Below are 112,848 nucleotides of genomic sequence, written 5' to 3' on the forward strand. Positions count from 1 at the left end.
CATAGATTAATATAACTGTTCAATGATACTCTTCTTCGGAACTAAACCAGGAAAAAAAGAAACCAAAGTACTCAACCATGTTTCCTGCTCGCATTGCGGCCAAACTGGAACATTGACCGCAGTTGCCCAACCAAACTATGCACATTTGTTCTGGATTCCGCTGTTCACTATTAACAACATCCGTTATGCGGAATGCTCCCACTGTAAAAAAGTATACTACAAAGAGGAGTTCACCCCTGAAATGGAACGGGCGCTATCGCAATAAAAAAGCGGCCAGGATAACCTGACCGCTTTTCTTCAAGGTTCAATTATGGTTAAATATCGAACCGAAGGCCCAGTGAAATATTGTTTTGCTTTACATCCGCATCTTTAAAGATTGGATTAAGATCATATTTTAAATAAAGTAGTACTCCATCAAAACCCATATAGCCGCTTACCCCATAGATCAAATCGCTGCTGTTGTAATCGCGCTTTAGTTTATCCTTGACATTCTCCCCATCACGGTTGTACTTTAATTTTTGACGGGTACCCAGACTAAATCCGCCGTACCCACCAAAACCAAGTCTAAATTGATCTCTAATGGAATAACGCATGGTACGCTCCGTTTTTCTCAATTTTGACGGGCCTACTTCAAAATGAACAGGAAACACTAGATTGTCCATTCTAAACTTGGATTTATCCAAATCGTATTCGAATTCCTGTAATACGGTTTGCCCCTCTTCCTGTACAAATATTCTGTTTCCATCAGGTTTTAATCCATTGAACTGAAATGAGAAACCGTAGTTGAAACGCAGCCAATTCGAATTCTTGAACACTCTGGTCCTCCACTGCCATCCCATTTCAAAAAAACGACTTCCACCGATTTTATAGGGGGAGTCGGAAAGCGACTGTCCTTCTATAATGGCGTTGTTCAGCCCTATGGCCATCACAAAGTCGGAGTAGGTTCTCCTGTCATACTTAATCTCCTTTTTCCATCTATTGGAATTAAAAGTAATGGCGGGTTTCCCATCAATGAGCAAACCTATCCGCATACGATCGCCGTAAATAGTATCTATTTCTCTCAATGTTAGCACGTCTCCTTTATTTCGCTCCAGCAAAGCAATTTGGTTCTCAACAATGGCAACACGGTTCTCTATGTTCAAGGCGCGCTGTTTGGCCACTTCTTCTTTTAATATCCTGGCCTCATTTTCCGAAATATCACCATCCTCCAAACGCTGGTTAATATCCCTGACCTCAAACTTTAGGGCATTCTTTTCCTGTTCAATGATTCGCTGTTTTTCAATTTTCAACGCTTCTATTTTCTTTTGATAATCTTCTTGTCCCCACACAGAATGTGCAACAAGGAACAAAAGCAAAATGGTCGAATAAAATGTAATTGTTTTCATGATTGTGTTTGGATTATAAACCTCCCTCCTCCCTGCCCGGTTGGACAGGAAGTTGTAGAAGGTTCCACTTGATTGATGAATAATTTTATTGGTTTCGGTCCGCCACTGCCGTCCGTACTTTTAAGTATCCAGATTTTAGAGCATCAAAAATTTGGTCTCGGAACGATTCATCCAGTTCGTCCTCCACTTCTGCCAAGAGTGACATGGCATCAACGGAACTACCGTCAGTGAATAACTTATCCGTTAAAATCTGTCTTTGTGCTGCTCGTAAAAGGGAATCCACTTCGGCATCGGTAACCTCTTGGCTTGTATTTTCCATTAGCTGCACCTGCGCCACTACTTCTTCCACTTTTTGCGCAATCAGCTTATCAGAATTAATCTTGATTTCGTCTTGCAAAGGCTTCTTGGTGCGTTGTTCGGCAACCAGTGTATTGGCATCCGGCTGTTTAAACGTTTTGGTTTCCTTTGGCCCTATGGCCTCAACTTCGGTAACGGCAACTTTGGCTTCCATCTCCGGGGTTAGTTTCTTTTCTACTTTTTCTAAAGATTTTATATCGGCTTCTTCCCGTTTTTCTGATTCTACAACTTGTGGCGCTTCCATCTCCGTATCACTATTTGTAAAAAAGAAGACCGATACCAGCACAATGCCCACAACGCTTGCAGCTATGGCATAAGGGAACCACTTCTTCTTATGCTGTGGTTTATGTTCCAGTTGCGAAGCAATTTGATCCCAAGAACCTTTTGATGGAACAATGGTTCGCTCTTCCAGTTTTTCCCTGATATGTTTTTCGAGTTTATCCATACCTCTATATTTTATTCGCCGAATGTGACTTGGGCGACATTCCCTTTAAACTTAAATTTTCCTGAAGCATCTTTCTGGCCTTGAACAGTTGCGATTTTGAGGTTCCCTCGGATATTTCCAATAGCTCTGCAATCTCTTTATGGCCATACCCTTCAATAGCATAAAGTAAAAATACCGCCTTATAGCCCTCCGGAAGTTCATCAATCAAATGTTGCACGTACTCGACATCCAAAATTCCATCGTTGGTGGTTGAGACTATTGTATTTGAATCCACCACGGCGTCGTCATATACCACGAACTGTCTTTTCCGCAAATAGGAGATACTTTCCCGGACCATTATTGTTCTGATCCAACCTTCAAAACTCCCTTTATGTTGGTATGAACTTAAATGGTTAAACACCTTGACAAAACCATGAATCATTACATCTTCTGCAAATTGAAGGTCCTTGATGTACTGCCTACAAACCCCCAACATCTTGGGCGAAAATTTATCGTACAACAACCTTTGGGCTTGCTGGTCCCCTTTGATTGATTTTTTGATCAATTGTTTTTCGTTGCTATGTAGCGTAATGATCTTCAAAAGTTTAGTTTACATTGGTGTCTCTATTTACATAGACGGGATATGGACACGAATAGTTGCCTGAAAATAAAAAATTTCAGTATTTATTTGATAATCAATAATTTAAAAATTTATTTTTTACGATCCACTACGTAGTTAACCATAAGTGTGAGGGCACTTTTGTACTCAGAATCGGGATAATTATCCAAAATGGCCAGAGCTTCGTCCTTAAACTCCAACATTTTGACCACGGCATAATCCAGTCCGCCTTTTTCCTTGACGTACTCGATGACCTCCTTTACCCGTTTTTTGTTCTTGTTGTGCTTTTTGATGGAGTTGATCAACCATTTCTTCTTTTCCTTGTCGCTATTGTTCAAAGCGTATATTAACGGAAGGGTCATCTTCTGTTCCTTAATATCGATTCCCGTAGGTTTTCCGATTTTCTCCGCACCGTAATCAAACAGATCATCCTTAATTTGAAAGGCCATTCCGCAAAGCTCTCCGAACTTTCTGAAGATTTCGACCTCATCGGAATCAGGTCGTACCGAACAAGCGCCCATGCTGCAACACGCGGCAATTAAGGTCGCAGTTTTCTGTCGGATGATATCGTAGTAAACGTCTTCCGTAATATCCAATAAACGGGCCTTTTCAATCTGGAGCAATTCCCCTTCGCTCATATCGCGTACCGCATTGGAAATAATATGAAGCAAATCATAATCCTTGTTCTCCAAGGATACCAAAAGACCTTTAGAGAATAGAAAATCGCCGACCAAAACGGCAATTTTATTCTTCCATAAGGCATTAATGGAGAAAAACCCTCTTCGCTTATTGCTATCGTCCACGACATCGTCGTGTACCAGACTAGCCGTGTGAATTAGTTCGATAATCGATGCTCCTGTGTAGGTCCGCTCATTGACTTCGCCGTTCAATAATTTGGCGGTCAAAAAAACGAACATTGGGCGCATTTGCTTACCCTTTCTGTTGACTATATAATAGGTTATCCTATTGAAGAGCGCCACTTTGGAGGACATGGATTTGAGGAATTTTTCCTCAAAAAGCTGCATCTCATCCTCTATGGGTTCTCTTATCTGCGAAACGATTTTCAACGTAACGGTGTGGTGTTTGGTTTTGAATCTATAAAAGTAGGGAAAATGACAGAGTTGTAGGAATGAATTCTAAGTTTTAAGATACATACCTAAAACCATCGATGACCTGCATGGTGGGATGATCAAGGGTTAAGGGTTAAGGGTTAAGGGTTAAGGGTTAAGGGTTAAGAAAAAAATAATTTGAAATAACTTCTGTCGTCTATCTCCTAAAACCTAGCTTTTGTTGGCCAACTGTCCACAGGCGGCATCAATGTCCTTGCCACGGGACCTTCTTACAGTAACCGTTATCCCGTTGCGCTCCAAGGTATTTTGATACATCTCCACCGCACTGCCATGTGCCTGTTGGAACTCGCCATCATCAATGGGATTGTACTCGATGATATTGACTTTTGATGGTGCAAACTTGCAGAATTTCACCAATGCATCGGCAGCTTCCTGGGTATCGTTGATGCCTTTCCAAACTACGTATTCGTAGGTAATCCTGTTCTTGGTTTTGCTGTACCAATACTCCAAAGCCTCTCTAAGATCCTTTAACGGAAATGTGGAATTAAATGGCATAATAGAGGTGCGCACTTCATCAATAGCGGAATGTAGGGACACGGCCAATCCAAATTTTACATCCTCATCGGCCATTTTTTTGATGATTTTAGGCACTCCTGAAGTGGACACTACGATCCTTTTGGGAGACATCCCCAATCCTTCAGGGGAAGTAATCTTATCTATCGCCTTCAGCACGTTATTGTAGTTCATCAACGGTTCGCCCATACCCATAAAAACGATATTGCTCAAGGGTCTGTCAAAATACAGGCGGCTTTCATTATCTATGGCCACTACTTGGTCGTAGATCTCATCCGGGTTCAAATTCCGCATCCGTTTTAAACGGGCGGTAGCGCAAAATCGGCAATCCAGACTACACCCAACTTGGCTGGAAACACATGCAGTGGTCCGAGTTTCGGTTGGAATCAAAACGGACTCCACTACCAAACCATCATGTAAGCGAACGGCATTTTTGATGGTACCATCGGAACTACGTTGCATTTGATCTACACGAATATGGTTGATAACAAAGTTATCTTCCAACATCTGCCGGGTCTCCTTGGAAATATTGGTCATTGCATCAAAATCGTGGGCAGATTTCTGCCATAGCCATTCATACACTTGATTTCCTCGAAATGCCTTGTCTCCCTGCTCCACAAAAAAGTTGCGAAGCTGCTCCTTTGTCAAAGCCCGTATGTCCCTTTTCTTGGTTTCCATCTCTTAAAGATAAGCAAGAAAAAATCCCGCTGGCAATTGGCAAACGGGATTTCTCTTCTATGAAATTTTGTTTTTAAAGAATCAACATGGCATCACCGTAGGAATAGAATCGGTATCCTTCCAAAATGGCCTGCTTGTATGCTTTCTTGATCAAATCATGACCGGCAAATGCCGAAACCATCATCAACAAAGTAGATTTTGGCAAGTGGAAATTTGTGATCATACAGTTTGCGATGCTGAAATCGTATGGAGGGAAGATAAACTTGTTGGTCCAACCTTCAAACGTGTTCAATGTATGCTCGGAAGAAACCGCGCTTTCCAAACCTCTCATCACAGTGGTTCCCACGGCACAAACTTTTCTCTTATTGGCCTTGGCATTGTTCACTACTTCAGTTGCCTTTTCATCGATTACCAACTCTTCGCTGTCCATTTTATGTTTGGACAAATCTTCTACTTCAACTGGATTGAATGTTCCCAAACCAACGTGAAGTGTAACCTCAGCAAAGTTGATTCCTTTTATTTCCAGACGCTTCAACAAGTGCTTGGAAAAGTGAAGACCGGCCGTTGGAGCGGCTACGGCACCTTCGTGCTTTGCATAAATGGTCTGGTAACGTTCCTCATCGTCCGGAGTTACCTCGCGCTTAATATATTTTGGTAGTGGAGTCTCGCCCAGTTCCCTTAGTTTTCTTCTAAAATCGGTATAGGAACCATCGTAAAGGAAACGCAATGTTCTTCCTCTGGATGTGGTGTTGTCGATTACTTCTGCCACCAAACTTTCGTCATCACCAAAATAAAGTTTGTTCCCGATTCTTATTTTTCTGGCTGGATCCACCAAAACATCCCAAAGACGTTGTTCTTGATTAAGTTCCCTTAACAAGAAAACCTCGATTCTGGCGCCTGTTTTTTCCTTGTTACCAAAAAGTCTGGCAGGAAAAACCTTTGTATTGTTCAAGACCATTACGTCATCTTCATCAAAATAGTCGACTAGGTCTTTGAACATTTTATGTTCAATTTTTCCGGAATCCCGGTGAATCACCATAAGTTTGGATTCATCCCTGTGCTCTGCGGGATATTCTGCCAATAATTCCTTGGGCAATTCAAAATTGAAGTTTGATAATTTCATCTGGGCTTTTTTTCGATTTTTTTAAAGAGGGGCAAATATACGACCTACCGATAGCGGATGTCAAGTAATTTGATGATTAATTGTGGATTACATTTCCTTTACACCAAATCCTAGTGTAACCAGATCGTTCCAAAAATCGGGGTACGACTTGGAGACCACTTCGGCATCATTCACCACAAAATCCGCTTTGAGCGCCAACGGTCCAAACGCCATTGCCATTCTGTGATCGTTATAGGTATCAACTTCGACTCCATTATTTAGCTGTGATTGGGCAGTAAGGGTTAGGCTTTCTGAATCAATGGCAACAGTGGCACCAAATTTTCCAAGTTCAGTTTGTAAGGCCGCCAAACGATCAGTTTCTTTGATGGGCAGTGTGTGTAAGCCCGTGAGATGACATCCAATTCCTAAACCTAAACAAGTTGCCGATATGGTCTGGGCAATGTCAGGGGCATTGGAAAGATCATACTCCAAATGAGCCGATTTTACTTCGGAAGTTTTTTTGAGGAGAATGGTATTATTGGAAAATTCGGTCTGCACTCCAAAATCTTTATAGATGTTGGCCAACACACTATCACCTTGCAAAGAATTTTCTTTGTACGAAGACAATTGTAGCTCGGTGCCGATTTCGCTCATTGCGGCAATGCTGTAAAAATAACTTGCCGAGCTCCAATCCGATTCGACCACCACAGTGGTATCCCCAACGTTTGTTCTTGGTGACACCTTGATGTTATTTCCTTCGAACGAGGTTTCCACACCTATTTGTCCAAGAAGTGCCAAGGTCATTTTTATGTAGGGCACTGAAGTAATCTTGCCGACTAGTTCCAATTCTATTCCATTCTGGAGACTTGGCGCCACCAACAATAGCGAAGAAATATATTGGCTGCTGATATTGGCCGGTAGGGACACCGAGCTTTTTTCCAGTTTTTTTCCCGTAATCTTTAAAGGGGGATAACCCTCTTCTTTTACATATTCAATATCCGCACCAAGTGATCTTAAAGCATCCACCAAGACTTTGATTGGGCGTTCCTGCATGCGTTGAGACCCTGTGAGCACCACTTGCTTTCCCTCTTGGGTGGCAAAATAGCCTGTTAAAAATCGCATCGCCGTCCCGGCGTGGTGTATATCCACTTCACCCTTGGATTTTACCAAGCCCTTTTGCATAACTTCTCCATCATCTGAATTGGAAAGATTCTCAATTTTGATGTTTGGAAACAAGGCCTGCAACAAAAGTGACCGGTTAGTTTCACTTTTTGAGCCCGTAATCGCTATTGATTTTTGAATTTTTCTGTTATCGGGAGAAGAAAGTTGGAGTCTCAATTCTTTATAGTTTGAATGAATTGTCAAAACTAGAAAAAACGGGCCTAAACTCCTTTTACGAAGGCAACTTTATTTGAGCTTTTTGTTATTTTGATGACGGTCGTGGTCGCGTTTGGTCTTTAAGTCCAATTTTTTATCGAACGCCTCTTGAAGATCGATACCTGTTTGATTGGCCAGGCAAAGTACCACAAAAACAACATCGGCAAGCTCCTCTCCCAAATCCTTGGCCTTATCGGATTCCTTTTCGCTCTGCTCACCATATCGTCTCGCAATGATTCGAGCCACTTCCCCCACCTCTTCCGTAAGCTGTGCCATGTTGGTCAGTTCGTTAAAGTATCGAACGCCATGATTGTTTATCCATTCGTCTACGGCTTTTTGTGCGTCTGCTATGTTCATTATTCTTTGTTTTTTGTATCCATTGTAATGGTAACCGGACCATCGTTGAGCAATTCTACTTTCATGTCCGCACCGAAAACTCCAGTGCCCACCTTTTTGCATAGTTTTTGCTCCAAAACCTGCACAAAATCTTCATACATGGGAATCGCTATATCCGGTTTTGCCGCTTTGATGTATGAGGGACGATTTCCTTTTTTGGTCTGCGCATGAAGGGTAAATTGACTTACCACTATAATATCGCCTTGAACATCCACCACCGAGCGGTTCATTACCTCATTTTCATCATTGAAAATACGGAGGTTGAGAATTTTATTGGTCAACCAATCAATATCCTCCTTGGTGTCGGCATCTTCAATACCCAACAATATTAAAAGCCCATGACCTATGGACGAAATCAATTCTCCATCAACGGTTACGCTGGCTTTTGAAACTCTTTGCAATACTGTCCTCATTTATCTTTCCCTGTATGGATTATCTTCATCGCCTGTTACCATTTGCACGTAGCTCCTATAACGGCTGGCTGCAACCTCATCATTCTCCAAGGCTTCCTTTACGGCACATTTTGGCTCATCCAAGTGCAGGCAATTATTGAATTTACATTCGGATTTCAATTCAAAGAATTCCGGGAAATAATCACCGATTTCATACTTGTCCATATCCACAATACCGAATCCCTTTATCCCGGGTGTATCAATAATCCGTGCATCGAACGATAGGTCGTACATCTCAGCAAATGTAGTAGTATGCTGTCCCTGCATATGCTGTTCGGAAATTTCGGCGGTCTTTAGTTCAAGGCCGGTTTCCAGCGCATTCACCAAGGTAGACTTGCCCACCCCGGAATGTCCTGCGAACATGCTCGTGGCACCCAACATCAATTCTTTGACCTTATCCACGTTCTTGCCCTGCTTGGCCTCAATAGCTATGCATTTGTACCCGATTTTTGTATATAAATCCATCAACCATTGTACCTCAAATTTTTCTTCCTCCAAATAAGAATCCATTTTATTAAAAAGGAGTACAACGGGGATATCATAAGCCTCGGACGTAACCAAAAATCGGTCGATAAAGCTGGTGAACGTTGGCGGATTGTTCAAAGTGACCAATAGAAACACTTGATCAAGGTTCGATGCTATAATGTGGGTCTGTTTGGATAGTTTTACCGATCTACGGACGATATAATTCTTACGCTCCCCGATTTCAGAAATTACACCGATGGTCTCATCTCCAATATTTTCCAGATGGAATTCGACCATGTCTCCCACGGCAACAGGATTGGTACTTTTTATGCCCTGTGTCCGGAACTTTCCTTTGATACGGCATTCGTAAAACTCTCCATCCGAAGATTTTACGGTATACCAGCTTCCAGTTGATTTATAAACAGTTCCGTTCACTATTTGTTTATATTTTGATTACAAAGAAACAATATTACTGCTTATTCGTCGTATATCTTTGTTAACAGTTTTAACAATCATTAACTTAATCTATTATGAAAAAAATCGTTTTGGCTGCAGTAGTACTTTTTGCAGCTACGTTTACCATGAGTGCGCAACAGTACCATGTAATTACCAGTGTGGAGTCCATTGTACCCAATGGATTGGGAAGATCAAGAATCATTAATGCACTGGAAGAGAAAGATTACAAAGAATTTACGAGTGTCCAGACCGAGGACGATAACACACGGAACAAATCTGACAGGAGCGAGATTCGAGTGAAGAATTTTGAGGAAACCAAACTTTTGAACTTTTACAACATTGGCGGTATTCGTTTCCAGAACATTGCGGCCAACGACGCCATGATCACTTCCATGATCAACGACATGGTTTCCAACGGATGGGAACTGGCCTTTGTGGTGAGTGGTGTGGAAAGCGAAGGTGGAAAAGGTGACGGACAGGGTATTTTTATTACCCGATACATCTTCAAAAAATAAATATGGGCGATTGATTGCCAAAAAGAAAAAAGCCCTCCAAATTTGGAGGGCTTTTTGTTGGCAACAAGTTTCATTAATCCTTAATATAGACTCTTCCGCCTACAAAAGTTTTTTTATGGACCGTTTCTGGATTTCCATACACATAAACGTCACCCCCGGCCTTTACATTGATATCTACCATTTCCGAAGCAAATACATCGGCTTCGCCACCGGCTGAAATTTTAACATCGGTAGTAGTGGTCCTAAGCTCACGACCTTCAAAAATTCCGCCCGTGTTCAATACAACACTCTGGTTTTTGGCCAATCCGGACGCTTTTACAATTCCTCCTGTAACGGCACGCACTTCTGCGTAATCAACATCCATACCTATGCGGATCATAGCGCCCTCTTGGGCCCTCAACTCAATCTTACTTTTTTGCACCATCTCGTTACAAGTAATTTGTGCGCCTTCGTTTCCGTCTATTACATCGAGATTGGTATAATAGACTTCGATCATAGTATCCTCTCCCTGAAACTTTTTGTCCAATTGCATCCTCAGTTTCAAGACCCCGTTTTTGTTCACCCATTGGATATCGTCAACATTCCAACCTTTGATCATTATCTTATTCTCGTCGGATTGGATCAAATTGACCTCAATCAAATCAAAAACTTTGATTTTGTTGAATTCCCCGACCTCGGTATCAATAATCCGTTGGGAAAACATGACTAATGGCAACAATAGAAGGCTCAGTGTGTATATTTTTTTCATGATAGAGTGTTTTTACTTTTGAGAGATGACCCTTTTTCTTGATTGTTACAGTTTAAAACAAAAAAAACCGCCCTTGGTGTCAAATTAATTTTAACCAAGGGCGGCTTTAGAAATACCAGCTTAAAAAATCTTGTTATGCGTTGATTATCTTTTCTTGGTGGTTGATGGATTCTTGGTGAATCGCTTTGAACATTTTTAAGATAAACTCTTCGCTCAAACCTCTTTGCTCCCCTTCAAGAATCATGTTTCCTAAAATGGCGTTCCACCGATTGCTTTGCAATACGGCAACGTTCTTTTGTTTTTTCAATTCACCGATACCATCAGAAACCTTCATTCGTTTTCCTAGCAAATCAATCAATTGATTGTCCAACACATCAATTTGTGCCCTAAGGTTGGTCAACTTGCTGTTGTATTCGGCTTCCTCATCAGTTTCCTTTCTAATTCGAAGATCTTTCATAATCTGAACCAGTGTTTTGGGGGTTACTTGCTGTGCAGCATCACTCCAAGCATTGTCCGGATCGTAGTGTGTTTCGATCATCAAACCATCAAAGTTCAGATCCAATGCGGTTTGGGATACATCAAAGATCATATCACGCTTACCGGTAATGTGGCTAGGATCGTTTATGATTGGCAAATCAGGAAACTTGGTTTGCAACTCAATAGCCAATTGCCATTCTGGAATGTTTCTGTACTTGGTTTTTTCATAGGTAGAGAATCCTCTGTGGATCACTCCCAATTTCTCAATATTGGCAGAATACAAACGCTCAACAGCACCCAACCACAAGGAAAGGTCTGGGTTTACCGGGTTTTTCACCAACACGATCTTATCTGTACCTTCCAAAGCATCAGCAATTTCTTGAATAATGAACGGACTTACGGTGGAACGCGCTCCTATCCACAATAAATCTACATCATACTCCAACGCCAAATCTACGTGTGCCCTATTGGCCACCTCCGTAGCGGTTTTTAAACCGGTTTCTTCCTTAACTTTTTGCAACCACTTCAATCCAATGGCTCCAACTCCCTCAAAGTTTCCAGGACGAGTTCTTGGTTTCCAGATTCCGGCACGATAGTAATTCACATCGGTATCTTTAAGTTCATGTGCGATCTTCAGCACTTGATCTTCGGTTTCGGCACTACATGGACCTGCAATTACCAAGGGATGATCTAAATTCATGTCATCCAACCATTTCCTCATTTCCTTTTTGTTTTCCATAATACTCTCTATTTTTTTGTAAGTGGTATTCCTTTTAGTATTTGTTTTATTTTATTGGTATTACTCATTTCTTGGTGGACATTTTCAAAATCGTTGTCCACGATCAGTTGTTTGAACCTTGTAAGGTTCTCGATGTATTCTTCCAGCGTTTCCACAACATTGTCCTTGTTCTGCTCAAAAATCGGTGTCCACATATCCGGGGAACTTTTTGCAAGTCGAACTGTACTCTCAAAACCACTTCCCGCCATGTCAAAAATATCACGCTCATTTTTTTCTTTCTCAATTACCGTCTTTCCCAACATAAAAGAGCTAATGTGTGATAAATGAGATACGTAGGCAATGTGTTTGTCATGTGCCTCTGGGTTCATATAGCGGATTCGCATACCGATCTCCTGAAAAATGGCCAGTGCTGGTTCCTGAAGTTTAAATGCTGTTTTTTCGACTTCGCAAATAATCATGGTTTTTCCACTGTACAATCCTTCCAAAGCTGCGGTCGGACCAGAAAACTCGGTTCCTGCAATGGGGTGACAGGCCATAAAATTTCTTCGTTTAGGATGGTCGGCAACTTGCTCACAAATCAATCGTTTGGTGGAGCCTGCATCCATCACCACGGTTTCATCTCCGGCAGCATCCAAAATTTTAGATAGTTCGGCCACTAAGACGTTCACAGGGATGCTTACGTAGACCAAATCTGCAGTCTCCAAATCTTGGTAGTCGCCCTTTTTATCTATAATCTGAAGTTGAAGTGCCTCTTCCAAATGAGCATCACTTTTGTCCACTCCAATAATTTCCGTTTCAGGATGCACCCTTTTTACATCCTTGGCAAAAGAACCGCCAATCAACCCAACTCCTATGATGACTACTTTCATAATTAAAATCTTTCTATGGCTTCTTTGATTTTTTCTTCGCTCACGCAAAGTGAAAAACGAATATAGCCTTCGCCATTACTACCAAAAATAGTTCCCGGAGCAATAAAAATATCTTTATCGTGCAACACTTCATCTATGAATTCTTCCGAAGCCTTGGCTGCTTCCGGCAACTTGCACCATACAAACATGCCTACGGCATTTTTATCATACGTACAACCTAATTTATCGGCCAATTGGAACATCAATTCACGTCGCTTGGTATACACCTTGTCCAACTCTTCGAACCATTCAGGGCCACTCTTCAATGCGGCAACTGCACCTTTCTGTATTCCGTAGAACATTCCAGAATCCATATTACTCTTTACTTTCAACACTGCATTGATGTGCTCTGCACTCCCCAGTACCATCCCAACACGCCAACCTGCCATGTTGAAAGTCTTGCTTAAACTGTTCAGTTCCAAAGTGCAATCTTTTGCTCCTTCAATGGACAAAATACTAGTTGGGTTATCCGACAGTACAAAACTATATGGGTTATCGTTCACCAAAAGAATCTCATTTTGCTTGGCAAAATCCACCAATATCTTGAGCTGTTCCAAAGACGCAGGCGCTCCGGTAGGCATATGCGGGTAGCTTACCCACATTAGTTTGACCTTGGACAAATCCTTTTGGGATAATTCCTGTAGATCCGGAAACCAATTATTTTCAGCTTTCAAATCGTAGGTAACGGGTTTTCCGCCCACCAAGTTGGTCACCGATGCATATGTTGGGTATCCGGGGTTGGGCAGGAGAACCTCATCGCCTTCATTCAAAAATGCCATGCTGATGTGCATGATTCCTTCTTTGGAACCCATTAATGGCAAAATCTCCGTGGATGCGTCTACGCTTACCTCAAATTTCCGCTGATAGAAATCCGAAATCGCCTCCCGCAACTGCGGCAACCCTTGATAGCTTTGATACTGATGGGCCCCTGCCTCGATAATGGAATCCCTAAGGGTTTCCAATACCTGTGGTGATGGAGCCAAATCTGGGCTGCCAATCCCCATATTGATAATTGGTTTTCCTTGGGCCATCAATTCCCTCACTTCTCTCAGTTTTTTGGAGAAGTAATACTCCTGTACGGTATTTAATCTATCTGCTGTTATCATTACAACAATGCATTTTTATATTCTCCCAAAACCGTGAAATCCTCTGCCATGATCTGCATTAAAGATTTAGTTTTGGCAAAGTGCTTGTATTTATCAAAAGTCACGTCGACGAAAAAAGCATACTTCCAAGGGGTCTCGATTACAGGTAGGGATTGAATCTTGGTCAGGTTCATATTGCAATCGCTCATCACATTCAACACCGTTGCCAAACTACCTCTTTTATGATCGGTTATAAATCGCAAGGATGCCTTATTGATTTCTTCCTCAGGCAACACTTTATTCTGCTTTTTTAGAATTATGAACCTAGTTGAATTATTGACGATGGTTTGAATATTATCTGCAATAATCTCCAAATCGTATAGTTCAGCTGCCATTTTTGGAGCAATTGCGGCAATGTGTCCCAGTTCTTCCTCTTTGATTCGTTTCGCTGTCTCTGCCGTGTCCACACTTTCCACCAATTTGATTTGTGGATGCGCTTTGAAAAACTCCTTACACTGCAACAAGGCCATGGGATGTGAATGTACCTCTTGGATATCATCAAAAGTTTTCCCTTTCATAACCATAAGGTTATGGTGAATGTTCAAGTAGTGCTCCCCAATCACATGGATATTGTTGTGGTATACTAGATTGTAGTTTGGAATAATGGAACCGGCTATGGAATTCTCAATGGCCATAATACCTTTGTCCGCAGCACCTATGATCAAACTATCGATTACGGCATCAAAAGAGTTGCACTCGAGCAATTCAATGTTTTCTCCGAAAAAATCCGTGGCCACCTGATGGTGGTTCGACCCTTTTATTCCTTGTATGGCAACTTTTAATTCCATTGCAAAAAAAAAGTCCCGATGTATCGGGACTTTATAAATTGGTTATACTTTAAACGTATCTATAATAGTCCCGTACCTCTCTCAAAAAAGAAGTAAAAATAAAAACGGTTCCAGAAATACGTGTTTGTCATCTCGTTGTTAATTGTCGGCTAATTTAGGTATTCAATCGGAAACAGACAGAGATTCCTAAATTTTTTTTGATTATTTTCAAAAAAGAGATTTTCACTGCACATTATTTTACAGAATGGACTCTTTTTTGAGAATTCTTACCATAAGAGCATTTACATATAAATTCCATTTGCAAAATCCTTGCTTTTGAAAACCAATGATTAAAACAAGTAAAAGTGTATTTTTGGGATACCTTAAATTCAACTTTAATGTCCATCACCGTACAGAACATTACAAAGACCTTTGGCGCACAAAAAGCATTGAACAATGTTTCATTTACCATCAACAAGGGTGAGGTAGTGGGTTTTTTGGGACCCAATGGCGCGGGAAAGTCCACCATGATGCGGATTTTGACGACTTACTACAAAGCGGACAATGGTGAGGCTACTGTAAATGGGTTCGATGTTTTACAGGCCGAAAAAGATGTTCAGAAAAGTATCGGTTATCTACCAGAGCACAATCCGCTGTACTTGGAGATGTACGTTAAGGAATACTTGGCCTTCAACGCCGATGTTTATAAAGTTGACAAAGCCAAAATAAATGAGGTTATAGAACAAACCGGATTGTCTCCCGAAGCCCACAAAAAAATTGGACAGTTATCCAAAGGATACCGTCAGCGGGTTGGACTTGCGGCAGCATTGTTGCACGACCCGGAAGTTTTGATTCTGGATGAGCCCACCACTGGGCTCGACCCCAATCAATTGATTGAAATCAGAAAACTGATACGCGAAATCGGAAAAGAGAAAACCATTTTGCTTTCCACACATATCATGAAGGAAGTCGAGGCAGTTTGTGACCGAGTAATCATCATCAACAAAGGAGAATTGGTGGCCGACAAAAAACTGGAGGAACTCCGTGAAGCTGAGGAACAAATCATCGAAGTGGAATTTGATTATCGTGTGGAAGAACAACTTCTACAACAAATGCCCAATGTTTCCAACGTTAAAAATATAGGTGGATTCGTTTATGAAATCACCTTCAACACTTCAAAAGACATGCGGCCAGCCGTGTTCGATTTTGCTCACGACAATAAACTAAAAACACTTCAACTCAGTAGAAAAAACAAAAATTTGGAAAGTCTTTTCACTGAGCTGACCGCCTAATTTCCTCTCAACAACCTTGCTAAATGGGATGGAAAACCGTTCCAAATATGGTATTTTTGCGGTTCAGAAGAAAACGGACCTATGAAGAAGAATACCGCCAGATTGGAACTTTCCAAGGAAGAAATGAAAAGCTATGGTTATCAAATTATTGATGCCATTGTGGACCATCACGCCACTCAACATGAAAAACTCCCCGTAGCGCTAGGCTCACGGGAGGAAATGGACTCTTTGTTCTTGGAAGAAGCTCCCGAACAAGGAATGGATCCTTCTAAAGTACTCGATTTTGTTCTAGACAAGGTAATGACCAATAGTGCCAATATGGCGCACCCAAGGTCATTTTCATTTGTTCCGGGCCCTAGTAATTATGTGAGTGTAATGGCAGACGCCTTGGCAACGGGTTACAACATCTTTTCTGGTGGATGGGCAGCTAGCCCGGCCGCTGCCGAACTAGAAATAGTCACCATTCAGTGGTTGTTAAAAATTTTCGGCTTCCCCAAGAAGAAAGGTGGGGGCATTTTTACCAGTGGTGGTTCCATGGCCAATTTAACCGCCGTGGTCACTGCTAGAAGAATAAAATGTGGCGATGATTTTTCCAAAGCCGTTATTTATCTGTCGGACCAAGCACATTCTTCAAATATAAAGGCGATTCGTGTCCTCGGCTTTAAAAAAGAACAAATCAGAATTATTCCAACAGATAGCGAGCTCAAGTTTTCCGTAAATAAATTGAAGAACTGTATCGCTAAAGACCGATTGGAAGGTCTTTATCCTTTCTGTTTGATTGCTACGGCGGGAACAACCAATACCGGTACTGTTGACCCATTGGTGGAATTAGGAAAAATATGTAAGAAAGAAGATATTTGGTTCCATATTGATGGTGCCTACGGTGGTGCGGCCATTTTGTCCCAAAAGGGCAAACAGGCGATGAAAGGCATTGAAAAAGCAGATTCGTTGACGGTAGATCCACACAAATGGTTCTTCCAACCCTACGAAATGGGCTGTCTTTTAGTACGAAACCACAAAAACCTAAGTCATACTTTTACCGAAAAACCTGAATATTTGAGAGATATTGAGGGCAACACTTCCGAAATTAATTTTTATGACCACGGTATCCAATTAACGCGTAGGTTCCGTGCCTTGAAGTTTTACATGTCCCTAAAAACCTTTGGCTTAAAGGAGTTTCGTGATGCGATTACTTACAATATTGATTTGGCCGAAGAAGTGGAAAATAAGCTTCGAGGCAGCAAAAGTTGGGAGGTTGTGTTCCCTGCTACCTTGGCTGTTATCAACTTTAGGTACAATCCCATCAATAAAAATTATTCGGAAAAGGAATTGGACAAAATCAACCAATACATTTCTGGAAAAGTGGTGGATTCGCGCAAGGCTTTGCTTGTTACCACCATTTTGAATGGACAGATTGTGCTTCGCATGTGCCTAATCAACCCTAGAACCACAATGGAAGATGTTACCGAGACTTTTGATTTGTGCAAAAAGTATGCTTTGGAGATTGAGGAACAGTTAGCATTGACAAAAATGTAACTACTGGGTTCCGAATTATTGGTACAAGACATATCTTGGAGGTTTTATACCATTCAACCTCAAATAAACAAGCATTTGACCTCTGTGATGGGTTATATGATCCGCCAGTAACAACAAAACTTGTCCTTTTGTTCTGTCCAGACCAAAATAATCCAATCTTTCGTCAAGCCTTTCTTCCCCAAAATTTAGGATAAACTCTATGGTTGTATCAAATGTTTTATCAATTGTGGCAATCATTTCATTTTTGGATTTTTTATCAACTTTTAATTCGGTGTCGGTATTCCAATCCCTTGGTTCGCGATTGCCCAATAGGGACTGACAATGCCAATCCATTGCCCAACCAATATGCATCAAGTTTTCTTCAAAGCTCATTGATTCAGATGTTGCTCTAAAATCATACTTTTCTTCAGGCATATTTTCTGCAACGAGGATTAAATACCGTCTTGAATTTTCCAATCTCTCCAAATATTCAGCTAAAAAGCTGTTTTGTTGAGCAAACAATGTTGGTATCAGCAGAAATTGGAATATTAATATGGATATGTACTTCATAACATCGGCAATTAATAACAACCCTTACTAAATTCCTCCCAAACGATATTGGGTGCCTTAGGATATTTAAGCACCATTGCCTTTTGTAAATCCTTCTCGATTTTCGGATAAGAAATCCCATATATTTCTTCAAACTTTTGAAATCCTCCCGTCCAAAGTTGTTTGAATTGCTCCAAACTATAATTCTCCAATAAATATTGAACGATATAACCTGATTGATGGTACGCAATCATTTCCGATTGGTCATAAAAGCTTGAAGTTAAATCCTCAATTGGGATTAATCTATGCTCGGCAAGAAGATATCTATAAACATCCGAAACACTATATCCATTACAATTGTTGGCCGCATACGTTGCGATTCCCTCATTAATCCATGAGCTACTATTTTTAGGATATCCCAAATCCAACAATAACATCAAATGCATCAATTCATGTTTTATTGGAGAGCTTACTTCACCCTCTTTAGATACTATATTGACAGTGCTCCAATACGGATAGGCGGTTCCCGAAGACCTTGTCCCTGTGTATTTAAACATTTCATCTCTCGAAGACATAAAACGAACATAAATAGTATCATTAAAAATATCCTTTTTGAGAATTCTCTTATTGTGCTCTATGGCATCGAAAGTCTGTGCTATTAAATCATTTTTAATATTGAACGCATATCCGTTTTCAGGAAATTCAAAGTTTACGTTTTTAATCAGTTTGGAAATTTTAGTTTCTTTAACCCAACCCTCATTAATATTGGCTTCAGATTGTAGTTCCCTTTCAAAACATCCTAGCAATGTTAAATGAATAGTAGTGACAAAAAATATCTTGGTTAGCCGCTTCAAAGTCGTATAATTTTGAAACAAATGAAGCATGAAAATAACCCTGAAAAAAGTTTTTGCGGTACGATTTAGGTACTAGCACCCGTGCTGTTTTTCAATAATTCCTGCCTGTTGGCCACATTTAATTTACTGTAGATATTGGTAATATGGCTCTTTACCGTACTGAGGCTGATAAAAAGTTCTGTAGCAATTTCCTTATTGCTCTTGCCCTGAATAATCAAATTACGGACTAAGGTTTCCTGCTTGCTCAATTCGGGTAAAATTGGGTTACTTTGCCCATTTTTTTGTCTTAGGAATAGGTAGGCCAAAATTACAATCAGTACTAATAGACCTGCATTCAGCCATGTGCTCCACTTTAATTTTTTCATTACGGCTTCTTGGTTGATGTAAGTCAGCTTTTCCTCCAAAAAAAGATATTCAGATGGGGCAATTTCGCTAGCCTTCAACTTTTTCAAAAGCCCTGAATAATAGGATGGATTTTCGGCTATATCCCGATTCAAAAGATTCTTTTCATCCAAAACTTTGATGGCCACGAGCTTTACCTCCAAAATTCTGAGCGAATCTCGAGCGTAGCCTGTCAACTGGTATTCCTTTTCACTCCTGGTTAAATCTGAAGCTTGCAGAATCGCTTCAAACTTTTTGAATTTTTTCCATTCCAAAGAGGTCAATCCTTTTGATACACTATCCTTTTCTGACCGAATCGAGTCTAAAGAGAAAATTTCGTTTGCCAATGAATTTTGGTCAACTATTAAAAAAAGAAAAATAACGAGAAACAGAGCCTTTTTCAAAATGTTGGTGTTTGGAATAAATTTCCGCAAAAATCATGAGGTTCACAAGCGTAAAACAGCATCAATCGCCTCATCTAAAATCGGTTGCACCTTTGGATCCGTACAATTTATAAGGACAGCAAACACTTTATCTTGCTCTGGATAAACAAAAAGATTCGTGTATGCCCCAACATTGCTTCCGATGTGACCCACAAATTTCCTACCTACAGAATCTTGGCTGACCTGAAACCCTAAGCCATAATACGTGGGTTTATCTTCTATGATTTGAGAAGTCAGTAATTGGCTGTAAGTTTCCTTTTTAAGAAGTTTTTGCATCAAAATGGCCTGTCCCAGTTTCGCTACATCCTCGCAAGTGGACAAGTAGCCCCCACCTGCCAATTTGTAGGCGTTGTTTACCTGAACAGCATCCGTAAAACACAGTGACCTCTTCGTGTAGAATTGTGCTTTAAAGGTATCTGAGCTAGCGATATTCTCAAGTTCATCTGGAGAAAAGGTGCTTTGCATTCCCAAAGCGTTCAAAATGTGTTCCTTAACATAGTCATGAAAGGGAACACAACTAGCTTCTTGCATAGCCAGGGACAGCAATACAAAATCAAAACTGTTGTAGAGATAGCTCGTTCCTGGTTCGTAGAATAACGGATCGTTTTTAAACACATCAATACCCTCTTTTATGGAGTAATCTTGATTCAAAGCATATTCCTTGCCTCGATACCCACGAATACCCGCGGTGTGGCCCGCCAGTTGCCGTAAGGTGAAATCATATTTCTTTTTTGGGAAATATGGCAGATAAGTGTAGATGGATTCATCCAAATCCAAGATGCCGTCTTCCATCATTTTACCCAAAGCCAAGCCAGTAATGCATTTGGAAATACTCGCGATGCGAAAAACCGTACGTTGGGCATCCACCGTTTCTCTATTTTCAAAATTGGAGAAACCATACCCTTTTTGAAGCACCACGTTCCCTTTATCCAAAATGGCAACCGCTAACCCAGGAACCTTTTTTTCCGCAACTAGATTATGGAAAAGTGCATCCGCTTTCTCCAATCCCATCAATCCATCGAATGACCTGACCTTTGGAAATGGTGAAAATAGGTTCTTAATATGTGTGAGAAAATTTCCCAAAAACTTGATTTAAGCCTCAAAATTAAAGAGAAATAGTGAAGCTAGACAAGAATAGTGCAACTCTATAAGATTAATCCTGAAAAATCAATCTACCATTGAATAGTTCCTCCACATCAATCTCAGGAGGTGTGTTTACGCTGATGACATCTCCAGTTCCCCGTATTACTCCGTTCAAAGATTGTTGCGGATTCACAAAAACATCATTGGAGCCACGGTGGTTTACCGTTACATTTTCCGACATCAATCCTTCCGCCTCTATTCTAGAATCACCAGCTGCAACATTTACATTAAAATTTTCAGAGTTGCCCCGTAGCTTAAAATAAGCTATTCCATTTACCACAATTCTGACCGTGGTTGAATTAAGGTTTAAATCAAAAGAACCGTCCGTTGTTTCGGTCTCTGGATTTATGAAGCTCTCCGCAATCAAACTTAAAGTTGGGTATTCCAATATTCCATCACTGGAAATCAACAATCCCGTGCCGCTTCGGATTTCAGTAATGTTAGGCGAAGTAATGTAAATGGTTGTTAATCCATAATCCCTAACATAATTGCAACTGTTTTCATTTCGAAGCACTAGGCGGTTATCCTCTACTACAGCGGAAACATCGTTAAAGAGGTACTCTCCTGTTTCTACCTCTACCTGTTGTTCTTCCCCTTGTTTTATAACCACATTTAGATTTTCGAACACGGTTATGGTGCTAAACTCCGGCACATCAATTGGTCGACGTACCATGTCACCTGCATTTTGAAAACAATCTGGAACATTGTCGCCATTGCAGGAAACCAATACTAGGAATATAGATGACAAAAGGAACCTCTGGACTGCGCCCGAGGTGACAACTACTTTCTTATAAAATTTTCTCAATACTAACATCTCAAATCTCAATACTATAATCGTATCCCTATTCCAAATTCGACCGCCTCTGCTTTAGCTCCGTGAGACTTTAACGTGAGTGCTCCAAAGACTTTATCCCCAAAATAGCGTTTCATTCCTATTCGGTTGTACATTCTTCCTTCAAAATCAAAAGGGTAATAGACATAATACCCCAATTGGGCGACCACACTCATTTTGTTGACGAAAAGTTCGTGCCCCAGAAATACTCCCACTCGTTTGTAGTCGGTATCAGGAGCAACATCCAGCTCCGGAAAAGCTATGGATTGGTATCGAATCAGTTCTTTTAAAAAATTGGAAAAGAATATATCCGTCCCCAACTGAATGGCACTGCGCTTGCCCAATCTTTTATCGGCATATGCAGAAACAATGGCAAAGCCATATCGCCCCATATTGATGACATCGCTTTCATTGGCACCCCCGCGAAAGACCAAATTATACCGTAACGGTTCGTTAATTTTTCCTGTTGATTCCGGTCTTAGATATTCATATTCAGTTTCGTTATCCAATGTGTAGTTTAAACCCAGATTAAAGGCGAAAGTGTTGGTGGATGTATTGGGCGCCTTAAAATTGGCATTGGAATAATGAATGAACGAAAGGCCCGCGTGCAGCCCCAATCCTGCCACCAAATTCTCTTTATGATAATTGAGCATCAACAAAGTACTGCTTAAAATATGACTACCATAGGCATTGTTCCTAAAATTTTCTTCCTTATCATAAGGGTTATTACTGTAGGCCAATCCTTGGGCCACCCGTAATTGCACATTTCGCTTTAAAAAATAGAAGTTATAATGACCATACAGACCAAAATGCTCCCCCAAGGTGGGATTATTAGTGTTTTGGTAGACAAAAGTGTAGCCTGTATCCGGGTATCCGAAATCCGCCTCCCATTCTTTATGGCCATACGTTTTACGGCTCACTCCCAAAATAATACCGGCTGGATGATTGGTAATCAAGTGGGAAATATCCGGATTGTGCAACAGAATGGAACCATAAAACTGGGTTGCATCGAACACATATTTCTTGGGGGCCTCATCGGTTTGCGCAAGTCCGCAAAATGAAATCGACAATAATAATAGGCTAAGCAGGTACCTCATGGGGCACTAAAGTAGGAAATTAAAAAAGTTCCTTGGCAATTGCCTTCACATTATCCGATTTACCCATGGAATAATAATGTAGTACGGGCACCCCTGCCTCCCTTAATTCCTTGGACTGCTGGATGGCCCACTCCACTCCTACTTGTCGCACTTCCTTATTGTCTTTACAAGCCTCGACAGCATTGATCAAATCTTCAGGAAGGTCTATACTAAAAACATGGGGAAGTAATTGAAGGTGCCTTTTTACTGCGATGGGTTTGATTCCCGGTATTATCGGCACGTTTATTCCCATCTCGCGGGCCGCTTTTACAAATGCAAAGAATTTTTGATTGTCAAAAAACATCTGGGTCACCACATAGTCCGCACCCAAATCCACTTTTTGCTTTAAACGTTTCAAATCGGTTTGCAAGGATGGTGCTTCCATATGCTTTTCGGGATACCCCGCCACACCGATACAAAAACTGCTCAAATCGCTCGACTCGATGGTGTCATGTAGATAATTCCCATCATTAATATCCTTAATCTGTTTTACCAATTCGGTAGCATATTGATGTCCACCTTTGGTGGGGGCAAAATATTTTTCCTCTTTACGTGCATCCCCGCGGAGTGCCATCACATTTTCAATCTCTAAATATTGGCAATCCACCAAAAGGTATTCGGTCTCCTCTTTGGTAAATCCACCACAAAGTACGTGTGGTACTGTATCCACATCGTATTTATGCTTCAATGATGCACATATACCCAAGGTCCCCGGGCGGGTACGAGTCAGTTTTTTATCCAATAATCCATCCTTTTCTTTATAAATGTACTCCTCTCGCGAGGTAGTCACATCAATAAATGGAGGCTTAAACTCCATCAAAGGGTCAATGTTGTTGTACAGTTCTTGAATGCTCTTTCCTTTTACGGGCGGCACAATCTCAAAACTGAAAAGCGTTTCTCCGTTTGCTTTTTTTATGTGGTCGGTAATTTTCATCGGTCTTAATCAACAATATTCGGAGCCAGCCACTTTTGGGCTTCCTCTAGTTTCATATTTTTTCGTTCTGCAAAATCCTGAACTTGGTCTTGTTCTATTTTACCCAGTCCAAAATATTTTGCCTCTGGGTGCGCAAAATAGTAGCCGCTTACACTTGCAGCGGGCCACATGGCCAAACTATCGGTCAGTTTTACGCCAATTTTCTCCTCTACCTCCAACATCTCCCAAATGGTAATCTTTTCCAAATGGTCGGGACAAGCCGGGTAGCCGGGCGCTGGGCGGATGCCTTGATATTTTTCTTTGATTAATTCATCGTTGTCCAAGTGCTCGTCAACGGCATAGCCCCAATATTTGGTTCGTACTTCCTTATGTAAATATTCAGCGAAAGCTTCCGCAAATCGGTCCGCCAAAGCCTTGATCATGATAGAATTGTAATCATCGTGGTTCTTCTCGAACTCAGCTGCCAATTCCTGTGTACCAAATCCCGTGCTTACACAAAAGAAGCCCATATAATCCTGAATCCCGGATTCCTTTGGGGCTATAAAATCCGCCAATGCGATATTGGGCACACCTTCTCGCTTTTTCAATTGCTGGCGAAGAGTCCTAAAAATAAAGGTTTCCCCATCCTTGTCCACCTCAATATCATCCTCATTAATTTGGTTTGCCGGCAACAGTCCAAAGATGGCTTTGCCCTTCAACAATTTTTCATCCAAAACTTTTTTCAAAAGTGTTTTGGCATCCTTGAAAAGTTCTTTAGCCTGTTCACCTACCACATCATCCGTCAAAATATTTGGGTATTTACCATGTAGGTCCCAGCTTCGAAAAAAGGGTGACCAATCAATGTAATCCTCCAATTTGGTCAGGTCAAAATCATCCCAGACCTCAATACCCAACTGGTTGGGTTTTTTGATGTCCGATGGATTCCAATCGATTTGAAATTTGTTTTTACGAGCCTGTTCCAAGGTCAAATATTCCTTCTGCTTTCCTCGCTTTAAAAACTTCTCCCTAAAACTCTCATAATCCAGTTTGATGGATTTTTTATACTGAACGGAAGACTCATCTTGAAGCAAATTGCCCACAACCGTTACCGCTCTGGATGCATCGTTCACGTGTACCACGGATTGACTGTACTGCGGGTCGATTTTTACAGCGGTATGTGCTTTACTGGTTGTGGCACCACCAATCAAAAGCGGCACTTCAAAGTTTTGACGCTCCATTTCCTTCGCCAGAAAGACCATTTCGTCCAACGATGGGGTAATCAGTCCGCTCAGGCCAATAATATCTACTTGCTCTTCCTTGGCCTTGTTGATGATTTTTTCTGGTGGTACCATCACCCCCATATCCACAATGGCATAATTGTTACAGGCTAGTACCACACTCACAATGTTTTTTCCAATATCGTGCACGTCGCCTTTTACCGTGGCCATCAATATTTTTCCTGCCGCTTTTGCATCCTTGTCCTTGGAAGCTTCAATGTAGGGAGTTAGGTAAGCTACAGCCTTTTTCATGACCCTGGCCGATTTTACCACTTGTGGCAAGAACATTTTTCCGCTTCCGAAAAGGTCTCCGACCACATTCATCCCGGTCATCAAGTTGCCTTCGATAACATGTAAAGGTTTCTCGGCTTGTTGACGGGCTTCCTCTACATCTTCGATAATATATTGATCTATTCCTTTGACCAAGGCACGTGTAATCCTATCCTGAAGGGGCTCTTCCCTCCATGAAAGGTCTACTTTGGATTCCTTTTTGGTACCAACAACCGTTTCCGCAAAGTCCAACAACCGTTCAGTAGCATCATCCCGTCGGTCCAACAGCACATCTTCCACATATTCCAAGAGGTCCTTGGGAATATCGTCGTACACTTCCAACATGGTCGGATTTACAATACCTATGTTCATGCCTGCTTTAATGGCATGAAACAAAAATGCGGAGTTAATGGCCTCGCGGACCGGGTTGTTCCCCCTAAACGAAAAGGAAACATTGCTCACACCTCCACTAACGCTACAGTAGGGAAGATTTTCTTTTACCCATCGAGTGGCTTCTATAAAATCGACCGCATTGCGCCTATGTTCCTCCATTCCCGTGGCAACTGGAAAAATATTCAGGTCGAAAATGATATCTTCTGGAGGAAAATTCACTTTATTGACCAGCACATCGTAAGACCGCTTGGCTATCTCGATTCGGCGTTCCAAGTTATCGGCCTGACCCACTTCGTCAAAGGCCATGACAATTACTGCAGCTCCATAGCGCTTAATCAATTTGGCATGACGGATAAATTCTTCTTCCCCTTCCTTTAGGCTGATGGAGTTTACCACACATTTGCCTTGCACCACCTGCAATCCGGCTTCGATAATTTCCCATTTGGAACTATCTATCATGATAGGCACTCGAGCAATATCGGGCTCTGAAACAATCAGGTTCAAAAATTTGACCATAGCCTCCTTGCCATCAATCAAACCGTCGTCCATGTTCACATCGATGATTTGAGCTCCACCTTCCACTTGGTCGCGTGCCACATCAAGTGCCTCATCAAATTTTTCTTCTTTGATGAGCCTTAAAAACCGTTTGGAGCCTGCCACATTGGTTCGCTCCCCCACATTTATGAAATTGCTTTCAGGGGTTATTACCAAAGGTTCTAGGCCTGAAAGTTTTAGTACTCTTGTTCCCACTACTATTGGTTAATCCTTGATTCGTATATACTTTTCTACTATATGCCTATTTATACCTGCATCGGGCACATCCTCTACCCCAAATTGGATAAGTGTGTCCCCTTTGATTTCTATTTCAAAGGTAAATTCATGGCCCCGTAATTCTTTCGCTCCAATATAATCCAACCGCTCGGTGTACACATTTCCTTTTAGGGAGTATGTTCCACCTCCTCCGTAAAACCCTTCGGCGGTATCTTTATTTTGATTGAAAAAGGCAAAATGGTCCTCGTTCAATATCTTTATAAACTCAGTATCGGACAGGTCTTTCACTTCTACAGTATCCGCTGTCCTTGTTTCCCCATAAACCAAAAGCCAACTGCCCATCATTTTATTTTTGGCCTCAACGATTACGGTTTCATTTTTTTCGGCTTTTCCTTTACCTCCACAAGACACGAAAGCCATAAGGGCCAACATCAAAATTGATTTGTTAAATAGATGATCCATATGTTTGTTCAGTTTTTCTGGGGCTATATTCTTTTACTAAATCTGCAATGGCCTTGATATGTTCCGGAGTGGTCCCACAGCATCCGCCTACAATGTTCACCAATCCTTTCTCTACATATTCCTTGATCTGGGCAGCCATTTGCGCTGGTGTTTCGTCATATTCACCAAAGGCATTGGGCAATCCGGCATTGGGGTGCGCGGAAATGGCAAACTCAGACTTTGCTGAAACAACTTCCAAATGTGGCACCAATTGTTTGGCTCCCAAGGCACAATTAAAGCCGACCGATAAAATCGGGATATGGGAGATGGATATCAAAAACGCTTCGGCTGTTTGTCCAGACAAAGTTCTTCCCGAAGCATCAGTAATGGTTCCGCTAACCATCACGGGCACCTCAATATTACGCTCATCCTTTACCTCTTCAATAGCGAAAAGTGCTGCTTTGGCATTTAACGTATCAAAAATGGTCTCTACTAACAAAATATCGACACCTCCATCTAAAAGTGCCTCTATTTGCTGCTTGTATGCAATACGCAATTCATTAAAAGATATGGCACGGAATCCCGGGTCGTTCACATCTGGGGACATGCTTGCCGTTTTATTGGTAGGGCCAATACTCCCAGCTACAAAACGTGGCTTGTTCGGATTTTTATGAGTGAACTCTCCAGCTACTTGCTTTGCCAGTTTGGCCGATTCGTAATTCAGTTCATAAACGAGTTCTTCCATACCGTAATCAGCCATAGCAATGGTTGTTCCGGAAAAGGTATTGGTTTCTAAAATGTCTGCGCCTGCTTCCAGAAACTTCCGGTGTACCTCTTTTACGGCCTCTGGTTGAGTCAAAGACAGCAAATCATTGTTTCCTTGTAAATCGCTTGGCCAATCCTTGAAGCGTTCGCCCCTAAAATCTTCCTCATTGAATTTATAGCGCTGCAACATGGTACCCATGGCTCCATCCAACACTAAAATCCGTTTCTTCAATATATCTTCAATTTTTTCCATAGTATAATTTCCCTTCAAAATAAAGGTATAGTTAAATCAAGAAAAATGCGTAGGTACTGTGTTGAATACTTTACGTTATCCTTCCCCTTACAGATTAAGCTTTCTAAATGGCCTTGGGTTTTTTCCAAGGCAAGGGTAGAATGTAGCACCTTCTCGAAGTCGAGGGTTGCTAAGGCTTCAAAGGGTCCAATCCCTCCACCTTTCTTGATAACACTTTCAATTTATAAATGAACTGAACTGCAAAGAAACGGCACTCCTTAGTGAAAAGCAAAAAAAGCCCCTGAATTTTTAGAAATGCAACAATAAAAAAACGGGTTGATCGCCCAACCCGTTTTCACTCGTTTTTTGTTATAGGTGTTATACCATCATTCCTCCGGAAACTTCAATTCGTTGCGCATTTACCCATTTGGCATCATCCGTACAAAGAAATGCCACTACCCCTCCTATGTCACTTGGGATACCAACTCGGCCCAAAGCTGTAAAGTTGGCAATTGCAGTTCTTTTATCCTCATCATTTTTGTTGGTGCCGCCACCAAAATCGGTTTCAATGGCGCCTGGTGCCACCACATTGGACCTAATTTGACGGGCGCCCAATTCTTTGGCTTGATATCGCGTCAATGTTTCAATGGCAGCTTTCATGGAGCCATAAACAGAATAGCCCGGGAAGGAAAAGCGTGCCAAACCACTAGAAATATTTACAACACCCCCACCATTAGAAATTAAAGGCAGTAGTTTCTGAGTAAGAAAAAATGCTCCCTTAAAATGAATGTTCACCAACGTGTCGAAGTCCTGCTCCGTGGTTTCAGTAATTGGTGTATTAATCCCAATACCTGCATTATTGACCAAATAATCCAATTTTGCTGAATCAAAATGAGATTTAAGCACATTTTTGACCTCATCCACAAAAGCATCGAAACTTTGGCTTTCTGCCACATCCAATTGTAATGCATAGGCTTTTTGACCCAGCTTTTCTACTTCGCTTACGGTTTTGTCGGCTTCTTCCCTATTACTGCGGTAAGTCAATAGGACGTTCAATCCTTTTTTGGCCAAGTTAATGGCCATGTTTTCTCCAAGTCCACGGCTTCCACCGGTAACCAATGCTATTTTTGCTTTGCTCATGTTAATTGATTTTTGAATTCGAAACAAAATTAGCACCGCAAGTTATCTACAGGGTTGCATGCATCAATCTGTTTTTTGCAAAAATCAAATTTTGACGGCGGACCTGAACTTCAATGGGGATTGATCCGCACGCTTTTTAAAGAAATTGGAAAAATGAGCCACCTCTTCAAACCCAAGGCTGTATGAAATTTCAGATATATTCCAGTCCGTACCATTAAGAAGTAGCTTCGCCTCTTCAACTATTCTTGAATGAATGATCTCGGTAGTTGTGTTTCCCGTAGTTTCTTTGAGAACTTTGTTGAGGTGGTTGGGATGCACCGCAAGTTGTTCAGCGAAATCATTTGCTGTTTTTAACATTAACCGCTGAGCTGGTGTATTTATCGGGAATTGACGCTCCAACAGTTCCACGAACATATCCGTGATTCTAACAGCGGCATTTTTTCCGCCTTCGTTCGGTTGAACTGGATGCAATTTTTGCCCCATATGCAACAGTTCGATTACGTAAGCCCGAATTAAATCAAACTTAAAGGGATAATTTGAAGAAATTTCCTTTTCCATTTTAACAAACAGTTGTTCAACCTCAGGGTATTCATCATTCGAAAGGCTTAGAACAGGATACCCCCCAGGGTGAAAAATCGGTAAGGTTTCCAATATGACACCGCTTTTATCCTTGGATAAAAAGCTTTCAGTAAACACACAAAAAAAACCGGACTGGTCATCTTCTTGAGGCAAATAATTATATGGAATCTTGGGCGAAGCGAACAATAGAGCCTTGTTATCTATATGTATGACCTTATCTGCATATTCGACCCGGTTCTTTCCATTGATCAAGCTGATTTTGAAATAGGCTCTCCTATCATATCGCATCTCACCCTTGCTTAGACGATTACGGTATTCGGCAATATTAAAAACATTAAAATGTCCAATATCCTTTCCTATGTTCTCTGGAATGGGCAGGCCAAGTTTTCCGTAGAAATCGTTAAGGGTGAAAGCTACGTCCATACGTTTGTAAAATTCAAATATACCCAAAAACAAAAACACCTCTCAAAATTGCTCTTGAAAGATGTCTTCTCTTCTAAAAACTATTATTGTTAATCGATGCTCTGCACCACTTCTTTTTTAGCTTCTTTTTTGGAACCATCAAATCCTTGTACACCTCCAACGGTGGTATACTTCATCACAAAACGTTTGTCCGGATTAATGATTTGATATGCATATTGGCACATTACCGCCGCCTCGTGGAATCCTGAAAGAATCAATTTCAACTTTCCTGGATAGGTATTTACATCACCAATGGCAAACACTCCCGGAAGGTTGGTCTGGTAATCCATCGCGTTGTTCACTTTGATGGCATTTTTCTCGATTTCCAAGCCCCAATCGCCAATGGGTCCTAATTTTGGAGACAATCCGAATAATGGAATAAAGAAATCGGTCTCCACATAAGTTGATTCTTTTTCCTCATCGTTATACTTGATCACGACTGCATGCAAATCTTCCTGACCATGGATTTCGGTAACCTCAGCCTTAGTGAACAATCTAATTTTGCCCAGTTTGGCCAGTTCCCTTGCTTTTTCCACAGAGTCCAAAGCACCCCTAAACTCGTTTCTACGGTGTACCAAGGATACTTCGGAAGCTACATCGGCCAAGAAAATAGCCCAGTCCAATGCAGAATCACCTCCACCGGAGATCACGACCTTCTTATCACGGAACTGCTCAGGATCTTTCACCATATATTCCACACCTTTGCTTTCGAACAGCTCGATGTTTGGAATAACGGGCTTTCTAGGCTCAAAAGAACCAAGACCACCTGCAATCACTACCACTGGGGCATGGTGCTGGGTTCCTTTGTTGGTAGTAACAATATAGGAACCATCTTCTTGCTTGTCCAAAGTTTCCGCACGTTCGCCCAAGGTAAAACCAGGTTCAAACGGTTTGATTTGCTCCATTAGATTATCCACCAACGTTCCAGCCAAAATTTCTGGATAGGCCGGAATATCGTAAATGGGCTTCTTTGGATAAATCTCCGAACATTGCCCTCCCGGTTGCGCCAAGGCATCTATTAAATGACATTTTAATTTGAGCAATCCCGCTTCAAAAACGGTGAACAAACCTGTTGGCCCTGCTCCGATTATAATGATATCTGTTTTGATCATAATTCTACATTTATTTGGTCCCAACTTGCGGGACCTGACTGATTTTAAACTTTTTCTTGCAATTTTTCTCCCTGAAACTGATATTCCTTTTGAATATCCAACACCCGTTGACGATGATTTACTACCTCGCCAATTACAATGATTGCTGGATTTGACAGCTGCTGCTCCTTTGCCTTGTGCTCAATGGAAGCAACAGTGCCAATTCCAATCTTCTCGTTTTCAGTGGTACCGTTTTGAATGATGGCCACTGGGGTATTTTCTTTTTCTTCTCTTTTAAACAGTTCCATTATCTCACCCAATTTGGACATTCCCATGAGAATGATGACAGTTGCATTGGATTTAGCAGCCAGAGCCACATCATTGGATAATTTGTGCTCTTTGGTGGTCCCTGTTATCACCCAAAAGCTTTCGGCTGCCCCCCTTTTGGTCACGGGAATATGTTGCGATGCAGGTACTGATACCGAGGATGAAATCCCTGGCACCACTGCAACTTCAAGACCAAATTTTGCCGCATGTTCCATTTCTTCGGCCCCTCTGCCAAATACAAATGGGTCTCCGCCTTTTAACCGTACTACATGTAATCCTTGACCAGCACGTTCAACAATCAAATCGTTGATTTGCTCCTGTTGGTAGGAATAACACCCCTTCCTTTTTCCCACAAATACTTTCTCAGCTTCCGGGGCATAATCCAATAGCTCTGGCGACACTAAGGCATCATACAAAACAACATCGGCACTTTGCAAGGCCTTTATACCTTTAAGCGTGATTAAATCTACATCGCCCGGGCCAGCGCCCACAACAGTCAATTTTCCTCTATGCATGTTCCAACTCCATTTTTCTGAACGTTTCCAACTTGCTCAAAACAATTTTGGCATCTTCCAGATAGCTTTTTGCAAAAGCTTCTGATGGTTCGTTCTTGTTCAACTGAAGGGCCACTTTTTCGAACCCGCCCTCAAAGGCCACTTTATCGGTTGCCACATACAGTTCATCAAAATCCTTGATGATGCTTGCATGGGTATTCGTCTTAACTTTTTCCGCTGTCAACAATGCTTTGGCAGAGTTCACAATGGATTGGTAGGAATAGTAGATACTTGCTGCCCATTTACCTTCTGTGAGAGCTTCCTCAGCATTTTCGATTTTCTCTTCGCTTTCAAGGAAGAGGGTTGCAACTAAATCCACGATAACACCGGCACATTCGCCGACGCCAATCTCTTTTTTATACTTTTCTTCGTTCCCCCAATCGATAAAATCTTCTTGGGTAAGGTTGTCCACATCGGTCAAAGGCTTCAAGAAATCGTAGAAATAAATCTGTCCTTTTTCCTCGTAGTAATCCGTAAATGATGCTCCATTTCCGTTGGCTTCAAAATCATCTAAGATTAAACGTAACGCTTGTGGTCCTCGTTTACTTGGAATCTTGGCCACTTTATCCGCAAATCTTGCTTTACCATCTCCAAAGTTTCCTCCTCCCAACAAAACCTGAAGCGCTGGAGCCACCAATTTATCCTTGGTTCTGACGGACATTCCTTGGAATCCGATATGGGCCATGTTATGCTGACCGCAGGCGTTCATACAACCGCTGATCTTGATGACCACATCAGGGTTTTTGATGTATTGTGGATATTCCGCTTTAATGACTCGTTCCAACTCATCGGCAATTCCGGTACTACTGGCAATTCCTAGGTTACAGGTATCTGTTCCAGGACATGCGGTGATATCCAATGCCTTGTTGTATCCAGCTTCCGCAAAGCCAAGTTTTTTCAACTCTTGATAAAAGAAAGGAACCAACTCTTCTTTTACATAGGGAACCAAGATATTTTGTCTCAACGACAAACGGATTTCGCCTGCTGCGTAATCCTGAACCAATTTGGCCAATAAACGAGCCTTATCGGTATAAAAATCACCCAACAGCACTTTGATTCCAATCGCAACGTATCCTTCTTGCTTTTGAGGGACCAAGTTGGTCGATTTCCATTCCTCGAAAGCATTTTGGTCTTCGATGGAAACTTCGAGAGCTTCGACCTCGGCAACCTTTACCTTCGGATAGTCATCTATATGAATAGGATAGGTTTTGTTTGGAATAGCTGTTTGTTCTTCTTCCAATAATTCTTTGAAACCATCCAATCCCAAATCTTTCAACAAAAACTTCATGCGCGCCTTTGCCCTACTCTTACGCTCTCCATATCTATCGAATACACGGATAACACCTTCCATCAATGGAATAATTTTGTCCGTAGACAAAAAGCTGTACAATTCATCGGCATGGCGTGGTTGCGAACCTAGGCCTCCGGCCAACATCACTTTAAATCCACGCTCACCATCCTTTTCTTTGGCGATAAAACCAAGATCGTGCATATAAGACAGGCCCGTATCCGCATCACTTGCAGAGAAGGAAACTTTGAATTTTCTTCCCATTTCCTGACCTATCGGGTTTCTTAAAAAGTATTCGAAAACCGCTTGAGCGTATGGAGAAACATCAAAGGGCTCGTCCACATCGATTCCTGCAGTTTCGCTAGCTGTTACGTTACGAACGGTATTTCCACAAGCTTCGCGAAGGGTAACTTGGTCTTTCTCCAATTGTGCCCAAAGTTCAGGGGTACGCTCCAAATCCACATAGTGAATCTGGATATCCTGACGTGTGGTGATATGCAAGCGCCCGCGAGAATACTCATCGGATACATCTGCTATCCGAAGCAACTGATTGGAGGTTACCTTACCGTAAGGCAATTTTATCCGAATCATTTGCACCCCCGGTTGACGCTGTCCATAAACTCCTCGTGCCAAACGTAGGCTACGGAATTTTTCCTCATCCACTTCCCCACCTTTGAACTGGCGAATTTTTTTCTCCAATTCAATGATATCCTTTTCTACAACTGGGTTTTCTATCTCTGTTCTAAAGCTTTGCATAATCTAGTTTTCCTATCTATTTTATAGAGTTAAATCAAATAAACTCCCTGTTCCAGCACCTAAGTGCACGTCTTTATTCTATAAATCCGACGCCTGCCGTTGTATTGGTACGGCTATCGATTATTATAAAGGAACCGTTTGTACGGTGGTCTTTGAACCTATCATAAAAAATAGGCTTGTTCAACCTTAGGCGTACTTTGGCAATATCGTTCATCTGAAGCGAGGTAACGTTCTCCTCGATTCCAGAATAATCAGGATGTATTTTATGTTCAATGGCATCGACCTTGGCCAAGACCTTGTTGACTCCATGCTGAAGCAAATACTTTCCTCCCGGGGTAAAATTGTCACTGTCCATCCAAGAGATGGTTGCAGTGAGTTGCTTGTCAATCGTTGGCAAATCACCCACTTTCACCAACATATCTCCCCTGCTTACGTTTACCTCATCTTCCAAGGTTATGGTAACCGAAGACCTTCTGGGAGCCGTCTTGTATTGTTTATTGTAAAAATAAATGTCCTTGATCTTGGAACGTGTCATCGATGGTAACACCACCACTTCGTCCCCAACATTTAGTTCGCCTCCGTATACCTTTCCAGCAAATCCACGGAAATCGTGAAAATCCTCCGTTTTTGGTCGAATCACATACTGAACTGGGAAACGTGGGGTACCTGTATTGTAGATATCCTTTTGGTCCAATTCCTCCAAATGCTCCAAAAGCGTTTGGCCTTTGTACCAAGGTGTGTTTTCTGATGGATTCACCACGTTATCGCCCTTAAGCGCACTTACGGGAATAAAAGTTATGTTTTGGTCCTGATAATCTCTTTTTTTCATCAATTCCTCGAAATCGGCCTTGATATTATTATAGGTTTCTTCGGAGAAATCTACCAAATCCATTTTATTGATGGCCACAATAACATCCTTCACCCGCAAAAGGTTATTGATAAAAAAGTGACGGTGTGTTTGCTCGATCACTCCTTTTCGTGCATCTATCAAAATGATGGATGCTTGGGAGGTCGAGGCTCCCGTAACCATGTTTCGAGTGTATTCCACGTGACCCGGGGTATCGGCTATGATGTAACTTTTGGATGGTGTAGAGAAGTAAATGTGGGCCACATCTATAGTGATGCCCTGCTCCCTTTCTGCCACCAAACCATCTGTCGCCAATGAAAAATCGAGATAATCGTATCCTTTCTGCTTACTTGTTCTTTCAATGGCCTCCAATTTATCGTCGGTCATAGATTTTGTATCGTAAAGCAATCTTCCGATCAAGGTACTTTTACCGTCATCTACACTTCCTGCTGTTGCTATTTTTAAAACTTCCATTTGTCTTTCTTCCTGTTAAAAGTATCCTTGCTGTTTACGTTTTTCCATTGCCGCTTCCGAACGTTTATCATCGATACGGGCGCCCCTTTCCGAGATTCTGGAATCCCTGATTTCGGATACAACTTTATCAATCGTATCGGCATGCGACTCAACAGCTGCGGTACAGCTCATATCCCCAACGGTTCTAAAGCGTACCATTCGCTCTTCTACCTGTTCATCATCTGCCCTAAAGACCACATCGTCTTCTGCGGACCATATCAACCCATCCCTAAGGAAGGTATTTCTTTTGTGCGCAAAATAGATGGATGGAATTTCAATACTTTCCTTTTGAATATAGCTCCACACGTCGAGCTCCGTCCAGTTACTGATTGGGAACACTCTTACGTTCTGACCTATTTCTATCTCTCCGTTCAACATATCGAACAGCTCTGGTCTTTGGTTTTTTTCGTCCCACTGGCCAAAATCGTCACGCACAGAAAAGATACGCTCCTTGGCTCTTGCTTTTTCTTCATCTCGTCTTGCTCCACCGATACATGCATCGAACTTAAATTCTTCAATGGCATCTAGAAGGGTGGTCGTCTGCAACATATTTCTACTGGCGTACTTACCCGTTTCTTCCACTACTTTTCCTTCATCAATGGAATCCTGAACATTACGGACTATCAATTCAACACCAAGTTCTTCTACCAATTTGTCCCTAAACTCAATAGTTTCGGGAAAGTTGTGCCCAGTATCGATATGCATCAATGGAAATGGGATTTTGGCCGGCCAGAATGCCTTTTGCGCCAAGCGTACCAAGGTTATTGAATCTTTTCCTCCGGAAAAAAGCAGTACAGGTTTCTCAAACTGTGCCGCCACTTCGCGGATAATGTAAATGGCTTCGTGTTCCAAAGCATTTGCGGACGGTCTTTCGACCCCGTTCAAATTCTCCGGCTTTTTAATTTCTTCTGCAAGTGTGCTCAAGGCTATATCATTTTTGTTCAATCACCGTAATTGGCGACAATTCATTCTTCTTATGTGTGCAAACCGCATTCGCGGTTCTCCAAAACCTTTGTTGGATCAAAATATTTATGCTCGTTCGGCAATTTGCGTTCTTTCAAATAAGCATCCAATTGGGTATCGCTCCAATGATAGAAAGGACTTACTTTTAAGACCCCATCTTTACTCATACTCAAAACATCCAATGAGTCCCTGTGGGCAGTTTGTCCTTTGCGCAGATTAGTGAACCAAACATCTGGCTTGTGCTCTTCCATAGCGCGATGGAACGGCTCCAGCTTTACCTGCTCGGTAAACTCTTTGTGCCGGGGATCATCAATCTGTGGAATGCCCATAACAGCATCACGATGGGAACTCGTTTGTTTGGGAACATATAATTTGACGTTGAGTTCCAATCTGGAAATCAACTCTTCTGCATGTTTATAGGTTTGGGGCGTATTGTACCCCGTATCGCACCAAATCACGGGAATGTTTTTATCCACTTCGGTCACCGCGTGCAAAATTGCCACCTCATATGGCCTAAAATTGGTAGTGACCACAGGGTTGTTTCCGTGTTTAACGGCCCATGAGATAATTTCTTCGGGAGAAATGCCCTTAAACTGAAGGTTCAACTTCTGTATTTCTTCTTGTGTCAATGCCATTGCCTATAAATTTATTTTCCCCATTTAATGGAGTTCCAAATTCTTTCGTGAAAAAAATAAAGCACCATTTTGGTGACCAGCTCCACCAATCCAATCGAAAATGCCAAACTCAATGTTCCCGTAACAATCCAAGAAATCAATATCGTGTCCATAGTACCTACGATTCTCCAGCTTATGGATTTTACAATACTTCTCTTTGGACTCTCCGAAGCACTATCCTTGGTATACGTGCTTTGCTGTTTTTCGTTTTTTATTATCAACTGATCGGTAATCATTTTTAAACTTTTATTACCCTACCGAATTGGTAGGAATTTCAAAAATAAAATTATTTTCCCGAAGAAAAAGCAAAATGAATCATAAATTTACTTTTACCCTATAGTTTTAGTAGATTATCGATAATCAATAGGAAATTTTGAGAATTTTTAAGCTAGAATTTACCGTGAAGCATTGATTTAAAGCAAATCTGCCAGCGTATTGTTTCGGTAGACATCGAGTGCGCTGTCCCTTACCTGAAGCATTAGTTTATGAACGGAGCACTCTCCTTCGTCGGGACAATCCTCACATTTCTCGTAAAAATTCAAACTTACACAGGGCACCATGGCAATAGGGCCTTCCAATACCCGCATAACAGTAGTCATTTGCACCTCGTGAGGTTCCTTAATAAGATAATAGCCCCCTCCTTTTCCCTTTTTTGACCCTAACAGCCCATTACGGCGAAGTGTAAGTAATATGCTTTCCAAAAACTTTTGGGAGATATTTTCACACTTGGCGATTTCCGCAATCTGTACCGGCTGCCTACCCTCTACCTTGGCAAGGTAGGTAAGTGCCTTAAGTCCGTATTTTGTCTTCTTGGAGAGCATCACACGAAGATAGGGAAATTTAGCAACCCGCCTAACCGACAGGTTGCGGAAAGATTACCCCAAGGCCTGCTCGATATCGGCGATAATATCATCTATATGTTCGAGACCGACCGAAACCCTGACCATTCCGTCCGAGATGCCCACGGCGTTGCGTTCCTCCGTGGTCAATTTGCTATGTGTAGTGGATGCAGGATGCGTAACAATGCTCCTTGCATCTCCCAAGTTTGCCGACAAGGATAATAAATGGATGCTATCAAAAAATTCCCGACCCGCTTCCAGACCACCTTTCACCTCAAAAGCAACAACACAACCACCTGCTTTCATCTGCTTTTTGGCTATTTCGTGCTTAGGGTGTGATTTCAAAAATGGATACTTTACCCACTCTATTTTATCATGACCTTCCAGATAGGTTGCCAACTTCAAAGCGTTCTCGCAATGTCTGTCCACACGGATGGCCAACGTTTCCAAACTTCGGGAAAGCACCCATGCATTGAAAGGCGACAAGGCAGGTCCTGTTATTCGTGAAAATCGGTACACTTTGTCCATTAATTCACCGCTACCGACCGTGATTCCAGCCAGAACACGTCCTTGACCGTCCATCAATTTGGTTCCAGAATGAATGACCAGATCGGCCCCATATTTTATGGGCTGTTGCAGATAAGGTGTCGCAAAACAGTTATCTACAATAAAAATAAGGTTGTGCTTTTTGGCGATGTTCGCCAGCACCTCCAAGTCCAATACATCCACACCTGGGTTGGTCGGCGTTTCAGCATAGAGAATTTTGGAGTTGGGCTGTATCAACCCTTCAATTTGGGACAGATCATTGGCATCAAAATAACTGGTTTCAATATTCCATTTCGGAAAAAACTGAGTGAACAACGTATGGGTTGAGCCAAAGATACTTTTGGAGGATATCACGTGGTCACCAGCATCCAACAATGCTGCCAACGTTGAAAATACGGCAGCCATACCAGAAGCGTATGCAAACCCGTTCTCCGCACCTTCCATCAAGCACACCTTTTCAATGAGCTCGTTGGAATTGGGATTGGAATATCTGGAATAAATATTCCGTTGCTTTTCCTCTGCAAAGGAGGCACGCATGTCCTCTGCATCCTCAAAAACAAAGCTGGAGGTCATATAAATTGGGCTGGAATGCTCCAAATTTTGACTGCGCTCCATTTGCGTCCTTATTGCCTGTGTCTCGAATTTTTTGCCTTGCTTGCTCATATCTTTTCTGCTATTCTTAAAATGTCACCAAATACTCCTCTTGCCGTTACAGCGGCTCCTGCACCAGCTCCTTGAATTACCAAAGGATGCTCTCCGTAGGATTCTGTATAAATTTCAATGATGGAATCGGAGCCTTTTACCTGCCCCAAAGCACTTTCCTTGGGCACAGAGATCAATTTCACTTCTAAAACCCCCTTGTCCTGTTGCAAATCCCCATACAGGTCGCCAACATAGCGTAGCACATGACCTGGCTCCTGGTTCCCTTTGATTTCCTTATACATTTTGTCCATCTCCCCGATACGCTCCATGAACCTTTCAAAATCCAAAGTCTGAAGTTCTTCCGGAATCAGATTTTGTACGTTGATATCAGAAAACTCATTCTGAAGATCTAGTTCTCTTGCCAAAATCAACAATTTTCGTCCCACATCATTACCGGATAAATCCTCCCTTGGATCCGGCTCGGTAAAGCCACTTTCCATGGCCTCCTTTACAATTTCTGAAAAAGAAACATCTTTCTCTGAAAAGGTATTGAAAATATAACTCAACGATCCTGAGAACACTCCTTTGATTCGGGTAATATTTTCTCCGGAGAGATGCAATAATTTTATGGTATCGATAAGTGGAAGACCAGCGCCCACATTGGTTTCGTAGAGATATTGTTTCTGGTTCTTGTCCAAACATTTCCGAATGGATTTGTACTTCTCAAAACTCAGTGTGTTGGCAATTTTGTTCGATGAAACCAAATCAAAACCGTGCCCGATCAAAGGCTCGTACTGCTCCACAAATGTTTTGCTCGCCGTATTGTCCACAGCAATCAAGTTTTCAAGATGGTGTTTCTTGGCAAATGCGGTAATATCCTCAATTTGGTAGGGCCGTCCTTCCTTTTCCAATCGTTCTTTCCAATCCGACCCCACTCCCGAAGCATCCAAAAGCACTTTTTTGGAATTTGCCACGGCAAACACTTTTAAATCGATGCTCTTTCGGTCCTCAATACTGGTTTTTGAATCCAGAATTTGACTGATCAAGGTTCCTCCAACTGTTCCGTGACCAAACAAGGCCAGATTTATCTTCTTGGCTATTCCAAAAATCTGTCCATGAATCACATTGATGGCCTTGTTCAAATCTGATTTCTTCACCACCATGCTCACGTTCTTACCGGTAACGGTGTTGTTGAACAACAATGGTATAATCTGATTTTTGGCCAATGCGTTGAAGGGTTTATGGAAGCTGCTCAAATCCATCCCAACTATAGAAATTACCGAAACATCCTTCACCACCGATATCTGGTTGATGTCCTGTGAGGAATAATCCGTTTCAAATTCTTGGTCCAACACTTTTTTAGCTTTGTCCGCCTTGGATGCATCCACTACCAAGCCTATGCCGCGTTCGGACGATCCTTGGGAAACAATACCCACACTGATACCATTCTGGCCCAACGCCCTAAAAATCCGCATATCGACACCAACTTTACCGAGCAATCCCCTACCCTCCAAATTGATAAGGGCCATGTTGTCCAGCACCGAAAGCGATTTTATTCCGCCATTGTCGGTTTTTGGGCCGATCAATGTGCCCTTATTATCATCGTTGAAGGTATTGCAGATACGCAACGGAATATTTTTCTCGATCAACGGAATAATGGTCTTCGCATGCAAAATATTTGCCCCGAAATTTGCCAACTCGTTGGCTTCTCCATAGGATATTACATCAATCAATCGGGCATCCTTAACCAAATCCGGATTGGCGGTAAAAATACCATCCACATGGGTATAGTTCACCAACTCGCCAGCGTCCAAAAAGTTGGCCAGCAAGGCTGCGGAATAGTTACTTCCGTTTCTTCCCAAAGTTGTTGTGGAACCATCTCGATTGGAACCTATGAAACCGGTCACGATAGGTATTACACCCTTGTCCAATTCGTGAAACTGACGGATAACATTTTCTTTGGACGTACTTTGATCTACTTCCGCATTGCTAAAATTATCGTCCGTGGCGATCAACTTTCTGGAATCCAAAAGCTTTGCCCGTAGGCAAGATGCGTTTAAGGAAGCTGTCACATATTTTGCAGACAACAGTTCCCCATAGGACAACACCTCATCCTTGGTCTTTAAGCTGTAATCTCCCGTTAAGGAAACCCCGCTCAATATTTTTTCAATGGCGGACAATTCTTCTGCAATGTCTACGCCGTCGAAATTATTTTTTTGGTATTCGGCAAACTTTGCCAAATCAATTTTAAAGTCCGCACCTTTGGCCGCCTTCTCCAAAAGATTTTCGAGTTGGTCGGTTGCCTTTCCTCGAGCAGAGACCACCACGGCGAAGTGCTCTTCTTCCTCATGCCTTTTTCGGATGATATCCAAAACGCGCTCAATGCCTTCACCGTTTGCTAGAGACTTTCCTCCAAACTTCAATATTTTGATACGTTCGGTATTCTTTTGAAAAACGGTCTCCAACAATTTTTCCAATTGTTCAAACTCCATCAAAAAAGCATCGTGGCCATGTACAGATTGGACCTCGCCGTAAGTGACATTGGTATTGGCCTGTGCCAAACGTTTAAAGGTTTCCTTATTTTCTTCGGCCGTGAAGAACAGGTCGGAATTGACCCCGATGATATGGATTTTGGTATCGCTCTCCTGCAATGCCTTGAAGGCTTCCTCTCCATTTCTCGTAATGTCGATGGATTTGAGGAGTTGGTTCATCAACTTATACGCTGATAACTGAAAGCGCTCCTGTAGCTTTTTACCATGATGCATCAACCAAGATTCCACATTGAACACCTTGAGTTCCTCGTTGGTACTTCTTTTAAACCGCTCCTTGAAAGATTCTGGTGTACGGTAACACAACATGGCGTGCATACGGGCATCGTGCACGGGTTGTTTGGAATTCACCAAAAACTGCTCCTGAATCTGACAGTTGGCAATCAACCAATCCGTGGATTTCCAGTCAGATGCCACCGGAATCAAATGTTCAGTAATTTTGGGGTTAATGGCCGTCATTTCCCAGGCAATTCCACCTCCTAGGGACCCTCCAATGATGGCGAACAACTTATCAATTTCCAATTGCTCCAATCCCCAAAGAAATATTCTGGCAATATCCGCAGCTACAAAATCCTTGTAGTTTTCAATAATGAAACCATCGAATCCATTACCCGGAATATTAAAGGAAAGGATAGTGTATTTCTCGGTATCGATACATTTTCCATCGCCTATCAAATCGGACCACCATCCATCTTTCCCCGCTACGTTGGAATTTCCTGTAAGCGCATGGTTCACCAAAATAATGGGCGAAGTGCCCAAGGGTCTTCCAAAAACTTGGTACGACAACTTTATTTCTTGAACGGAGCCGCTCAATGTCTTAAAATCCGATATGGCCAAATGCCTTAAATCCATATATACAACAATAGACCCCATGGGTCGACAATTAATAAATAGTATGGTTATAAGAAAGTGGGGCAGAAACTACCTGTGATGTTATCTATTCCCAAAAGGGATAGAACGTAGCACCTTCATGACGGGAGTCAAGGGTTGCTAAGGCTTCAACGGGTCTATTCCCTCCACCTTTCTTGATAACTAACAATACGTGTTTGAACTTCGTGGGACAAATATACTGATGGAAACATCGATTTTCCTAATCTTTTGGAAAATTTTCATCAATTGACCTTGCCCCACGAAACTCGTTGCTTTATTATTTCAATACCGTAAACTCAATATTGGAATCGGTGAAGACGGTATGGGTCTGGCTCTTGAAATCCGACTCGTCCGCCTTAAAGATGTTCTCCACATAGGTTTGTGGGTTCAAATCGATAAGCGGAAACCACGTGCTCTGTACCTGAATCTGCAATTTGTGCCCTTTTTTGATGGTATGGAACACATCCTGAAGCTTAATATTCACATCGGTCTTCTGGTTGGGCGTAAACGGTTCGGGATTCGAAAAGCTGTTCCTAAAACGACCCCGCAGCACCTCACTGCGAACCATTAAATGATAATTGCTCATTTTAAGATGGTCCTGCATTTCATCATTGGTCTCCGCATCTGCCGGGTGCACATCGATAACTTTTACAATCCAGTCGGCTGCGGTACCCGTAGTGGCCACTTTTAATTTTGCCAAAATATCCCCGGCCAAGGTCATATCCTCTTCCATCACATCGGTTTCAAAAACCAGAACATCGGAACGGCGCGCAGCGAAACGCTGGTCGTCCGTCATGTATTTTCTTGGAGTGAAAACGGTCTTCACATCTTCGGAGTAAGGGACTGGCTTTTTCACATCACTGATAAATTGAATTCCTGTAATCTCTTTTTGCTCAGTGGTAAGTTGTTGGTCATCCGAAAGGAACATGGCCTGTTTTGTAGCATTCTCCGGAGGCCACGTATCGTACTTTTTCCATTCTTTTTTACCGGTATCAAAAACGTAGGCCTCCGGCAATCCAGAATTTTTATTACCCTCCCCTTTTAGAAAGTGGTTAAAGAACTTTGTCTCGATTTCTTTCTGGAAAAACAACGAAATGGAGTCACCGAAGTAGTAGTTTCCGACCACATTTCTTTCTCGGTCCCTGGCCCAACCCCCATGATCCCAAGGACCGAATACCATGGTGTTATAGTTGCCTTTGTTATATTTTTCAATGTTCTTGTAGGTTTCCAATGGTCCGTACAGGTCCTCAGCATCGAACCACCCCCCAACGATCATGGTGGCGACGCTGCTCTTTACATTTTTAAGGTGCTGGATCAAGCCGCGGCTCTGCCACATTTCATCATAATTGGGATGTTCTTTGAGTTCATTCCAAAAATAATCATCGGTCACCCCTTCTGGACGCATGGTAGGAGTATCGGCGGTATCATATTCAAAGAAATAATCCAGATTTTTGAGTGGCCCGGCATCCAGGAAAAACTGGTATTGGTCTTCAGTTGGCAAGCTTGGTAAGGTATACCACGCAGTATCTATGGGAGCATCGCCATTCGGGCGCGGAGTTCCAAAAAGCGAAGTAGCCCTAAAATAACTCAACAAATAGGCACCGTTATGGTGAAAATCATCAAAAAAGAAGTCGCCGATACAGGCTTGGGGAGAAGCTGCTTTTAAGGCTGGATGCGCATCCACCGTGGCATAGGTGGCGTAATGTCCGGGATACGAAATACCCCAGATGCCCACATTGCCGTTATTGTTCTCCACATTGTTCACCAACCATTCAATGGTATCGTACGTATCCGAACTTTCATCTACTTGGTCATCGGAGGTTTTATTGGGGATGTAGGCGCGCATATTCACGTAATGGCCTTCGCTAAGCCATCTTCCCCTAACATCTTGGTAAACGATAATGTTCCCTTCCTTCATCAAATGCTCGTTCGGACCTATTTTGGTCCTGAAATTCCCTTCTCCGTAGGGTTGGGAACTATAAGGGGTCCGCTGCATGATGATAGGGTACTTTTTGGACGTATCCCTGGGCGAATAAATGGTCGTATGCAGGGTAATTCCGTCCCGCATTTCAATGTCCACCTCTTTTTTGGTGTAGTTGTCCACCACGTAGGTATCGACCTCTTTGACCTCCGTCTTGGTCGATTTTTTACAACTGACGGTTACCGTCAACATTAAAACACTAAGCAGTAGAATTTTGAAAGAACTTTTCATTATCTCGTTTTTGATGTGTTAAAGCTACTAAAGTTGGCCGTAGTATGCCAATAAAAAAAGGAGCCTCTTGGAAGCTCCTTTATCTTTATGTTTTTGATGGATTAAAGTCCGAAAGTGGCCTTCACCTTGCCCACCATATCCAGTTTTTCCCAAGTGAAGAGTTCCACTTCTTTTTCGATTCTACCATTGTAAGGTGATTCAAAAACCTTGGTCATAGTTCTAGGTTGTTTCCCCAAATGACCATAAGCGGCCGTTTCCAGATAAATCGGGTTTCGTAGTTTTAGCCGCTCTTCGATGGCAAAAGGTCGCATGTCAAAAAGTTCTGATGCCTTTTTGGCAATCTCGCCATCAGTCATATCCACATTGGAAGATTTATAGGTGTCCACAAAAATAGAGGTAGGCTCCACCACACCAATGGCATAGCTCACTTGGACCAAAATTTCATCGGCAACACCCGCAGCGACCAAGTTCTTGGCCATATGTCGAGCAGCGTAGGCAGCACTACGATCTACCTTACTAGGATCTTTTCCACTAAAAGCACCTCCACCGTGTGCTCCTTTTCCACCATAAGTGTCCACAATTATTTTTCTGCCGGTAAGACCTGCATCACCATGCGGACCGCCTATCACAAATTTCCCAGTTGGGTTGATGTGATATTTGATGTTATCGGTAAACAATTTTTGAATGCTCTCGGGCATCAATTTTTTCACCTCTGGAATCAGAATGTTCACGATATCCTCCTTTATCTTGGCCAACATCACATCATCCTCATCAAACTCATCATGCTGTGTGGAAACCACAATGGTATCAATCCGTTGCGGAACATTATCATCGGAATACTCGATGGTAACCTGAGCTTTGGCATCTGGACGTAGGTAAGGAATTCGCTTTCCTTCTCTCCTCAAATCGGCCAAAACTTCCAAGATTTTATGGGAAATATCCAGCGCCAACGGCATATAATTATCGGTCTCTTTTGTGGCGTAACCGAACATCATACCTTGGTCCCCAGCACCTTGCTCTTCTTTTGAACCACGGTCAACACCCTGATTAATGTCCTGTGACTGTTCGTGAATCAATGAAATCACCCCGCATGAATCACCACTGAACTTGTATTCACCCTTAGTGTAGCCAATTTTATTGATGACCTCTCTGGCTATGCTCTGCAAATCCACATAAGTATGGCTCTTCACCTCTCCTGCCAATACAACCTGCCCCGTGGTCACCATGGTCTCGCATGCAACCTTGCTCTCTGGGTCAAATGCCAAAAAATTATCCAATAAAGCATCGCTGATCTGATCCGCAATCTTATCCGGATGCCCTTCACTTACAGATTCTGATGTAAACAAATACGCCATTTCTAAATTTTAATATTGATGGATTTGACGACGCACCGCGAAGAAGTTCCTGACCCTTTGGGAAGAGATGCGCGGACCTATTTGGGTCCCGCAAGAACTGCTTTAGCATTTTTTGTCCTGAACTACATTCAGGAAAAGAGGTTGCAATCAGTCAAATCTTTCCTCATTTTGAAAGGCAAAAGTACGTAATTGGTTGATATTTCAAAACTTTGTTTTAAGGCATTGTAACATCGTCCATTTGAACCAGTTTTTTTTCGATAAGCAGATATACTTTGTATATTGCGACGATTTGATTCCCTTGGTACAAACACAATAAACACTGACATCTTATGCATATTGCTGTGGCAGGCAACATCGGGGCCGGCAAAACTACGTTGACCAATTTACTTGCAAAACATTACAAGTGGGAGGCCCATTTTGAAGATGTGGTGGACAATCCCTATCTCGACGATTTTTACACCCAGATGGAACGATGGAGCTTCAACCTACAAATTTATTTTTTGAACAGTAGGTACCGTCAAATTCTAAAAATCAGGGAAAGTGGAAAAAGTGTGATCCAAGATAGGACCATTTATGAAGATGCCCACATATTCGCCCCTAACCTCCATGCCATGGGACTGATGACGAACCGGGACTACGAAAATTACAAGGGCCTTTTTGAGCTAATGGAATCCTTGGTGCAACCCCCGGATTTAATGATATATCTGCGCAGTTCCATCCCCAATTTGGTCAATCAAATCCATAAGCGCGGCCGGGATTATGAAAACTCGATATCCATTGATTACCTCAGCCGTTTGAACGAACGCTATGAGGCTTGGGTGAACACCTACCAAAAGGGCAAGCTACTGATTTTTGATGTGGACAATCTTGATTTTGTGGACAACCCCGAGGATTTGGGAGAGGTCATCAATCGTATTGACGGAGAGATTCACGGATTGTTTGAATAATAACTTTCTTATAGTATAGTTTTACTGTTTTTCCGATGCTCTTTTTTAGAGTAAATATTGATTAACTTTAACTACAATAGTTCCATGTAGCAAATCAATACCAACCACATGAAAAACCTTCAAGCCAACCGACAAATAACATTTTTATTCGCACTTTTTGTCCTTTTCGTGACCAATGCGCAAGAAATGGACAAAGCTACCCCGGAAGATGTAGGTATGTCTTCCGAGCGACTGGAAAGACTATCAAAAACCTTTCAGGATTACATTGATAAAGAAAAATTGCCGGGAGCAACTATTCTAGTAGCTAGAAAAGGCAAAATCGCCTATTTAAAGTCTTTTGGGAAGAACGATATAGAAAGTAATATTCCAATGAGCGAAGGCTCCATTTTCAGGATTGCATCCCAAACCAAGGCCATTGTAAGTGTTGGCGTAATGATGCTTCAGGAAGAGGGCAAGTTATTGATCACAGATCCTGTTGGAAAATATATGCCGGCCTTTATGAAAACCAAAGTGGCCGTAGCCAAGAAAGATGGCTCCTACGACATTGTCGATGCTCACCGACCTATCACTATTCGTGATTTGTTGACCCATACCTCAGGGGTATCCTATGGATATGGGATTGCCAGTGATTTATGGGAAGAAGCCAACATCCAAGGATGGTATTTTGCAGATCGGGATGAACCCATTCAAGCTACGGTAAACCGGATGGCAGAATTACCCTTTGAGGCACAACCCAGAAAAGAGTTTGTTTACGGTTACAACACGGATATTCTCGGTGCTTTAATTGAAGTGGTTTCCGGTGAGACACTGGATGTTTATCTTAAAAAGAACATTTTGGAGCCGCTGGGCATGAAGGATACCCATTTCTATCTTCCCTTGGATAAAAAAGAACGTTTGGCTACCGTATATTCCGCGACCGAAAATGGTTTGGAGCGCGCTCCCAGTCCTGGCGGCATGGTGGGTCAGGGTGCCTATGTGGATGGTCCCCGAAAAAGTTTTTCGGGAGGAGCAGGATTGTTGAGCACAGCTTCGGATTATACCAAATTCCTACAAATGATGCTCAACAAAGGAGAACTTAATGGCAAGCGCATCATTTCACCAAAAACGGTAGAATTGATGACCACCAACCATCTCCCATTTCCATTAGGCGAAGGCACGGGTTTTGGATTGGGCTTTTCTACGGTTGAAGATTTGGGCCTAAGAGGCGAATTGGGTTCCGAAGGTGAGTTTGCATGGGGCGGTGCATACCATTCCACCTATTGGGCAGACCTGAAGGAAGAGATGACTGTTGTGTATTTCACGCAATTGATTCCCGCCAACGATTTGGACGATCACGGAAAATTACGGGCATTGATCTACCAAGCCATCATTGATTAAGATTTTGCGTACGTTTCCCTCAACCAGATAGCCCGTTCACTCATTGTCGGTTTATTTCGGTTTGTTTTCAAGGTAGTTTAGTATTGGGATCAACCCACTACTATTAACTAAGGCTTTAAAGTCAAAAACTTGAAAATTATGGAACCGAAAAAAAATCCACAACTCGATTTAAGACGAAACAGTCTGCTCTACTTTTTTGTCGGCATGACCTTGGTATTGCTCATGGCCTATTTGGCCTTGGAGTGGAAAACCTATTACTCAGATGATTCTTGGGACGTTGGCGAGTTAAAAGTCGATGAGCAATTGATTGAAGATGCCACTATACTCAAAATTAAACTCCCAGACCCGCCCAAGCCCAAAATCCAGACCCCTCCGAAAATTGAGATTAAGGATGATGATGAGAAGGTGATTGAAACTGTTATCGAATCAAACGATGTAAACCAAGACACAGAGATTGCAGATGTTGAATCTATCGAGGTTGCAGAAGAAGAAATCAATGAAGAAATCCCAATAATATTAGTGGAAAACGCACCTGTGTTCCCTGGTTGTGAGAATGAAGCCACGGAAAAAGACAAAAGAGCTTGTTTTCAAGAAATGATGCAAAAACACATACGGAAAAATTTCCGTTATCCCGACCCCGCGAAAGAGTTGGGATTACAAGGCAGGGTAAATATTATGTTTACAATTGATAAAGATGGTTCAATAAACAATGTCCGACTTCGCGGACCTCACGAATCTCTAGAAGAGGAAGCTTCCAGAATCATTTCAAAATTACCTGAAATGAAGCCTGGAGAACAAAGAGGTATACCGGTAAAGGTTTCTTACTCTCTACCCATCACGTTTAAGTTGAATTAATAAAAAAACCACGCCGTTTGGCGTGGTTTTTCCAGCTTTCAAAAAAGCGCGAGCTAATCCTTTGCCTCGGCACTCTTATATTCTTGTATTTTTTTCTCCAATTCTTCTTTGGAATCGGCCATCAGTTCTTCTGTCTCTTCAACAACTTCTCCATTTTCGTTTGTGGTCGAAGTAACTACAGCCTTATATCCGCCATCGGCAGTATTGCTAATCTCTACGCGGATTTCCTTTTCAATCGCTCTGGTTTCTTTCATCCCCTCTTCGGTAATGGTAATCATGGTACCATCCTCTTTTGTAATGCCAACTCCATCAGCGGGAGAAAGGCTTACCAGACTCGGTGCAATTACCAAAGCGACCACGGACATCAATTTAAGCAAAATATTTAAAGAAGGACCCGATGTATCCTTAAAAGGATCACCTACGGTATCGCCTACAACGGCTGCTTTATGGGCATCACTTCCCTTTCGGCCTTCGCTTTCAATAGTTTTTTTGGCATTATCCCAAGCTCCGCCTGCATTGGACTGAAAAATAGCCATAAGCACTCCTGCAGTGGTTACACCTGCCAAAAGACCACCCAACATTTCGGCTCCACCTATGAATCCGACCGCCACGGGAACGGCTATGGCTAACAAGCCGGGCAGCACCATTTCTTTAATAGATGCTTGTGTAGAAATCTCTACGCACTTTTGATACTCCGCTTTTCCATCCGCTGCTTCAAAAATGGCCATGTCTTCTTTACTGGCTTTTGAAAGGTCCGAATCATACTTGCGCATGACGGCCAATGCAGCTTTCAATTCTGGGATATCTTTGAACTGACGACGTACTTCTTCAATCATGGACATCGCCGCTCTACCCACGGCATTCATTGAAAGCGCCGAGAATACAAACGGTAACATTCCTCCAATCAATAGTCCAGCCATAATATCAGGACGAGAAACATCTATGGATTGAACTCCTGCAGTTTTCATAAAAGCTGCAAAAAGCGCGAGTGCTGTCAATGCTGCTGATGCAATGGCAAATCCTTTGCCAATGGCTGCTGTAGTGTTTCCTACGGCATCCAATTTATCTGTTCTGTCGCGTACCTCTCCGGGAAGTTCTGCCATCTCGGCTATACCACCAGCATTATCGGAAATTGGCCCATAGGCATCGACCGCTAGCTGAATACCTGTATTGGCCAACATCCCCACCGCTGCGATAGCGATTCCATAAAGACCAGCAAAATGATGGGAAACCAAAATTGCCGCTGCAATCAATATTATAGGGATGGCCGTGGACATCATTCCCACACCAAGACCTGCAATGATATTGGTAGCGGAACCTGTATCCGATTGACGAACGATTGAATTTACAGGCTTGGTCCCGGTACCGGTATAATATTCGGTCACCTTACCTACCAATAGACCAGCAACCAAGCCGGCAATGGTAGCCCAGAAAACACCCATCGCGGTAAATTCTTTTCCACCTTCCATCCAAGATTCGGGAAGCATACCATTAATGATGAAATAAGACGCTATCAACATTAGGCCTGCAGAACCAAACTCACCGATATTTAATGCCGTTTGCGGGTTCCCGCCATCTTTTACTCTAACAAAAAAAGTTCCTATAATCGACATTATAATTCCAACCGCTGCCAGGGCCAAGGGCAAGTAAACAGCTCCCAATCCATCGAACGCAGCTTGAAATTCGGGTAATCCTGCAAACACCGCACCCAAAACCATGGTCCCAATAATGGAACCTACATAAGACTCGAAAAGGTCGGCCCCCATACCTGCCACATCACCAACATTGTCACCAACGTTATCGGCAATGGTTGCAGGGTTCAAAGGATGGTCCTCTGGTATCCCGGCTTCAACCTTACCCACCAAATCAGCTCCCACATCGGCGGCTTTGGTATAGATACCTCCGCCCACACGGGCAAAAAGTGCTATGGAAGATGCACCGAGGGAGAAACCGGAAAGTACGTTCAATACTTCACCTAATTCCCAGCCCTGTCCGCTGTAAATCATGAATAGTCCGCTCAAACCAAGAACGCCAAGACCAACAACACCAAGGCCCATCACTGCACCACCGGCAAAAGCGACCTCTAGAGCCTTTCCCAAAGATGTTCTTGCTGCATTAGTGGTTCTTACGTTGGCCTTAGTGGCAACCCTCATACCAATAAAACCTGCCAAGGCGGAACATATGGCACCGACAATAAAGGAAACGGCCACCATGCCGTTGGAACCGGTTTCACTATTTCCTTTAAAGAAGAGCAAAACGGCCACAGCGACTACAAAAATGCTAAGTATTTTATATTCAGCTTTTAAGAAAGACATTGCACCCTCTGCAATGTTCTTTGCAATTCTTGCCATCTTGGCGTCACCGACTTCTTGTTTTGAAATCCAAGCGTTCTTTACGAACACATACAGGAGGGCCAAGACACCAAATACTGGCAAAAACTTTACGATTAAATCCATAGGTTTAGATTATTTAGAAATATTTAATGCCAGCTAATGTAGTAAAATACGAAGTAATAAAAAAAATGCGCCTTTAATTATTAAAAGCGCATTTTTTTAAAGTTATTGTTATGTAATTTATATGGTGTAAGCACGTCTCTTTTTGTGCTCACTATCTTCGTAGCGCTGAACGCATTCGTGATAGATTTGTATGGCCTCGTTCACATCGCCCCAACCGCCTGTATCTACTTTCTTCTCTTCCAAATCCTTATACACTTGAAAGAAATGTTCAATCTCTTTTAGTCGATGGGGGTTCAATTCGCTGATATCATCCCTTTTGCTCCAAATAGGGTCAGAAACGGGTACACAGATTATTTTTTCATCCGGTCCTTTTTCATCGGTCATATGGAAAACCCCTACTGGCTTTACTTCCACGACCACCATAGGATATGTTGGCTCGGTGCAGAGTACCAAAACATCCAATGGGTCACCGTCCAAAGCTAAGGTTTCTGGAATGAAACCGTAGTCTCCAGGGTACATCATTGAAGAAAAAAGGGTTCTGTCAAATCGAATTTTGTTGAGGGTGAAGTCGTATTCGTACTTGTTCCTACTACCTTTTGGAATTTCTACAAGTACATCGAAAGTAATACGTGGTTTTTTAGACATGTTAGTGATATAATTTATGCTGCAAAAATAACCAGTATAACTGGAATAGACCACATAAATCGCAGGTTTCCTTTGAATTAAAAATTAAACCCAAAGGTCCCTGTAATACCAAAAGCACGTGCATCCGGATTTTCGAGGTAATTGCCCCGGAAATTAAAATCTATTCGAAGTATTTTAAAAATATTGCCCACTCCTAAGGAATATTCCCAATACACCTGATCTTCGGGAGCCATTAACGGAATGTTCGTGGGAGCACTCAAAGCAATATTTTCTTCGGACAGTTGACCCCATGCTCCTCGTACACCAACAATTTCCCGCAGATTGAGCTTTCGCAACCATGGAATGCGTGAAAATAATCTTCCGTTAAAGTTGTGTTCCAAATGGACCGTGGCATAGGTATCCGTGACAAACTCGTAGAAATCCAAGTTCGGGAACACATTGTATAGTGAAAACAAGGTTTGATTACCCGGAATAACGCTCAACAGCCCCAAGGGCACTGTTCCAAAGGTTTTTCCCAGTTCCACAGTACTCGTTAACCTACCAAAGCCGCCAATTTGCCATGGTTGCTGATAGGAAAACTGTATTTTCTCGTAATCGAAATCACTTTCCAGAAAGCCATCCACCCCTTTGGTATATTTTAATACAAGTGTGCTATAATCATCATTGATATTAGATCGTTCCACACCATAACCAATGGTCCGTTTGCCAGGGGTATAAATTAATGTCGTGGTAAGGTCAAACTGTTTTATTTCCGATGAAATGTCCGACGGAGAAGTTGGGTCCACATAATCCAGACTAAAAGCATCGGGCAATGCCGAACTGAGCGTCCTGAATGAGCCACCAACATCAATTCTAAAATTCTTCACTGGCTCCATTTCCACGTTCAATGTGGAAAGGTTGATATTGGTCAAGCGATCGTTGGAACCTACGGTTACCAAGGATGAAGAGGCAATACTCCTGCCCATTACATCGTTGGTACTCGTTAAACTGAGTCCTAATTGTTCTATGTCCCGTCTATTTCCTCCTGAAACAATCAAACGGTTCTTACGGTCCAATAAGAACTTTCCAGAAAATCCGTGCTTGAATTTTTTATCGCTGAAGCCATAGGCCATATAACCTTCCAATCGCCATAAATCATTCTGGCCAAAATAGGTCCGGGCACCTCCTCTCAGACGAATCCCTTCCGCATCATTATAGCCAAAAGTGCTGTAGATATCCCCGATGTCGATATTCCATTTATCGATTTCGACGTAACCCGACCCCAGAATACTGACAATATCGTAATAGGTTCGGAACTTGGGCACTGTTTTTAAAGTATCCAGCAGTTTGAAGATTCCTGATTCGTCCTCGTTCAAACGCTCTAGACGGGCATTTTCCCAAAAAATACTATCCTGCGAGAACACACGTGGGTCGTATGGATCGGAAACGGCCTTGTAAAAATCTTCGGAGCGTGGATTGTTAAAGTTATAATTATCAAAAACGGTGGTCCGTTTTCCGTAGACACCACGAGATTCTTCTTTTTTGGAAAAACTAAAATCGCTCAGCATATAATCCCGCTTCAAAAGAAAAACAGAATCGTTGACCACCTCAAAATCCTGTTCAATATAAATCTCCTTCACCCAGTTAATGTTGGCGCTTTTGGTGACCTGAAGGTTAATTTTTTTGATAGCGAAGGTGGTATCATTCACCCAAAAATCACCTTTAAATGTAAGCTCGTTCTTGCGTCGCGGGTAGTAAATAATATTGTAGCACCACTTGTCATCAATATAGGTACTGTCAGACAGCACATAATTGTAGACATCTATTCCTGTTTTGGACAATGGACTGGTAAAGCTCTTATCAAAAAACTTAAGGTAATTATTGTAGATATCGTAATCAGAATAGAGGTCTTCCACAAAGGCGGTTATAGCTTGGTTCCCACTAAAACCGGAGTTTTTATTACCCAATACATCCTCCTTTTCCCTATCGAGCACATTATCGCCATACACTTTGGAGAATGACTCGCTCAAGAACATAGGCAGATACGTTTTTCCTGTGATTCGAGAAGTATCCAGGTCTTCGAACATAAATTCGAGCCCTTTGAACAGCTTGCTTTTTATCAAAGCACTGTCGATGGTATTCAGGTCAAACTCAATTTTCTCATATTTGTCATATTGGTACTGCTTGAACTTGCGCACACCGTTCTCCCGTTTTTTTGCCCAAATTTTACGTAGAATATCTATGGCCGGGTTGTTCTTTTTAGACTGTTTTCCGGTATATACTACCACTTCCTGAAGTTGTTCGGCGGATTCGGCCAGCACAATTTCCATATTGTAGTTCACTTTTTGTGCCAACGAAACCTCTTTGGTCTCATATCCGATAAAGGATACTTTGATGGCATCATAGGTCTCATCGGACTCCATGTAAAACCTACCGTTATCGTTGGTAATGGTTCCCTCGGAAGAGTTTACAAAAATAATGTTGGCAAAAGCGATGGGCATCCCAGTATCGTCGGTAACTATCCCTTCTATTTTGGTCTGCGCACTGGCACAAACTGTAAAAATCAGAAAAAAAACAGAAAAGAATCTTTTCATAGGCAAGTATGTGGGACATTGGGGAAAAGCACAACGGCAAATTCCATTCAACTTAGGTCAAATTTGGTTCAAAGTATTTTCTAATCAAAAAAATGTTCCCTAAATAATATAGCCCCGTCAACAAAATTGACGGGGCTAATATACCTTAAAAAATGTTTGTATTACTTATATAACACTTTCTTAACAGCTTTAATAACGTCTTCATGGTTAGGCAACCACTCCGCCAAAAGTACTGGAGAGTATGGTGCAGGGGTATCTGCAGTATTCAGTTTTACGATAGGGGCATCCAAATAGTCGAAGGCCTTGTCCTGAACGTGATAGATGATTTCAGTGGCCACGTTACCAAAAGGCCATGCCTCTTCCAAGATTACCATTCTATTGGTTTTCTTTACCGAGGTAAGAATAGCTTCATGATCCATAGGACGTACTGTTCTCAAATCGATGATTTCGCAGCTAATGCCCTCTTTTTCCAATTCATCGGCTGCCTTGTAGGCCTCTTTAATGATTTTTCCAAAGGAAACTATGGTCACATCGGTACCTTCTCTTTTAATATCGGCAACACCCAATGGGATAGTGTACTCGCCTTCAGGCACATCGCCCTTGTCACCGTACATTTGCTCTGATTCCATAAAAATTACAGGATCATCATCACGGATGGCCGATTTCAACAATCCTTTGGCATCAGCCGGGTTCGAAGGAACCACAACCTTTAAACCGGGAGTGTTTGCAAACCAACTTTCAAAAGCTTGGGAGTGCGTAGCGGCCAACTGCCCCGCAGAAGCCGTAGGCCCTCTAAATACAATCGGACAATTGAACTGCCCGCCGGACATCTGACGAATTTTGGCAGCGTTGTTTATAATTTGATCAATCCCCACTAAGGAGAAGTTGAACGTCATAAATTCTATAATGGGCCTATTGCCGTTCATTGCAGAACCAACACCGATACCGGCAAAACCAAGTTCTGAAATTGGGGTGTCCAATACACGCTCCGGTCCAAACTCATCCAACATGCCTTTGGAAGCCTTATAAGCACCGTTGTACTCGGCTACCTCCTCGCCCATCAGATAAATGGTATCATCCCTTCGCATTTCTTCGGACATAGCCTCGGCTATTGCCTCCCTAAACTGTAATGTTTTCATTGAATCGTACTAAATATTTATAGTCTGCTTAAAAACGCAAGCAAAAATAGCAAAAACTACCCGAAACTTGCCTGACCAAAATCCAAAAAAAGAACAAAATTTATTATGCATGCATAATAAATTTCGGATTTTTATAATTATATTTGAGCAGATAAACCTAAAGTATATATGAAGATTTTAGTTTGCATTAGCAACGTACCGGATACTACTTCCAAAATCAATTTTACGGAAGGCGACACCAAGTTTGACACAAACGGGGTTCAATTTGTTATTAATCCCAATGATGAGTTCGGACTTACTCGCGCCATGTGGTTCAAAGAAAAGCAAGGCGCTACCGTTCACGTAGTAAATGTTGGCGGTGCCCAAACCGAGCCCACCATTAGAAAAGCATTGGCCATCGGTGCCGATGAAGCGATTCGAGTGGATGCCGAGCCAAAGGATGGTTTTTTTGTGGCACAGCAACTGGCCGAAGTGGTCAGGAATGGAGCATACGACCTTATTATCGCAGGTAGGGAATCTATCGACTATAATGGAGGTATGGTTCCAGGAATCCTTGCCACTTTGTTGGACATGAACTTCGTGAACACTTGTATCGGTCTTGAAATTGAAGGAGATACAGCAACAGCAGTTCGTGAAATCGATGGGGGCAAGGAAAAAATCAGCACATCGCTTCCATTGGTCATTGGCGGTCAAAAAGGATTGGTAGAGGAAAGTGACCTTCGCATCCCTAACATGAGAGGCATCATGATGGCTCGTAAAAAAACATTGAATGTGGTAGAACCCGTTGATGCTTCACAACCCACACAGGACCAAAAATTTGAAAAGCCCGCTGCCAAAGGACCAGTTAAGTTGGTCGATGCCGGCAATGTGGGCGAATTAGTAGAACTACTGCACAACGAAGCAAAAGTTATCTAAACAAGAGAAAAGATTATGTCAGTATTAGTATATACAGAATCCCTAAAGGGAAAATTCAAAAAAAATGCCTTCGAAGCGGCCTCTTATGCACATAAAGTGGCTCAAGACTTAGGTACAACTGTAACAGCGGTCTCTTTTAATGCCGAGGACGATGCCACGTTGGGAACCTATGGGGTATCCAAAGTTTTAAAGGTATCTGACGACTCATTGACAACCTTTAATGCCAAGGCGTATGCAGAAGTGTTAGCCGAGGCTGCAAAAGCAGAGGACGCTAAGGTAATTATATTGAGTTCCAGTGCGGACAGCAAGTTTTTGGCACCTATCCTTGCGGCTAAATTAACTGCCGGATACGTACCTAACGTAGTGGCTGCACCAGAAAGCACTTCACCATTTGTGGTAAAGCGCACCGCTTTCAGTAATAAAGGTTTCGCCATGACGGAAATTTCGTCAGATGTAAAAATTATAGGGGTTTCCAGTAATGCCTTTGGCGTGGTCGAAAACAATGTTTCAGCCACCGTGGAAGATTTTGCCCCATCTTTGGCCGATGATGCATTTGCCGTTAAATCGGTAGATGTAGATCGAGTGGTAGGGAAAGCTACCATCGCCGATGCCGATATTGTTGTCTCCGGTGGTCGAGGTCTAAAAGGACCAGAAAATTGGGGCATGGTAGAAGAACTGGCCGATGTTTTGGGTGCGGCGACCGCCTGCTCCAAACCAGTCTCGGATATGGGATGGCGCCCGCACAGCGAACACGTTGGCCAAACCGGTAAGCCGGTTGCGAGCAATCTTTATATCGCTATCGGGATTTCCGGGGCCATTCAGCATTTGGCAGGTATCAATGCCTCCAAGGTAAAAGTGGTCATCAACAACGACCCGGAAGCTCCTTTCTTCAAGGCGGCGGATTACGGAATAGTCGGGGATGCCTTCGAAGTAGTGCCCGAACTCATCGAAAAATTAAAAGAATTTAAAGCCCAAAACACTTAAATTTTGTTAATTTGCCCATTGCAAGGGGCTGTTCAGATAACTGGTAAAGCCACTTATTTGGACGGCCCCTTTGCTTTAGGAGGAGATATATGAGTTTAGTACGATTAAAAATAAAGGGGATATCATACAGCCAAACACAAAATGGCGCATACGCCCTTATTTTAAATGAAGAGGAGGGAGACCGAAAACTTCCCATAGTTATAGGCGCATTTGAAGCACAATCCATCGCCATTGCTTTGGAAAAAGAGATAAAACCGCCAAGGCCCTTGACCCATGATCTGTTCAAGAACTTTGCGGACAGGTTCAAGATTGTGGTCAAGCAGGTGATCATCCACAAATTGGTGGACGGTGTTTTTTATTCCAGCATTATCTGTGAGCGCGATAACGACGAGGAAATCATCGATGCCCGCACCAGCGATGCGATTGCACTTGCACTGCGGTTCAACGCCCCTATTTTCACCTACAAGACCATTTTGGACAAAGCTGGTATTTTCCTAAAATTTTCTTCCAAAGAGAAAGAAGAGGACGAGGACGACAGCATTATGGTCGATGAAATCCTTCAAGAAGGAGAAGCCGTGGAATTAGAGTCAGGTTCCGATACACACGGATATAGAGAAATGTCCCTACAAGAACTTCATAAAGAATTGGATAATGCGGTGGCCAGCGAAGACTACGAAAAGGCCGCCAAATTGAGGGATGAGATTTCCAAGCGCAAATAAACGACCAACATACATGGCGAAAAAGACCCAAAGTTTACTGATACTTTTACTCCTTTGTTCGGTCGCTTTCGGCCAAAATTCATTGCCCGCAGATTCCCTTAATGTTGCCATAGGCTCTACTATAACGGAGAACATTGCCGTACAGGAAACCGCTGAAATTATTCCCAATCAAGGTTTCACTATTACCACATTGCTCCGTGGGGCGTTGGGAATGGCCGTCCTTATATTGATATCATTTTCGTTCAGTTCCAATAGAAAAGCCATCAACTGGAAAACGGTCGGAATCGGTTTATCATTGCAGATTTTGATAGCCATTGGCGTACTCAAAGTCCCTTTTGTACAATATATTTTTGAACAGGTTGGAAGCATCTTTGTAAGCATACTGGATTTCACCCGTGCCGGAAGCCAATTCCTGTTCGAAGGGTTGGTCGTGGATATGGATACCTTTGGTTATATATTTGCCTTCCAAGTATTGCCCACCATTATATTCTTCTCCGCATTGACCTCCGTACTTTATTACTTGGGAGTGATACAGGTCGTGGTCAAATGGATGGCATGGTTGCTCTCCAAAAGTTTGGGCATATCGGGAGCAGAGAGTCTTTCCGTAGCGGGCAACATATTTTTGGGCCAGACCGAAGCCCCCTTGCTGATCAAGGCCTATTTGGAAAAAATGAACAAATCCGAAATCCTTTTGGTGATGATCGGTGGAATGGCCACCGTAGCCGGAGCTGTTTTGGCCGCCTATATTGGATTTTTAGGAGGCGATGACCCCGAACTTCGTTTGGTCTTCGCCAAGCACCTTTTGGCAGCATCTGTAATGGCCGCACCCGGGGCCATCGTAATTTCAAAAATATTGTACCCGCAGACCGAGAAGGTCAACACGGACGTAGAGGTTTCTTCCGAAAAAATAGGCGCCAACATCTTGGACGCCATTGCCAATGGAACCACCGAAGGCCTTAAACTCGCCTTGAACGTTGGGGCCATGCTTTTGGTGTTTGTGGCCTTTATCGCCATGATCAACGGAATTTTGGGCTGGGTCGGAGATCTTACCACTTTCAATAATTGGATAGCCGCCAATTCCCCGTACACCGAATTTTCCCTGGAAGCCATTCTAGGCACCATATTTGCCCCGCTTATGTGGTTGATAGGTGTTGCCAATGAGGACATTATGCTCATGGGACAGTTGCTCGGCATTAAATTGGCCGCAAGTGAATTTGTAGGCTACATTCAATTGGCCGATCTTAAGAATGTGGCAAGTGGTGTTCACTTTACTTACAACAAATCCGTAATCATGGCCACGTACATGCTCTGCGGTTTTGCCAACTTTGCCTCTATCGGTATTCAAATTGGCGGTATCGGTTCTTTGGCGCCCGGTCAACGTAAAGTACTTTCCTCTTTTGGAATGAAGGCGGTTTTGGGCGGGTCTTTGGCATCATTGCTGTCGGCCACCATTGCGGGGATGATTTTAGGGTAACCTTTTACCCTTCACCCCCTCACAGTTAATAAACTCTTCATAAGTCTTTTGCCTTTTTGTTTCCAAAAAACACTTATTGAAGTAATTTCGATGGATTGATTTTTTGTCATATCGAGCGCAGTCGAGATATCTTGCTTTCTCATCATTGTATTAATCGAAATGACACTGATAACGGAATAGACAGCATGAAACAGTACCACGACCTTCTAAAACACGTATTGGAGCACGGAAACCAAAAAGGGGACCGTACAGGAACAGGAACCTTGAGCGTTTTTGGCTATCAAATGCGGTTTGACCTCTCCGAGGGATTCCCCATGGTGACGACCAAAAAGTTGCACCTTAAATCCATTATCCATGAATTGTTGTGGTTTCTGAAAGGGGACACCAATATTCAATATCTGCAAGAGAACGGCGTGCGTATCTGGAACGAGTGGGCCGATGAAAATGGTGACCTTGGCCCAGTATACGGACATCAATGGCGCAATTGGAACAGCGAGGAAATCGACCAGATCAAGGAAGTTATCGAAACCTTGAAGAACAACCCCAATAGCCGTAGAATGCTGGTTTCCGCTTGGAACCCTAGCGTTATGCCGGACACTTCGGTATCTTTTTCGGAAAATGTGGCCAACGGTAAGGCCGCGCTCCCACCCTGCCATGCCTTTTTCCAGTTTTATGTGGCGGATGGCAAACTTTCTTGTCAATTGTACCAACGTAGTGCGGACATCTTTTTAGGGGTGCCGTTCAACATTGCTTCCTATGCCCTGTTTACTATGATGATGGCACAGGTTTGTGGCTACCAACCTGGCGATTTTATCCACACCTTTGGTGATGCCCATATTTATAACAACCATATGGAGCAGGTAGAACTGCAATTGAGCCGTGACCCACGCCCCTTGCCCACCATGCAACTGAACCCCGAAGTAAAGGATATTTTTGATTTTACCTTTGACGATTTTGAGCTTTTAAACTACGACCCGCATCCCCATATTAAAGGGGTTGTAGCGATTTAAATGAGTGCCATTAAAATATTGATTTTCCATTCAGCTACTTTAAAATATAAACTTTTACATGTAGTACGTTTTAATTCTAAAAAATCAAACCCATGAAACCCATCATCACCCTATTTGCCGCACTGTTATTTGCCAGTTGTGGCGAGCAAGCCAAAAAAGAAACCACCGAAAAAGAAGAAGAAAAGACCGTGAAAGAAACCGAAGCCATCGATTCACCAAAATTGCGCCACGTAGTATTGTTCAAATTTAAGGAGACCTCATCCGAAGAAGAAATACAACAAGTGGAAGAGGCTTTCAATGCCCTGCCATCAAAAATTTCGGAAATAAAAGGATACGAGTGGGGCATGAACAACAGCCCGGAGAACTTGAACAAAGGACTCACGCACTGCTACTTTTTGACGTTTGATAGCGAAGCTGACCGTGACACCTATCTCACCCACTCCGACCATGTGGCATTTGGTGACATCGCAGGCCCTCATATTGCCGATGTTACGGTTGTGGATTACTGGACCAAATAGCATTCATCAGATTTCCATCAATTTAAAGGATACGGACAAGCTCAATAGATAAAAAAACCGCCATCGGCTTTGGGGCAAACTGATGGCGTATAATGTTTTTTAAACTTCCAATACGGCATTTTCGGTTCCGGCATAATCGTTCCATTGGTAACGATCGGCCTCACCATCGTTGGTATAGTTGCCGTCTATCAAATATCTAAACTCGTAGCTGTTCTCCACAGGTAGTTCAAACGTTCCCTTAAAGGTTCCGTTCTTCAATTTCTTTAAGCCGCTCTTTTTGGGATTCCACTTATTGAAATCACCAACTACTGCAACGGTCTCCGCCTCATCTGCAGGAACTGTAAAAGTTACTTTGCAAACAGGCTTGCTCTTCAGGTATTGTTTTTTAATTGCCATGGTACCGAAAATTTTAATTTCAGTACAAAACAATATATAAAACCATTTATTTACAATTAGTTAGAATCGATTTATCAATTTGATAAAATCCACCTAACCGCAATCTTACTTTTAGCAAATTAAATCGACGTTTTTTACCAATTATGATTTTGATGCCCAGCGTTTTATAAGTGTCGCTATCACATCTATTTCCTCCTCGGTATTGTAAAAATGAAAGCTCAAACGGATGCCTCCCCCACGTGGTGAAGCCACCACATTTTCCTCTGTTAGCCTATTGAACAGCTTCTCGTCTCCCTTAATGTTGAATATGGTACTGTGCTGTTTTCTTTTAGTGACTGAAGGCTCTAGCAAATCAAGCTCGGTAAAAGCGGACATTGCCTTTTTTGATAGTTTTTGCAGTTGTGCCTGTACATTTTCCAAACCTATATCATCCAAAAATTTAACGGCAAACTCCAAACTCCCGAAATTCAGTGAATCCAAATGGCCAGGTTCCAGGAATTTACAGAACATAATACTGTTCCGTTTGGAAGCATCGTTGTTCACCGAACCATTACCTATACCCCTAAGCTCAAACTGGTCCATTACGGCATCCTTCACCAAGAAAAAACCGTTACCGTAGCCGGCCAACATCCATTTATAGGCACTGGCCCCCAAAATATCTATGCCGGATGCTTCAAAATCGAAAGGCTCGGTACCACAATATTGGGTGCCATCGGCAAGAATCATGAGGTCGGGAAATTCCTTTTTCAAATCTTTCAGAAAATCAAAATCAATACGGACCCCATCTACCCATTGCACCAAACTGAGGGCGAGAATATCAATATCGCCCTTCTTGACCTTGGCATAAATATTTTCTTCCATATGCTCATCGGCATCCACATGGTCAAGTTCAAACCCTCTGGTCTCGAACGGCCAGTTGACACTTGGATAGTCCTTATTTACGAGCAATACTTTTTTATCCTTTGGCAACCCCTCCAGCAACAAGTTGAACCCCAGCGTAAAATTGGGCACCAAGGCCACATTTTCGGCCTTGCAGTTAAAAAACTTCCCAACTACCTTTTTAATCTCGGGCATATGGGCAAAGCCCTTGTTCTTCATTTCACTGCCTCCTATTAAAAAGTCAAGATCGTGCCCTTGGCGCCACTCCATCAAATCTTCGCTCAACAGTCCTGCGGACGCAGTATTTGCATAAACACAATGATTAAGTACGGGAAATTTTTTTCTTAGGTTTTGCATGTCGGGATTTTTGGATACAATTCGATTATCTTTGTTGATAAAGATAGCCATTCCATGTTGTCATTTGGTAAAAAGAAGACGTCCGAAATAGATTTACAGCAGCACGAACTTTTGGAGAATGCCCATAAGCGCACCAAACAAAAGAAACGGTTGTTCTCGCACTTCGTGATTTTTTTGATCGGCAGTATTTTTTTGATTATTGCCAACAAGGTGCTCAAGTACGGGGAAGCCTACGATTGGTCCATTTGGATTGTATTGGCATGGGCTTTTTTGGTTGCCCTACACACATTCAATGTTTTTGTTACACATAAGTTTATGGGGCAAGATTGGGAACGCCAGCAACGCGAGCGATTGGTGAACCTTCAAAAAAAGCGTATCAGCGAAATCCAAAAGGAAATAGAAACAGACTTTCCGCTTTCCAACATCAATAAAAAAAAAGATCAATGAGAAAATTGATCATTATTGCGGCCGCGGCCGAAAACAATGCCCTTGGAAAGGACAACGACTTGGTGTGGCATTTACCGGACGATTTTAAACGTTTTAAGGGTTTGACCTCTGGCCACAAAATCATAATGGGCAGAAAAACCTTGGAGAGCTTCCCAAAGCCATTGCCCAACCGAACCCACATTGCCATTACCCGGGACGAGGACTATGTTCCGAAGTTCCCCTGCACCATTGTGCATTCATTGGCGGATGCAATTGCGCTGGTAGAGGACAACGAGACTGGTTTTATTATAGGGGGCGGGGAAATCTACAAACAGTCCATGGACCGTGCTACAGATATTGAACTGACAAGGGTTCACGGTACTTTTGAGGCGGATGCTTTTTTTCCAGAAATCGATGAAGAACAATGGGAACTGGTAAAAGAGGAGCACCATCCAAAGGATGATAGGCACCAATATGCTTTCACTTACCTCACCTACAAAAGAAAATAGGGTTTAAAAATCCATAAAAGATACCTGAGCAGTGGGGTCGTTGACCAAATCTTTCAAAACCCTTACATCCGCATTGGTGTAAAAAAGATGTTCAGGAGTGTCATTGACCTTGGTCAGTAAGTTGTTCTGTTCCAAGACCGTTTTGGTCTGACGGGCCACTGCTTCACCAGAATCTATGATATTGACATTGCTCGGCAATATTTCCTTCAGAACTGGAATAAGATAAGGATAGTGCGTACACCCCAGTACCAAACAATCTATATTCTCCTCTAGCATGGGGTCAAGAAACTTTGATAGCAAGCTCTTCATCTCTTCCGAATTGATTTTACCGGCCTCGATTAGCTCTACCAAACCCTTCCCTTCTTGCTCCAGGACAGTGATGCCCTCAGCAAAGAGTTTGGACGTATTGTGGAACAAACTGCTGGATAGGGTTCCCTTGGTAGCCAACACCCCAACCTTTTTTGTTTTGGTCTGGAGGGCCGCCGGTTTAATTGCCGGTTCTATTCCGATAAATGGCACATCATAATTCAAACGGAGATGATCTATAGCATTTGTTGTGGCGGTGTTACAGGCCACTACAATGATTTTACAGCCTTCTTTGAGCAAATACTCTGTATTCTTTATACTAAGTCTTAAAATCTCTTCTTTTGACTTTTCTCCATAAGGAGCATTGGCACTATCCGCCAAATAGATGGTGTTCTCGTAAGGAAGCATCTTGGCTACCTCTTTCCAAATCGAGGTTCCCCCTACCCCTGAGTCAAAAATTCCTATTGGTTTTGGCATGCTTAAAAGTAATGGCTTAAATTTTTATGGCATAAAAAAACCGCTTTAAAAAAAGCGGTTTACTATTTTTATTGAAAGCAAGGTTTAGAAACCTAGTTCCTTTTTAACATCGGCCAAAAGGTCTGGACCTTTGGATACGATCAAGCTCAATCCTGGGCTGGCATCAATTACATAATCGTAACCTTTGGCTGCCGCAACTTTTTCGATTGCTGCTTTTGCCTTTTCAGAAATAGGCGCAAACAATTCTTGTTGCTTCTTTTGCATTTCTTGCATAGCTGCTTGCTCCGCTTCTTGGATATTCTGTTGGAAACCTTGAAGTTCAACAGCTCTTTGCTCGTTTTCTTCCCTTGTTTTGGAAGTTGCTTCGTTTTCGTATTGTGTATACTTGTTTTGAAGCTCGGTCATAGAGCTTTGGATATCCGCTCTGTAAGTTTCTTGTAATTTCTTCAATTCAGCTTGTGCAGCCTTCATCTCCGGCATATCAGACAATAATTGCTGCACATTGATGTGTGCAATCTTGCTCTGAGCATTTACAAAACCAGTAGCCGCAACAAACAATACTAGGGCTACAGCGATTCTTTTTACATTTTTCATGATTCTCAACGTTACTTTTTTGACTTTAAATTTAGTGTTTCAATATAATCTATCCTATTGAATCCTTTTGTTGTTCTTGCGCTTTTTTTCGCTCTTCCAATTTGGCTTTTCGCTGGGCTTCGCGCTCCTCCAATAATTTTCTCCTTCGTTCTTCGTACGCTTTCTTGCGTTCTTCCCTTTCTTTTAACTTTTCAGCTCTGCGCTCATCGGCAGCCTTCTCTCTTTCTTCAAGGGCTTCCTCGGCTTGCTCTTGCCTTTCCCTTAGTGCATCGCTTATTTGATCTTCCTCTTCTTGGAACTGTTCCAAACGGTTTTGTTCCTCTTGTTTTTTGTTGGAAGCACTTATTTTTCTTGTGCGTCCTATCTCCCTTAAAACCAAGTCACTTATGTCGTGTCTTTTTTCGGAGTACAACATTACAACATCTGCGGATTTATCAAAAATAAAATCGTATCTTTTATTGGCTCCGATTTTTTGTACTTCGTTGAACACTTGGTCCTGGATGGGCTGTATCAACAGTTGTTTTTGAAGGACCAAATCTCCTTGCGGTCCAAAACGATTCTGTTGGTAATCCAACATTTCCTTTTCCAATAGCTGTATCTCTTCTTCCCTCTCCAAGATAAGTTCATCGGTCAAGAGCACTTTTTCCGCCATCAAATCTTTTTTCATTTGTTCGACAACGCTTTGCTTCAGTTCGATTTCCTGCTTCCACTTTTGGGCCTTGTCGTTCAACTGCTTTGTGGCATCCCTGTACTCTTCCACATTTTCGAGGATATACTCCATATCCACATAACCTATACGAACGCCCCTTTGGGAAAACCCGTAAAAGGATGTCATCAAAACGACTAATGTTAAAAGAACTTTGGTATTCATCTTTGATTCCGCATTTTACATAGAAAATATCGTGCCAAAATTACTAATTTATTCAAAATGAACTATTTGAAAAATAATAAAGAGGCGTTTTCCATAAATTAAAACTGCTGCCCGATGATGAAGTCCGTTTACCGATTACTTGCCCCATATTGAATCCTGATTTTGCCATTGCATTTAGCTTTTCATCAGAATTGATTCCAGAGAGTATAGATACCGGCCCAAAAATATGTAGCCCCACTCCGGCAGATCTTTTTAACTGAAACGGATTAAAGTCATTAAAATTGTTGTCCAATGATAAAGTGTGTCTGCCAACCACTAGGTCCGGCATTTGGTCTAACGTTATCTGCATCAAAACCATATCCAAAATCAATCCCCAAAAGACCGAACGCCGGCATAAAGATTCTTAGACCTGCACCTGCCGACCTTTTTAGTTCAAATGGGTTTAGGTCCTGGAAGTTATTGAACGCGTTACCTGCTTCCAAAAACGTTTGTACGTAAATGGACGCCGATGGTTTTAAGGTCAACGGGTATCGAAGCTCCATGGAGTATTTATTATAGATGACGCCACCTTCTTGTTGTTGTGACCGTCTAATCGGGTTATACACTGAAAAGGCCAACGAACTGTTCTCGTATCCACGGAGCTGCACCACATCCCTACCATCCAAACTAAAGTTTCCTAGACCGTCGCCCCCGACATAAAAACGCTCGAAGGGCACATCCCCAATATCATTATTATAAGAACCTAAGAAACCGAACTCGGCATTGGTTCGTAAAACAAGCTTATCCACTATGTTTGTGTACCAATCCCCCTTAAATTTTACTTTATAGAACTCCAACCACTTAAAGCGTTCCTTTTCTATCTCTCTCAATTCATTGGCCTCCAAAGTAGTCAATTCTCTTTCTATAGAAATATCCCTTAATTCTTCCCTACGGTTTCTTAACGATTTAAAATCTTTGTCACCAAAGAGCGAATAAGGCGGTGTGAATTTTGCCGTTAGCTCAAAGTTGGAACCTGTCATCGGGAAAATTCTACTGGGACCTTGGGAACTTCTGGAAATACCAAAAGTGTATGTCAATGAATTAGAGCTACCGTTACCAAAGTTAAATAGTCCCAAATCATAATCATCGAACTTATAATATTGATAACCCACGGAATGGGAAATCGTAAAGAAATCATCCGGCCATTGAACCCTTTTCGCCAAACCGGCAGATACTCCCGTAATGGAGAATCCACGATCTTTCTGCACATCCAATCTTCCATTTTGATCATATCCCGTAGCAAACTGTTGTGTTCTGGACAGCGACATGTTAAACCTTACCGGTTTTTTACCACCCAACCACGGCTCGGAGAAGTTCAAGCTATAGACACGGAAGGTCCTACTGGCCTGCAAACGCAGGGCAAAGGTTTGTCCGTCCCCCATAGGTACGGGTTTGTATGCTTCCTTGTTGAAAATGTTCTTTAAAGAGAAGTTACTAAAGGAAAGTCCCAACGTACCGATGAAACCTCCACCTCCGAAACCACCTTGAAGCTCAATCTGGCTAGAACCGGATTCCACCAAGCTATAGTTCACATCCACTGTACCGGCATTGGGATCTGGGTTTTGGATATCCGGTACAATTTGTTCCGCATCAAAAAATCCTAGCTGACCTAGTTCCCTTATTGTTCTAACGATATTGGACTTGCTGTATTTTTGACCTGGCCTTGTCCTGATTTCCCTGTAAATTACATGGTCATTGGTCTTGTCGTTACCGGAAACCGTAACGTGATCCAAGAAGGTTTCTTTTCCTTCTATGATTCGTATTTCAAAATCGATGGTATCATTTACAGCTGAAACCTCAACCGGGTTGATACTGGAGAACAGATAACCATTGTTCTGATACAGGTTTGTTAAATCCGATGCATCCGGATCGGAATCGTCAGCGATACGTTTTTTTAACATTACTCCATTATAGGTATCGCCTTTTTTGATTCCGAGCACTTGGCTCAACATTCTATCCGTATAGACAGAGTTACCTACAAAGTCGATTTCACCAAAATAATATTTGTCACCTTCCTCTACTTTGATGGTAAGCTCAATGTTCTTCTCGTCCAGCTTCACAAAGGTATCTGACAATACGCGGGCATCCCTATACCCTCTTTCTGCATAAGTATCAATCAAGTTATCGAGGTCTTCTTGGTATTCTGCCTCAATGTATTTGGATTTCTTCCAAAAACGATAAAACTTTTTCTTTTTGGTTTTCTTCAGGGATTTGCGGAGCCTTTTGTCCGACAGTTTTTCGTTACCAACAAAGTTGATGTCCTTAATTTTCACCTTATCGCCCTTGTTTACGTTAATGACCATGTTCTGAACATTGGTCCCGGTAGTATCGGCCGTTGTGGCAATACTTACTTTGGCATTCAGGAATCCTTGTTTTTTGTACTTGTTCTGAAGGTAGTTCTTGGTATTGGCAATCAAACTCTCGGTAATCTTCTTTCCTTTCTTAAGGTCTGTGTCATCGATAATATCTTCAACCTTACGCTTTTTTACACCATATACGGTAACGTTATTCAACGTAGGTCGTTCAGTAATGCTCAGCTCCAAAAATATTTTATCGTCTTCGATGTTGGTGTAGAACATTTCCACATTGCTGAACAAATCCAAGTTCCACAACTTTTTGATCACTGCACTTATTTCATCGCCGGGCACCTTAATGGGCTGCCCTACCCGTAAACCGGTGTAGCTCTTCACGGTCTGTTCGTTGTAGCTCTGTAGGCCAGTTACGGTCAACCCTCCCAAAATGTATTGCTTGCCTTCTTCAAAATCGGTCTCTTGGGCAATACCTTGGGCTGAAAATAAAAATAGTGGGATAATAAGGGTTGAAAGGATGATGTTTTTGATACCCTTAGTTAAGTTGTTCGCTCGTTTTTCCAAATCGTCGTTCTCTGTTTTGATAACTTAATATGGCCTCTACCAAATGGTGCTCTCTAAAGTCGGGCCAAAATACATCAATAAAATATAATTCGGCGTATGCTATCTGCCAAAGTAAAAAATTACTTATCCTACATTCGCCACTTGTGCGTATAAGTAGGTCTACATCAGGCAAAAAGTGCGCGTAAAGATGTGTATTTATAACTGTTTCGTCAATATTTTCAGGGGAAATTATGTTATTTTTAACTTTGACCGCAATCTCTTGTACCGCTGTTTTTATCTCCTCCCGCGAGCCATAGCTCAATGCGAGCGTAAGTGTCATACCCGAATTATTTTCGGTTTTTGACATTACTTCGGTAAGTTCCTTATAGACTTTTTTGGGCAGTGTGTCGATTTTTCCGATGGCCTTCAACCTAATATTATGCTTGTTCAAGGTCTTCAACTCTCTTTTAAGAGCGTTTACCAAAAGCTTCATCAAGGTGTCTATCTCGGTCTTGGGTCGATTCCAGTTTTCTGTGGAAAAGGCGTATAGCGTTAAAAAAGGAATCTGGAGCTTTGCGCAGCTCTCCACGGTTTGGTTTACGGATTCCACCCCGTTCTCGTGCCCGAACATGCGGAGTTTCCCTCGTTGTTTTGCCCATCTACCGTTGCCATCCATAATTATGGCCATGTGCTGCGGTAGTTTTTCTTTGTCTACGTCCTCTAGTGTATGCATTTTATTGAAAACAATCCTGGCAAGGTTTACGTCCAAAGGTATACGTTAATGTAAAACCTGTAAAAACGTACCAGTCGTCGCTCAATATATTCCCGAATCGGAATTGCTCAAAATTGGAACCTTCTGGGTTACTTGCGTCCAAATTGTCCGTAAAAGTATATCTGGCCCCAATTTCGGCTCCAAGAATCAAGAATTGATTTAAACGATACTTAGCCCCAACCGTCATTGGAATTGCAAAACTACCGTCTTTTTGGTTAATATCCTGCATTTGAAGGGCATCAATGTAATTAAAATCGTATCTGAAGTAGGTTACACCCGTGTACAAGTAAGGCGTGAAGGCGGGTCCGAGCTTATGAAGATTGTATTCAACAAAGTTGATTTCGAGACCTGCGGAGAACTCCAAAATGGAATTATCCACCACATATCCTCTTTGCTGTCTGGATTGCATATGGGATTTATTGTCGTCGGCAGTTACTTCCCCGTAGAGCACACTGGCCCTCCAAGCATAGCGTTTTCCCTTGTTCCATTTGAATATTCCGCCAAAAGCAGGACCAGAAGGTAATATATAATTAGTCCTTCCCACGTCACCTATCATATTGGCACCACCGGCAAATACTCCTATCTCATACGTCTGTGCACTCATATTCATCACACAGCATAGAAAAACAGCCAAAACTATCCGCATACTATCCAAAAAGTTACAAGAATTAAGAGTAAAGGAAGGTCTATAGACAAGTGTTTATTATTGCTTTCCCTTGTAAAACAGTTTTTCGCTCCTTTTATTGTTTTTGATGGTATCAATTCCGTCTATCTTCCCCCCAAAGCAATTTGTTGCGTAAAGTTTTCAGAAAACTTTCGGATTTGTACTCAATCATTTTGATGGTGAAGTCCGCTTTTTTGATTCGGATTTCCTTGCCATTGGAAATGTCGGCGATACGGGAGTCCAAAGAAACCAAATGCGTCTCTTCCCTTCCTGAAACCTTCAATCTGATCTGTGTGGTATCGGAAATTACGAGTGGACGCGCATTAAGGTTGTGCGGTGCAATAGGCGTAAGCACCAAAGACTTTGCCGAAGGTGCGATTACTGGGCCGCCACAGCTCAAGGAGTATCCGGTCGAGCCCGTAGGCGTGGAAACAATCAATCCATCGGACCAGTAAGAGGTCAAATACTCATCGTCCAACCAGGTTTCCACGGTAATCATGGAAGTAGTATCCTTTCGACTAACGGTTATTTCGTTCAATGCAAAATTGAGCCCGTTGAACTCCTCTAGTTCTGAATTGAGTTCTACTTCCACCAAGCTACGTTCCTCAACGGTATAGTGTCCAGCTTCGAACTCGGTTACGAGCTTTCGGACATTTTCCTTTTTAAAGGTGGACAGAAAACCCAATCGCCCTGTATTGACACCCACAATGGGGATACCATAGTCCTTTATATAGGTAACGGCGCGCAACATAGTTCCATCCCCACCAAAGCTCACGAACATATCAAAAGAGGAATCCAATCCTTTGGATTGGTTGAACGTCCCCTTAACCTGTGTTTTGGTGATGGTAGCCACGAGTTTATTGAAGTTCTCCTCTACATAAACCGCTGCTTCCAACTTCTTGAGTTCGTCCAAAAGCTCCTCTACACAAAGCTGGTCCTCCTTTTGAAAAGACAGACCGAATATGGCTACCTTCATTACTATACGTTAAGATATTTTTCCAGATAGTCGGAACGTTGTTTCAAATCTTCTATAAATTGGTCATCACTGTTTCCGAACACGATGGTATAGTTGTACCGCCTAAATGTCTGCGCCACCTCGTTCAAACTCTGCGTTCCCACCTTCAAGGTAATCTCAACAATATCGTTCTGTGAATCGGTGATAAATGCCCCTAACAAACGGGCATTGTTGCCCTCCACGATCTGGGCAATCTCACTAAACGAATAGTCCTTGATTCCAATGGACACGACCAAAATGGCACCCGGTTCCCTAAAGAAAGGAGTATCAATAAATACATCGACCACATCTTCAAGGTCATAATACCCAACTATCAAACGGTCTTCGTCCAGCACCGGAAGCACATTGGCCTCGTTTCTGGAAAACATTTCCAAAACATCCAACCAAGCTGTTTCCTTTACCACAAAAAAGTCCTCCATCTCAAATCTAAAATCATCAACCTTTTTTTCAGGCTCAAAACAGGCCAGGTCATTTTCGGACAACAATCCCAAATATGTACCGTTCTCGGTTACCCCAACATGGGAATACGTAGTCTCCTCAAAAAACTTAATAACGTCCTTCAAAGTTTCCGAAACCTCAAAAATGGGAATCGTATTGATTATTTTGTCTTGGATGTACATAACAAATCTATTAGGTGCAAAATACTAATTTAAAATGGCAAAAGGCATGCCGAATTCTTATTTTTGACATTCTAAAAACAACTACATGACAAAGTTGAGTGTCAATATAAATAAACTGGCAACATTACGAAATTCTAGAGGCGGCAATGTACCCAACCTGATAACTTCCACCAAGGATATTGAATCTTTTGGAGCGGAAGGCATCACCATACATCCACGCCCCGACGAAAGGCATATACGCTACCAAGATGCACGAGACCTTAAAAAAGTGGTGACCACGGAGTTCAACATCGAAGGGAACCCGGTCCCAAAATTTATCGACCTAGTGCTTGAGGTAAAACCCACACAGGTCACCTTGGTACCCGATGCCGAAGACGCCATTACCTCCAACGCTGGTTGGAACACGATAAAACATAAAGATTTTTTGGTCGATGTGATCAAGACCTTTAAGGAAAACGGCATTCGCACCTCCATATTTGTAGACCCTGACCCCTCAATGGTAAAGGGAGCTGCCGAGACAGGCACCAATCGCATAGAACTCTACACAGAAAGCTTTGCCCATGAATTCGCCAAGGGCAATAAAGAAGGCGGAATAGCACCTTTTGTTGAAGCGGCCAAAATGGCACACGAAGTTGGGCTTGGACTCAATGCCGGGCACGACCTCAGCTTGGACAACATCAAATTTTTCAAAGAACACATCCCACATCTATTGGAAGTATCCATAGGCCACGCATTGATTTGTGAATCCTTATATCTTGGCCTAGAAAATGTGGTGAACATGTACTTACATAGATTGAAATAATGGAGATATTACATTCTAAAATATTGGGAGAAGGACAACCTTTTATCATTCTACATGGTTTTTTGGGCATGTCCGATAACTGGAAGACATTGGGAACCCAATATTCCGAAAACGGGTATGAGGTACATCTGATAGACCAACGTAACCATGGCAAAAGTTTTCATTCCGAAGAGTTCAACTACGATGTGCTCAGCGAAGACGTTATCCGATATATGGACCATCACAATATAGATTCAGCTTACGTGATGGGACACTCCATGGGCGGCAAAACAGCTATGCAATTGGCCACTTCAAACCCGGACAGGGTAACCAAATTGATAATTGCCGACATTGCGCCGAGGTATTACCCACCCCATCATCATTTTATCTTCAACGGACTTTCCCACTTAGATTTCGACAAGATTTCGGATAGACGGGAAGCGGACGAAGAGCTTTCCAAGCACATCAAAGAAAAAGGCATCCGCCAGTTCTTGCTCAAGAACCTGTATTGGGAAGAAAAAGACAGATTGGGTTTCCGCTTTAATTTTGACGTCCTTAAAGAACGAATGGAAGAAATTGGAGAGAACATTTCCTCCAATGCCGTATATGAGGGACCAACGCTATTCTTACGCGGAGATCGGTCAGAATATATCCAACCCGATAATTTTGCCGAGATAAAAAGACACTTTCCGCAAGCCGAAATAGAAACCATTGATAAAGCTGGTCATTGGTTGCATGCCGAGAACCCGAAACAGTTCTACAACAAGAGTCTTGCGTTTCTGAATTCTTAAAATTCAACCCTTTTTATTATGCATGCATAATTTTTTCACCTATTTAATTGTCTGTATGACAAATTTGATATAGATTTGGTTAATTCTGGTTCTTACCACAACAATTAACATAAACTAACTGTAACAGATTTTTTGATATGAAAAAGTTTTATGCCTTTCTCCCATTTCTAGGCTTATTCTTGATAGCATGCGAAGATGATACAACCCCACCCGAAACAACTGGCCCAGACCCAGTAGAATATACATCAGGATCTGCGGATTTTTCCAACTACGTAGCTGTAGGGAACTCACTTACCGCAGGATTCTCTGACAATGCATTGTTTGAAGACGGACAAAAAGCGTCCTTTCCGAATATGTTGGCTGCAAACTTTGCACTTGTAGGAGGCGGAAGTTTCGAAATCCCCTTTATGGCGGATAATCTAGGAGGAATGACTCTTGGCGGAACCCAAATAGCCGGTAATAGATTGATATTATCCTTTTTGGGCGAAAGTCCAAGCCCTGTTCCCGTTGAAGGACAAGGAACTACTGATGTAGCCGTTAAATTGCCCGGCACATACAACAACATGGGCGTACCCGGCGCTAAAAGTTACGAATTGTTGGCTCCCGGATATGGTAGTGTAACCGGCGTGGCCATGGGAACTGCCAATCCTTATTTTGCGCGTTTCTCATCTTCGGAATCCGCAACCGTTATAGGTGATGCAGCCGCACAAGGAGCAACCTTTTTCACCCTTTGGGCCGGAGCAAACGATATTCTGCTCTATGCCACGGGAGGAGGGACAGGTGTTGACCGAGCCGGGAACGTAGACCCTAGCACCTACAACAGAAATGACATTACCGATCCCAATGTTTTTGCAGGATCATTGGATGCGATGCTACAGGCGATGACTGCCAACGGAGCAGATGGCGCCATTGCCAACCTACCGAATGTAACGGACATCCCATATTTCACTACGGTTCCCCACAACCCAATTCCATTGGATGCAGCTACGGCAGCTTACCTGAATAGCGCCGAAGCATACGGTGCATACAACGCCGGCTTAGCGCAGTTGCAACAACTTAGCATTATCACCGAAGAAGAATTAGAAAAGCGAACCATCTCTTTTGCCGCAGGTGAAGGAAATGCCGTAGTAATTATTGATGAAGACCTCACTGACCTGACAGGATACAACCCTGCATTGATCAACATGAGACAGGCTACGGCGGACGACCTGATGGTGCTAACTTCAAGAACTTTTATAGGCACACTTGATAACCCAGACATCCCAACATCGATAAACGGTGTTGCGGTTCCTTTGGCGGACAAATGGGTCCTTACCCCAGAAGAGCAGGCCATTGTGGAAACCGCTCTTACAGCTTACAACCAAACCATAGCAGGTTTGGCAACAGCCTATGACCTTGCATTTGTAGACGCCAATGCCTTATTGGCCGAACTTAACGCCAATGGATTCCAACAAGCTGACGGAAGCGTTGTGGACGCAACTTTTGCCACAGGAGGAGGTTTTTCTTTAGATGGGGTCCATCCAGCACCTAGAGGTTACGCCATTGTGGCCAATGCCTTTATCGACGCCATCAACACAAAATACAATTCGAATTTGCCCGGTGTAAATCCTCTGGATTATACTGGACTATATATTGACTAGACAAACATTATTTTACTTATCTTAAAGGCACCGAATTTCGGTGCCTTTTTTATTTGCAACAAACTATTTATCAAACCTATGAAACTTATCTTAAGATTATTATTAAACGCATTGGCCGTAGTGATATTGAGCTATGTGCTACCTGGCGTAGGCGTGTCTTCCATGTTCACAGCAATTATCGTGGCCGTAGTATTGAGTTTGCTCAACTTTTTAGTAAAGCCGATTCTGGTAATCCTTACTTTACCCATTACCATTTTGACCCTGGGACTTTTCTTATTGGTAATCAATGCAATCATCATTCTTTTAACGGCAAACCTGATAGACGGCTTCCAAGTCGAGAGCTTTTGGTGGGCCATCATTTTTAGTCTTTTACTCTCCTTTTTACAAGCAATTTTGCACTCCGTTTTAAAAGATGACCAGTAGAAATTCTATGGTTTGAAAGTCAACAGTTTAAAAACTTGGCAGCAAATCAAAAAAGAGTTACTTTTGCATCCCATTTTTAGAAAGCAAATTAGGTAGGAAATGAATATAACCAAAGAGCAGATTGACGATCTTAATGCAGTAGTAAAGGTTGCCATAAGCAAAGAAGACTATCAGGATAAAGTAGAAAAAATCCTTAAAGATTATAGAAAGCAGGCCAATATACCTGGTTTCAGAAAAGGACAAGTTCCCATGGGACTTATCAAAAAGCAATATGGCAAGGCTGTTTTGGTGGACGAAGTGAACAAATTGCTTCAGGACAATCTAAACAAATACCTTACCGAAGAAAAATTGGATGTTTTAGGAAATCCACTTCCCAAACAACAGGACAACTTTGATTGGGACAAGGACAATCTTGATTTTGAATTTGAATTAGGATTGGCACCGAGCTTCGATGTAAACTTGAAGACCAAAAAAGCGGTGACCCAATATAAAATCGTTGCCGATAAAAAGATGATAGAGGAGCAAGTGGAACGTATTCAAAAGCAATACGGAAAATTGATTTCCAAGACCGAGGTAGGCAAAAAAGATGAAATCACTGGTTTCTTTGCTAATGAAGAGGAAGAAATCGACCACAAGACCACTCTTGAAATGGACAAGATCAAAAGCAAAAAAGCTATTGATGCGCTTGTTGGTAAAAAAGTGGGCGACTCCGTTACCTTGAACACAAAAGGACTTTTTAAGGAAGACTACTTGTTGTCCAGCGCCTTGGGCATTGCCCGTGACAAAGCTGAGGACCTAAAAATCGATGTGACCTTTACCATTGAGGAAATCAACGAGAGAGAACCGGCCGCATTGGATCAAGAACTTTTTGATAAATTGTTCGGCGAAGGAAAGGTAACTTCCGAAAAAGAGTTGAAAGATAAAATCAAAGAAGATTCAGAAAAGCAGTTCGAGCAGCAGTCCGACCAAAAACTGTTGAACGACATCACTGAAAAATTGATCGAGGAGACCAAATTCGAACTTCCTGCAGAATTTTTGAAGAAGTGGATTCAAATCAGTGGAGAAAATCCTTTGACCGCGGATGAAGCCAAAGAAGAATTTGAAAAATCCGAGCAAGGTCTTCGTTATCAATTGATCGAGGGTAAGATTATCCAAGAAAATGAACTTCAGGTCCAGTTTGATGAATTGAAGGAATTCGCCAAAGGATTCATTAAGTCACAAATGGCACAGTACGGCCACATGGACCCAAAAGAAGAAGAGTTGGAAAGTGTTGCAGCTAGGGTAATGAGCAATCAGGACGAAGTAAAAAGATTGTCCGAACAATTGATGAGCCAAAAACTTTTGGACCTTTACAAAGAAAAGGCTAACCTTAAAGTGAAGGAAGTCTCCTATGACGACTTCATCAAGGAAGCATATAGCTAAGGCTTCGCTAAAAGAAAATTAAGTATCTTTACGGTGCCGGAAAGCTAATTTTTCGGCACCTTTTTTTTAAGATAAATCGACTAAAATCCTATGGATTACGGAAAAGAATTCAAAAAATATGCTACCCAACATCATGGTATAAACAGTATGTACTATGATAAGCTCATGAGTACCATGTACCCAATGAACATGACCCCGAACATTATTGAGGAGAGGCAATTGAATGCTGTTGCCATGGATGTCTTCTCCCGATTGATGATGGACAGGATCATTTTTATGGGAACGGGAATCAATGATCAAGTGGCCAATATTATACAAGCGCAACTACTGTTCTTGGAAAGTGCCGATGCCTCCAAAGACATCCAAATCTACATCAACTCCCCAGGCGGAAGCGTTTATGCAGGTTTGGGCATTTACGACACCATGCAATTCATAAAACCAGACGTGGCCACTATTTGTACAGGAATAGCAGCTTCAATGGCCGCGGTGCTTCTCTGCGCTGGTGAAAAGGGCAAAAGAAGCGGACTTCCACATTCAAGGGTAATGATTCATCAGCCCCTTTCGGGAGCCCAGGGCCAGGCCAGCGATATTGAAATTGCAGCGCAAGAAGTGCTCAAGATCAAAAATGAGCTATATGAGATTATTTCCAAGCATTCCGGTCAAACCTTCGACAAAGTATACGAAGACAGCGACCGCGACTACTGGATGAAGGCGCCAGAAGCCAAAGAGTATGGTATGATTGATGAAATATTGGTCAGAGAAAAATCTTAATTCAAACCAATTGACTAAAAAACAACCACTTAACGTAGAACAATTTCATTTTTTTTACGTTATTGTCGGTTGAAGATTGAATTTATATGGCAAAGGAAAATTTGGAATGTTCTTTTTGTGGTAGAAAAAAACCGGAAACGAATCTATTGATAGCCGGTTTGGATGCGCATATTTGCGATAGATGCATAGAACAGGCCCACAGCATTGTAGCCGAAGAGTCCAAACAGACCAAAAATCAAGACCTCTCCTCCGAACTGGTCCTAAAAAAACCTATGGAGATCCATGAGTTCTTGGACACTTTTGTGATTGGACAAGAAAGAACCAAAAAAGTAATGTCCGTAGCAGTATACAATCATTATAAAAGATTGTTGCAGCCCAAGGGCAAGGATGAGGAAATCGAAATCCAAAAAAGTAACATCGTAATGGTAGGTCAAACCGGTACGGGAAAAACCCTTATCGCCAAGACCATTGCCAAAATGCTGAACGTGCCTTTGGCCATTGTAGATGCCACAGTGTTAACCGAAGCTGGCTACGTAGGCGAGGATGTGGAGAGTATTTTGACCCGTTTGTTGCAAGCCGCCGATTACAACTTGGAAAAGGCGGAGCGCGGCATTGTATTTATTGATGAAATTGACAAAATCGCCCGAAAGAGCGACAACCCTTCCATTACTCGGGATGTATCCGGTGAAGGTGTTCAGCAAGGGCTCTTGAAACTTTTGGAAGGGACCACCGTAAACGTTCCACCAAAAGGTGGACGGAAACACCCTGATCAAAAATTCATTGAAGTAAATACCGAAAACATACTATTTGTAGCTGGGGGTGCTTTTGATGGTATTGAGCGCATCATCACCAAACGTTTGAACATGCAAGCGGTAGGTTATAGTGCTTCCAAGGCTGAAGAAAATTTGGACCAAGAAAATATCCTACAATACATCATCCCCAAAGATTTAAAGGAGTTCGGGCTAATTCCAGAAATAATTGGAAGACTCCCCGTGCTTACACACATGAATCCTTTGGATGCCAAGACCTTGCGTGCCATTTTAACGGAACCCAAGAACGCCATCATCAAGCAGTACGAAAAACTGTTTGCCATGGATGATATAGAATTCACCATCACAGAGCAAGCATTGGACTATATTGTTGAGAAGGCCGTAGAGTACAAACTCGGGGCAAGAGGATTGCGCTCCCTGTGCGAAGCTGTCTTTACCGACGCGATGTTCACATTGCCCAGCAGCGATGAAACGGAATTCAAGGTCACTAAGGGTTATGCAGAGAAAAAACTCTCTTACGAAACCGTGAAAAAATTAAAAGCAGTCTCTTAGACTGCTTTTTTTGTGACATTTTCCAATAGTTCCAAACTTACTTCGGAGATGATTTTCTCGTCAGAATAGAGTGTATGTCCAAAATTGGGCACAATCCTAAGGTTGGCTGCCGCACTTTTGGCCCACTTAAGACCGGGTTTCCTTTTATCGCACTCACCGAAAATTAGCTGTACGTTAGTAGTAAGTGGTGTTTGCTCTTCCGATTCAAGACCAATTGCGGAAATCGCAGTAATTGTTTTTGCCGGTAAGCCTTTCAATGATGCTTTATAAACCACTGTTGCCCCTACACCAAAGGCTAAATAATGGGCTGGTTCATTTTCTTTCCTGATCAAGTTGGAAACAGCCCTTTCAATTCCATTGTCTTCAAAAAAAGCTTTATCAATATTTTCTTCAGAAGAAATGGAGACATCCACATTGCCCAATTGCTGACAATCGTGGAAAACAATATCGTAGTATTGTTGTAAATAGCCAAAATATGATGCTATCCAAAGGCCTTTTTTTGCACCCCATTTATCTGAGATTACAACAAGTTTTTCTGCCATGATTTAATGGTTTTGTGTTTGATAAAAGATTTGATGAGGGGAATTTCATTAATAAACGTCGCAAATCCTCTTTTATTTGTTCAAAAGAAACCTTTCCACGACGAACGGGGCAAATCTACGAAAACGTTTTCGTAAACCGCAAATAAAGTTACATTTTAAAGCAATTACAGATTATTGGGCATTCATGACGAGTAATTCTTCGATGCAGCCACGCTCATTGGAGAGCCTGGGAATCTTATGCTGTCCGCCCAATTTATTCTGGGATTTGAGCCAATTATGGAACAAGTTTTCCCGCGCTACGTGCACTTTGGGCATCTTTAAAGTAATGTTGTTATAGCGTTTGGCTTCGTAATCGGAGTTAAGTGCTTTTAGCGCATTGTCCAGCATTTCTGTAAAATAGGCAATATCTGCGGGCGGCCTTCTAAACTCAATGATCCATTCGTGCGCACCTTTTTCCTTATCCGTCATAAAAATAGGTGCTGCCGTATAATCCATAATTTCCGCTTCGGTCTTTAGGCAAACCTGTTTTAAGGCCTCTTCCGCATTTTCTATGATAAGTTCCTCTCCAAAAACATTGATATGGTGCTTGGTACGACCCGTGATTTTGATTCGATACGGATTTTTGGAGGTAAACCGGATGGTATCTCCAATTTTATAGCGCCACAACCCGGCATTGGTGGTTATCACCATGGCATAGTTGACTCCCAATTGGACATCCCACAGCGGAATGGCCTGCTCGCCTTCCCCATTGACACCCATCGGAATAAATTCATAGAAGATGCCATAGTCCAACATCAACAACAGCTCATCAGAATTATTTTGATCTTGGATTCCGAAGAAACCTTCCGAGGCATTATAGGTTTCATAAAAGTTGAACTTTTTTCGGGGCAATAGTTTTTTATACTGATTCTTGTATGGTGTAAAACTTACTCCCCCATGAAAATAAACTTCCAAGTTTTCCCAAACCTCGAATAAATGCGTTTTCCCGGTTTTCTCCAAAACCTGATTGAGCAACACCAACATCCAAGAAGGAACACCTGCCAAACTGGTCACATTCTCGCGTATACTTTCCTCTATGATTGCCTCCAGTTTGGATTCCCATTCCGTCATTAACGACACCTTGTTGCTAGGTGTACTGCTGTATTCGGCCCAAAGGGGCATATTATCAATCAATATTGCAGATAAATCTCCAAAAAAAGTCCCATTATCCTCATAAAGTTCCTTGCTACCGCCCAACCTCAAACTTTTCCCTGTAAACAACTGAGAGTTTTCGTTGTTGTTCAAGTAGAGGCATAATAAATCCTTGCTCGATTTATAATGGCAATCTTCCAAAGCCTCTGTACTTACTGGGATAAACTTGCTTTTAGCATTGGTCGTTCCACTACTCTTGGCAAACCATTTTATGGATGTTGGCCAAAATAGGTTCTGTTCCCCCCTACGCGTACGCTCTATCAGTGGGGCAATATCCTCATAAGCTACAATCGGCACCCTGTTCCTGAACTCCTCATATTTGGGAAGGTCTTTGAACCCATATTGTTTACCAATCATGGTATCCTGAGAAAAATCCAAAAGTTGTCGCAATACCTCATCCTGAACATCCAAAGGATACTTTAAAAAAAGCTCTATTTGGTGGTAGCGCTTTCTTAATAACCAAGAAGCAATGGAATTGAATAAAGGTATTGGCATTTTAGGTATATTTAACCAATAAAGTTAAGGTTAGTACAACTGCTAAAATAGCTTTTCTAACACTCATTTTCAAATAAGACAAACACATTCATTTTAATATGTTATACGAAGGAGTCCTAAGAAAGATGCGAACAGAAATAGGGAGCCCAATCCAATATTTTTTGGTTTTCGAGAACGATTTTATCAATATGAACCAGGGGCTGAACAGGGAACTTCAGATTGATTTCATCAAATTTCAATGCTTGAACTGTGGCGAGGACAGACCTATCTACCGACAGGGTTTTTGTAAAGCCTGTTTTTATGAAACGCCCCGTGCCGGAGATTGGATCATGAAGCCCGAATTGAGCACGGCACATCTGGACAAAGAGGACCGAGACCTTGAATATGAGAAAAAGATGCAGTTGCAGCCCCATATTGTGTACTTGGCCAACTCGAGCAGTATTAAAGTTGGTGTTACCAGAAAATCACAAGTCCCCACACGTTGGATAGATCAAGGAGCACATGAGGCCATAGAGATCGTGGAGGTGCCCAATCGCTATTTGGCAGGTATTACGGAAGTGGCGTTAAAAGATTATGTTAGCGACAAAACCAGTTGGCGGAAAATGCTCCAGAACGATATTGAGGACATAGACTTGGTGGAGTGGCGCAACAAATTAAAAGCAAGCATTCCCGAGGAAGCCTTGGATTATTTTTTGGATGACCGAGAAGAAACCAACCTTGAGTTCCCCGTGTTAAAATATCCAGAAAAAGTAAAAAGCCTGAATCTTGACAAAACGCCAAGCTATAAAGGAACTCTCAAGGGCATAAAAGGACAGTATCTTATTTTTGAAGACAATACCGTATTCAATGTACGCGGTAGCGAAGGATATTATGTAGGCATCAATTTTAGCTGATTTTAATCCCTAAAATCCCAGTACCGAAACCATACGTTATGAGCCAAAAAATCAAACTTACCGAAGCAATCTCCATAGGAATCGGCGGTATGGTCGGTGGCGGGATTTTTGCGGTTTTGGGTTTGGCTGTGACCCTCTCCAAAGGAGGAACCCCACTGGCCTTTCTGTTTGCGGGCATCTTAGCCCTGATTACCTCATATAGTTATGTAAAACTATCCAAATCCTATCCAGATCGAGGAGGTACCGTCAAATTTATTAACCAAGGTTTTGGAGAAACCATATTTAGCGGAGGCATCAACAACTTGCTTTGGGTAAGTTACATCATTATGTTATCCCTATATGCATCCGCCTTTGGTTCCTATGCCCCCAACCTTCTATCCATCAGTGGAACAGAGTTGGATTTTCATATATATGCAACGGGCATCATTGTTTTGGCGTCAATAATAAATTATTACAGTGTTAAGGTAGTAGGGATGATAGAATCCTATGCCGTAATCATAAAGTTGGTCATCCTGATTTCTTTTATCGGCGTTGGATTGTATGGTTTGATGGGCAATCCAAATTTGGAACAATTGTCCCCGGAAAACTGGGAAGCCCCCCTGCAACTTTTAACAGGAGGCATGGTTATTTTTGTTGCTTATGAAGGTTTTGAGCTCATTGCCAATTCGGCTCCCGACATTAAAAATCCAGAAAAGAACATTCCAAGAGCATATTATATTTCCATCATTTTTGTGGTGCTTTTGTACATTATTATTGCGGTGGTCACTGTAGGCTCCCTACCCTTCGACAAAATAAAAACGGCGGAGGATTATGTTTTGGCCGAAGCAGCCAAACCTATGCTCGGCCAAACTGGTTTCACCATCATTACCATAGCTGCACTCATCTCTACGTTTTCGGCAATAAACGCCTCTATTTATGGCGGAAGCAGGGTAAGCTATGAAATAGCCGAGGATGACGAACTCCCCCATCAGTTCACCTTTAAACTTTGGAATCAGCCCGTAGGATTACTTATTACGGCCATTCTTACCATTATATTGACCAACACCTTGAAACTGGAAAGTATTTCAACTGCGGGCAGTGTAGGTTTTCTTCTGGTTTTTGCCATGGTAAATTACGTTGGGTTTAAGCTGTCCAAAACCACGGGCAGTAGAAAAACAATTCCTATCATAGGGTTTGTACTATGCATCGTTGCCATGGGCGTTCTGCTACAGCAACAATTCGGAACAAACAGAATGGGAGTAATCGTGGCCATCTCTATCATCGGAACTTGTTTTTTGATTGAATGGATCTACAAGAAGTTCGAAAAAAATAAAAAGCCATAGCATGCTCAAATTTTTCAGAAAAATCAGGAAGCAATTGATTGTCGAAAAAAAGGTCGGAAATTATCTTCTGTATGCCATCGGTGAAATTGTTTTGGTGGTTATCGGCATCTTGATTGCATTGGCCATAGACAATGCAAACGACAATCGTATAAAACGGGAAAAGGAGCAGGTTTACCTTAAAGGCTTAAAAGAAGAATTTGACATCAGTAAAATTAAGCTGGAAGAGCTCATCAAAGTCAACCGGAAAAGCTATAAAGCTGCACAAAAAATTGTTTTGCTGATGGAAGGTGAAACAGTAGCTACAGAAGAAACTTTTTCAAATCTGCTTTCCGATGCTTTCACCAATGATATTTTTTTCAACCCGAACAACTCGTTGCTGAATGAAATGATCAACTCCGGTAGTTTAAAGGATATTTCCAATGACACCTTACGAATTCGGCTCACCAATTGGATATCTACTATTGATGATATAGCCAATCAGGAAAAAATGCTAGGTGAAGAACGGAACAATACCGTAAATGTTTTTAGGGATGAAGGTTATAGCATCCACACACTGCTGGATCATACGGGCATGTCGAAAAAATTAGGCATTCCCCTTAGCAAAAACCCAGTCAGCAACTTAGGCGCATTGGAATCCGTTGCTTTTGAAAACAACATCCTGTTATTCATTATCACAAGCCAATCCACCGAAATAGACCACTACAATCCGCTAATGGCAAGTCTTGAAACCATTTTGGAAAACATCAATAAAGAATTGAAGAAATAAAAAAGGGCGATTAATAATCGCCCTTTTTTATTCTTAGTTTACGGTATCTTTCTTCTTTTTCTTGAGCAGCCCTCCTAAAATGGATTTGGCGGCATCTTTAACGTCCTCCTGTTTTTTCGCTTTTGTACTATCGGTTGCCGTAGTATCCTTTTTACCACCCAGAATGTTTCCAATAGCCTCTTTAACTCCGTCGGATTTGGTTTTGGTAGTATCGGCCCCATCCTTTTTAAATGCATCGGACAGCAAATCTTTCACCTTGTCCTTGCCTTGATTGACCAACTTCTGCTTTTGCATCTCCACCAATTTGGATGTCAATGTTTTCACACCCGAAGTAAGGTCGGTACTTACTGACGGATTGGTGAAATTGCCTCCAATATTCGCCGTGACCGGGATTGTAACTTCACCCACACTATCATCGTTCAGTTGTGAGATCAGTTTAGTGACCTCTGTACCCAAATACTTTGCGGGAACGTTCAGGGTGGCCGAATAATTCATTTGCTTGTCAAAAGAGTGACTGCCGTTCACATCTATGGCGATGTCCTTATAATTTAAGGTAAACGGCTTCACTTTTACCGTACCATTATCAAAGGTCAATGCAGTCTTTAAGCCATCCAAATTAATTTCTTTTGTATTTAAAAAGCTGAGCTTGCTGTCCAGTGCAGATACCAAAGGTGCTTTTTGGGTATCTACCGTTGGATTCAACAATTCCGCCAACAAATTACCTGAAATAGTGGCCAAATTTGGTGTAAAATCGTCTTTAAGGTTACCCGATATTTTAATATCTGAATTGAGTTTTCCTTGAATCGCCGTTGCAAGTGGTGTTAGCACCTTGAACAATTCCAATCCTGCAAACGATTCCCCAATATTGAAATTATCCATACCAAGATTGATATCGAAAGTCGATGCTTCCTGCTTGGTGGATACGGAGCCGGACAGTCCCAAAGTACCACCGAACAAATTGGAAGTCAGATTCTGTACCGTTGCGGTTTCATCCTTGATGATCAAGGTTCCTTTAACGTTTTTCAGATTAAGGTTGTCGTAAACCACCGTATTGGCAGATGCCTCAATGGTGCAATCTAAAAATGATGGTATTTTGATGCGCTCCTCCCCCGTAGTGGTAGAACTCGTTTCTTCACCTGTTCCTCCCCCCTCATTTCCTTCTACCTCATCTACCATAAAATCGTTCAGGGCAAATTGGTTGGAGTCAAGCGTAAACTTTCCTTCGATGTTTTCATCATTGAACATAAAACCAAGCAAATTGGTCAATGTTCCTTTCGCGTTAAAATCTGTACTTCCCGTTTTTCCTTGGAACGAATCCAAAGTCACCGTATTTGGATTAAATGTTACGGCCGCAGTGCTAATTGCCAGAGGATTTTTAAGTTCCTCAGAAGCATATTCAAAACCGGTCAAGGAAGCCTTACCTGTTGTTTTGGTATTCTGATATTGCTTTTTCTCCAAAGAAGCCATATCGAAGGCAGTGGTAACATCTGCATTCAAAATTCCTTTAAGGTTAAAATCGTTGGGTACGGGATAGGCCTGTGAAATATTAGCCAGATTGATTCTACCGTCCATATGGGCATTTACTTTGGTATTGCCCATTAACTCCCTAATCTGTGCATTCAAATTGAACTTATCCTCATCTATCAGAAAAGAAAGTCGATTGATATTTACGTAGGTATCCTCGGCGATTCCAGTCTCGTTATTGATCTCCGTATCGATGTACACATTGCGCACCGATTTAGGCAAATCTGGATATTTGAATGATGCATTTTCCGAGTTGATGGCTATCTTAAAGGTTGGAATATGCTCATCATCCACCACTCCTTTAAACTCACCGTTCACTTCAAAATTTCCTGTGGTCTGTACATTTTCAATATTGGCCGCGTAGGCCTCGGGAATTACCGCCAAAAAGTTTTTAAAATCCGAAGATGGTGTTTTAAATGTAATGTCCACCTCCTGATTGTCCTCGTTCACTTTCACAAAACCATCAAAGACCAATGGCAATTGGTTTACGAGCGCCTTGTTCTCCAAAAAGGTGTATTTGTTCTCGCTCAGGTCAATACCGATAAGGGCATCCAGATTGATTTTGTTCTTGTTCAGGTATTGGGTACTGTCCATTTCGAAGGTTACCAAGGCATCCGTCAATGTTTTCAGTTCCGATTTTTCCAAGGAAAGGTCTCCGGTTCCAGAGTGGTTCATTTCAGTAATGTCCAGCAACATACCACTTGCCAAATCCTGATAAATAATCTCGGAATTGGTAATGGCATACGAATCCATGTTCAATGTGAAATTGCTGTTTGATTCCTCGGGTGATGCGGTAGCGGATGGTTCGGTTTCTTTGGCTATATCGTAATTGGCATTGCCTTCCTCGTCCGCTTTGATGTGCAATTTGGCTCCGTCAATATTTAAGGTCTTGATCACGATTGGCTCATCTGCCGACTTGAACAGTTCCTTTATGGACATGGAAAGTTCGATTTCGGAAGACGCAAATAAGGTGTCGCCTTCAAAAGGGGCTTTGTTCACCAACGACAGATTGGTTAATCCAACATTGGCGTAAGGAAAGCTTTTGAGAAGGCTCAAATCGGCATCCTCAAAATCCAAGGTGGCATTGATGCTGTTGTTGACTTTTGTTTTGATGATCTCTTCAATTTTACCTTGAAGAAATAATGGGACCGCAATAATGATCGCGAGTAGGATAAGTAGGGTTATTCCAGTAATCTTTAGGACTTTTTTCTTCATACTTCGGTGTTTTACAACAAATTAAAGGAGAAGCATCAATCCAAAGAAATTTCCTCTCCTATTTTTAAGTTAAATCTTTTTCGCATTAGATATACGAAAAAATAGAGCAAAGGGGTGTCGAGGAGGGCAATCATTATTTTAAAAATAACACCACTAATCAACAATCCATAAAATTTATCCCATGGCAAGACTCCAAAAATGCACAAAAGCCCGACCACGGTAAAGGTATCTATGAATTGAGAGGAAAATGTAGAAAAATTGTTCCGGAGCCATAGCATTCTACCGTTGGTCACTCTTTTCCAAAAATGATAGATGGTGATATCGATGTACTGCGCGCCCAAGTAGGCAAGCATAGATGCCAATACGCCCAATGGCGACAATCCGAATACGGTGGTAAAGGTTGCGTCATCCACAGGAGAATTAGGGATGGCATTGGAATAATTGGCCAAAAAAATAATCCCCATCGAAAAAAACGAAGCAAAAATACCTGCGGTAACTATTTGGTTTGCCTTCCTCTGCCCATAAATCTCAGAGACTAAATCAGTAATCAAAAAAGTGATGGGATAAGGGAGTATTCCAACCGAAAGTTCAAAAAGTGGCGCTCCAAATACTGTAACATCGCCAAAGGGACTCCAAGAGAAAAACTTTTGGAATATAAGGTTGGATACCACCAATGAGGTAATGAACAGCGCCCCAAGGTACAGATATATGGAAAATGCTTGCTTTTTGTCCTTTTGCGTCATATATGGATCAACACGGCTGATTACTTAATGTTCAAACTGAAAGGCATCTTTGCCTGGATCCCTTCTTGTTTGGTGAACTGCTTGAACTCTTTTAAAATTTTGTAAGCTTCAGTGCCTATTTCCTCTTGAATGATGGATTCGCCAATTTTAGTCTTTACTGAGCCATAATTCTCCATAAATTGTTCAAAACCGGATTTGTAACGCGGGTATTTTTTAACACCATACTCTTCCAATCCCGCCATATCGGCTGCAGCTATTATAGCATCTTCCAAGTTGCCAAGCTCATCCACCAAACCAAGTGCATGTGCATCGACCCCGCTCCAGACCCTGCCCTGGGCAATTTCATTGACCCGTTCAACCGACATGTTTCGGCCTTTGGATACGCGATCCAGAAATGTATCGTAAGTTTCTTCGATGCTTTCTTGCATTACATTGCGGAAAGTATCGGTCATCGGCTCAAAAAAGGAATAGTCCACCGAGTTTTCGTTGGTTCCGACCTGTTCTGCGTTCACCCCAATATTCTCCGCCAATTCGTGCACGTTGGGAATTGTACCAAAAACTCCGATAGAACCTGTTATGGTGGTAGGTTCTGCAAAAATCATATCACCGCCCACACCAATATAGTAACCCCCTGATGCAGCTACATTTCCAAAGGAAACTACTAATGGCTTTTCTTTTTTTGCCAATTGCATTTCCCTCCAAATAATATCCGAGACCAGTGCGCTTCCGCCCGGAGAGTCCACTCGAAGTACAATAGCTTTAACATTTTTGTTATCTATCGCCTTATGCAGCGCATCCACTATCAGTTTTTCACCGATGTAATTCTTTCCCCCTTCGCCTATCAAGATTTCGCCCTGTGCATAGATTACAGCAATATCATCGGAACCTTTATTGATTTTTTTAAGCTTAGCCTTTTGCATATAGTCCATAAGGCCAACATAGTTCAATTCTTCGTCTTCGGCCACTCCGATTTTTTCCTTGAGAAGGTCTTCGTATTGATCATAATGTAATGCTCCGTCCAACAAACCTGAAGCAACCGCATATTCGGGGGTTCTTCCACCAAGAGTATCCGCAATAATATTCAGGTTTTGGGGAGTAATATTTCTGGATTCAGAAATATCATCCACAATAACACTCCAAATCGATGTGATCAATTCCTTTATCTGGGTACGGTTTTCATCGCTCATGGTATCGGAAAGAAAAGGCTCTACCGCACTTTTGTACTTTCCATGACGGATGACCTCCATTTTGATGCCGGTTTTCTCCTGAAGTCCCTTGTAAAAAAGCACTTCGGTAGCCAATCCCTTAAAGTCAAGAACACCTACGGGGTTAATGTAAACCTCATCGGCTGCGCTGGCAAGGTAATAATCGCGTTGAGCATACACATCGGAGTGTGCCATTACAAATTTTCCGCTCGATTTAAAATCGATCAGGGCCTTGCGTATTTCCCGGGCCTGGGATATTCCTGCCTGCAAAAACCCGGTGGTCAGGCTTATTCCTTCAATATTATCATCATTCTTGGCTACCGCTATGGAATGTAGAATCTCGTCCAAACCGAGTTCTTCCACCCATAGTGCAGCAAAAGGGTCGTTATCGTCCTTACCCGTATAGTCCAAAACAGGAGCTACAAAACTGAGCTCCAGCACACTGTTCTTTTTTACCACTACACCATCATCCATACTCCCAACAAGGGCCATAAATATGAAGAACATCCCAACAATGATCATAAATGCCACTAGGCTCCCTAATATCGAGGCCGACAGGTTTCTTAAAAACTTCATTCAGTCAAATTTAATACGCATCAAATATAACCAATGTAGTATTGTTTTGTTTACTTTGTTTCTTCGATTATGGTCATAAAACAAAAGGTTTATCTATCATTGGGCAGTAATTTGGGAAATCGCTATGCGAACCTCCAAAAAGCTATTTTCCGTATTCAGGAGAAAGCGGGGAAAATCTTGGATATTTCTTCGGTCTATGAAAACCCGGCCATGGGATTTGAAGGGGACGATTTCCTAAATATCGCCCTTTCCCTATTAACCCCGTTAAATCCCAAGGAACTGCTTGAAGTTCTTTTGCAAATCGAAAAAGAATTCGGAAGAGTTAGGTCAGCATTGGGACACAGCTCCAGGACTTTGGATATTGACATTATATATTATGGCACGGAAGTCATAAACTCCGACGACCTAGTAGTCCCCCATCCTCAGATGCAGCATCGGAACTTTGTTTTAAAACCCTTGAGCGATATTGCTCCGCAGTTTTATCATCCTGTGCTTTACAAGGATACGCGCAATCTTTTGCAGGAGTGCAGAGATAAGAGCAAGCTCACAAAAACCAAGTACAAACTCTTTAAAGACAGGTCGGGATTGTTTTCCCAGTTGCAGCTTATTGCCATTGAAGGGAACATCGGAGCAGGGAAAACTACACTCTCTAAAATGATTTCCAATGACTTTAATGCCAAATTGGTGCTGGAACGCTTTGCGGACAACCCCTTTCTCCCCAAATTTTATGAAGATCAAGCACGCTATGCATTTCCTTTAGAAATGTCCTTTCTGGCGGATAGATACCAACAGTTTATGGATGACACTTCGCAGTTTGATCTCTTCAAGAATTTTATGGTGAGCGATTACGACATCTTTAAATCATTGATTTTTGCCAAGGTTACCTTGCAGAATGAGGAGTACAATCTATACCGAAAGGTCTTTAATTTTATGTACAAAGAGGTAAGAAAACCCGAAATCTATCTCTATCTGTATCAAAATACCGAACGGTTGCTTGCCAATATCAAAAAACGTGGTCGAGACTATGAACAGAATATAGACCCTGTTTATCTGGAAAAAATCAACCGTGGTTATCTGGATTTCATCAAAAGTAACCCCAGTCAAAACAGCATTATATTGGATATGGGCGAACTGGATTTCGTAAACAATCCAGAGGATTATGAATTCATTCTACAAAAGCTGGAAGACAACATACTTTTGTTAAACATTTAAGAGAATTTTTGGAAAATGTTTGGATATAACGAATGGTTTTATTTTATTAGCATCCTCTAAAAGAGAAACTAACTAACTCAGACTTTATATACGGCCCTGTTTTTCAGGGCCATTTTTATTTTTGAGCATTTTGTTTACACCAAATATCCCAGACCACTACACCAGCACTTACGGATATATTCAAGGAATGCTTGGTCCCAAACTGTGGAATCTCCAAAATGGTAGAACTGGCCGAAACCACTTCCTGTGAAACTCCTTTGACCTCGTTTCCAAAAACTAGGGCAACGGTTTTTTCCGAATCCACTTGATAATCGTTTAACATCACCGCATTTTCCGCCTGTTCAACGGACACGATTTCCACTCCTTCCGTCATTAATTGCTGGACCAACTCCAAGGTATCCTTTCTATATTCCCAATCCACACTTTCGGTGGCGCCCAAAGCTGTTTTACGAATGTCCTTGTGGGGCGGGGTCGCCGTGATTCCACAGAGGTATATTTTTTGAACCAAAAAAGCATCCGCGGTCCGGAACACGGAACCGATATTGTTCAGACTACGGATATTGTCCAAAATGATGATGATAGGAGTTTTCTCAGCCTCCTTAAAGCCGGTCACATCCAACCGTTCCAGCTCGCTATTTTCCAATTTTCGGCTCATTTTTTAAACATTGGGGTAAAAATATCAACAAAAATTCCTGATGGATGATGAAAGCGATATATTCGTTTTCATCCCAATTTTGGGCAAAAATAAAAGAATTAAATCGCTTTGGCAGCCAAGAAAAAGATTAAGAAAGTAACTCCATTGATGCAACAATACAATGCCATTAAGGTAAAACACCCTGATGCATTGTTACTTTTTCGTGTAGGGGATTTTTACGAGACTTTTGGGGAGGATGCCGTAAAGGCCGCCAAGATTCTTGGGATTATCCTTACCCACAGGAACAATGGAGGAGACCGGACGGAACTGGCAGGATTCCCCCACCATTCCCTCAACACGTACTTGCCCAAATTGGTGAAAGCAGGTCAGCGCGTTGCCATTTGCGACCAGTTGGAAGACCCCAAACAGACCAAAAGCATTGTAAAACGTGGGGTCACCGAGCTGGTAACTCCCGGGGTAGCCCTAAACGATGATATTCTTTCTGCCAAGAGCAACAACTTTTTATGTGCCGTACATTTTGGACGCAACAAATTAGGGGTCTCATTTTTGGATATCTCTACTGGAGAATACTTGACCTCCGAAGGTTCTGTGGAACAAGTGGACAAGTTGCTACAGAATTTTTCTCCAAACGAGGTCTTGGTATCCAAAAGCCATAGAAAAGATTTTGTGGAATGCTTCGGCAACCAATTCCATAGTTTCTTTTTGGAGGATTGGATTTTTCAGGAAGACTATGCCCAAGAGAGCATGAACAATCATTTTGGGACAAAAACTCTGAAAGGATTCGGCATAGACCATCTCAACCACGGCATCATTGCTTCGGGGGCCGTTCTGCACTATCTGTCCGAAACACAGCACAGCCGACTTCAGCATATCAATAAAATACAGCGCATTGCCGAGGAGGAATATGTTTGGATGGACCGTTTTACCATCAGAAACCTGGAGCTATACCATTCCTCACACCAGAATGCGGTGACCCTGTTGGACATCATCGACAAGACCATTTCCCCGATGGGCGGACGGTTACTGAAGAGATGGCTGGCACTTCCCCTGAAAAATGTGGAAAAAATCCAACAAAGGCATCAGGTAGTGTCCTATCTAAAGAATGAGGACGAACAACTGAACAAGATCCAGGGATACATTAAACAGATGGGCGACTTGGAACGATTGATTTCCAAATTGGCCACGGGTAAAATCAATCCCAAAGAAGTAGTTCAACTTAAAAACTCTTTGGAGGCCGTTGTTCCTATCAAAAAGTTGGCCCAAAACAGCTCCAATGATTCCCTAAAAAATATTGGCGAGCGCTTGAACGATTGTGATGCGCTCCGCTCAAAAATAAAGGAAGTGCTCAACGAGGAAGCCCCTGTGAACATTGCCAAAGGCAATACTGTTGCAAAGGGCTATTCGGAAGAGCTGGATGAGCTTAGAGGCCTTGCATTTTCGGGAAAGGATTATTTGGACAAGATGCTGGAACGCGAAACCAAGGAAACTGGCATTACTTCATTAAAAATCGCGTCCAACAACGTGTTCGGATACTATATCGAGGTTCGCAACACACACAAGGATAAAGTTCCCGAAACTTGGATACGCAAACAGACCTTGGTCAATGCCGAGCGATACATCACGGAGGAATTAAAAGAATATGAATCCAAGATTTTGGGTGCCGAGGAACGCATTTTTCAACTGGAACAACAACTTTTTGAGCAATTGCTCGTCTGGATGCAGGAATATATTTCTCCCGTACAGCTCAATGCGCACTTAATTGCACAATTGGACTGTCTTTGTGGATTTGCGCAATTGGCGAAGGAGAACAATTACGTTGAGCCCGTAATGAATAACTCAACGGACGTCGACATTAAAGAAGGGCGTCACCCCGTTATCGAAAAACAACTTCCCATTGGTGATACATATGTAACTAATGATGTTTGCCTTAACCGTGAGGAGCAACAGATCATTATGATTACGGGACCCAACATGAGTGGTAAGTCGGCCCTTTTACGACAAACAGCATTGATTGTTCTGTTGGCGCAAATGGGAAGTTTTGTGCCCGCAACTGAGGCGAATTTGGGTGTTGTGGACAAAATCTTCACAAGGGTAGGTGCCAGTGACAACATCTCCATGGGCGAATCGACCTTTATGGTGGAGATGAACGAGACGGCCTCTATTTTGAACAACCTTTCGGAACGCAGTTTGGTACTACTTGATGAAATTGGCCGTGGCACAAGCACTTATGATGGAATTTCAATTGCTTGGGCCATTTCGGAATACTTGCACGAACACCCTGCCAAAGCCAAAACGTTGTTCGCTACACACTACCACGAACTCAACGACATGACCAATACGTTTACGCGTATTAAAAACTTCAACGTTTCCATAAAAGAACTGGAAGATAATGTGCTTTTCTTGCGGAAATTGGTTCCCGGTGGAAGTGAACATAGCTTTGGCATACACGTGGCCAAAATGGCTGGAATGCCCCAGCAGGTGATTCAAAAAGCCAACAAAATTCTGAAAAAACTGGAAAAATCCCACTCAAGTGAAGATGTGAGCGACAAATTACAGGCCACCCAAAACGAAATGCAGTTAAGTTTTTTCAATTTGGACGACCCTTTGCTAGAAGAAATCAAGGAGGAAATTTTGCACTTGGACATTGATACGCTGACACCTGTGGAAGCTTTGATGAAGTTGAACGAAATCAAAAGGCTACTCGGTAAAAAGAAGAAAGCATCCTCCTAATTGATACGGTTAAACTCTTCTTTTTCCAGATCACGGGATTTTTTGCCGGATGCTCCTCCAAAGCTTCTGGAATACGTAATGCGAAATATTCGTGTAAATGCCGATTCGTCCCTGTAGGTGGAATTGGTATCAATATCGAAAACAATAGGGGTCATACCACTGAGGTGGCTATCAATTTTCATTGACTTGAACACATCGGAGATACTGAACTGTAATGTTCCCCAATTATTTTTAAATGCTTTGGAAAGTCCAAAATTCAAAACACCAAAACCCTTGGTAAAGTTGGTTCCGTTATAGTGGTCAAAATTATACCACCCGGAAAATTCCATATCCATTTCCCAAGGCAACACAACAGTTTGATTAAAGTTTAGGCTTTGATAAAAATAGGTTTTTTCCGCAGGGTCGGGACTGTAGGAAATCCTGTAATCACGAATGGCCGAAGTGGAGGAAACATTAAGTTTTCCCCATGCCGACCATTGCCATGGAATGTTCAAATACAGTCCGATGCTCTTTTGATAGTCTGCATTTTGAGGAGAGACCACAAGAATATCGTTTTGAGGTGTTGTGGTAAGTTGATATCGGATTATCGGGTCGATTTCCTTTTGCAGCGAAATTCCTGCCGAGAACCCGTTCCTGGCATATTCCATCTGTAAGGAATTAGTGATGCCGGGACGCAATAAAGGATTCCCTGTAAAAATTGCGGTCGGATCATTGTAATATAGACTTGTCACCAAATCTGAATAGGACGGTCTGCTTATTCGTCGGTTGTAGTTCAGGTTCAGTTGGTCATTTTCGGAAAGTTGATATTGATAGGTTACGGACGGAAAGAATTGACGTATGGAAAAATCCTCCTCTGCATTGGAAAGGGTACGTTCCCAATCCTCGTACCTCACCCCAGTTCTCAATTTTGAGTTTTGTCCAATCCCCATATTGAACTGCGCATATAATGCCCATAACTTTTCATCGCTGGTGATTATGCTTTGTGACCGTGGGTCCACCTCCCAAAATCCATCTACGTTGGTTTCCACTTTACTGTTGTTGGAATTGTTGGCATAACTCCCCTTGAATCCAAAGCCCATATCCACTTTTTCATTGAACTCATGGGTATAATCCAGTTTTAGCACCCCCAGATGAATGGTGGATTCACTAAAACCACGAGTGCCATCCGTAAAGATTTCATTTTCAGGCTGAAAAATTTCACCATCCTCGTTAAAATATTGGCTTACTGTGGTGGCCGGATTATCATTTTTGAAGTCTAGGTAGCTTATATCTACCATAAAATCCGAACGTTCCGATACGTCTGTTTTCAGATATAACGAAGAGATAGCATTGGACTTATTGGAAGTTCCGCGCGTCACCAAATGGGACCTGAAAAAATCCTGTCCCTCAATATGTCTTTTATTGTTCACATCGGAAATTGAGAGGTTATTGGCCAAATTCCAAATAAATTCACCCCCAATCTCAACGTTGGTCGAAAGCTGATATCCCAGACCAAAATTGATATTGTGCGTATTGTTGTTATTGTTAAAATAGGTGGAGAATACAGCTTGGCTGGGAGCTCCCAAAATGGGTTGAAAACTTGAACCCGAACCCTCGAACCCATTTTTTCCATGGTCGTGGAACCATGAATAGCCCGCATTTAGGCGAAGCGTTTCCTTGCCATACGAATAGTTTAGGGAAGAACTTGATTTTTCCCAATAGCCATATCCCAAACTCCCGCTAAAGTTCCATTGACTACCTTGGTCCAGCCCTTTTTTAAATACGATGTTGATGATTCCCGCTCCCCCATCTGCATCATATTGGGCCGATGGCGAAGTCAAAAGTTCTACCTTTTCAATATTATCAGCCAGTGTGCTTTCCAAAAGTGACATCACATCCTCCATCGGCATGGTCACCCTTCTACCGTTCATCAATACGGTGACCCCGCTTTGTCCGTTCAACGAAAACTGATTGTCCCTATGGTCCAAAATAACCCCGGGCAATCTTTCCAATAGTTGAAGTGCATTGCTGCCCTTGGTCAAAATACTGCTTTGAACATTGATCACTCGACCCTCTGGTGTGTTCTGCACCCAATTTCTTTTGGCTTCCAAAACCACTTCATCCAGCTGACTGATGGATTCCTCTAGCACCAAAGTGCCAAGACTCACCGAAGCGGAAGGAGATTCCAAAGCAAAGGCTTCGGTTTGGTAGTCGGAATAGCCCAAATTCACAACCCTAACTATATAACGGCCCGGATTGCTATGTTCTACTAAAAATTCACCATTTTCCTCCGTTATTGTCCCCGTTACCAAGGTACCGTCGGAGGCTTTCAAAAGTAATACATTGGCAAAGGGCACAGGTCTATTTTCGGTATCGACCACCGTACCTTGAACCTGACCATTAGCTTTAATGAATCCTAGCACCAGTATTATAGCAATAATCACAAGTGGCATTGTCTTGTCGTTTTCCATTTTGAATCAAATTTGATCCAAATGAAATCCCTGCCACTTTATTTGCCCAATCCTATTGACTCCTGCCCTTAAACTATTGACAAGAAACAGGATTGGATTGACGAAGCCTTAAAATGCATTTCATCAATTATTTAGCGCCATATGTCAATTCGCTACGGATGAATTATCAAAAAAGCTAACTTGTATGTTTTAGTCTTTGCGCATGGACCTTAGCCGTTTGAAAAAAATTATACTACGGAGCAAGCTCTACCATATTCCGTTTTGGCTCTGCTATCATTTGGTTTGGCTCACGATCAATGCGGGAAGTATTTCGGAGGTAACCGACTATTTGCTCCACAGCGATACCACCCTTAAATTCTATTTCTACGTCATATTCCAGGTAATCGGGGTGTATTTCAACCTATATTATCTTATTCCCAAGTTTTTGTATGTGGGGAAATACTTTAGTTATGTCCTTTCCGTGCTGGCCACTATATTGATCTGCAATGCATTTATTACAAGCGGGTATTTTTTAACGGCCTATCTATCGGGAAGATCCTTGTTCGAACTATTTGGGGTTTATCCAAATCAGTTTTCGACCATATATTTTGTATGGGCCCTGCCCTCCACGGTTGCATGTATGACCCTGGGAATGAGCATAAAACTGGGGAAGAATTGGCTTGAGGCCGAAAAGCGAAAACTCAGTCTGGAAAAGCAAAATCTGGAAACCGAACTGAAGTATTTGAAATCGCAGATCAACCCCCACTTTTTATTCAACACGATCAACTCCATCTTTGCCCTGATACATAAAAACCCTGACCTCGCATCAGAATCTCTTGCCAATTTCTCGGACATGCTCCGCTTTCAATTGTACGAATGCAACGATGAAAAAATCGATCTTGAAAAGGAGCTTCATTTTATTGAAAACTTTATCGACCTTGAAAAGCTTCGATTGGATTCCGATAGCACCGAGATGCAGTTCGATATTTTGAACCATAGCAAGGGAGGAAAAAAAATAGCCCCATTTATTCTGATTCCTTTTATTGAAAATGCCTTCAAACATATCTCAAAAGGAAAAGGAAGACGACATTTTATCCATATGTCGCTTCAAGTGGATGATAAAATCTTGAAATTATATATTGAAAACAGCAAAGAATCCGATGAAATTTATGTTGATGCCAAAATACCAAAAGGTATCGGACTCCAAAATGTTGTCAGGAGGCTGGATTTGCTATATCCTGAATCCCATGTGCTGGACATTGAAAACCAAAAAGATAGATTTTCCATAAAATTAGAACTGGAATGGCAAAAAAGTTAAGTTGCATCATAGTGGACGATGAGCCACTTGCCAGGGAGGTGATCGAGGACTACATCAAGGTAGTTGATCAATTGGAACTCGTATGCACAGTAGAGAACGCCTTGGAACTGGACCAGATGCTGGGAGAGCATGCCGTAGATCTTATTTTTTTGGACATTCAAATGCCCTTTTTAACGGGTCTGGACTTTTTAAAAGTCCGTTCCAATTTACCGATGGTCATCATAACTACCGCCTTTCCCAATTATGCAATCGACGGATTTCATTTTGATGTGATCGACTATCTATTGAAGCCTATTACCTTCAATCGATTTTATAAGGCCATTGCAAAGGCAAGCAGGTACCATAACCTCAAGTCCGGCGACAGGGAATCAATGGAGGAAGCTGCCGATCTAGACCATTTTTTTATAAAATGTGATGGTCGCTATCAAAAAATATACACCTCCGAGATATTGTTTGTTAAAGCGATGGAGAACTACATTCTCATCCAGACCTCTTCTGAAAAGCACTTAAGCTTAATGCCATTAAAGACTATTGAAGAGAATCTGGACACCGAGGAGTTTGTACGTGTGCACAAGTCATTTATAGTACCTGTTTCAAAAATCCGCAGCCTTGAAAACCATGAAATTATATTGGAGGAAGGACATAAAATACCCGTGAGTCGAAATTATGCGAAATATGTGCAGGACAAAGTGCTCAAGGACAAAGTGCTAAAGCGAAAAGATTCGTGACGCTGGATTGAAGAGTTAACAGAATGATTTTGGCAGAGAAAAATTAACAATTGCATGCCACTTATATTTTTATTCAAAACGCTTTCCTTTTTAAAGAAATATATTAAATTTGCATCCGCGCTCGGAAAAGTGCAATGTTCTTTTAAACGCGAAAATAGCTCAGTTGGTAGAGCATCACCTTGCCAAGGTGGAGGTCGCGGGTTCGAATCCCGTTTTTCGCTCAACTTCGACTCCGCTCAGTCACCACGGGTGGAGTTTTTTTTTAGATACAAGTCCCGCTCGAGTGGTGGAATTGGTAGACACGCCGGACTTAAAATCCTGTGGGCATTTTGCCCGTGCGGGTTCAAGTCCCGCCTCGAGTACAGAAAAACCCTGTAAACCTAACGTTTATAGGGTTTTTTGTTTTTGTTTCCTTGCACCTTCCTTGCATTTCCAAAAAAACTCCTTCGATAAATCAAACTGGCCATAACTTTTGATGGTTTCCAGTTTCAATTCAAAATGAATTATTTCTTCTTTTTTAGTACTGTTAAAATCGCAGAGTTGTTACAATTCATAATATGAATGAAACATTTTTTTATAGCGACATTCCTAAATGATTTAAGTATGTAACACATTTTGCAATAACGTGTTGCTACTTGCCAGATGCTTGTTCGAGCATAAGTTTACCCCAGATTTTAAAAAATGTTCGACATGAATTTCAACAAAACTTCAAATCAAAAAAAGGTCTTTGTAACTAAAAAAGAGGCTGCAGAACTATTACGATGTGATCAAACTTCTATTGATCGCTGGGCCCGGGCCGGAAAATTTCCAAAGTATGGAATCGGTGGGAAGATTTTATTTCGGCTATCCGATATAATGGATTCACTGGTTAAAATAGATTAGGCTATGAACACTTATAACGGAAAAACATTCGTCCAAATCACTTATCATAGAATCGCCTTGTCTGGTGGCACCGCAATTTATAGATACGATAATGGTTTAACAATATTTGAGCCCTATCTAAAAACCACACGCGATACAGGGAAATCAAAAGCCAAATGGGTAAGGCATTGGTTATCCGAATCCAAGAATCCATATGACTATGACCAACCAACCACGGGAATGTTCAATAGTGGGGAACCCCGATTTATGTATGGTGATTTGAACCAAAAAAAGGATTTGGTCATTTTTGAACTATGGGAGATGGGGAACGTTTTAAAAATCTATTTCTTTCCAAAGTTCTACCCCAAGAACGCTAGGGGTTTCACCAAGAAATTTGCTATCAATCAATACAAAAGAAAAGGGGACTAAGATTATTAGCCCCCTATCTATTTTGTTCAAAATGTTATCCACATAGACAACGGAATAAAGATAATGATTGATTACGTTAAAATAAAAGTAATTGACTGCGAGGTTGACAAATTAATCAACCACCCTCTTTTGGAGTTTCATCGGTCCGTTTCTGAAAGGACAGGGGAATTGGGAACATTTACGGAAGCATCTTACCATAAGTGCAAAATTAAAGTCTATGATAGTGGAAGAGTAATTTTCTCCGGTAGCATCCATAAAATGTACAATTCAATCAAAGGCATAGAAGCCCCCAACAAGCATCCAAAAGGATTTAATGGGAACCAGTTTCATTTTCAGGATATAATTGAAATTCGAAAACACCTATGCTCTCTCTTTAATGTTCCCCAAAAATCTCTAGAATTTCACAACATCGAATTTGGATTAAACCTACATCCATTTTTTAATCCCCAGGATTTTATAACATGGTTATTGATGTTCCAAGGAAAAGAGTTTCAATTAATCCATGATAGGCATTATGCCGAATCTAAACATCAACAATATCGTATAAAAATTTATAACAAGGGTGTTCAATATGGCATGCCATTTTTTGTGATTAGGTTAGAAATCGGAGTTTTAAAAATGATTCACCAATCAAGAGAGGTTGGGGTTAGGACAATGGCAGATATTAATTTAACAACAATCAACCTTGCCTTTGAATACCTAAAGAAACAACTTGAAAAAATTCTTTACTATGACATCACTATTAACCCCAAAAACTTGAGCAAAAAACAAAAAGGCTGTATAAAGGACTATAAAAATGATAAATATTGGTTTGAACTCGAACCAAAAAAGAGGCGCAGGGAAACTAAAAAACTGAACGCCCTAATCGAATCAAAGAGTAAAAACCTCAAGTCCAAAATATTGCATTTGTTGGATAAAAATAGGGCACAATTTAACCGACTTTCTGAAACACTCACAAGGGAAGAATTTAACCATTCAAATATAGGGTTAAATAATACCTCTTTAAAAGACAGAACATGCCCAGTAACGGGCATAGATATTTCAATGCAAAAACAGGGCTCCAAATTACTTTCCAATACCGGGTTAAAATACCTTGAAAAAACCAACCTAAAAGAATTCAAAAAATTGCAGCACATACTTCTTACTGGACAATACAACAAGTTTGAAAGATCAGTTTACGATAGGATGAGCAAACAAATAAGAAACAAGTATTTTAATAATCGTTCTTCATTTTTATCTCCAGTACTTTTTGATTCTTAAATTTAATAAGAAAAATCTACCAATGAAGCATATTAAAAAGAGGTTCTTGATTCAAGGAAATGATAAAGAAGTCCAATTTGATGAACGCAAAGCAGAACTGTTGGACCTGAATGATGAAACTTCTATACTAGAAAAAATAAGGGGTAAACAAGGATCCATTGCATTAATGAAAACTGAAGACAATATGTTTATTGGTGGGTTTGTTCACAAACTTGAGGGCAAAGAATATATATTCCCGGTACCAGACCCAACCTTAATATACTTCAATAATGCCCAAGGTTATTTAAGAGTAATTACAGAAAGGAAAAAAGCACTACTAGACAAACTGAATTTAGACGCTACTAAATTGAGTGAACCGGCCTTAAACGAAGTCTATTCCTTTTTTGGAGCAACCAGCGGTTTTATAATATTCCTTTTTACATCGATAGAATCCTACATAAACCATTTGATTCCAAAGGGCTTTGAATATTCCAAAACCGGAACAAGAAAAACTGAGACCTACAACATGAAACAAATTCAGGAATTTTTAGACTTCAAAACGAAAATTAAGGATGTTCTACCTATGATTACAGGAAAAGATTTCTTTTCAAAAAGCACTCCGGCCAATCAATTGATTTGGAACTTAAAGGATTTTAGGGATGAAATTATTCATACTAAGGCCAATGAGAACCCATTGAAATATGAAAAATTAATTAAGACTTCATTAAATTTTAAATATGAAAAAACTCTGATGGCCACAGCCACATTCATGAATTTCTATAAAACAGATTTCATCCTTGAATGTGATTGCGGACAAGATTTTTAATATCATGAATGAGAACTAAAAACTAGTTCAACAAAAAATGGTAGATTAACCCAACAATAAAAGTCAAAAATTTGGGGAACCATTCGCAGAAATGCACCCCGTGGGGTAAAACTTTCCGATTTTCCTTTTGCCTGGCACTCTGTAAATACCGTATTCCCTTCCATGGTTCCTATCATGTAATCCTACAACCCCATCTGATAAACATCCAAAATAAGCATTTTTAATACGGTTTTATTGATGTTTAACATCAATGGCAGGAACATCACTTCTTCTTAAGAGAAACACTTAATAAAACTAATATTGAACCAAAATAAAAGAGGTTATTAACCAAATTACTTTTAATAACCTCCGTTAAGTATTCATCCGGCACTGGTATTTTTAGCATCAAAGAAGCAATCAATAAAAACCAACCTAATACTTTTGACACTTCTTTCATAAACAAAAAGACCCGCATTAGAGCGGGGGGAATACAATGTACAAAAAATCAAGAATCTATATTTCTGTATTCAAATCATTACGATAAGAACCATCTATTGTATATTTATATTGGATAACAAAATCTGATGCTATGAGTCCTTTATTTGGTTTAAGTTTAAGCGCACTTTCTTCCGGTATTCAAATGTTCAAAGGGAATAAGAAAAAAAAAGAAGCGCAAGCGGCCATTGATAATTTTGAATTTCAAGACCTCGACAATGTTTACGAGGATATGCCCATAAGCACCGTAGGTTCCGATATCATTCGAGAAGAAGCATCAAGGACCACGGCCGGAATGGTAGATGCGGCGAAAAGCGGGGGTGTCCGCGGCGTTCTTTCAGCACTTCCAAAAATCCAGCAGTACAGTAATGACGTGAGCAGTCAGGCCGCCATGGACCTAGACAACCAGATACGTGAGCGTAACCGATTGATAGCCGAGGATGAAAAGACCATCCGGGCCATGAACGAAGAACGGCAGGCAAACGAACTGGCCGGCCTTGGCCAAAAATTGGCAACTGGTCAGCAAAATTTCTTTAGTGGATTCAATAATTTGTCAAACACCGCAATGAGCGCTAGTTATTTCAGCAGACTAAAGGACTTGACCCCAAGACAGAAAAAGGTAAAGGCTCAAAACTTGGGCATAGTGGATACCACTCCGAAAATGACCATGCCTAATGTATTATCCTCACCACCTGAGACACTCTACAATGACTACCTACCAGTAAGTTCTATTTGATTTTTGAATCAATTCAGATTCAAGGTTATTATAAGTACCATTAAACTACCCTATTCTTGTTTTTATACACTTTTAAAATCCTTAATTGAACCCCCTAAAGTGTTGTTTTACAGTTTGTTGAAACTTAACTTCTTGATAGTTTATTGAATAGGGAAAACATTACATATATATCAAATGTATTGCACGAAGTTGTGTATTGTTAGAAGTTGAGATTGCATTCTCCCAACTGTTTAAGCGTGTGTGTCCGTGATTACTAATTTGCAGCCCATTTCATTAAGTAATTTCAAAAGGGAATTAAGTGTTATGTTATCGGCCTGGCCCCTCTCAATCTTACTATACCAAGTTCTTTGGACCTTTGCAAACCTTGAGAATTCCTCTTGACTGATGTTATTGCCCTTTCTCCATTCTTTTAAATAGGTTGCTAAATCTTGGAAGGATTTTACTTCATTAGAATTTATCATACTATAAAAATAAAAAACAAACACATATTTTTGAAAATCTGTCATTTACCTAACTCACCATTAACAGCATAATCATGAAAGAAATCGAACATCAAAATTTGATTGATACTAAAGTTCAATATTGGAAAGATCTTTGGAATGATAGTATAAGTAACTTTCTAAAAAGATCATTTGGCCTAGAACTTTTAACACCACATGTTCTTATAGATAATATCATACTTGAAATAGAAGAAGATTCTTTTCAAAACAAAAAAAACAAAAAGTTTTTCTACCGAACTATCAATCAATTTCTAAAAAATGATCAGGTAATAAATGAAAAATTCAAAACTGATTTTGCCCTTTTACGAAGAGACTTTAATAGTGAAAGAAACGGGTACATCCTAAGTATCTGTCAAAGCCTTCAAACAAACTTTAGAAATGGGAAATATTTTGATGGAGCATTGAAGAAAATATCTGAACTTCTAATATTAGACTCTCCTATTGATACAGAATTCCTACAAGAACTAAATTATTACACTCAATCCGTTATTGTCGAACTACTTTTAAAGTCATACACCCTAGAAGAAATCAAAAGTTTTTCAAAATATATCTTTAGTGATGTTGAAAAACTAGATGATGGCAGATTTTACTCCCATTTCCCACATAAAACAGACGTAAAAGAGTATACCGATCCATCTGGTGAAATAGATTGGAAATTATATGGAAATGCATTAAAAAAGGAAATTCAATCACTTGACACCGAAATGAGAATTAATTCTTTAGGAAACTATTTTTATGAAGTAAAGCAGGATGCGTATTTTATTTTTGTGATAGAAGGACTAAGGGGAAGTCAGGTTGTTAAATTTGGAGACATCACCTTTTATTCACCAGACAAAAAAAGATTCGTCAAAGAAGGAAAAGACTATCAAGTTGAACTTGAAGATCTTCAAAAGGATAGACCGGAAGAAAAATATATGCAAGCGGCTGTTAAGGTTAATTATTTAACCTATCAGTCTTCTCTTTCCATTGCAATAAATAAATTAGAGAATAACATTGATTTGATATACAGTTTTTTTGGATTAAAAACCAAAATTAAAGTTTTGGAACATAAATATTTGGTCGTTAAAGATTCAAAATATTTGGCATCCTCTTTTAAAACTCCAAAAGAGAATCAGCAATTGAAATTCCATGATTCACTAGATATTGATTTCAAAAACAATAGAAAGATATTTACGAATTTAAGAAAGCATACCGAAATAATCAGTTTAAATCAAAGAGCAGCAAAAAAAATAAGAAATGCAATGCATTGGGTTAGAAAGGGTGATACTGCAAAGAACGATGATGACAAATTAGTCTTTTATTGGGTTGCATTAGAGAATTTATTTTCAGACAGCCCCGGAATAAAAAAAGATATACTTGGAGATAGTAACGCCAGTAAATTTGATTTAATCAAAGCCGTTTTGAGCGCAAACCACTTGATTTATTATGTATATGAATATGGCTGGGACCTCTTTCATTATTATAGAACTTTTGAAGACCGCTTTTTTATAAAAAGTAAGTTTCCAGAAAGACTTTCAAGAAAGGCAAACCTAATAACTAAAGGTTCAAAGGTATACTTGAAAAAGTTTATAAAGTGTCTTCCCGAATTGAAAAAACATGAGGATAATCCATATTTAAAAAGCAAAATAGAGTCTTTAATAAGTTTTTATAATGAATCGGAAGAAACTATAAAGACATTGGAGAAACAAAAAACGTCAATAGAAGATGATATAGTAATGATATACCGGTTCAGGAACCTAATCGTTCATAGCGCAACTTTCGATCAAACAATGCTTCCGTATTATACATGGAAAATTAAACTCTACACGAAATCCTTAGTAAGACAATTAATACGTGATTTTGAAAAGGAATTAGATATTGAAGATATTATCACAAAAATTTACTTAAAGAAAGAAAAGTACTTTGAAAGATTGAAAAACGACAAAATTGTATTCCCTGAAGATTTAAAATAGACAATAAATTAGTAAAAATCCAAATCAGAAAAATCAAACGAAACAGTTTAAGTATTAATTAGATACTATAATACTTTTTCCTTATTGTTTCTAAACTGTAATTGTCTCCTATCTGAAAATTTTCGTGTATCAACTTAATAAATTTACCCGATGGATAACCCTTAAAGTAGTCATTTCTTAGGCTCTTTAAATTCCGTAAAAATTCGTCCTCATCATTTTTTGCAATTTGGACTTTGCCCGATTCATCACAATACCTTGCGACTAGGTCCACAAAATGCTTAAAACCATGCTCCCCTCCAACTAGGTGGCCAAAATTATTTGAAAGGAATTGTAAAACCTTATGGCAACTCTGAAAGGAAAGATTATATTTCCTAACAAAGTTCTGGTAACGCTTTAACTTCCATTTGTAGCGAGAGTTATCATAACATTCATTTTTAAAAATGTTGATCATTGAATGGATTAAATCTATTTTGGATTCAGATAGTTGAATATCACCCTCTTCTCTTAATATTTTAAAACACTCTTTGTCGTTATTGACCATTACCGCGATTAATTAATTGGAGTTCCTAAATCTGCCCTGGTTGACCATCCATTTTCTGTCGGCTTCAACTTCTTCCGATGTCATGTTGGCCCACCGTTTTTTAAAATAGGAACCGATAATATCATGCTTTTTCATTCTTTGTTCTTCCCGTCTAATCCTTGTTGCTAGACTGGCCGCGGCTCTGTAATGAAATTGCTCATGGTTGATTTTCCATATAAAAAGCACATGAAGCCGATATTCGTAATTCTCTATGGCCTTGTCTATAATCCGATGATAAAGGGTATCAAGTTCCTTTCTTGTCAAAGTGTTGTAATCAAACGACTTAAATTTCTTATTAGGATTTTTCTGCCCATGAACCCTAAAACTTTCATCGATCTGATCATCAATTTCCTTCCAATCCGTTGGCGACTCTTGCCATCCTTTGATTGTGGCTTGTTTGTCCATCGATGACTTCTTGTGAGCTTCGCTCAGGTATTGGGGTTCGTTTTTTTCTTGGTATTGTACAGTCTTATTCTGGATATGTTCTTGAGGTATACGAGATTTATCGTTTCGCTCCTTGTGCACCTTGATTACCCATAAAATTGACCTTATGCCATGAAGGGCTATTTTAATCAGGAACCTTTTGATTGATTTAACCATGGTTTTTAAAGGCAAGTTGATATCCTTCCAAATCCTTTAAAAGGTTATCCATGGCTTCAAAATCTGCTATATATTGTGTGCGGTCGGCCTTGTTGTCAGTAAATTCAGATCGCAAAGCATCAAATAGAATATTCCTTAGTGATTCCCTTAAGTCTTTTGGGGCGTATTGGTTCAAGGCATTGTTTAAAATTTGTTCCGCTTTAATTGGACTTTGGGTTTTAACGTTTTCCATGATATTTAGATTTAATTATTCGTTTACTGCCAATGGGGCTTGACGTTCTTTATATTTCTGCTCCAATATTTCACCAACAATCTTGGCATCCTTCAAATGTTCGTTTATCTGATAATTTTCCAGCATACGATCTGACTTATGTCCAGTAATTGTTCTGATCATTTGGTTGTTGATGATGTTCTTAGAATTAGTTACGAAAGAATACCTCCCACAATGAAAGGTTATAAGTTGCCACTTGGGGTAAATCCCCTCTACATTCAAACCATTCTTAACTAATCTCTTTTCCCCTTTCGTTGGCTCATCAATTTCAGCAATCTCACAAACTTTCTTTACATAGTCGTTTAATTTTTGGTATGAGATTGGCCGAGGAAAACCATCTGACAATAATTCCTTCACCTTGCCCACTATTGGAATTGTGACCATAATATTATCCCTATCCTTTCTCTGTTTAGTTGGCATAAACTGCAAAAATCGCATACCTTCGTATTCAACAATATTTTCCTCATTGATTTTATCCGTGTCCGATATTCTAATCCCAATCTCACAGGACAATAAAAGCCACTTACGGGCATTTAGTAAATAATCTGAAACAATATGTGCCTTCTCGATTTTTAGTAATTCCTTCGGCTCTAAATGAATCTTATGGGTTTTAACGGCCCTCTTTGTTTCAATACCATTTAATGTCTTGGACGCTTCAATACCATATTTATCCCGGGCATTCTTACACACGGTAACAACATTCCTGAGTATTTTGTTTGCCGTGCTTTTTCCAACGTTCAATTCATTTAGGAATCTATCAGCAAAAAAACCATCGATATCCTTGACCCTTAATTTATCTTGACCTTGAAATATCTGAAACTTTTTTCTTGCATACTGATATTTTTTGATAGTGTTTACCGCCTTCCCATCCTGTTTAAGTTTTTCAATGTATCTATCAAAGGCACCTAAAACACTATCATCCTTACCCGTTTCAGATGCGAGTCCAAAATAAACATCGATTGAACTCCCTAACCAATTCGAAGTAATTAATTCCCCATTCAAAATACTTTGGTTCGCCTTGTTTTGAACATAAACCTTTAATCCTTCCAACTTGCTTTTAATCCCCTTTATTTCTGCATCTGCCTTCTGCAAAGGCAGTTTAGTTTTGTTCGACCAATTATTTCTATTAATGGTCAACCCAGTTTTTTTTTCAAACTGTGTTTTTCGGTCAATAGTTAACCGGCAATAAATAGATGCATTATTTGATTTGGAGCGAAGAAAGTAACTCAATGTGGCCATTTAAATAACATTTTTGAACAATGCCAATATACTATTTTCCTTGCACTTTCCTTGCGTTTCTGCATAGAAATACATAGATATGCATATTTCTACATCTTTGAAATTACATACTTATACTCTGTTTTTCAGTTATTTATGTAACTAATCCTTAAGAATCAACTGATTGAAAATTATAAGGTTATACTCCCGCCTCGAGTACAGAAAAACCCTGTAAACCCAACGTTTATAGGGTTTTTTGTTTCTATTCAGTCAACAATTATTGCTTTTCGAACAATTCTTAGTCAGATTATCAAGTAAATTTCTTCTTTAAACTATCGATTTTAATTTTTTGAAAGAAGATTACACATATTCCAATAGGTTCAAGCTCAAGGACTTTCCTTATCTTTTTTTGGACACCTTTAAGGCTTGGAGTAAAGCTAATCCATGGCGATTGAGTGCTGTGGTCGCCTACTACGCCGTTCTATCTCTTCCTGCGCTATTGGTAATCATAATCAATGTGGTCGGGTCTATTTGGGGAGTGGATATTGTTGAAGGTCGGTTGACCAACGAATTTTCGATTGCCCTTGGTCCCAATGCGGCCCAAACGATTCAAGATATTATTCAGGACACCCAAAACAAGGATAAAAATTTAATCTCCACAATTATTGGTATCTCGACCTTACTTTTTGGTGCCACGGGAGTATTTTACCAACTGAAAATATCGCTGAACGAGATATGGCGAATCGAAGGTTCACCCGGGTTTGATTTTTGGAAATTGGTAACGGAAAGAGCCAAAAGTTTTGCTTTTATATTGGTCATCGGATTTTTGTTACTGATCAGCTTCATAGTTACGGCAGCCATAACAGCCCTAAACGATTACCTAAAAAGCTTTATCACCGAAGCGGCCATATATCTCGCCTACATGGTCGATATTATTTCATCGGTAGGCATCATTACAGTAATGTTCGCGCTCATGTTTAAATTTTTGCCCGATGCCAAGATCAAATGGAGAGTAGTTTGGTTCGGGGCCTTTATTACAGCCATTTTATTTGTGATTGGCAAGTTTCTGCTAGGTCTCTACTTTGGAGAAGCAAACCCTGGCTCCACTTATGGGGCTGCAGGCGCTATCGTTTTGGTCCTGTTATGGGTGTCCTATTCTTGTCTGATCTTATTCTTTGGAGCTCAGTTCACCTACATTTATGCAAAAAAGTACAATATTCTATTCGTTCCTTACAGCGAACTTGACAGCTAGTCCTTTTTACTTCCTTTTACCTTCAACAACAATACCCTTCCACCCCATTAATGCATCATAGGTTCCCTTTTCATTTTTAATGAACTCGAAAGACTCGGCCGACTTGGAATCTTCAAAAAATACGGTAGGACTTTCCGCCTTCAACTCTCCTACTTTTTCATCTTCCTGTAAAACAATCAAATGGTCACCCTCGACCTCAATCTCCAAAACCAACCCGTCAAAATCGGCAAAAGTATAAGCTCCTGCGTATTCTTGGAGCACTTCTTCATCAACCTGAATGGCAACTCTGTTAATTTCTTTCGGGTAATCCACAGGTTCTGATTTCATCAATTTGACCATATCATCAATAGTATCAAAAAATGGCATTTCATCATAATTGGCCAAAAGCACAAAATCGAAATGATTTTTGAGGTCGCTATACACTTGGGCGCGGATACCCTTGGAACCACCATCTTTTGCAATGATTCCATTTTTATCCTCAAAAAATGAAGCATATGGTTCCTGCTTGATGTGATCCATAAATTTTTTGAGGTCCTCGCCCGTTGAAAAAAACCGAGCATTTCGGAACTCATCTTTCTGGATATTATCAATCGGCTCTAAAACATCATCTTTAAGCACATGATTCTGCGCCATCCGTTTCACTCGATTTTCTTTCACAAAAAAGTGAGCTCCGCTAGAATCCATTCCCAACGGTTCAAAAATTTCGTCGACCACACATTGAGAAAAAGATTTTTCATATATATTGGAGATAATACCATACAATATCTCATAACCAATGTTGGAATACTGTACATCCGTTCCGGGCGGAAACAATAGCGATTGCTTTTTGGACAGTTCCAGTATATCATCAAATGTGAGTTGATATTCCTCATCCTCGAACCCAACCAATTCCCTGGGCAAACCCGAACTATGTTCCAAGAGCATTTTCAATGTAATTTCGTTGCCTCTGGGAAAATCATCAAAATAGGCATCCAAGGTTTGATCTGTGGATAATTTTTCATCCCTCTCTAATTTCACCAGTAGATAGTGGGTCATTAACTTGGCTATGGAATGAATATCAAACTGGAAATCGGTAGTTACATAGGTTGAACTACTACTATTCATATTGTATGCCTTGTCGAGCAAAAGGGTATCATTTTTAAATACCAGCAATACACCATTGAACCGGTTCAGTTCCGTTAATTTTGAAAAATAAGTATCCACAGAATCCCGAACACGCTCCAATTTAGAGGATAGCAACACTTCCACTTTCTCCGATTTTTGCTTGCAAGATGCCAACGCCAGCACTCCGAAAATGACTAAAAAATACTTCATGGTCTACTTTTTATGCAAAGAACCTACAACCCGCTATAATTTAATTGTAAAAATGGAAACCTATCGATGTCGCATTAAAAACTCAGGCAGGTTATTGAAAAACTGTTGAGGTGCGACCCCGCAGACCTTTTTGAAGTCGTTGATAAAATGAGGTTGGTCAAAATAACCATAATCGTAGCTAAGCTCAGTGAGTGAAATATCCGGGTTCTTTGTCTTGAACTTGACCAAATCCAAAATACGAACGGTAATAATGAATCGCTTAAGGCTATACATCACTTCTTTTTTAAAGATTTTCCCTAGGTATTGTCTAGAGCGTTCAAATTGCCTGCTCAACTCATTCACCGTCAACTTGCCCTGCTCAGCATAGATATATTCACAAAGATCACGAACCAAAACCATAGTGGATGTTAGTTCCGGCATAGTTTGGGCCATGAATTTATCCGCCAAAGTGAATTTTTCTTCTACTTCATGTGTTCTGAAAATTTGTTCATGGAACGAAATCAGATTCGTATTGAAATCACTTATATCGACCACACCGGATTCTTTTAATATTGAAAAGAAATAAGCGTTGGTCCATGGCTGTAATTTGATGGTGAAAAAAGTCAGCGATTCGGCTCCCTCAACCCGGTATGGCGGCACAACATCATGAATAGTGAATACTTTGCTTCGTATGGGAACGGAATCATGCTCGACACCAAAGTGAAACACACCTTTGGCCTCTTTAAAAAACACAAAATCATAACAGCAATCATCGATAACTGGAATGCGGCGATTTGCCTTTTCCTTGTTGATATGGATGTAGTAGCATTCCCTAAAAACTGAATCAAACGGTTGTTGGGGACGGTAGCTGACTACATTCATTGGGTATTGGGATTTAGAAAGTTTTTAAGATAATAATTGTGGCTCACAATTTTAAAAAACTATCCAAAATAGATATTTATTATATGCTGTTTATTAAAAAGCCCGCACTTTTGGTGCGGGCCCATTACCTTTTATATATGGTATCATCTACGTCAACAGGTTACCGTTCTCGTCCCATTCGGCGATGACCCCGCGTTGGCTCTGGTCCACGCATTTGGCCAGCCATTCCTCGTCGTAGCTAACACCGTGTTGCTCCAAAACGTCATCGGGAACCCCGTCCCATACATTGGGCTGGTTCCCCTTGTAACCGATCTCCTCTATCCCGATCTTGCTGGTGTAGAAGCCCGTCATCGTAAGGTTCCTCACCAGGGAGAAGAAGTTCACCTCAAAAGGGCGCTCGTTGCCCGGCACCTCCGGGTCGTAGTACGCGATACCGTCCAAAATGGCCTTTTGTTGTTCCTCCGTCGCCTCCTTGAACTCCACTCCGTGCTCCGTGTTGCTCTTGTGGTCCAGCCACATCAGCCCACCGCGGATGTCCGGTTGCAGGGTCTCAACGTCCTTGCTCATGAACTCGATGAAGCCCAC

Annotated in this window: 103 protein-coding genes, 2 tRNA genes and 2 riboswitches; of the genes, 38 read left to right on the forward strand and 67 right to left on the reverse strand. The window is 41.4% G+C overall.

What is annotated here, in order from left to right:
* The first annotated feature begins 22 nt into the window (after nucleotides 1–22).
* On the forward strand, nucleotides 23–265 hold the full coding sequence (locus DCK90_RS03390) for a zinc-ribbon domain-containing protein (RefSeq protein ID WP_108244784.1): 243 nt from the start codon (nucleotides 23–25) through the stop codon (nucleotides 263–265).
* 49 nt (nucleotides 266–314) lie between these two features.
* Here DCK90_RS03390 and DCK90_RS03395 read toward each other — a convergent pair whose 3' ends face one another.
* The 10 genes from DCK90_RS03395 to rsgA all read right to left on the reverse strand — a co-directional run bounded on the left by DCK90_RS03395 (nucleotide 315) and on the right by rsgA (nucleotide 9,333).
* Nucleotides 315–1,385 (reverse strand): hypothetical protein, encoded by a 1,071-nt coding sequence (locus DCK90_RS03395; protein WP_108244785.1) that lies wholly within the window; start codon nucleotides 1,383–1,385, stop codon nucleotides 315–317.
* Nucleotides 1,386–1,470: 85 nt separating this feature from the next.
* Nucleotides 1,471–2,187, reverse strand: coding sequence for a hypothetical protein (locus tag DCK90_RS03400; protein WP_108244786.1), 717 nt, complete (start codon nucleotides 2,185–2,187; stop codon nucleotides 1,471–1,473).
* Between the two features lie 4 nt (nucleotides 2,188–2,191).
* Nucleotides 2,192–2,767 (reverse strand): RNA polymerase sigma factor, encoded by a 576-nt coding sequence (locus DCK90_RS03405; protein WP_108244787.1) that lies wholly within the window; start codon nucleotides 2,765–2,767, stop codon nucleotides 2,192–2,194.
* A 110-nt stretch (nucleotides 2,768–2,877) separates the two neighbouring features.
* On the reverse strand, nucleotides 2,878–3,852 hold the full coding sequence (locus DCK90_RS03410) for a polyprenyl synthetase family protein (protein ID WP_108244788.1): 975 nt from the start codon (nucleotides 3,850–3,852) through the stop codon (nucleotides 2,878–2,880).
* Nucleotides 3,853–4,065: 213 nt separating this feature from the next.
* The gene (rlmN, locus tag DCK90_RS03415; protein WP_108244789.1) at nucleotides 4,066–5,106 is read right to left on the reverse strand and encodes a 23S rRNA (adenine(2503)-C(2))-methyltransferase RlmN; all 1,041 of its coding nucleotides are present in this window, start codon (nucleotides 5,104–5,106) and stop codon (nucleotides 4,066–4,068) included.
* 73 nt (nucleotides 5,107–5,179) lie between these two features.
* The gene (gene queA / locus DCK90_RS03420) at nucleotides 5,180–6,229 is read right to left on the reverse strand and encodes a tRNA preQ1(34) S-adenosylmethionine ribosyltransferase-isomerase QueA (RefSeq protein WP_108244790.1); all 1,050 of its coding nucleotides are present in this window, start codon (nucleotides 6,227–6,229) and stop codon (nucleotides 5,180–5,182) included.
* Nucleotides 6,230–6,316: 87 nt separating this feature from the next.
* Nucleotides 6,317–7,546, reverse strand: coding sequence for a 3-phosphoshikimate 1-carboxyvinyltransferase (locus tag DCK90_RS03425; protein ID WP_108244882.1), 1,230 nt, complete (start codon nucleotides 7,544–7,546; stop codon nucleotides 6,317–6,319).
* A 69-nt stretch (nucleotides 7,547–7,615) separates the two neighbouring features.
* Nucleotides 7,616–7,942, reverse strand: coding sequence for a nucleotide pyrophosphohydrolase (locus tag DCK90_RS03430; RefSeq protein ID WP_108244791.1), 327 nt, complete (start codon nucleotides 7,940–7,942; stop codon nucleotides 7,616–7,618).
* The gene (gene dtd, locus DCK90_RS03435) at nucleotides 7,942–8,394 is read right to left on the reverse strand and encodes a D-aminoacyl-tRNA deacylase (RefSeq protein WP_108244792.1); all 453 of its coding nucleotides are present in this window, start codon (nucleotides 8,392–8,394) and stop codon (nucleotides 7,942–7,944) included. Before dtd ends, DCK90_RS03430 begins: the two co-directional genes overlap by 1 nt.
* A complete protein-coding gene (gene rsgA, locus DCK90_RS03440; RefSeq protein WP_108244793.1) occupies nucleotides 8,395–9,333 on the reverse strand; it encodes a ribosome small subunit-dependent GTPase A in 939 nt (312 codons plus the stop codon). It lies immediately after the preceding gene.
* 95 nt (nucleotides 9,334–9,428) lie between these two features.
* On the opposite strand from rsgA, the gene DCK90_RS03445 reads away from it, so the two are divergent.
* A complete protein-coding gene (locus DCK90_RS03445; protein ID WP_108244794.1) occupies nucleotides 9,429–9,869 on the forward strand; it encodes a hypothetical protein in 441 nt (146 codons plus the stop codon).
* Between the two features lie 73 nt (nucleotides 9,870–9,942).
* Here DCK90_RS03445 and DCK90_RS03450 read toward each other — a convergent pair whose 3' ends face one another.
* The 5 genes from DCK90_RS03450 to DCK90_RS03470 form a co-directional block, all read right to left on the reverse strand.
* Complete coding sequence (locus DCK90_RS03450) at nucleotides 9,943–10,617, reverse strand: head GIN domain-containing protein (RefSeq protein WP_108244795.1); 675 nt, start codon at nucleotides 10,615–10,617, stop codon at nucleotides 9,943–9,945.
* A gap of 133 nt (nucleotides 10,618–10,750) precedes the next feature.
* On the reverse strand, nucleotides 10,751–11,833 hold the full coding sequence (locus tag DCK90_RS03455) for a bifunctional 3-deoxy-7-phosphoheptulonate synthase/chorismate mutase type II (protein ID WP_108244796.1): 1,083 nt from the start codon (nucleotides 11,831–11,833) through the stop codon (nucleotides 10,751–10,753).
* Between the two features lie 8 nt (nucleotides 11,834–11,841).
* Complete coding sequence (locus DCK90_RS03460; protein WP_108244797.1) at nucleotides 11,842–12,702, reverse strand: prephenate dehydrogenase; 861 nt, start codon at nucleotides 12,700–12,702, stop codon at nucleotides 11,842–11,844.
* 2 nt (nucleotides 12,703–12,704) lie between these two features.
* Nucleotides 12,705–13,847: a pyridoxal phosphate-dependent aminotransferase gene (locus tag DCK90_RS03465; RefSeq protein WP_108244798.1), complete on the reverse strand. Its 1,143-nt coding sequence runs from the start codon at nucleotides 13,845–13,847 to the stop codon at nucleotides 12,705–12,707.
* Nucleotides 13,847–14,674, reverse strand: a complete 828-nt coding sequence (locus tag DCK90_RS03470) for a prephenate dehydratase (protein ID WP_108244799.1) — start codon at nucleotides 14,672–14,674, stop codon at nucleotides 13,847–13,849. The genes DCK90_RS03465 and DCK90_RS03470 overlap by 1 nt, the downstream gene beginning before the upstream one ends.
* Nucleotides 14,675–15,051: 377 nt before the next feature.
* Between DCK90_RS03470 and gldA the strand changes: the two genes are divergently transcribed.
* A complete protein-coding gene (gene gldA, locus DCK90_RS03475) occupies nucleotides 15,052–15,945 on the forward strand; it encodes a gliding motility-associated ABC transporter ATP-binding subunit GldA (protein ID WP_108244800.1) in 894 nt (297 codons plus the stop codon).
* 81 nt (nucleotides 15,946–16,026) lie between these two features.
* Nucleotides 16,027–17,481, forward strand: a complete 1,455-nt coding sequence (locus DCK90_RS03480; RefSeq protein ID WP_108244801.1) for a pyridoxal phosphate-dependent decarboxylase family protein — start codon at nucleotides 16,027–16,029, stop codon at nucleotides 17,479–17,481.
* 15 nt (nucleotides 17,482–17,496) lie between these two features.
* Here DCK90_RS03480 and DCK90_RS03485 read toward each other — a convergent pair whose 3' ends face one another.
* From DCK90_RS03485 to metK, 24 genes are all read right to left on the reverse strand, one after another.
* A complete protein-coding gene (locus DCK90_RS03485) occupies nucleotides 17,497–18,030 on the reverse strand; it encodes a DinB family protein (RefSeq protein ID WP_108244883.1) in 534 nt (177 codons plus the stop codon).
* 11 nt (nucleotides 18,031–18,041) lie between these two features.
* The gene (locus DCK90_RS03490) at nucleotides 18,042–18,863 is read right to left on the reverse strand and encodes a peptidase MA family metallohydrolase (protein WP_159075751.1); all 822 of its coding nucleotides are present in this window, start codon (nucleotides 18,861–18,863) and stop codon (nucleotides 18,042–18,044) included.
* A 65-nt stretch (nucleotides 18,864–18,928) separates the two neighbouring features.
* The gene (locus DCK90_RS17085; RefSeq protein ID WP_234414601.1) at nucleotides 18,929–19,591 is read right to left on the reverse strand and encodes a helix-turn-helix transcriptional regulator; all 663 of its coding nucleotides are present in this window, start codon (nucleotides 19,589–19,591) and stop codon (nucleotides 18,929–18,931) included.
* Nucleotides 19,592–19,690: 99 nt separating this feature from the next.
* On the reverse strand, nucleotides 19,691–20,770 hold the full coding sequence (locus DCK90_RS03500) for a serine hydrolase domain-containing protein (RefSeq protein ID WP_108244803.1): 1,080 nt from the start codon (nucleotides 20,768–20,770) through the stop codon (nucleotides 19,691–19,693).
* 70 nt (nucleotides 20,771–20,840) lie between these two features.
* Nucleotides 20,841–21,635 (reverse strand): head GIN domain-containing protein, encoded by a 795-nt coding sequence (locus DCK90_RS03505; RefSeq protein ID WP_234414603.1) that lies wholly within the window; start codon nucleotides 21,633–21,635, stop codon nucleotides 20,841–20,843.
* A 23-nt stretch (nucleotides 21,636–21,658) separates the two neighbouring features.
* A complete protein-coding gene (locus DCK90_RS03510) occupies nucleotides 21,659–22,759 on the reverse strand; it encodes an acyloxyacyl hydrolase (protein WP_108244805.1) in 1,101 nt (366 codons plus the stop codon).
* Nucleotides 22,760–22,778: 19 nt separating this feature from the next.
* Entirely contained in the window at nucleotides 22,779–23,732 is a 954-nt protein-coding gene (metF, locus tag DCK90_RS03515) for a methylenetetrahydrofolate reductase [NAD(P)H] (RefSeq protein ID WP_108244806.1), read from the reverse strand.
* Nucleotides 23,733–23,737: 5 nt separating this feature from the next.
* Nucleotides 23,738–26,401 carry a methionine synthase gene (gene metH / locus DCK90_RS03520; protein WP_234414607.1) on the reverse strand — a complete coding sequence of 888 codons (2,664 nt, stop codon included), beginning with the start codon at nucleotides 26,399–26,401 and terminating at the stop codon, nucleotides 23,738–23,740.
* 9 nt (nucleotides 26,402–26,410) lie between these two features.
* Entirely contained in the window at nucleotides 26,411–26,884 is a 474-nt protein-coding gene (locus DCK90_RS03525; RefSeq protein WP_234414609.1) for a hypothetical protein, read from the reverse strand.
* Nucleotides 26,868–27,881, reverse strand: a complete 1,014-nt coding sequence (locus tag DCK90_RS03530) for a homocysteine S-methyltransferase family protein (protein WP_108244808.1) — start codon at nucleotides 27,879–27,881, stop codon at nucleotides 26,868–26,870. Before DCK90_RS03530 ends, DCK90_RS03525 begins: the two co-directional genes overlap by 17 nt.
* 117 nt (nucleotides 27,882–27,998) lie before the next feature.
* Nucleotides 27,999–28,095: riboswitch (SAM riboswitch) on the reverse strand.
* 143 nt (nucleotides 28,096–28,238) lie between these two features.
* On the reverse strand, nucleotides 28,239–29,000 hold the full coding sequence (locus DCK90_RS03535) for an SDR family NAD(P)-dependent oxidoreductase (protein ID WP_108244809.1): 762 nt from the start codon (nucleotides 28,998–29,000) through the stop codon (nucleotides 28,239–28,241).
* Nucleotides 29,001–29,084: 84 nt separating this feature from the next.
* The gene (locus tag DCK90_RS03540; protein WP_108244886.1) at nucleotides 29,085–30,002 is read right to left on the reverse strand and encodes a helix-turn-helix domain-containing protein; all 918 of its coding nucleotides are present in this window, start codon (nucleotides 30,000–30,002) and stop codon (nucleotides 29,085–29,087) included.
* An 89-nt stretch (nucleotides 30,003–30,091) separates the two neighbouring features.
* Entirely contained in the window at nucleotides 30,092–31,153 is a 1,062-nt protein-coding gene (locus DCK90_RS03545) for an NAD(P)/FAD-dependent oxidoreductase (protein WP_108244810.1), read from the reverse strand.
* A gap of 44 nt (nucleotides 31,154–31,197) precedes the next feature.
* Nucleotides 31,198–31,974, reverse strand: coding sequence for a uroporphyrinogen-III C-methyltransferase (gene cobA, locus DCK90_RS03550; protein WP_108244811.1), 777 nt, complete (start codon nucleotides 31,972–31,974; stop codon nucleotides 31,198–31,200).
* Nucleotides 31,967–34,057: a HEPN domain-containing protein gene (locus tag DCK90_RS03555; RefSeq protein ID WP_108244812.1), complete on the reverse strand. Its 2,091-nt coding sequence runs from the start codon at nucleotides 34,055–34,057 to the stop codon at nucleotides 31,967–31,969. The genes cobA and DCK90_RS03555 overlap by 8 nt, the downstream gene beginning before the upstream one ends.
* Nucleotides 34,058–34,130: 73 nt before the next feature.
* Nucleotides 34,131–35,378 (reverse strand): sulfate adenylyltransferase subunit 1, encoded by a 1,248-nt coding sequence (locus tag DCK90_RS03560; RefSeq protein ID WP_108244813.1) that lies wholly within the window; start codon nucleotides 35,376–35,378, stop codon nucleotides 34,131–34,133.
* A gap of 15 nt (nucleotides 35,379–35,393) precedes the next feature.
* Nucleotides 35,394–36,302 (reverse strand): sulfate adenylyltransferase subunit CysD, encoded by a 909-nt coding sequence (gene cysD / locus DCK90_RS03565; protein WP_108244887.1) that lies wholly within the window; start codon nucleotides 36,300–36,302, stop codon nucleotides 35,394–35,396.
* Between the two features lie 89 nt (nucleotides 36,303–36,391).
* Nucleotides 36,392–37,015: a phosphoadenosine phosphosulfate reductase domain-containing protein gene (locus DCK90_RS03570; RefSeq protein WP_108244814.1), complete on the reverse strand. Its 624-nt coding sequence runs from the start codon at nucleotides 37,013–37,015 to the stop codon at nucleotides 36,392–36,394.
* A gap of 11 nt (nucleotides 37,016–37,026) precedes the next feature.
* Nucleotides 37,027–37,290, reverse strand: a complete 264-nt coding sequence (locus tag DCK90_RS03575) for a DUF2061 domain-containing protein (protein WP_108244815.1) — start codon at nucleotides 37,288–37,290, stop codon at nucleotides 37,027–37,029.
* Nucleotides 37,291–37,467: 177 nt separating this feature from the next.
* On the reverse strand, nucleotides 37,468–37,875 hold the full coding sequence (locus tag DCK90_RS03580; protein ID WP_108244816.1) for an RrF2 family transcriptional regulator: 408 nt from the start codon (nucleotides 37,873–37,875) through the stop codon (nucleotides 37,468–37,470).
* A 54-nt stretch (nucleotides 37,876–37,929) separates the two neighbouring features.
* A complete protein-coding gene (locus tag DCK90_RS03585) occupies nucleotides 37,930–39,102 on the reverse strand; it encodes a trans-sulfuration enzyme family protein (protein ID WP_108244817.1) in 1,173 nt (390 codons plus the stop codon).
* Nucleotides 39,099–42,503, reverse strand: a complete 3,405-nt coding sequence (thrA, locus tag DCK90_RS03590; protein WP_234414611.1) for a bifunctional aspartate kinase/homoserine dehydrogenase I — start codon at nucleotides 42,501–42,503, stop codon at nucleotides 39,099–39,101. The genes DCK90_RS03585 and thrA overlap by 4 nt, the downstream gene beginning before the upstream one ends.
* Before the next feature lie 57 nt (nucleotides 42,504–42,560).
* A riboswitch (SAM riboswitch) is annotated at nucleotides 42,561–42,665 on the reverse strand.
* A gap of 112 nt (nucleotides 42,666–42,777) precedes the next feature.
* Entirely contained in the window at nucleotides 42,778–44,712 is a 1,935-nt protein-coding gene (locus DCK90_RS03595) for a CocE/NonD family hydrolase (protein WP_108244819.1), read from the reverse strand.
* A gap of 101 nt (nucleotides 44,713–44,813) precedes the next feature.
* Nucleotides 44,814–46,067 (reverse strand): methionine adenosyltransferase, encoded by a 1,254-nt coding sequence (gene metK / locus DCK90_RS03600; protein WP_108244820.1) that lies wholly within the window; start codon nucleotides 46,065–46,067, stop codon nucleotides 44,814–44,816.
* Nucleotides 46,068–46,396: 329 nt separating this feature from the next.
* Here metK and DCK90_RS03605 point away from each other — a divergent pair, with 329 nt between their 5' ends.
* The 3 genes from DCK90_RS03605 (at nucleotide 46,397) to DCK90_RS03615 (ending at nucleotide 49,246) form a co-directional block, all read left to right on the forward strand.
* On the forward strand, nucleotides 46,397–47,014 hold the full coding sequence (locus DCK90_RS03605) for a deoxynucleoside kinase (protein ID WP_108244821.1): 618 nt from the start codon (nucleotides 46,397–46,399) through the stop codon (nucleotides 47,012–47,014).
* A 108-nt stretch (nucleotides 47,015–47,122) separates the two neighbouring features.
* The gene (locus DCK90_RS03610) at nucleotides 47,123–48,391 is read left to right on the forward strand and encodes a serine hydrolase domain-containing protein (RefSeq protein WP_108244822.1); all 1,269 of its coding nucleotides are present in this window, start codon (nucleotides 47,123–47,125) and stop codon (nucleotides 48,389–48,391) included.
* Nucleotides 48,392–48,529: 138 nt separating this feature from the next.
* Nucleotides 48,530–49,246 carry an energy transducer TonB gene (locus DCK90_RS03615; RefSeq protein ID WP_108244823.1) on the forward strand — a complete coding sequence of 239 codons (717 nt, stop codon included), beginning with the start codon at nucleotides 48,530–48,532 and terminating at the stop codon, nucleotides 49,244–49,246.
* Between the two features lie 53 nt (nucleotides 49,247–49,299).
* On the opposite strand, the gene DCK90_RS03620 is transcribed toward DCK90_RS03615, so the two are convergent.
* From DCK90_RS03620 to DCK90_RS03635, 4 genes are all read right to left on the reverse strand, one after another.
* Nucleotides 49,300–51,702, reverse strand: a complete 2,403-nt coding sequence (locus DCK90_RS03620; RefSeq protein WP_108244824.1) for a sodium-translocating pyrophosphatase — start codon at nucleotides 51,700–51,702, stop codon at nucleotides 49,300–49,302.
* Between the two features lie 117 nt (nucleotides 51,703–51,819).
* Entirely contained in the window at nucleotides 51,820–52,347 is a 528-nt protein-coding gene (locus DCK90_RS03625) for an inorganic diphosphatase (protein WP_108244825.1), read from the reverse strand.
* Between the two features lie 77 nt (nucleotides 52,348–52,424).
* Nucleotides 52,425–54,920, reverse strand: a complete 2,496-nt coding sequence (locus DCK90_RS03630; RefSeq protein ID WP_108244826.1) for a DUF5686 family protein — start codon at nucleotides 54,918–54,920, stop codon at nucleotides 52,425–52,427.
* Between the two features lie 161 nt (nucleotides 54,921–55,081).
* On the reverse strand, nucleotides 55,082–56,059 hold the full coding sequence (locus tag DCK90_RS03635; RefSeq protein ID WP_108244827.1) for a pyruvate dehydrogenase complex E1 component subunit beta: 978 nt from the start codon (nucleotides 56,057–56,059) through the stop codon (nucleotides 55,082–55,084).
* A gap of 168 nt (nucleotides 56,060–56,227) precedes the next feature.
* Here DCK90_RS03635 and DCK90_RS03640 point away from each other — a divergent pair, with 168 nt between their 5' ends.
* From DCK90_RS03640 to DCK90_RS03670, 6 genes are all read left to right on the forward strand, one after another.
* On the forward strand, nucleotides 56,228–56,974 hold the full coding sequence (locus DCK90_RS03640; protein ID WP_108244828.1) for an electron transfer flavoprotein subunit beta/FixA family protein: 747 nt from the start codon (nucleotides 56,228–56,230) through the stop codon (nucleotides 56,972–56,974).
* Nucleotides 56,975–56,989: 15 nt separating this feature from the next.
* Nucleotides 56,990–57,958, forward strand: coding sequence for an electron transfer flavoprotein subunit alpha/FixB family protein (locus DCK90_RS03645; protein ID WP_108244829.1), 969 nt, complete (start codon nucleotides 56,990–56,992; stop codon nucleotides 57,956–57,958).
* Between the two features lie 89 nt (nucleotides 57,959–58,047).
* Nucleotides 58,048–58,677 (forward strand): bifunctional nuclease family protein, encoded by a 630-nt coding sequence (locus DCK90_RS03650; RefSeq protein ID WP_108244830.1) that lies wholly within the window; start codon nucleotides 58,048–58,050, stop codon nucleotides 58,675–58,677.
* 13 nt (nucleotides 58,678–58,690) lie between these two features.
* Complete coding sequence (locus DCK90_RS03655) at nucleotides 58,691–60,151, forward strand: NupC/NupG family nucleoside CNT transporter (protein WP_108244888.1); 1,461 nt, start codon at nucleotides 58,691–58,693, stop codon at nucleotides 60,149–60,151.
* Nucleotides 60,152–60,336: 185 nt separating this feature from the next.
* A complete protein-coding gene (locus DCK90_RS03665) occupies nucleotides 60,337–61,161 on the forward strand; it encodes a thymidylate synthase (RefSeq protein ID WP_108244832.1) in 825 nt (274 codons plus the stop codon).
* A gap of 92 nt (nucleotides 61,162–61,253) precedes the next feature.
* Nucleotides 61,254–61,679, forward strand: coding sequence for a Dabb family protein (locus DCK90_RS03670; protein WP_108244833.1), 426 nt, complete (start codon nucleotides 61,254–61,256; stop codon nucleotides 61,677–61,679).
* 99 nt (nucleotides 61,680–61,778) lie between these two features.
* On the opposite strand, the gene DCK90_RS03675 is transcribed toward DCK90_RS03670, so the two are convergent.
* Together DCK90_RS03675 and DCK90_RS03680 are read right to left on the reverse strand one after the other, a co-directional pair.
* A complete protein-coding gene (locus DCK90_RS03675; RefSeq protein ID WP_108244834.1) occupies nucleotides 61,779–62,075 on the reverse strand; it encodes an isoamylase early set domain-containing protein in 297 nt (98 codons plus the stop codon).
* 141 nt (nucleotides 62,076–62,216) lie between these two features.
* Nucleotides 62,217–63,311, reverse strand: a complete 1,095-nt coding sequence (locus tag DCK90_RS03680; RefSeq protein ID WP_108244889.1) for an aminotransferase class V-fold PLP-dependent enzyme — start codon at nucleotides 63,309–63,311, stop codon at nucleotides 62,217–62,219.
* A 54-nt stretch (nucleotides 63,312–63,365) separates the two neighbouring features.
* Here DCK90_RS03680 and DCK90_RS03685 point away from each other — a divergent pair, with 54 nt between their 5' ends.
* Both DCK90_RS03685 and DCK90_RS03690 read left to right on the forward strand, forming a co-directional pair.
* The gene (locus DCK90_RS03685) at nucleotides 63,366–63,758 is read left to right on the forward strand and encodes a 2TM domain-containing protein (protein WP_108244835.1); all 393 of its coding nucleotides are present in this window, start codon (nucleotides 63,366–63,368) and stop codon (nucleotides 63,756–63,758) included.
* Nucleotides 63,755–64,246 carry a dihydrofolate reductase gene (locus tag DCK90_RS03690; protein WP_108244836.1) on the forward strand — a complete coding sequence of 164 codons (492 nt, stop codon included), beginning with the start codon at nucleotides 63,755–63,757 and terminating at the stop codon, nucleotides 64,244–64,246. The genes DCK90_RS03685 and DCK90_RS03690 overlap by 4 nt, the downstream gene beginning before the upstream one ends.
* 3 nt (nucleotides 64,247–64,249) lie before the next feature.
* On the opposite strand, the gene murI is transcribed toward DCK90_RS03690, so the two are convergent.
* The 8 genes from murI to DCK90_RS03730 form a co-directional block, all read right to left on the reverse strand.
* Entirely contained in the window at nucleotides 64,250–65,029 is a 780-nt protein-coding gene (gene murI / locus DCK90_RS03695; protein ID WP_108244837.1) for a glutamate racemase, read from the reverse strand.
* A gap of 84 nt (nucleotides 65,030–65,113) precedes the next feature.
* The gene (locus DCK90_RS03700) at nucleotides 65,114–65,623 is read right to left on the reverse strand and encodes an OmpH family outer membrane protein (RefSeq protein WP_108244838.1); all 510 of its coding nucleotides are present in this window, start codon (nucleotides 65,621–65,623) and stop codon (nucleotides 65,114–65,116) included.
* Between the two features lie 49 nt (nucleotides 65,624–65,672).
* Nucleotides 65,673–66,494 carry an OmpH family outer membrane protein gene (locus DCK90_RS03705; RefSeq protein WP_108244839.1) on the reverse strand — a complete coding sequence of 274 codons (822 nt, stop codon included), beginning with the start codon at nucleotides 66,492–66,494 and terminating at the stop codon, nucleotides 65,673–65,675.
* 275 nt (nucleotides 66,495–66,769) lie between these two features.
* Nucleotides 66,770–69,406, reverse strand: coding sequence for a BamA/OMP85 family outer membrane protein (locus DCK90_RS03710; RefSeq protein ID WP_108244840.1), 2,637 nt, complete (start codon nucleotides 69,404–69,406; stop codon nucleotides 66,770–66,772).
* Entirely contained in the window at nucleotides 69,378–70,118 is a 741-nt protein-coding gene (locus DCK90_RS03715) for an isoprenyl transferase (protein WP_108244841.1), read from the reverse strand. Before DCK90_RS03715 ends, DCK90_RS03710 begins: the two co-directional genes overlap by 29 nt.
* A 1-nt stretch (nucleotide 70,119) precedes the next feature.
* Nucleotides 70,120–70,803, reverse strand: coding sequence for a type IX secretion system protein PorG (gene porG / locus DCK90_RS03720; RefSeq protein ID WP_108244842.1), 684 nt, complete (start codon nucleotides 70,801–70,803; stop codon nucleotides 70,120–70,122).
* 112 nt (nucleotides 70,804–70,915) lie between these two features.
* Complete coding sequence (locus DCK90_RS03725) at nucleotides 70,916–71,797, reverse strand: NAD kinase (protein WP_108244843.1); 882 nt, start codon at nucleotides 71,795–71,797, stop codon at nucleotides 70,916–70,918.
* A gap of 2 nt (nucleotides 71,798–71,799) precedes the next feature.
* Nucleotides 71,800–72,456, reverse strand: a complete 657-nt coding sequence (locus DCK90_RS03730) for a CBS domain-containing protein (protein ID WP_108244844.1) — start codon at nucleotides 72,454–72,456, stop codon at nucleotides 71,800–71,802.
* An 85-nt stretch (nucleotides 72,457–72,541) separates the two neighbouring features.
* Here DCK90_RS03730 and DCK90_RS03735 point away from each other — a divergent pair, with 85 nt between their 5' ends.
* The 7 genes from DCK90_RS03735 to clpX all read left to right on the forward strand — a co-directional run bounded on the left by DCK90_RS03735 (nucleotide 72,542) and on the right by clpX (nucleotide 79,606).
* Nucleotides 72,542–73,258, forward strand: a complete 717-nt coding sequence (locus DCK90_RS03735; RefSeq protein WP_108244845.1) for a pyridoxine 5'-phosphate synthase — start codon at nucleotides 72,542–72,544, stop codon at nucleotides 73,256–73,258.
* Nucleotides 73,258–74,028 carry an alpha/beta fold hydrolase gene (locus tag DCK90_RS03740; RefSeq protein WP_108244846.1) on the forward strand — a complete coding sequence of 257 codons (771 nt, stop codon included), beginning with the start codon at nucleotides 73,258–73,260 and terminating at the stop codon, nucleotides 74,026–74,028. The genes DCK90_RS03735 and DCK90_RS03740 overlap by 1 nt, the downstream gene beginning before the upstream one ends.
* A 137-nt stretch (nucleotides 74,029–74,165) precedes the next feature.
* Complete coding sequence (locus tag DCK90_RS03745) at nucleotides 74,166–75,668, forward strand: SGNH/GDSL hydrolase family protein (protein WP_108244847.1); 1,503 nt, start codon at nucleotides 74,166–74,168, stop codon at nucleotides 75,666–75,668.
* 78 nt (nucleotides 75,669–75,746) lie between these two features.
* Nucleotides 75,747–76,091, forward strand: a complete 345-nt coding sequence (locus tag DCK90_RS03750) for a phage holin family protein (RefSeq protein ID WP_108244848.1) — start codon at nucleotides 75,747–75,749, stop codon at nucleotides 76,089–76,091.
* 99 nt (nucleotides 76,092–76,190) lie between these two features.
* Nucleotides 76,191–77,513 (forward strand): trigger factor, encoded by a 1,323-nt coding sequence (gene tig, locus DCK90_RS03755; RefSeq protein WP_108244849.1) that lies wholly within the window; start codon nucleotides 76,191–76,193, stop codon nucleotides 77,511–77,513.
* 90 nt (nucleotides 77,514–77,603) lie between these two features.
* The gene (gene clpP / locus DCK90_RS03760) at nucleotides 77,604–78,284 is read left to right on the forward strand and encodes an ATP-dependent Clp endopeptidase proteolytic subunit ClpP (RefSeq protein ID WP_108244850.1); all 681 of its coding nucleotides are present in this window, start codon (nucleotides 77,604–77,606) and stop codon (nucleotides 78,282–78,284) included.
* 86 nt (nucleotides 78,285–78,370) lie between these two features.
* Nucleotides 78,371–79,606: an ATP-dependent Clp protease ATP-binding subunit ClpX gene (clpX, locus tag DCK90_RS03765; protein WP_108244851.1), complete on the forward strand. Its 1,236-nt coding sequence runs from the start codon at nucleotides 78,371–78,373 to the stop codon at nucleotides 79,604–79,606.
* On the opposite strand, the gene DCK90_RS03770 is transcribed toward clpX, so the two are convergent.
* A complete protein-coding gene (locus DCK90_RS03770; RefSeq protein WP_218109572.1) occupies nucleotides 79,603–80,148 on the reverse strand; it encodes a hypothetical protein in 546 nt (181 codons plus the stop codon). The two genes, clpX and DCK90_RS03770, sit on opposite strands and share 4 nt — an antisense overlap.
* A 171-nt stretch (nucleotides 80,149–80,319) precedes the next feature.
* Entirely contained in the window at nucleotides 80,320–81,834 is a 1,515-nt protein-coding gene (locus DCK90_RS03775) for a GH3 auxin-responsive promoter family protein (protein ID WP_108244853.1), read from the reverse strand.
* 98 nt (nucleotides 81,835–81,932) lie between these two features.
* On the opposite strand from DCK90_RS03775, the gene DCK90_RS03780 reads away from it, so the two are divergent.
* Genes DCK90_RS03780 through DCK90_RS03790 form a run of 3 tightly spaced genes read left to right on the forward strand, consistent with a single transcriptional unit; the run spans nucleotide 81,933 to nucleotide 84,815 of the window.
* Nucleotides 81,933–82,727, forward strand: a complete 795-nt coding sequence (locus tag DCK90_RS03780; RefSeq protein ID WP_108244854.1) for a DUF2797 domain-containing protein — start codon at nucleotides 81,933–81,935, stop codon at nucleotides 82,725–82,727.
* A 38-nt stretch (nucleotides 82,728–82,765) separates the two neighbouring features.
* Nucleotides 82,766–84,049: an APC family permease gene (locus DCK90_RS03785; protein WP_108244855.1), complete on the forward strand. Its 1,284-nt coding sequence runs from the start codon at nucleotides 82,766–82,768 to the stop codon at nucleotides 84,047–84,049.
* A gap of 1 nt (nucleotide 84,050) precedes the next feature.
* Nucleotides 84,051–84,815, forward strand: a complete 765-nt coding sequence (locus DCK90_RS03790) for a DUF6090 family protein (RefSeq protein WP_108244890.1) — start codon at nucleotides 84,051–84,053, stop codon at nucleotides 84,813–84,815.
* Between the two features lie 33 nt (nucleotides 84,816–84,848).
* On the opposite strand, the gene DCK90_RS03795 is transcribed toward DCK90_RS03790, so the two are convergent.
* The 3 genes from DCK90_RS03795 to sppA are packed head-to-tail and all read right to left on the reverse strand — an operon-like array spanning nucleotide 84,849 to nucleotide 90,078.
* Complete coding sequence (locus DCK90_RS03795) at nucleotides 84,849–87,554, reverse strand: AsmA-like C-terminal region-containing protein (protein ID WP_108244856.1); 2,706 nt, start codon at nucleotides 87,552–87,554, stop codon at nucleotides 84,849–84,851.
* 35 nt (nucleotides 87,555–87,589) lie between these two features.
* On the reverse strand, nucleotides 87,590–88,297 hold the full coding sequence (locus DCK90_RS03800) for a queuosine precursor transporter (RefSeq protein WP_108244857.1): 708 nt from the start codon (nucleotides 88,295–88,297) through the stop codon (nucleotides 87,590–87,592).
* A gap of 20 nt (nucleotides 88,298–88,317) precedes the next feature.
* Nucleotides 88,318–90,078 (reverse strand): signal peptide peptidase SppA, encoded by a 1,761-nt coding sequence (gene sppA, locus DCK90_RS03805; RefSeq protein WP_108244858.1) that lies wholly within the window; start codon nucleotides 90,076–90,078, stop codon nucleotides 88,318–88,320.
* Between the two features lie 69 nt (nucleotides 90,079–90,147).
* Between sppA and folK the strand changes: the two genes are divergently transcribed.
* Nucleotides 90,148–91,290, forward strand: a complete 1,143-nt coding sequence (folK, locus tag DCK90_RS03810) for a 2-amino-4-hydroxy-6-hydroxymethyldihydropteridine diphosphokinase (RefSeq protein ID WP_108244859.1) — start codon at nucleotides 90,148–90,150, stop codon at nucleotides 91,288–91,290.
* A gap of 115 nt (nucleotides 91,291–91,405) precedes the next feature.
* Here the strand turns inward: folK and DCK90_RS03815 are convergent, their stop codons facing one another.
* A complete protein-coding gene (locus DCK90_RS03815; RefSeq protein ID WP_108244860.1) occupies nucleotides 91,406–91,945 on the reverse strand; it encodes an RNA methyltransferase in 540 nt (179 codons plus the stop codon).
* 147 nt (nucleotides 91,946–92,092) lie between these two features.
* Here DCK90_RS03815 and mutS point away from each other — a divergent pair, with 147 nt between their 5' ends.
* Entirely contained in the window at nucleotides 92,093–94,675 is a 2,583-nt protein-coding gene (gene mutS / locus DCK90_RS03820; protein WP_108244891.1) for a DNA mismatch repair protein MutS, read from the forward strand.
* On the opposite strand, the gene DCK90_RS03825 is transcribed toward mutS, so the two are convergent.
* Nucleotides 94,672–97,125, reverse strand: a complete 2,454-nt coding sequence (locus tag DCK90_RS03825) for an outer membrane beta-barrel family protein (RefSeq protein WP_108244861.1) — start codon at nucleotides 97,123–97,125, stop codon at nucleotides 94,672–94,674. The two genes, mutS and DCK90_RS03825, sit on opposite strands and share 4 nt — an antisense overlap.
* Nucleotides 97,126–97,342: 217 nt before the next feature.
* Between DCK90_RS03825 and DCK90_RS03830 the strand changes: the two genes are divergently transcribed.
* From DCK90_RS03830 to DCK90_RS03875, 9 genes are all read left to right on the forward strand, one after another.
* Nucleotides 97,343–98,422, forward strand: coding sequence for a sensor histidine kinase (locus tag DCK90_RS03830; RefSeq protein WP_159075752.1), 1,080 nt, complete (start codon nucleotides 97,343–97,345; stop codon nucleotides 98,420–98,422).
* Nucleotides 98,407–99,150: a LytR/AlgR family response regulator transcription factor gene (locus DCK90_RS03835; protein ID WP_108244863.1), complete on the forward strand. Its 744-nt coding sequence runs from the start codon at nucleotides 98,407–98,409 to the stop codon at nucleotides 99,148–99,150. Before DCK90_RS03830 ends, DCK90_RS03835 begins: the two co-directional genes overlap by 16 nt.
* Nucleotides 99,151–99,298: 148 nt before the next feature.
* Nucleotides 99,299–99,371, forward strand: a tRNA-Gly gene (locus DCK90_RS03840).
* A gap of 56 nt (nucleotides 99,372–99,427) precedes the next feature.
* A tRNA-Leu gene (locus DCK90_RS03845) sits at nucleotides 99,428–99,512 on the forward strand.
* Nucleotides 99,513–99,840: 328 nt separating this feature from the next.
* Nucleotides 99,841–100,032: a helix-turn-helix domain-containing protein gene (locus DCK90_RS17185; protein WP_159075753.1), complete on the forward strand. Its 192-nt coding sequence runs from the start codon at nucleotides 99,841–99,843 to the stop codon at nucleotides 100,030–100,032.
* A gap of 3 nt (nucleotides 100,033–100,035) precedes the next feature.
* Nucleotides 100,036–100,440 (forward strand): hypothetical protein, encoded by a 405-nt coding sequence (locus DCK90_RS03855; RefSeq protein WP_108244865.1) that lies wholly within the window; start codon nucleotides 100,036–100,038, stop codon nucleotides 100,438–100,440.
* Between the two features lie 63 nt (nucleotides 100,441–100,503).
* A complete protein-coding gene (locus tag DCK90_RS03860) occupies nucleotides 100,504–101,700 on the forward strand; it encodes a hypothetical protein (RefSeq protein ID WP_108244866.1) in 1,197 nt (398 codons plus the stop codon).
* Between the two features lie 22 nt (nucleotides 101,701–101,722).
* Nucleotides 101,723–102,505: a hypothetical protein gene (locus DCK90_RS03865; RefSeq protein ID WP_108244867.1), complete on the forward strand. Its 783-nt coding sequence runs from the start codon at nucleotides 101,723–101,725 to the stop codon at nucleotides 102,503–102,505.
* 568 nt (nucleotides 102,506–103,073) lie between these two features.
* Nucleotides 103,074–103,715, forward strand: a complete 642-nt coding sequence (locus DCK90_RS03875) for a hypothetical protein (RefSeq protein WP_159075754.1) — start codon at nucleotides 103,074–103,076, stop codon at nucleotides 103,713–103,715.
* A gap of 230 nt (nucleotides 103,716–103,945) precedes the next feature.
* On the opposite strand, the gene DCK90_RS17190 is transcribed toward DCK90_RS03875, so the two are convergent.
* Nucleotides 103,946–104,221: a helix-turn-helix domain-containing protein gene (locus DCK90_RS17190; protein WP_108244870.1), complete on the reverse strand. Its 276-nt coding sequence runs from the start codon at nucleotides 104,219–104,221 to the stop codon at nucleotides 103,946–103,948.
* A 29-nt stretch (nucleotides 104,222–104,250) separates the two neighbouring features.
* On the opposite strand from DCK90_RS17190, the gene DCK90_RS03885 reads away from it, so the two are divergent.
* Nucleotides 104,251–106,167, forward strand: a complete 1,917-nt coding sequence (locus tag DCK90_RS03885; RefSeq protein ID WP_108244871.1) for a hypothetical protein — start codon at nucleotides 104,251–104,253, stop codon at nucleotides 106,165–106,167.
* 553 nt (nucleotides 106,168–106,720) lie between these two features.
* On the opposite strand, the gene DCK90_RS03895 is transcribed toward DCK90_RS03885, so the two are convergent.
* From DCK90_RS03895 to DCK90_RS03905, 3 genes are read right to left on the reverse strand one after another with little or no spacing between them, the layout of a single operon-like run.
* Nucleotides 106,721–107,347 (reverse strand): hypothetical protein, encoded by a 627-nt coding sequence (locus tag DCK90_RS03895; RefSeq protein ID WP_108244873.1) that lies wholly within the window; start codon nucleotides 107,345–107,347, stop codon nucleotides 106,721–106,723.
* A complete protein-coding gene (locus tag DCK90_RS03900; RefSeq protein ID WP_108244874.1) occupies nucleotides 107,340–107,579 on the reverse strand; it encodes a hypothetical protein in 240 nt (79 codons plus the stop codon). Before DCK90_RS03900 ends, DCK90_RS03895 begins: the two co-directional genes overlap by 8 nt.
* Before the next feature lie 15 nt (nucleotides 107,580–107,594).
* The gene (locus tag DCK90_RS03905; RefSeq protein WP_159075756.1) at nucleotides 107,595–108,710 is read right to left on the reverse strand and encodes a tyrosine-type recombinase/integrase; all 1,116 of its coding nucleotides are present in this window, start codon (nucleotides 108,708–108,710) and stop codon (nucleotides 107,595–107,597) included.
* Between the two features lie 475 nt (nucleotides 108,711–109,185).
* Between DCK90_RS03905 and DCK90_RS03910 the strand changes: the two genes are divergently transcribed.
* On the forward strand, nucleotides 109,186–110,088 hold the full coding sequence (locus DCK90_RS03910) for a YihY/virulence factor BrkB family protein (protein ID WP_108244876.1): 903 nt from the start codon (nucleotides 109,186–109,188) through the stop codon (nucleotides 110,086–110,088).
* Nucleotides 110,089–110,094: 6 nt separating this feature from the next.
* On the opposite strand, the gene DCK90_RS03915 is transcribed toward DCK90_RS03910, so the two are convergent.
* The 3 genes from DCK90_RS03915 to DCK90_RS03925 form a co-directional block, all read right to left on the reverse strand.
* Nucleotides 110,095–111,402, reverse strand: coding sequence for a serine hydrolase domain-containing protein (locus DCK90_RS03915; RefSeq protein WP_108244877.1), 1,308 nt, complete (start codon nucleotides 111,400–111,402; stop codon nucleotides 110,095–110,097).
* Nucleotides 111,403–111,462: 60 nt separating this feature from the next.
* Nucleotides 111,463–112,263: a helix-turn-helix domain-containing protein gene (locus DCK90_RS03920; protein ID WP_108244878.1), complete on the reverse strand. Its 801-nt coding sequence runs from the start codon at nucleotides 112,261–112,263 to the stop codon at nucleotides 111,463–111,465.
* Nucleotides 112,264–112,410: 147 nt separating this feature from the next.
* On the reverse strand, nucleotides 112,411–112,848 hold a 438-nt coding region (locus tag DCK90_RS03925; protein WP_199912644.1), incomplete at its 5' end, for a gluconate 2-dehydrogenase subunit 3 family protein.

The organism is Muricauda brasiliensis (genome assembly GCF_003057865.1).
Taxonomy (GTDB): domain Bacteria; phylum Bacteroidota; class Bacteroidia; order Flavobacteriales; family Flavobacteriaceae; genus Flagellimonas; species Flagellimonas chongwuensis.

Coding starts and splice junctions, on each gene's coding strand:
- DCK90_RS03390 (WP_108244784.1), top strand. CDS start 23: ATGATACTCTTCTTCGGAACTAAACCAGGAAAAAAAGAAACCAAAGTA.
- DCK90_RS03395 (WP_108244785.1), bottom strand. CDS start 1,385: ATGAAAACAATTACATTTTATTCGACCATTTTGCTTTTGTTCCTTGTT.
- DCK90_RS03400 (WP_108244786.1), bottom strand. CDS start 2,187: ATGGATAAACTCGAAAAACATATCAGGGAAAAACTGGAAGAGCGAACC.
- rlmN (WP_108244789.1), bottom strand. CDS start 5,106: ATGGAAACCAAGAAAAGGGACATACGGGCTTTGACAAAGGAGCAGCTT.
- queA (WP_108244790.1), bottom strand. CDS start 6,229: ATGAAATTATCAAACTTCAATTTTGAATTGCCCAAGGAATTATTGGCA.
- DCK90_RS03430 (WP_108244791.1), bottom strand. CDS start 7,942: ATGAACATAGCAGACGCACAAAAAGCCGTAGACGAATGGATAAACAAT.
- dtd (WP_108244792.1), bottom strand. CDS start 8,394: ATGAGGACAGTATTGCAAAGAGTTTCAAAAGCCAGCGTAACCGTTGAT.
- DCK90_RS03445 (WP_108244794.1), top strand. CDS start 9,429: ATGAAAAAAATCGTTTTGGCTGCAGTAGTACTTTTTGCAGCTACGTTT.
- DCK90_RS03450 (WP_108244795.1), bottom strand. CDS start 10,617: ATGAAAAAAATATACACACTGAGCCTTCTATTGTTGCCATTAGTCATG.
- DCK90_RS03455 (WP_108244796.1), bottom strand. CDS start 11,833: ATGGAAAACAAAAAGGAAATGAGGAAATGGTTGGATGACATGAATTTA.
- DCK90_RS03460 (WP_108244797.1), bottom strand. CDS start 12,702: ATGAAAGTAGTCATCATAGGAGTTGGGTTGATTGGCGGTTCTTTTGCC.
- DCK90_RS03465 (WP_108244798.1), bottom strand. CDS start 13,847: ATGATAACAGCAGATAGATTAAATACCGTACAGGAGTATTACTTCTCC.
- DCK90_RS03470 (WP_108244799.1), bottom strand. CDS start 14,674: ATGGAATTAAAAGTTGCCATACAAGGAATAAAAGGGTCGAACCACCAT.
- gldA (WP_108244800.1), top strand. CDS start 15,052: ATGTCCATCACCGTACAGAACATTACAAAGACCTTTGGCGCACAAAAA.
- DCK90_RS03480 (WP_108244801.1), top strand. CDS start 16,027: ATGAAGAAGAATACCGCCAGATTGGAACTTTCCAAGGAAGAAATGAAA.
- DCK90_RS03485 (WP_108244883.1), bottom strand. CDS start 18,030: ATGAAGTACATATCCATATTAATATTCCAATTTCTGCTGATACCAACA.
- DCK90_RS03510 (WP_108244805.1), bottom strand. CDS start 22,759: ATGAGGTACCTGCTTAGCCTATTATTATTGTCGATTTCATTTTGCGGA.
- metF (WP_108244806.1), bottom strand. CDS start 23,732: ATGAAAATTACCGACCACATAAAAAAAGCAAACGGAGAAACGCTTTTC.
- DCK90_RS03525 (WP_234414609.1), bottom strand. CDS start 26,884: ATGGATCATCTATTTAACAAATCAATTTTGATGTTGGCCCTTATGGCT.
- DCK90_RS03530 (WP_108244808.1), bottom strand. CDS start 27,881: ATGGAAAAAATTGAAGATATATTGAAGAAACGGATTTTAGTGTTGGAT.
- DCK90_RS03535 (WP_108244809.1), bottom strand. CDS start 29,000: ATGAGCAAAGCAAAAATAGCATTGGTTACCGGTGGAAGCCGTGGACTT.
- DCK90_RS03540 (WP_108244886.1), bottom strand. CDS start 30,002: ATGGACGTAGCTTTCACCCTTAACGATTTCTACGGAAAACTTGGCCTG.
- DCK90_RS03545 (WP_108244810.1), bottom strand. CDS start 31,153: ATGATCAAAACAGATATCATTATAATCGGAGCAGGGCCAACAGGTTTG.
- cobA (WP_108244811.1), bottom strand. CDS start 31,974: ATGCATAGAGGAAAATTGACTGTTGTGGGCGCTGGCCCGGGCGATGTA.
- DCK90_RS03555 (WP_108244812.1), bottom strand. CDS start 34,057: ATGCAAAGCTTTAGAACAGAGATAGAAAACCCAGTTGTAGAAAAGGAT.
- DCK90_RS03560 (WP_108244813.1), bottom strand. CDS start 35,378: ATGGAAGTTTTAAAAATAGCAACAGCAGGAAGTGTAGATGACGGTAAA.
- DCK90_RS03570 (WP_108244814.1), bottom strand. CDS start 37,015: ATGGCATTGACACAAGAAGAAATACAGAAGTTGAACCTTCAGTTTAAG.
- DCK90_RS03575 (WP_108244815.1), bottom strand. CDS start 37,290: ATGATTACCGATCAGTTGATAATAAAAAACGAAAAACAGCAAAGCACG.
- DCK90_RS03580 (WP_108244816.1), bottom strand. CDS start 37,875: ATGCTCTCCAAGAAGACAAAATACGGACTTAAGGCACTTACCTACCTT.
- DCK90_RS03585 (WP_108244817.1), bottom strand. CDS start 39,102: ATGAGCAAGCAAGGCAAAAAATTCGAGACACAGGCAATAAGGACGCAA.
- thrA (WP_234414611.1), bottom strand. CDS start 42,503: ATGGGGTCTATTGTTGTATATATGGATTTAAGGCATTTGGCCATATCG.
- DCK90_RS03595 (WP_108244819.1), bottom strand. CDS start 44,712: ATGAAAAGTTCTTTCAAAATTCTACTGCTTAGTGTTTTAATGTTGACG.
- metK (WP_108244820.1), bottom strand. CDS start 46,067: ATGGCGTATTTGTTTACATCAGAATCTGTAAGTGAAGGGCATCCGGAT.
- DCK90_RS03605 (WP_108244821.1), top strand. CDS start 46,397: ATGCATATTGCTGTGGCAGGCAACATCGGGGCCGGCAAAACTACGTTG.
- DCK90_RS03610 (WP_108244822.1), top strand. CDS start 47,123: ATGAAAAACCTTCAAGCCAACCGACAAATAACATTTTTATTCGCACTT.
- DCK90_RS03615 (WP_108244823.1), top strand. CDS start 48,530: ATGGAACCGAAAAAAAATCCACAACTCGATTTAAGACGAAACAGTCTG.
- DCK90_RS03620 (WP_108244824.1), bottom strand. CDS start 51,702: ATGGATTTAATCGTAAAGTTTTTGCCAGTATTTGGTGTCTTGGCCCTC.
- DCK90_RS03625 (WP_108244825.1), bottom strand. CDS start 52,347: ATGTCTAAAAAACCACGTATTACTTTCGATGTACTTGTAGAAATTCCA.
- DCK90_RS03630 (WP_108244826.1), bottom strand. CDS start 54,920: ATGAAAAGATTCTTTTCTGTTTTTTTTCTGATTTTTACAGTTTGTGCC.
- DCK90_RS03635 (WP_108244827.1), bottom strand. CDS start 56,059: ATGAAAACATTACAGTTTAGGGAGGCAATAGCCGAGGCTATGTCCGAA.
- DCK90_RS03640 (WP_108244828.1), top strand. CDS start 56,228: ATGAAGATTTTAGTTTGCATTAGCAACGTACCGGATACTACTTCCAAA.
- DCK90_RS03645 (WP_108244829.1), top strand. CDS start 56,990: ATGTCAGTATTAGTATATACAGAATCCCTAAAGGGAAAATTCAAAAAA.
- DCK90_RS03650 (WP_108244830.1), top strand. CDS start 58,048: ATGAGTTTAGTACGATTAAAAATAAAGGGGATATCATACAGCCAAACA.
- DCK90_RS03655 (WP_108244888.1), top strand. CDS start 58,691: ATGGCGAAAAAGACCCAAAGTTTACTGATACTTTTACTCCTTTGTTCG.
- DCK90_RS03665 (WP_108244832.1), top strand. CDS start 60,337: ATGAAACAGTACCACGACCTTCTAAAACACGTATTGGAGCACGGAAAC.
- DCK90_RS03670 (WP_108244833.1), top strand. CDS start 61,254: ATGAAACCCATCATCACCCTATTTGCCGCACTGTTATTTGCCAGTTGT.
- DCK90_RS03675 (WP_108244834.1), bottom strand. CDS start 62,075: ATGGCAATTAAAAAACAATACCTGAAGAGCAAGCCTGTTTGCAAAGTA.
- DCK90_RS03680 (WP_108244889.1), bottom strand. CDS start 63,311: ATGCAAAACCTAAGAAAAAAATTTCCCGTACTTAATCATTGTGTTTAT.
- DCK90_RS03685 (WP_108244835.1), top strand. CDS start 63,366: ATGTTGTCATTTGGTAAAAAGAAGACGTCCGAAATAGATTTACAGCAG.
- DCK90_RS03690 (WP_108244836.1), top strand. CDS start 63,755: ATGAGAAAATTGATCATTATTGCGGCCGCGGCCGAAAACAATGCCCTT.
- murI (WP_108244837.1), bottom strand. CDS start 65,029: ATGCCAAAACCAATAGGAATTTTTGACTCAGGGGTAGGGGGAACCTCG.
- DCK90_RS03700 (WP_108244838.1), bottom strand. CDS start 65,623: ATGAAAAATGTAAAAAGAATCGCTGTAGCCCTAGTATTGTTTGTTGCG.
- DCK90_RS03705 (WP_108244839.1), bottom strand. CDS start 66,494: ATGAATACCAAAGTTCTTTTAACATTAGTCGTTTTGATGACATCCTTT.
- DCK90_RS03715 (WP_108244841.1), bottom strand. CDS start 70,118: ATGCATACACTAGAGGACGTAGACAAAGAAAAACTACCGCAGCACATG.
- porG (WP_108244842.1), bottom strand. CDS start 70,803: ATGCGGATAGTTTTGGCTGTTTTTCTATGCTGTGTGATGAATATGAGT.
- DCK90_RS03725 (WP_108244843.1), bottom strand. CDS start 71,797: ATGAAGGTAGCCATATTCGGTCTGTCTTTTCAAAAGGAGGACCAGCTT.
- DCK90_RS03730 (WP_108244844.1), bottom strand. CDS start 72,456: ATGTACATCCAAGACAAAATAATCAATACGATTCCCATTTTTGAGGTT.
- DCK90_RS03735 (WP_108244845.1), top strand. CDS start 72,542: ATGACAAAGTTGAGTGTCAATATAAATAAACTGGCAACATTACGAAAT.
- DCK90_RS03740 (WP_108244846.1), top strand. CDS start 73,258: ATGGAGATATTACATTCTAAAATATTGGGAGAAGGACAACCTTTTATC.
- DCK90_RS03745 (WP_108244847.1), top strand. CDS start 74,166: ATGAAAAAGTTTTATGCCTTTCTCCCATTTCTAGGCTTATTCTTGATA.
- DCK90_RS03750 (WP_108244848.1), top strand. CDS start 75,747: ATGAAACTTATCTTAAGATTATTATTAAACGCATTGGCCGTAGTGATA.
- tig (WP_108244849.1), top strand. CDS start 76,191: ATGAATATAACCAAAGAGCAGATTGACGATCTTAATGCAGTAGTAAAG.
- clpP (WP_108244850.1), top strand. CDS start 77,604: ATGGATTACGGAAAAGAATTCAAAAAATATGCTACCCAACATCATGGT.
- clpX (WP_108244851.1), top strand. CDS start 78,371: ATGGCAAAGGAAAATTTGGAATGTTCTTTTTGTGGTAGAAAAAAACCG.
- DCK90_RS03770 (WP_218109572.1), bottom strand. CDS start 80,148: ATGGCAGAAAAACTTGTTGTAATCTCAGATAAATGGGGTGCAAAAAAA.
- DCK90_RS03775 (WP_108244853.1), bottom strand. CDS start 81,834: ATGCCAATACCTTTATTCAATTCCATTGCTTCTTGGTTATTAAGAAAG.
- DCK90_RS03780 (WP_108244854.1), top strand. CDS start 81,933: ATGTTATACGAAGGAGTCCTAAGAAAGATGCGAACAGAAATAGGGAGC.
- DCK90_RS03785 (WP_108244855.1), top strand. CDS start 82,766: ATGAGCCAAAAAATCAAACTTACCGAAGCAATCTCCATAGGAATCGGC.
- DCK90_RS03790 (WP_108244890.1), top strand. CDS start 84,051: ATGCTCAAATTTTTCAGAAAAATCAGGAAGCAATTGATTGTCGAAAAA.
- DCK90_RS03795 (WP_108244856.1), bottom strand. CDS start 87,554: ATGAAGAAAAAAGTCCTAAAGATTACTGGAATAACCCTACTTATCCTA.
- DCK90_RS03800 (WP_108244857.1), bottom strand. CDS start 88,297: ATGACGCAAAAGGACAAAAAGCAAGCATTTTCCATATATCTGTACCTT.
- sppA (WP_108244858.1), bottom strand. CDS start 90,078: ATGAAGTTTTTAAGAAACCTGTCGGCCTCGATATTAGGGAGCCTAGTG.
- folK (WP_108244859.1), top strand. CDS start 90,148: ATGGTCATAAAACAAAAGGTTTATCTATCATTGGGCAGTAATTTGGGA.
- DCK90_RS03815 (WP_108244860.1), bottom strand. CDS start 91,945: ATGAGCCGAAAATTGGAAAATAGCGAGCTGGAACGGTTGGATGTGACC.
- mutS (WP_108244891.1), top strand. CDS start 92,093: ATGCAACAATACAATGCCATTAAGGTAAAACACCCTGATGCATTGTTA.
- DCK90_RS03825 (WP_108244861.1), bottom strand. CDS start 97,125: ATGGAAAACGACAAGACAATGCCACTTGTGATTATTGCTATAATACTG.
- DCK90_RS03835 (WP_108244863.1), top strand. CDS start 98,407: ATGGCAAAAAAGTTAAGTTGCATCATAGTGGACGATGAGCCACTTGCC.
- DCK90_RS17185 (WP_159075753.1), top strand. CDS start 99,841: ATGAATTTCAACAAAACTTCAAATCAAAAAAAGGTCTTTGTAACTAAA.
- DCK90_RS03855 (WP_108244865.1), top strand. CDS start 100,036: ATGAACACTTATAACGGAAAAACATTCGTCCAAATCACTTATCATAGA.
- DCK90_RS03860 (WP_108244866.1), top strand. CDS start 100,504: ATGATTGATTACGTTAAAATAAAAGTAATTGACTGCGAGGTTGACAAA.
- DCK90_RS03865 (WP_108244867.1), top strand. CDS start 101,723: ATGAAGCATATTAAAAAGAGGTTCTTGATTCAAGGAAATGATAAAGAA.
- DCK90_RS03875 (WP_159075754.1), top strand. CDS start 103,074: ATGAGTCCTTTATTTGGTTTAAGTTTAAGCGCACTTTCTTCCGGTATT.
- DCK90_RS17190 (WP_108244870.1), bottom strand. CDS start 104,221: ATGACAGATTTTCAAAAATATGTGTTTGTTTTTTATTTTTATAGTATG.
- DCK90_RS03885 (WP_108244871.1), top strand. CDS start 104,251: ATGAAAGAAATCGAACATCAAAATTTGATTGATACTAAAGTTCAATAT.
- DCK90_RS03895 (WP_108244873.1), bottom strand. CDS start 107,347: ATGGTTAAATCAATCAAAAGGTTCCTGATTAAAATAGCCCTTCATGGC.
- DCK90_RS03900 (WP_108244874.1), bottom strand. CDS start 107,579: ATGGAAAACGTTAAAACCCAAAGTCCAATTAAAGCGGAACAAATTTTA.
- DCK90_RS03915 (WP_108244877.1), bottom strand. CDS start 111,402: ATGAAGTATTTTTTAGTCATTTTCGGAGTGCTGGCGTTGGCATCTTGC.
- DCK90_RS03920 (WP_108244878.1), bottom strand. CDS start 112,263: ATGAATGTAGTCAGCTACCGTCCCCAACAACCGTTTGATTCAGTTTTT.